Origin of the sequence: Pseudorhizobium marinum, from assembly GCF_000705355.1 — a bacterium.
Taxonomy (GTDB): domain Bacteria; phylum Pseudomonadota; class Alphaproteobacteria; order Rhizobiales; family Rhizobiaceae; genus Neorhizobium; species Neorhizobium pelagicum.
The window spans coordinates 224,243-339,585 of the sequence record NZ_JMQK01000003.1; the positions used below are offsets into that span (position 1 = coordinate 224,243).

87 protein-coding genes (2 of these 87 running past the window's edge) are annotated in these 115,343 nt (G+C 63.5%); 44 read left to right on the forward strand and 43 right to left on the reverse strand.

The window, feature by feature from the left end; translation table 11 throughout:
• Positions 1-1,862, reverse strand: partial view of a pyruvate carboxylase gene (gene pyc / locus EO99_RS0105115; RefSeq protein WP_029617568.1) — the 5' portion only. Its footprint begins 1,600 nt before the window's first position; only the first 1,862 of its 3,462 coding nucleotides appear in the window; the start codon lies at positions 1,860-1,862; the stop codon falls past the left edge of the window.
• 106 nt (positions 1,863-1,968) lie between these two features.
• A complete protein-coding gene (locus EO99_RS0105120; RefSeq protein WP_029617569.1) occupies positions 1,969-2,709 on the reverse strand; it encodes a helix-turn-helix transcriptional regulator in 741 nt (246 codons plus the stop codon).
• A gap of 320 nt (positions 2,710-3,029) precedes the next feature.
• On the opposite strand from EO99_RS0105120, the gene EO99_RS0105125 reads away from it, so the two are divergent.
• Positions 3,030-4,799 carry a glucan ABC transporter ATP-binding protein/ permease gene (locus tag EO99_RS0105125; RefSeq protein ID WP_077067034.1) on the forward strand — a complete coding sequence of 590 codons (1,770 nt, stop codon included), beginning with the start codon at positions 3,030-3,032 and terminating at the stop codon, positions 4,797-4,799.
• A 95-nt stretch (positions 4,800-4,894) separates the two neighbouring features.
• Here EO99_RS0105125 and EO99_RS0105130 read toward each other — a convergent pair whose 3' ends face one another.
• Positions 4,895-13,378 (reverse strand): GH36-type glycosyl hydrolase domain-containing protein, encoded by an 8,484-nt coding sequence (locus EO99_RS0105130; RefSeq protein ID WP_029617571.1) that lies wholly within the window; start codon positions 13,376-13,378, stop codon positions 4,895-4,897.
• 320 nt (positions 13,379-13,698) lie between these two features.
• On the opposite strand from EO99_RS0105130, the gene EO99_RS0105135 reads away from it, so the two are divergent.
• On the forward strand, positions 13,699-14,859 hold the full coding sequence (locus EO99_RS0105135) for a M20 aminoacylase family protein (RefSeq protein WP_029617572.1): 1,161 nt from the start codon (positions 13,699-13,701) through the stop codon (positions 14,857-14,859).
• Positions 14,860-14,870: 11 nt separating this feature from the next.
• On the opposite strand, the gene EO99_RS27325 is transcribed toward EO99_RS0105135, so the two are convergent.
• From EO99_RS27325 to EO99_RS0105170, 7 genes are all read right to left on the reverse strand, one after another.
• A complete protein-coding gene (locus EO99_RS27325; protein WP_156034629.1) occupies positions 14,871-15,014 on the reverse strand; it encodes a hypothetical protein in 144 nt (47 codons plus the stop codon).
• A 145-nt stretch (positions 15,015-15,159) separates the two neighbouring features.
• Positions 15,160-16,131 carry a threonine ammonia-lyase gene (locus EO99_RS0105145; RefSeq protein WP_029617573.1) on the reverse strand — a complete coding sequence of 324 codons (972 nt, stop codon included), beginning with the start codon at positions 16,129-16,131 and terminating at the stop codon, positions 15,160-15,162.
• Positions 16,132-16,169: 38 nt separating this feature from the next.
• Positions 16,170-17,603 (reverse strand): aldehyde dehydrogenase family protein, encoded by a 1,434-nt coding sequence (locus tag EO99_RS0105150; RefSeq protein ID WP_029617574.1) that lies wholly within the window; start codon positions 17,601-17,603, stop codon positions 16,170-16,172.
• 69 nt (positions 17,604-17,672) lie between these two features.
• A complete protein-coding gene (locus EO99_RS0105155) occupies positions 17,673-18,512 on the reverse strand; it encodes an endonuclease/exonuclease/phosphatase family protein (RefSeq protein ID WP_029617575.1) in 840 nt (279 codons plus the stop codon).
• A 61-nt stretch (positions 18,513-18,573) separates the two neighbouring features.
• Complete coding sequence (gene cls / locus EO99_RS0105160; protein ID WP_029617576.1) at positions 18,574-20,031, reverse strand: cardiolipin synthase; 1,458 nt, start codon at positions 20,029-20,031, stop codon at positions 18,574-18,576.
• 76 nt (positions 20,032-20,107) lie between these two features.
• Positions 20,108-21,466, reverse strand: a complete 1,359-nt coding sequence (locus EO99_RS0105165; protein ID WP_029617577.1) for an aspartate aminotransferase family protein — start codon at positions 21,464-21,466, stop codon at positions 20,108-20,110.
• Between the two features lie 91 nt (positions 21,467-21,557).
• Positions 21,558-22,991 carry a M20 family metallopeptidase gene (locus tag EO99_RS0105170; RefSeq protein WP_029617578.1) on the reverse strand — a complete coding sequence of 478 codons (1,434 nt, stop codon included), beginning with the start codon at positions 22,989-22,991 and terminating at the stop codon, positions 21,558-21,560.
• 497 nt (positions 22,992-23,488) lie between these two features.
• Between EO99_RS0105170 and EO99_RS0105175 the strand changes: the two genes are divergently transcribed.
• The 5 genes from EO99_RS0105175 (at position 23,489) to EO99_RS0105195 (ending at position 28,877) form a co-directional block, all read left to right on the forward strand.
• Positions 23,489-25,084, forward strand: coding sequence for an ABC transporter substrate-binding protein (locus tag EO99_RS0105175; protein ID WP_029617579.1), 1,596 nt, complete (start codon positions 23,489-23,491; stop codon positions 25,082-25,084).
• A gap of 149 nt (positions 25,085-25,233) precedes the next feature.
• Entirely contained in the window at positions 25,234-26,238 is a 1,005-nt protein-coding gene (locus EO99_RS0105180) for an ABC transporter permease subunit (RefSeq protein WP_029617580.1), read from the forward strand.
• An 11-nt stretch (positions 26,239-26,249) separates the two neighbouring features.
• Positions 26,250-27,173 carry an ABC transporter permease subunit gene (locus EO99_RS0105185; protein WP_037111076.1) on the forward strand — a complete coding sequence of 308 codons (924 nt, stop codon included), beginning with the start codon at positions 26,250-26,252 and terminating at the stop codon, positions 27,171-27,173.
• Between the two features lies 1 nt (position 27,174).
• A complete protein-coding gene (locus tag EO99_RS0105190; protein WP_077067035.1) occupies positions 27,175-28,029 on the forward strand; it encodes an ABC transporter ATP-binding protein in 855 nt (284 codons plus the stop codon).
• Positions 28,026-28,877, forward strand: a complete 852-nt coding sequence (locus EO99_RS0105195) for a dipeptide ABC transporter ATP-binding protein (RefSeq protein ID WP_029617583.1) — start codon at positions 28,026-28,028, stop codon at positions 28,875-28,877. Before EO99_RS0105190 ends, EO99_RS0105195 begins: the two co-directional genes overlap by 4 nt.
• 2 nt (positions 28,878-28,879) lie before the next feature.
• Here the strand turns inward: EO99_RS0105195 and pbpC are convergent, their stop codons facing one another.
• Entirely contained in the window at positions 28,880-30,964 is a 2,085-nt protein-coding gene (gene pbpC / locus EO99_RS0105200) for a penicillin-binding protein 1C (protein WP_029617584.1), read from the reverse strand.
• 1 nt (position 30,965) lies between these two features.
• Positions 30,966-36,407 (reverse strand): alpha-2-macroglobulin family protein, encoded by a 5,442-nt coding sequence (locus tag EO99_RS0105205; protein ID WP_029617585.1) that lies wholly within the window; start codon positions 36,405-36,407, stop codon positions 30,966-30,968.
• An 830-nt stretch (positions 36,408-37,237) separates the two neighbouring features.
• Between EO99_RS0105205 and secD the strand changes: the two genes are divergently transcribed.
• Together secD and EO99_RS0105220 are read left to right on the forward strand one after the other, a co-directional pair.
• Positions 37,238-39,781, forward strand: coding sequence for a protein translocase subunit SecD (gene secD / locus EO99_RS0105215; protein WP_037111078.1), 2,544 nt, complete (start codon positions 37,238-37,240; stop codon positions 39,779-39,781).
• Between the two features lie 68 nt (positions 39,782-39,849).
• Complete coding sequence (locus EO99_RS0105220; protein ID WP_029617588.1) at positions 39,850-40,290, forward strand: YqaA family protein; 441 nt, start codon at positions 39,850-39,852, stop codon at positions 40,288-40,290.
• Between the two features lie 23 nt (positions 40,291-40,313).
• Here the strand turns inward: EO99_RS0105220 and EO99_RS0105225 are convergent, their stop codons facing one another.
• Together EO99_RS0105225 and putA are read right to left on the reverse strand one after the other, a co-directional pair.
• Positions 40,314-41,474: an iron-containing alcohol dehydrogenase gene (locus EO99_RS0105225; RefSeq protein WP_029617589.1), complete on the reverse strand. Its 1,161-nt coding sequence runs from the start codon at positions 41,472-41,474 to the stop codon at positions 40,314-40,316.
• Between the two features lie 91 nt (positions 41,475-41,565).
• Positions 41,566-45,258 (reverse strand): trifunctional transcriptional regulator/proline dehydrogenase/L-glutamate gamma-semialdehyde dehydrogenase, encoded by a 3,693-nt coding sequence (putA, locus tag EO99_RS0105230; protein WP_029617590.1) that lies wholly within the window; start codon positions 45,256-45,258, stop codon positions 41,566-41,568.
• Between the two features lie 129 nt (positions 45,259-45,387).
• Between putA and EO99_RS0105235 the strand changes: the two genes are divergently transcribed.
• The gene (locus EO99_RS0105235) at positions 45,388-45,849 is read left to right on the forward strand and encodes an Lrp/AsnC family transcriptional regulator (RefSeq protein ID WP_029617591.1); all 462 of its coding nucleotides are present in this window, start codon (positions 45,388-45,390) and stop codon (positions 45,847-45,849) included.
• A gap of 72 nt (positions 45,850-45,921) precedes the next feature.
• Here the strand turns inward: EO99_RS0105235 and bfr are convergent, their stop codons facing one another.
• The 5 genes from bfr to EO99_RS0105260 form a co-directional block, all read right to left on the reverse strand.
• Entirely contained in the window at positions 45,922-46,407 is a 486-nt protein-coding gene (gene bfr / locus EO99_RS0105240; protein ID WP_029617592.1) for a bacterioferritin, read from the reverse strand.
• Positions 46,373-46,684, reverse strand: a complete 312-nt coding sequence (locus EO99_RS28180; protein ID WP_029617593.1) for a (2Fe-2S)-binding protein — start codon at positions 46,682-46,684, stop codon at positions 46,373-46,375. Before EO99_RS28180 ends, bfr begins: the two co-directional genes overlap by 35 nt.
• Before the next feature lie 125 nt (positions 46,685-46,809).
• Positions 46,810-50,241, reverse strand: coding sequence for an error-prone DNA polymerase (locus tag EO99_RS0105250; RefSeq protein ID WP_029617594.1), 3,432 nt, complete (start codon positions 50,239-50,241; stop codon positions 46,810-46,812).
• Positions 50,238-51,650: a Y-family DNA polymerase gene (locus EO99_RS0105255; RefSeq protein ID WP_029617595.1), complete on the reverse strand. Its 1,413-nt coding sequence runs from the start codon at positions 51,648-51,650 to the stop codon at positions 50,238-50,240. Before EO99_RS0105255 ends, EO99_RS0105250 begins: the two co-directional genes overlap by 4 nt.
• Positions 51,651-51,690: 40 nt before the next feature.
• On the reverse strand, positions 51,691-52,641 hold the full coding sequence (locus EO99_RS0105260; protein ID WP_029617596.1) for an ImuA family protein: 951 nt from the start codon (positions 52,639-52,641) through the stop codon (positions 51,691-51,693).
• A gap of 167 nt (positions 52,642-52,808) precedes the next feature.
• Between EO99_RS0105260 and EO99_RS0105265 the strand changes: the two genes are divergently transcribed.
• Complete coding sequence (locus tag EO99_RS0105265) at positions 52,809-53,246, forward strand: metallopeptidase family protein (RefSeq protein WP_029617597.1); 438 nt, start codon at positions 52,809-52,811, stop codon at positions 53,244-53,246.
• A 17-nt stretch (positions 53,247-53,263) separates the two neighbouring features.
• On the opposite strand, the gene EO99_RS0105270 is transcribed toward EO99_RS0105265, so the two are convergent.
• Together EO99_RS0105270 and EO99_RS0105275 are read right to left on the reverse strand one after the other, a co-directional pair.
• A complete protein-coding gene (locus tag EO99_RS0105270; RefSeq protein ID WP_029617598.1) occupies positions 53,264-53,470 on the reverse strand; it encodes a DUF1737 domain-containing protein in 207 nt (68 codons plus the stop codon).
• Positions 53,467-54,375: an HpcH/HpaI aldolase/citrate lyase family protein gene (locus EO99_RS0105275; protein ID WP_029617599.1), complete on the reverse strand. Its 909-nt coding sequence runs from the start codon at positions 54,373-54,375 to the stop codon at positions 53,467-53,469. Before EO99_RS0105275 ends, EO99_RS0105270 begins: the two co-directional genes overlap by 4 nt.
• A gap of 110 nt (positions 54,376-54,485) precedes the next feature.
• Here EO99_RS0105275 and EO99_RS0105280 point away from each other — a divergent pair, with 110 nt between their 5' ends.
• The 6 genes from EO99_RS0105280 (at position 54,486) to EO99_RS0105310 (ending at position 59,417) form a co-directional block, all read left to right on the forward strand.
• Positions 54,486-54,713: a hypothetical protein gene (locus tag EO99_RS0105280; RefSeq protein WP_029617600.1), complete on the forward strand. Its 228-nt coding sequence runs from the start codon at positions 54,486-54,488 to the stop codon at positions 54,711-54,713.
• A gap of 132 nt (positions 54,714-54,845) precedes the next feature.
• A complete protein-coding gene (gene leuD, locus EO99_RS0105285; RefSeq protein ID WP_029617601.1) occupies positions 54,846-55,451 on the forward strand; it encodes a 3-isopropylmalate dehydratase small subunit in 606 nt (201 codons plus the stop codon).
• Between the two features lie 15 nt (positions 55,452-55,466).
• Positions 55,467-55,856 carry a RidA family protein gene (locus EO99_RS0105290; protein ID WP_029617602.1) on the forward strand — a complete coding sequence of 130 codons (390 nt, stop codon included), beginning with the start codon at positions 55,467-55,469 and terminating at the stop codon, positions 55,854-55,856.
• A gap of 63 nt (positions 55,857-55,919) precedes the next feature.
• Positions 55,920-57,029 (forward strand): 3-isopropylmalate dehydrogenase, encoded by a 1,110-nt coding sequence (leuB, locus tag EO99_RS0105295; protein ID WP_029617603.1) that lies wholly within the window; start codon positions 55,920-55,922, stop codon positions 57,027-57,029.
• A gap of 376 nt (positions 57,030-57,405) precedes the next feature.
• The gene (locus tag EO99_RS0105305) at positions 57,406-58,437 is read left to right on the forward strand and encodes an aspartate-semialdehyde dehydrogenase (RefSeq protein WP_029617604.1); all 1,032 of its coding nucleotides are present in this window, start codon (positions 57,406-57,408) and stop codon (positions 58,435-58,437) included.
• Positions 58,438-58,604: 167 nt separating this feature from the next.
• Entirely contained in the window at positions 58,605-59,417 is an 813-nt protein-coding gene (locus EO99_RS0105310; RefSeq protein WP_029617605.1) for a lytic murein transglycosylase, read from the forward strand.
• A 10-nt stretch (positions 59,418-59,427) separates the two neighbouring features.
• Here the strand turns inward: EO99_RS0105310 and EO99_RS0105315 are convergent, their stop codons facing one another.
• Positions 59,428-60,102 carry a carbonic anhydrase gene (locus EO99_RS0105315; RefSeq protein ID WP_029617606.1) on the reverse strand — a complete coding sequence of 225 codons (675 nt, stop codon included), beginning with the start codon at positions 60,100-60,102 and terminating at the stop codon, positions 59,428-59,430.
• A gap of 48 nt (positions 60,103-60,150) precedes the next feature.
• A complete protein-coding gene (pdxY, locus tag EO99_RS0105320; protein ID WP_029617607.1) occupies positions 60,151-61,020 on the reverse strand; it encodes a pyridoxal kinase PdxY in 870 nt (289 codons plus the stop codon).
• Positions 61,021-61,203: 183 nt separating this feature from the next.
• Here pdxY and EO99_RS0105325 point away from each other — a divergent pair, with 183 nt between their 5' ends.
• Both EO99_RS0105325 and EO99_RS0105330 read left to right on the forward strand, forming a co-directional pair.
• Positions 61,204-65,973, forward strand: a complete 4,770-nt coding sequence (locus EO99_RS0105325) for an NAD-glutamate dehydrogenase (protein ID WP_029617608.1) — start codon at positions 61,204-61,206, stop codon at positions 65,971-65,973.
• Between the two features lie 43 nt (positions 65,974-66,016).
• Positions 66,017-67,405, forward strand: coding sequence for an MFS transporter (locus EO99_RS0105330; RefSeq protein ID WP_051679709.1), 1,389 nt, complete (start codon positions 66,017-66,019; stop codon positions 67,403-67,405).
• A 4-nt stretch (positions 67,406-67,409) separates the two neighbouring features.
• Here EO99_RS0105330 and purH read toward each other — a convergent pair whose 3' ends face one another.
• From purH to htpX, 4 genes are all read right to left on the reverse strand, one after another.
• Positions 67,410-69,026 (reverse strand): bifunctional phosphoribosylaminoimidazolecarboxamide formyltransferase/IMP cyclohydrolase, encoded by a 1,617-nt coding sequence (gene purH, locus EO99_RS0105335; RefSeq protein WP_029617610.1) that lies wholly within the window; start codon positions 69,024-69,026, stop codon positions 67,410-67,412.
• Between the two features lie 82 nt (positions 69,027-69,108).
• A complete protein-coding gene (locus tag EO99_RS0105340; protein WP_029617611.1) occupies positions 69,109-70,791 on the reverse strand; it encodes a heparinase II/III family protein in 1,683 nt (560 codons plus the stop codon).
• 101 nt (positions 70,792-70,892) lie between these two features.
• Positions 70,893-72,299: an RsmB/NOP family class I SAM-dependent RNA methyltransferase gene (locus EO99_RS0105345; RefSeq protein WP_156034631.1), complete on the reverse strand. Its 1,407-nt coding sequence runs from the start codon at positions 72,297-72,299 to the stop codon at positions 70,893-70,895.
• Entirely contained in the window at positions 72,290-73,252 is a 963-nt protein-coding gene (gene htpX / locus EO99_RS0105350; RefSeq protein ID WP_029617613.1) for a zinc metalloprotease HtpX, read from the reverse strand. The genes EO99_RS0105345 and htpX overlap by 10 nt, the downstream gene beginning before the upstream one ends.
• 96 nt (positions 73,253-73,348) lie before the next feature.
• Here htpX and EO99_RS0105355 point away from each other — a divergent pair, with 96 nt between their 5' ends.
• Together EO99_RS0105355 and EO99_RS0105360 are read left to right on the forward strand one after the other, a co-directional pair.
• On the forward strand, positions 73,349-73,567 hold the full coding sequence (locus EO99_RS0105355) for a DUF1674 domain-containing protein (RefSeq protein ID WP_029617614.1): 219 nt from the start codon (positions 73,349-73,351) through the stop codon (positions 73,565-73,567).
• A 50-nt stretch (positions 73,568-73,617) separates the two neighbouring features.
• Positions 73,618-74,067, forward strand: coding sequence for a thermonuclease family protein (locus tag EO99_RS0105360; RefSeq protein ID WP_029617615.1), 450 nt, complete (start codon positions 73,618-73,620; stop codon positions 74,065-74,067).
• A 107-nt stretch (positions 74,068-74,174) separates the two neighbouring features.
• On the opposite strand, the gene acs is transcribed toward EO99_RS0105360, so the two are convergent.
• Complete coding sequence (gene acs / locus EO99_RS0105365) at positions 74,175-76,127, reverse strand: acetate--CoA ligase (protein ID WP_029617616.1); 1,953 nt, start codon at positions 76,125-76,127, stop codon at positions 74,175-74,177.
• 220 nt (positions 76,128-76,347) lie between these two features.
• Here acs and EO99_RS0105370 point away from each other — a divergent pair, with 220 nt between their 5' ends.
• Positions 76,348-77,058 carry a DUF1013 domain-containing protein gene (locus EO99_RS0105370; RefSeq protein WP_029617617.1) on the forward strand — a complete coding sequence of 237 codons (711 nt, stop codon included), beginning with the start codon at positions 76,348-76,350 and terminating at the stop codon, positions 77,056-77,058.
• Between the two features lie 54 nt (positions 77,059-77,112).
• Here EO99_RS0105370 and EO99_RS0105375 read toward each other — a convergent pair whose 3' ends face one another.
• On the reverse strand, positions 77,113-79,050 hold the full coding sequence (locus EO99_RS0105375; RefSeq protein ID WP_029617618.1) for an AMP-binding protein: 1,938 nt from the start codon (positions 79,048-79,050) through the stop codon (positions 77,113-77,115).
• Between the two features lie 90 nt (positions 79,051-79,140).
• Positions 79,141-79,800 carry a YggS family pyridoxal phosphate-dependent enzyme gene (locus EO99_RS0105380; RefSeq protein ID WP_029617619.1) on the reverse strand — a complete coding sequence of 220 codons (660 nt, stop codon included), beginning with the start codon at positions 79,798-79,800 and terminating at the stop codon, positions 79,141-79,143.
• Between the two features lie 178 nt (positions 79,801-79,978).
• Between EO99_RS0105380 and leuS the strand changes: the two genes are divergently transcribed.
• Genes leuS through holA form a run of 3 tightly spaced genes read left to right on the forward strand, consistent with a single transcriptional unit; the run spans position 79,979 to position 84,178 of the window.
• Positions 79,979-82,609 (forward strand): leucine--tRNA ligase, encoded by a 2,631-nt coding sequence (leuS, locus tag EO99_RS0105385; protein WP_029617620.1) that lies wholly within the window; start codon positions 79,979-79,981, stop codon positions 82,607-82,609.
• A gap of 25 nt (positions 82,610-82,634) precedes the next feature.
• Positions 82,635-83,150, forward strand: coding sequence for a hypothetical protein (locus tag EO99_RS0105390; RefSeq protein WP_408002860.1), 516 nt, complete (start codon positions 82,635-82,637; stop codon positions 83,148-83,150).
• Positions 83,138-84,178, forward strand: coding sequence for a DNA polymerase III subunit delta (gene holA / locus EO99_RS0105395; protein ID WP_029617622.1), 1,041 nt, complete (start codon positions 83,138-83,140; stop codon positions 84,176-84,178). Before EO99_RS0105390 ends, holA begins: the two co-directional genes overlap by 13 nt.
• 11 nt (positions 84,179-84,189) lie before the next feature.
• On the opposite strand, the gene EO99_RS0105400 is transcribed toward holA, so the two are convergent.
• The 8 genes from EO99_RS0105400 to hemE form a co-directional block, all read right to left on the reverse strand.
• Positions 84,190-85,065 (reverse strand): ParB/RepB/Spo0J family partition protein, encoded by an 876-nt coding sequence (locus EO99_RS0105400; protein WP_029617623.1) that lies wholly within the window; start codon positions 85,063-85,065, stop codon positions 84,190-84,192.
• 20 nt (positions 85,066-85,085) lie between these two features.
• A complete protein-coding gene (locus EO99_RS0105405; RefSeq protein ID WP_029617624.1) occupies positions 85,086-85,874 on the reverse strand; it encodes a ParA family protein in 789 nt (262 codons plus the stop codon).
• A 21-nt stretch (positions 85,875-85,895) separates the two neighbouring features.
• Positions 85,896-86,513, reverse strand: coding sequence for a 16S rRNA (guanine(527)-N(7))-methyltransferase RsmG (gene rsmG / locus EO99_RS0105410; RefSeq protein ID WP_029617625.1), 618 nt, complete (start codon positions 86,511-86,513; stop codon positions 85,896-85,898).
• Positions 86,513-88,387, reverse strand: coding sequence for a tRNA uridine-5-carboxymethylaminomethyl(34) synthesis enzyme MnmG (gene mnmG / locus EO99_RS0105415; RefSeq protein ID WP_029617626.1), 1,875 nt, complete (start codon positions 88,385-88,387; stop codon positions 86,513-86,515). The genes rsmG and mnmG overlap by 1 nt, the downstream gene beginning before the upstream one ends.
• Positions 88,388-88,420: 33 nt before the next feature.
• Entirely contained in the window at positions 88,421-89,722 is a 1,302-nt protein-coding gene (mnmE, locus tag EO99_RS0105420; RefSeq protein WP_029617627.1) for a tRNA uridine-5-carboxymethylaminomethyl(34) synthesis GTPase MnmE, read from the reverse strand.
• A 91-nt stretch (positions 89,723-89,813) separates the two neighbouring features.
• A complete protein-coding gene (gene rho / locus EO99_RS0105425) occupies positions 89,814-91,079 on the reverse strand; it encodes a transcription termination factor Rho (RefSeq protein ID WP_029617628.1) in 1,266 nt (421 codons plus the stop codon).
• Between the two features lie 181 nt (positions 91,080-91,260).
• Positions 91,261-91,806, reverse strand: a complete 546-nt coding sequence (hemJ, locus tag EO99_RS0105430; protein WP_029617629.1) for a protoporphyrinogen oxidase HemJ — start codon at positions 91,804-91,806, stop codon at positions 91,261-91,263.
• Positions 91,806-92,837, reverse strand: a complete 1,032-nt coding sequence (hemE, locus tag EO99_RS0105435) for a uroporphyrinogen decarboxylase (RefSeq protein WP_029617630.1) — start codon at positions 92,835-92,837, stop codon at positions 91,806-91,808. The genes hemJ and hemE overlap by 1 nt, the downstream gene beginning before the upstream one ends.
• 401 nt (positions 92,838-93,238) lie before the next feature.
• On the opposite strand from hemE, the gene EO99_RS0105440 reads away from it, so the two are divergent.
• From EO99_RS0105440 to dnaQ, 5 genes are read left to right on the forward strand one after another with little or no spacing between them, the layout of a single operon-like run.
• A complete protein-coding gene (locus EO99_RS0105440) occupies positions 93,239-94,060 on the forward strand; it encodes a pyruvate, water dikinase regulatory protein (protein WP_029617631.1) in 822 nt (273 codons plus the stop codon).
• Positions 94,061-94,092: 32 nt separating this feature from the next.
• The gene (locus tag EO99_RS0105445; protein WP_029617632.1) at positions 94,093-94,692 is read left to right on the forward strand and encodes a Maf-like protein; all 600 of its coding nucleotides are present in this window, start codon (positions 94,093-94,095) and stop codon (positions 94,690-94,692) included.
• On the forward strand, positions 94,685-95,542 hold the full coding sequence (locus tag EO99_RS0105450; RefSeq protein WP_029617633.1) for a shikimate dehydrogenase: 858 nt from the start codon (positions 94,685-94,687) through the stop codon (positions 95,540-95,542). The genes EO99_RS0105445 and EO99_RS0105450 overlap by 8 nt, the downstream gene beginning before the upstream one ends.
• On the forward strand, positions 95,539-96,147 hold the full coding sequence (gene coaE / locus EO99_RS0105455) for a dephospho-CoA kinase (protein WP_029617634.1): 609 nt from the start codon (positions 95,539-95,541) through the stop codon (positions 96,145-96,147). The genes EO99_RS0105450 and coaE overlap by 4 nt, the downstream gene beginning before the upstream one ends.
• The gene (gene dnaQ / locus EO99_RS0105460; RefSeq protein ID WP_029617635.1) at positions 96,140-96,871 is read left to right on the forward strand and encodes a DNA polymerase III subunit epsilon; all 732 of its coding nucleotides are present in this window, start codon (positions 96,140-96,142) and stop codon (positions 96,869-96,871) included. Before coaE ends, dnaQ begins: the two co-directional genes overlap by 8 nt.
• A gap of 21 nt (positions 96,872-96,892) precedes the next feature.
• Here dnaQ and secB read toward each other — a convergent pair whose 3' ends face one another.
• A complete protein-coding gene (secB, locus tag EO99_RS0105465; RefSeq protein WP_029617636.1) occupies positions 96,893-97,372 on the reverse strand; it encodes a protein-export chaperone SecB in 480 nt (159 codons plus the stop codon).
• Positions 97,373-97,459: 87 nt separating this feature from the next.
• Positions 97,460-97,972: an FxsA family protein gene (locus tag EO99_RS0105470; RefSeq protein WP_029617637.1), complete on the reverse strand. Its 513-nt coding sequence runs from the start codon at positions 97,970-97,972 to the stop codon at positions 97,460-97,462.
• 110 nt (positions 97,973-98,082) lie between these two features.
• Here EO99_RS0105470 and EO99_RS0105475 point away from each other — a divergent pair, with 110 nt between their 5' ends.
• From EO99_RS0105475 to gyrB, 5 genes are all read left to right on the forward strand, one after another.
• Positions 98,083-98,778, forward strand: a complete 696-nt coding sequence (locus EO99_RS0105475) for a Tim44/TimA family putative adaptor protein (RefSeq protein WP_029617638.1) — start codon at positions 98,083-98,085, stop codon at positions 98,776-98,778.
• Positions 98,775-99,893: a murein transglycosylase A gene (mltA, locus tag EO99_RS0105480; protein WP_029617639.1), complete on the forward strand. Its 1,119-nt coding sequence runs from the start codon at positions 98,775-98,777 to the stop codon at positions 99,891-99,893. Before EO99_RS0105475 ends, mltA begins: the two co-directional genes overlap by 4 nt.
• Positions 99,890-100,453 (forward strand): Smr/MutS family protein, encoded by a 564-nt coding sequence (locus EO99_RS0105485; RefSeq protein ID WP_029617640.1) that lies wholly within the window; start codon positions 99,890-99,892, stop codon positions 100,451-100,453. The genes mltA and EO99_RS0105485 overlap by 4 nt, the downstream gene beginning before the upstream one ends.
• Entirely contained in the window at positions 100,450-100,815 is a 366-nt protein-coding gene (locus tag EO99_RS0105490; RefSeq protein WP_029617641.1) for a helix-turn-helix domain-containing protein, read from the forward strand. The genes EO99_RS0105485 and EO99_RS0105490 overlap by 4 nt, the downstream gene beginning before the upstream one ends.
• A 140-nt stretch (positions 100,816-100,955) precedes the next feature.
• Complete coding sequence (gyrB, locus tag EO99_RS0105495) at positions 100,956-103,391, forward strand: DNA topoisomerase (ATP-hydrolyzing) subunit B (RefSeq protein WP_029617642.1); 2,436 nt, start codon at positions 100,956-100,958, stop codon at positions 103,389-103,391.
• 55 nt (positions 103,392-103,446) lie between these two features.
• Here the strand turns inward: gyrB and EO99_RS0105500 are convergent, their stop codons facing one another.
• A complete protein-coding gene (locus EO99_RS0105500) occupies positions 103,447-104,043 on the reverse strand; it encodes a nitroreductase family protein (protein ID WP_029617643.1) in 597 nt (198 codons plus the stop codon).
• 143 nt (positions 104,044-104,186) lie between these two features.
• On the opposite strand from EO99_RS0105500, the gene EO99_RS0105505 reads away from it, so the two are divergent.
• The 9 genes from EO99_RS0105505 to EO99_RS0105545 all read left to right on the forward strand — a co-directional run bounded on the left by EO99_RS0105505 (position 104,187) and on the right by EO99_RS0105545 (position 113,544).
• The gene (locus tag EO99_RS0105505) at positions 104,187-105,029 is read left to right on the forward strand and encodes a fumarylacetoacetate hydrolase family protein (protein WP_029617644.1); all 843 of its coding nucleotides are present in this window, start codon (positions 104,187-104,189) and stop codon (positions 105,027-105,029) included.
• Positions 105,030-105,235: 206 nt separating this feature from the next.
• The gene (locus EO99_RS0105510; protein ID WP_029617645.1) at positions 105,236-106,522 is read left to right on the forward strand and encodes a polyhydroxyalkanoate depolymerase; all 1,287 of its coding nucleotides are present in this window, start codon (positions 105,236-105,238) and stop codon (positions 106,520-106,522) included.
• 132 nt (positions 106,523-106,654) lie between these two features.
• Complete coding sequence (locus EO99_RS0105515) at positions 106,655-107,077, forward strand: DUF2852 domain-containing protein (protein WP_029617646.1); 423 nt, start codon at positions 106,655-106,657, stop codon at positions 107,075-107,077.
• An 86-nt stretch (positions 107,078-107,163) separates the two neighbouring features.
• A complete protein-coding gene (locus tag EO99_RS0105520) occupies positions 107,164-107,925 on the forward strand; it encodes a M48 family metallopeptidase (protein ID WP_029617647.1) in 762 nt (253 codons plus the stop codon).
• Between the two features lie 564 nt (positions 107,926-108,489).
• Complete coding sequence (locus EO99_RS0105525) at positions 108,490-109,146, forward strand: phosphoribosylanthranilate isomerase (protein WP_029617648.1); 657 nt, start codon at positions 108,490-108,492, stop codon at positions 109,144-109,146.
• A 10-nt stretch (positions 109,147-109,156) separates the two neighbouring features.
• On the forward strand, positions 109,157-110,377 hold the full coding sequence (trpB, locus tag EO99_RS0105530) for a tryptophan synthase subunit beta (RefSeq protein ID WP_029617649.1): 1,221 nt from the start codon (positions 109,157-109,159) through the stop codon (positions 110,375-110,377).
• 1 nt (position 110,378) lies between these two features.
• Positions 110,379-111,218 (forward strand): tryptophan synthase subunit alpha, encoded by an 840-nt coding sequence (gene trpA, locus EO99_RS0105535; RefSeq protein ID WP_029617650.1) that lies wholly within the window; start codon positions 110,379-110,381, stop codon positions 111,216-111,218.
• Between the two features lie 39 nt (positions 111,219-111,257).
• Positions 111,258-112,160 carry an acetyl-CoA carboxylase, carboxyltransferase subunit beta gene (gene accD, locus EO99_RS0105540; RefSeq protein ID WP_029617651.1) on the forward strand — a complete coding sequence of 301 codons (903 nt, stop codon included), beginning with the start codon at positions 111,258-111,260 and terminating at the stop codon, positions 112,158-112,160.
• A gap of 31 nt (positions 112,161-112,191) precedes the next feature.
• Positions 112,192-113,544 carry a bifunctional folylpolyglutamate synthase/dihydrofolate synthase gene (locus EO99_RS0105545; RefSeq protein ID WP_029617652.1) on the forward strand — a complete coding sequence of 451 codons (1,353 nt, stop codon included), beginning with the start codon at positions 112,192-112,194 and terminating at the stop codon, positions 113,542-113,544.
• A gap of 56 nt (positions 113,545-113,600) precedes the next feature.
• Here the strand turns inward: EO99_RS0105545 and trxA are convergent, their stop codons facing one another.
• Both trxA and addA read right to left on the reverse strand, forming a co-directional pair.
• On the reverse strand, positions 113,601-113,921 hold the full coding sequence (gene trxA / locus EO99_RS0105550) for a thioredoxin (protein ID WP_029617653.1): 321 nt from the start codon (positions 113,919-113,921) through the stop codon (positions 113,601-113,603).
• A 70-nt stretch (positions 113,922-113,991) separates the two neighbouring features.
• Positions 113,992-115,343, reverse strand: the 3' portion of a protein-coding gene (gene addA / locus EO99_RS0105555) for a double-strand break repair helicase AddA (protein WP_029617654.1). It continues 2,197 nt past the right edge of the window; the window shows 1,352 of its 3,549 coding nt (coding positions 2,198-3,549); its start codon lies beyond the right edge, outside the window — the gene reads right to left on this strand; its stop codon occupies positions 113,992-113,994.

Here is a 115,343-nt window from a genome sequence, read left to right on the forward strand (position 1 = left end):
CCGCGCAGCAACATCTGCAGCAGCAGATTGGGCGCACCTTCGCGGATCAGCGAGAGCCGCTCCCAGGGGTCCTCCGTCAGGAACCGCATCGAGACGTCGAAGGTCGCGCCGCCCCAGCATTCCAGGGAGAAGAGGTTCGGCAGCGCCCGGGCATAGACGGGCGCTATGCGGGCGATGTCATAGGTGCGCATGCGCGTCGCCAGAAGCGACTGGTGCCCGTCGCGCATCGTCGTATCGGTCATCAGCGCGCGGTTTTCGCTGCGGACCCACTCGGCGAACTTGCGGGGGCCGAGGCTGTCCAGCATCTGCTTCGTCCCGTCCGGCACGGGGCTGTCGATGTAGGGGACGACCGGCTTTGGCGCCTGCGCCGGCGGCATCGGCCTTCCCCTTGCCTCCGGATGACCGTTGACGCCGACATCGGCGAGATAGGTCAGAAGCTTCGTGGCACGGTCGAGCCGCTTCACCTGCGTGAAGAGTTCGGGCGTCGTGTCGATGAACTTCGTCGTATAGGAATTGTCGCGGAAACTCGGATGGCCAATGATCGCCTCGAGAAAGGTGAGGTTGGTCGCCACGCCACGGATTCGGAACTCGCGCAGGGCGCGGTCCATCCGGCTGATCGCTTCCTGTGGCGTGCTCCCGGAGGACGTCACCTTCACCAGCAGCGGATCGTAGTAGCGCGTGATGATCGCACCGGTATAGGCGGTGCCGCCGTCCAGCCGGATGCCGAAGCCCGCGGCAGACCGGTAGGCAGTGATCCGTCCGTAGTCAGGGATGAAATTCTGCTCGGGATCTTCGGTGGTGATCCGGCATTGCAGGGCATGGCCGTTGAGGCGGATATCCTCCTGGCGCGGCACACCGGATTCCACGGTGCCGATTGCAGCGCCCTCCAGGATGTGGATCTGCGCCTTCACGATATCGATGCCGGTCACCACTTCGGTCACCGTGTGCTCGACCTGGATGCGGGGATTGACCTCGATGAAATAGAACCGGCCCGTGTCGGAATCCATCAGATATTCGACGGTACCCGCGCCGACGTAATTCGTTGCGCGGGCGATCTTCAGCGAGTAATCTGCCAGTTCCTGGCGCTGGGCTTCGTTCAGATACGGCGCCGGCGCCCGCTCCACCACCTTCTGATTGCGCCGCTGGATGGAGCAGTCGCGCTCGAAGAGATGCACGACATTGCCGTGTGTATCACCCAGGATCTGGCTTTCCACGTGTCGCGCGCGCTCGACGAGCTTCTCGAGGTAGACTTCGTCCTTGCCGAAGGCCGCCATCGCCTCGCGCTTTGCCTCAGTCACCTCCTTGGCGAGATCCGCATCGCTGCGGATGACTCGCATGCCGCGCCCGCCACCGCCCCAGGAAGCCTTCAGCATGACGGGATAACCGACCTCGGCAGCCATGCGGGCAACCTCCGTCATGTCATCGGGCAGCGGTTCCGTCGCCGGCACCACAGGCACACCGACGGAGACCGCCAGGTTGCGGGCAGCAACCTTGTTCCCCAGCTTGCGCATGGTATCGGAGGTGGGGCCAATGAAGATGATGCCTGCATCGTTGCAGGCGTCAACGAATTCGGGGCTCTCCGAAAGCAGCCCGTAGCCCGGATGAATGGCGTCCGCCCCCGACAGCTTGGCAACCCGGATGATTTCAGGAATGGAGAGATAGCTCTCGATCGGGCCCAGATCGCGATCGAGATGCGGCCCGCGGCCCACCTGATAGCTTTCATCCGCCTTGAACCGGTGCAGCGAGAGCTTGTCTTCCTCCGCCCAGATCGCGACTGTCTTTATGCCAAGCTCGTTCGCCGCCCGGAAAACGCGGATTGCAATTTCAGATCGATTGGCGACGAGTATTTTCGAAATGGGCAAGGTAGATCTCCTCCATCAACCACAGCCATGCTGCACTGCAAGGCGAGCCTAGCGAGTTGGAAGACGAAGTCAATTTCTCCATTGGTGGTGCAGCGGGAAGCTCTCACTAGGAGACGAGGCCGCGGCGAAAGGCCAGCGCCACCACATGCTGCCGGTTCCTTGCCTTCATCTTGTCCTGCAGTCCGTTGATGTACCAGTCGACCGTGTGATTTGAAATCTGGAGCTCCCGGGCGATCTCGTGAGAGGTCAGTCCTTCGGCAAGGTGAGTGACGACCTCAACCTCACGCTTCGTGAGAGAGACCTCGAAGGGGCCGAACTTTTCCAGTTCGGCAGCCCAGCCGCGCAACTCGAGGTAGCGCCAGAACATGGTTCGGGCCACCGTGTCGAAGAGAGTCAGTTCTGCAGGCGACAGATCAACCGGCTTCCCGCTCACCAGCAAACTGCCGAGCAGGCCGGTACGCCCATGCACCGGAAAGACATAGCCGTCGCGTATGCCATGGCGCGCCGCGTCCTGGATCAGGCGTTGCATCCGCGCACGATGGGGCTCGTTTCTGAGGGCGAATGCCGCTTCGCGGAGTCGGTAAGGGCGCTGCGCGGTGGGGAGCAATCTCGCGGCGGGATCGACGGAAGCATATTTCTTGAACCTGTAGACTTCGGCCCAGCCCTTCGGCCACCGGACGGCAAGGGCCAGTTCCCGGCTCGGCTCCTGCACGGTTGGCTGCAGCGACAGGCGGTAGAAGCCGAAGCTGTAGACATCAAGCACAGCTTCCAGCCGCTGGGTCAGCTCGCCCTCCGTTTTGATTTCGCCGGCAAGGACCAGGAGCTGCATGATGAGATGAATGCTCACAGCAGCGCCCAGTTCGCCAGTCTAAGTTCCACACGCCTCAAGTCGCAAGTCTCCTGTTCGCTCTGATAGTCCCGCGGCTATGGTTATCAATAGTTGAAGTCACATCGCTAAATCTTGCTATAAATCTTGCCGGGTGGGCAGCCACCGTGATGCCGCCGCTGGTTTGAAAGCCGACGGTGGCCTGTTTCCGGAAACCTTCGGGTACAAAAGGCATTGTTCGCCCGGCACGGCCATGCTGCTGCCACAGCCGTTGACGAAGTCGCAGGGTTCGGGCAGCAAAGCTGCGCAGATAGAAGAAGACAAAGAAGAGGTTTCGGCGGGTGACGCTGTTCCAGGTTTATACGAGAGCTCTCAGATACCTCGCGGAGCATCGCTTCCGCGTCACCATCGTCGTGATCGCCAATATCATTCTGGCCATCATCACGATCGCCGAACCCATCTTGTTCGGGCGCATCATCGACGCGATCTCCTCTGGAGGAGACGTCACATCGGTGCTGATGCTCTGGGCAGGATTCGGTGTGTTCAACACGGTCGCCTATGTCCTGGTGGCCCGGCAGGCAGATCGGCTTGCGCACGGGCGGCGCGCATCGCTGCTCACCGAGGCTTTCGGGCGCATCATCTCGATGCCGCTTGCCTGGCACCACCGCCGCGGCACATCAAATGCGCTTCATACGCTGCTGCGCGCCAGCGAGACGCTGTTCGGCCTGTGGCTGGAATTCATGCGGACGCACCTGGCGACGGCGGTGGCGCTGCTGCTGCTGATCCCGACGGCGTTCTCGATGGATGTCCGCCTCAGCCTGGTTCTGCTCGTGCTGAGCGTGCTCTACTGGTTCATCGGCAGGATGGTGATGAAACGGACGAAAGAGGGACAGGCATCTGTCGAAGGGCACTATCACACGGTCTTCTCGCATGTCAGCGATTCGATCAGCAATGTCTCGGTGCTGCACAGCTACAACCGCATAGAAGCTGAAACGCGCGCCCTGCAGGACTATACGAAAAACCTGCTGAAGGTGCAGTATCCTGTCCTCGACTGGTGGGCCCTGGCAAGCGCACTCAACCGCACGGCGTCGACTGTCTCCCTCATGGTGATCCTGGTCATCGGCGCCTTGCTCGTGCAACGGGGCGAGCTGCGGGTCGGCGAGGTGATCGCCTTCATCGGCTTTGCCAATCTGCTGATCGGACGCCTCGACCAGATGGGGCAGTTCGTCACGCAGATCTTCGAGGCCCGCGCCAAGCTCGAGGATTTCTATGCGCTGGAGGACGCGGTTCAGGAGCGGGAGGAACCTGCCGGCATCGCCGAACTGGAGAACGTCAAGGGAGACGTCGAATTCAGGAATGTCTCCTTCGACTTCACGGACACATCCCAGGGCGTGCGGGATATCTCGTTCCACGCCGCCGCCGGCGAGACGGTGGCGATCGTCGGCCCGACGGGCGCGGGAAAGACGACCCTGGTCAACCTTCTGCAAAGGGTCCATGACGCCAAGCAGGGCCAGATCCTCATCGATGGTACGGACATCACGACCGTCTCGCGCCGATCCCTGCGCCACGCGATCGCCACCGTCTTCCAGGATGCCGGCCTTCTCAACCGCTCGATCAGCGACAATATCCGCCTCGGCCGCGAAGGGGCAGGCGAGGACGAGATCATCGCTGCCGCCGAGGCCGCGGCCGCGACGGACTTCATCGAGAGCCGGATGACCGGGTTTGACACTGCGGTCGGTGAGCGCGGCAACCAGCTCTCCGGCGGCGAGCGCCAGCGGATCGCGATTGCCCGGGCCATCCTCAAGAACGCGCCGATCCTCGTCCTCGACGAGGCCACCAGCGCGCTCGACGTCGAGACCGAGGCACGGGTGAAGGCGGCCATCGACAGGCTGCGGCAGAACCGCACGACCTTCATCATCGCCCACAGGCTGTCCACCGTCCGCGACGCGGACAAGGTGATCTTCCTCGACAATGGCCGCATCATCGAGATGGGGACATTCGACGAGCTGAGCAAAAGCGGCGGACGCTTTACCTCACTGCTGCGGGCAAGCGGCATTCTGACCGACGACGATGAACCGGGCGAGGCGATCCCGGTGTTACCGGCATCCTGACCATATTCCAGGGACCGAAACGAAGAAGGCCCGCCAGTTTGGCGGGCCTTCTTCGTTTCTGGAAGCTCTGTGCCAAAGGCCCAACCGGAACGGGTTCAAGTCATCTTCGCCGTTGCCGTATTGAGTGGCGCGCCCACCTCCAGGTCAATGCCATCGCCGTTGACGCTGACCAGCGCCTCGCCCGTCTCTGATTTCTCGACGACGATGCGGTAGACCACGCCGGCGATCGTCAGCTCGGCGGAGAAGCCATCCCACTCGGACGGAAGCACCGGTTGCACCAGAAGGCGGTCGCCCTCGCGGCGGATGCCGAGGATGCCTTCCACCGCAGCCCGATAGAGCCATCCGGCGGAGCCGGTGTACCAGGTCCAGCCGCCGCGTCCCTCCAGGGCTCCGGTCCCGTAGACATCGGCAGCCACCACATAGGGCTCCACCCGGTAGAGCTCGGCCGCCTCACGATCGAGCGCATGGTTGATCGGGTTGAGGAGATTGAAGCAGCGCCACGCTTCGTCGGCGCGTCCGAGACGCGCCAGCGCCATCACCACCCAGGTGGCTGCATGGGTGTATTGGCCGCCGTTTTCGCGAACGCCGGGCGGATAGGCCTTGATGTAGCCGGGATCCACGGATGCATTTGCAAACGGCGGCGTAAACAGCCGGATGATGCTGGAATCATCATCCACAAGCTCGGACAGCACCGCATCCATCGCCTGGTTTGCCCGATCCGGGGCGCCGACGCCGGAGAGGACGCTCCAGGACTGCGAAAGGGAATCGATGCGGCATTCCGCGCTTTCGCTGGAGCCCAGCGGGGAGCCGTCGTCGAAGTAGCCGCGACGGTAGTAGGAACCGTCCCAGCCGGCCGTTTCGAGCGCCTCCTTGAGGTTCGCGGCATGGGTGGACCAACGGTCTGCGCGCGCCTGATCGCCTTGCCGGATGGCATAGGCGGCAAACTCGCGAAGCGTCCCGGCCAGGAACCAGCCCAGCCAGACGCTCGAACCGCGACCGCCGATGCCGACCCGGTTCATGCCATCGTTCCAGTCCCCGCCAAGGATCAACGGCAAGCCGCGCTCGCCGGTTCGTTCGACGGCAAGATCAAGGGCTCGCGCGGCGTGCTCGTAGAGGCTGGCGGCCTCGCCGGAAACCTGCGGCTCGAAGAAGGAATCGTGCTGCTTCGGCTCCAGTTGAGGCCCGGTGATGAACGGCAGCTTCTCGTCCAGGAGCGCCTCGTCGCCCGTGGCTTGGATGTACTGATGGGCGGCATGCGCAAGCCAGACAACGTCGTCGGAGATCCGCGTTCGCACCCCGGCGCCGCTCTCCGGCAGCCACCAATGCTGCACATCGCCTTCCGGGAACTGCCGCGAGGCAGCCCGGAGGATCTGGCCTCTTGCGAGCTCCGGTTGCTGCGGCAGAAAGGCCAGCGTGTCCTGCAGCTGGTCGCGGAAGCCATAGGCGCCGCTCGCCTGATAGAAGCCGCTCCGGGCGGTGATCCGGCACGCCATCGCCTGATAGGGCAACCAGTGATTGACGAGGTGGTTGAGGCCCTTGTCCGGCGTCGAGACCGTCAGCCTGCCGGTGAATTCCCGCCAGTAGGCCTGAGATGTTGCAAGAATGGTACGGGCATCGTCCGCCTGCAGAGCGCCGATGAGAGCCGTCGCCTCCTCGCGGGTCTCTGCATCGCCGAGGAAGAAGGTGACCACCTTTTCCTCGCCGGACGCCAGCTCGATGTCGCAGGTGATGGCAGCGCAAGGATCGCCATCCAGCCCTGCCGTCCCCGACAGCAACGCCGCCCCGGCGACCGCTGCCGGTGAGGCGATCGAACCGAAACGGCCGATGAAGTCCCGCCGGCTTGCGGTGAAGCTCGATACCGCTTCACTGGCCGCAAGGAAGGCGAAGCGGCCAGTGCTGAAGCGGTTGGTGGCGAGCACGGCTCCGCTCTCTTCGTCCTGGCTGGTCATGATATACGGCAGCGACCGGCCCGAATTGTCGCCAAGCAGCCATTCGGCATAGCCGTAGATCCGCAACCGCCGCGTCTCGGCACCGTCGTTGCGGATCGTCAGCGACGAGACCTTTGCCGGGCGATGCCGATCAACCGTCTGCGTTAGGGCAATCGTCAGCTCGATGTCCTTCGTCGAGAAGGTCGAGTAGCCCAGTCCATGGCGCGCTTCGAACAGGACCTCCGGGCGCGCAGAAAGCGCCGCAAAGGGGGTGGCGACATCGCCGCTGGCCTGGTCGGCGATGTAGAAGCCTTCCACCGGACGGTTGATCACCGGATCGTTGCTCCAAGGCGTCAACTGGTAGTCGCGGGAGTTCTGCGCCCAGGTGAAGCCGCCACCCTCGGCGGCGACGTGGAAGCCGAACCGGTCGTTGGCGATGACGTTTATCCACGGCTGCGGCGTCGACTGGCCACCGCGCAGGCGGATGACGTATTCAGCGCCGCCCTTGTCGAACCCGCCAAAGCCGTTCCAGAAGTCGAGCCCCGAGCCGTCGATGTCGGCGTAAGGCTGAAGACGGTCCGTCGCAGGCAGTGGGCGCTGGTATGCCTGCGCATCGAGCGGCGCGGCGAAAAGCGTCACGGAGCGGTTGATCTGGTCGATCAGCTTGCCGTTGCGAGCATGGAGGACGACCCGGGCAGCCGAAATGATGGCATCGAACGTCGTGTCATCCATGATGTCGCGGCGAAGCGCAAAGACATGCGGCCGGCCCGACTCGGCCTGGCCGGCGCGGCGCAGCTTCTCGCACAGGCCTTCGAGCGTATGCTGCATTTCCTGGGCATAGGACGCGGCCCGCTCGTTGATGATGACCAGATCGGCGGTGACGCCGCGCGAACGCAGATACTCCTGCGCACTCAGTGCCTCGCGCGCCACGCTCAAGTCCATCTCGTCGTTGATCCGCAGCACAAAGATCGGGAAGTCGCCGGAGATTGCCATCGGCCAGAGCGCCGATTGCGGCCGCAGCCCGGCCATCAGGGTTTCCTGATCGGAGCGCAGATGCATGTCCGGATAGACAAGGTAGCGGGCGAGATGCTGGAACGATGCCGCCTGCTGCGAGGTGATGCCGAGATGGCGCATCTGCACCTGCGTCCGCGTCCAGGCCTGCACCAGTTCATGCGCAAAGGCGTCAGGGTGCCGATAGCGTTCGACCGCCTGATCCAGCTCGTCGCGCTTGGGGGCCGCAATCGTCCAGAAGATCACGCTGACCTTCTTCCCCGCCGGGATCCGCACCACCCGACGCAGGGCCATGATGGGATCGAGCGTGAAGCCGTCGGTGCCCGACAGGCTTGCATCCGCATCGAAGGCGGCGGCGTCCGGCAGGCTGCGGCCGCGACCGAGGAACTTGCGCCGGTCCGTCTCGAACTCGGTCGGACGGGCCGAGCCGGCATTGTCGGCGGCAAGATGCGCCACCAGCATGTCCGGATCGTTCGGATTGCGCTTGTTCCTCCAGGCGCGGATCACGTCCCCGCGCCGGCCGATCTCGGTGCGCACGAACATGCGCGAGAACAGCGGATGTGCATTGTCGTCCTGCTCCAGGGCCAGCACCGGCTCCAGATAGGAGGTGATTTCCACGAAACGGTCTTCGCTGCCCATGTTGAGGAGCGTCACGCGCCGGCCCTCGGCGTCGTATTCGGTCGCGACGATGCATTCGACGACGCTCGTCAGGTCGCCGACGGTCTTGTGGAACTCGACCTTGTCGTCACCGAACAGCGTCTTCGAAACCTCGCCCGGCGCCCGGCGCGGCTCGGCGGTCGCCGACCACCAGTTGCCGTTGGCCGTATCCCGCAGGAAGATATACTGGCCCCAGCGATCTTCCGTTGGATCCGGCTTCCAGCGCGCGACCACCTGCCCGTTCCATCGGGAATAGCCGGCACCGGTTGCCGTCAGCATGACCGAGTAATGGCCGTTCGAGAGGAGCGCGATCTCGCGATCCCGGTAAGCCGGGTTGTCGATCGAGCGCACTTCGGAGCGCAGCAGCTCCGCCTGTCCCCTGCCGGGCGTCTCTTCGTATTTGGCGCTGATCACGGGAACGTCGCGCGGCGCCTTCTCCTGCAGCAGAAGCTCGGCGGCCTCGATCACCGGGTCGGCGTGGAAGAGTTCGCGCAGGTAACCGTTGAAGACGACATTGGCGACCGCGGCGATCGACATGCCGTGGTGGTGGGCATAGTAGTTGTAGACGACCGCACATCGCGAACCGGCAGGAACGCGCGTCGGGGTAAAGTCGACGGAATCGTGGAATCCGTAGCGGCCGAGGGCGCCCAGTGCCTGCAGGGCGTGCAGGTTGTCGATCGCCGCCAGTGGATCATACTGGCTGGCCAGAAGCGACGCATAGGGCGCGATGACGGCATTCTGTCCAAGGCCCCGCTTCAGACCAAGGGTCGGCACCCCGAAGTTGGTGTACTGGTAGTTCAGGAGATGGTCGCGGGCGTTGAAGGCGGCCTCCGAAATCCCCCACGGGGTCCCGAGCCGGCGCCCGTGCGCGATCTGCTCCTTGACCACCAGATTGTTCGTCTGGTTCAGGATTCCGCCCTGCCGCTCCTGCATGACGAGCGGCGGCATCAGGTATTCGAACATGGAACCCGACCAGGAGACCAGCGCGCCCTGCGCACCGATCGGCACGACCTGGCGACCGAGGCGATACCAATGCTCGTTCGGAAGGTCGCCCTTGGCGATCGCAAAGAGACTGGTCAGACGGCATTCGGACGCCAGAAGGTCGTAGCACGCCTCATCCAGCTCATTGCTTTCCACCCGGTAACCGATGGAGAGAAGCCTCCGGTCCTTGCGGAACAGGAAAGTGAAATCCATGGAGAAGGCGATGTCGCGGGCGCGATCGCCAAGGGCGATCAGCCGCTTGCGCAGCGGCTCGATGTTGGAATGATCGAAGACGCTGTCGGAGATATGGGCCTCGCACACATCGACCAGCTTGCCCGCCCAATAGGTCAGCTCCTCGCTGAGCCCCGACTTCGTTTCGTACTGGAGGTTTGCGGCAAGCTTCTGGATGTCCCGCGCCAGGACGGCGAGGTTGATGATGCGGATCGAGGCGAACTCATGCTCGCGCTTCACCGCAGCCAGGGCGTTGCCGAAGCCGCCGATCCGCTCGACCAGCCGGCGGCGCAGGGGACGGACCGTCTTGCGGTCGTCCGGCAGGGCCTCCATGCTCTCCGACAGGATGCCGACCACGTCGCCGATGCCGTCCAGGCTCGCCTGCAGATGAGCCGACGGTGCTTCCGCCCAGGCGCGGCAGGCGGACGAGATGGCGATCAGGTGACCGGCCAAATTGCCGCTGTCGACCGCCGAGACGTAGCGCAGCCCGAGCGGTGCCAGCGTGTCGGTGTGATACCAGTTGAGGAGATGACCGCGGTACTTCTCCATCTTGTCGACGGTCGCCACCGTCTGTTCCAGGCGCTCGATGGTGTCCGCAAAGCTGATCCAGCCGAACTGGCGGGCAGAGACCGTCGAGAGCAGGTAGACGCCGATGTTGGTGGGCGAGGTGCGCCGCGCGACCACCGGCTCCGGCTGCTCCTGGAAATTGTCCGGCGGCAGATGGTTGTCTTCCGGGGTGACGAAGGTGTCGAAATAGCGCCAGGTGCGACGGGAGATCTTCCGGAGCTCGACCGCCACATCGTCGGGCACGAAGAGCCTGTCTTCGGTCTCCGCCGACTGGCTGACATACCAGGCCACCAGCGGCGACGCGATCCAGAGAAGCGCAAACGGAACACCGACGAGGAATGCGTTGTCACCCGGGATGGCTGCGAAGATGAGGCTGAAGATCGCGATCGCCGGCGCATGCCACATCTGCCTGTAGTAGTCGATGGCGCTGCCTTGCGCGCTGGACTGGATGCTGGCCGCGGTCTTCCACTCCAGCATCAGCTTGCGGCTGACGAAGAGGCGGTAGATCGAACGGGCGATTGCGTCCGTCATCAGGCAGGCCATGTCGGCGATGAAGACGATCCGCAAGGCGACCTGCGCATTGGCGGACTGGATTTCCGACCAGAGCGAATAGAAATGGGCGCGCGGCACGATGTCCGTGCTGCGCGGCAGGATGCCGGTGATCAGCGACAGCGTCGGCGCGACGAACAGCAGGAAGATCAGGAAGATCTGCCACACCAGGGCGCCCAGCGGTTCAAAGAAGTACCAGCCGAGCACGGAGGCGAAGAACCAGGCGACCGGCGTCAGCGACCGACGCAGGTTGTCGATCATCTTCCAGCGGCCCAGCGCCGTGACGCCGCGCGACGGATCCACAATATAGGGCAGCAGCTGCCAGTCGCCGCGCGCCCAGCGATGCTGGCGCGACACTTCCACCTCGTAGCGGGTCGGAAAGTCCTCGACGAGTTCGACGTCGGTCACGAGGCCGCAGCGGGCAAACGAGCCTTCGAGCAGATCGTGGCTCAGAACCGAGTTCTCGTCGATCCGGCCCTTGATCGACCGTTCGAAGGCGTCGACGTGGTAGAGGCCCTTGCCGGTGAAACTCCCTTCGCCGGTCAGGTCCTGATAGACATCCGAGACGGTGAAGACGTAAGGGTCGAGGCCGCGGCCGACCGAGAAGACCCGCTGAAAGACCGAGGCATCCTTGCCGGTGGTGAGCGACGGCGTCACGCGCGGCTGGAGGATCCCGTAGCCCTCGATGACCCGACCCGACACCGGATCATGGATCGGACGGTTGATCGGATGATGCAGCTTGCCGACGAGCTTGGTCACCGCGTCGCGCATCAGGCGGGTGTCGGCATCGAGCGTCATCACATACTGGACGCCGTCGGGGACTGCGTTTGCGCCGGGCAGATAGCTCGTATCCTGATCGCCACGCAACAACAGGTTCAGCTCATGCAGCTTGCCGCGCTTGCGCTCCCAGCCCATCCAGACACCCTCGCCCGGGTTGAACTGGCGTCGCCGGTGCAGCAGATAGAAGCGCTGCTTGCCGTCGAAGGCATATTTTGCACTGAGCGCGGCGACCTCGGCTTTGGCGTAGTCCAGGACTTCCAGGTCGGCGGCGGTTTCCTCGGCCGTGCTGTCCTTCCAGTCACTGAGGAGCGCGAAATAGATCTCGCCACGAGGATTTGCGAGGTAGTGCACCTCGATGTTACGAATGAGCTCGTCGACGACGTCCCGGCTGGTGATCATGCAGGGCACGACCAGCAGCGTGCGGGCCTCCTCCGGAATGCCATCCTTGAATTCGTAGCCTACGAACCGTGCCGGTTTGACGAAGTAGGTGACCAGGGTGTTGAACAGCCCGGTTGCACCCTCGGAAGCAGGCAGAGCAAACAGAAACAGGAAGAGGACGAGCACGGCCCCCGACATTCCTGCATTGGCGAGGAACCAGCCGACGACGACCATGGCGAGCAGGGTAAGCAGGATGACGGGCGCCGCAATGGCGACCCAGTGGAGCCGCCGCACCCGGCGAATGCTGCGCTGCAGGAATGGCGGCCGGTAGCCCACCTCCGCTTCGAGCTCCTTCCGTCGACGCCCGACGAGAAAGGCACCGATATTCTGTTCGCCGGAGGACTGCTCCTCCGCAGGTTCCTGCTCGGCAAGTTCGATTGCCCGCCGGGCGACCTCGATCTCCGTTCCGGGCGAGCGGCGGGCGAGCTGCTCGATGCGGTTGCGGTAGCTGTTGCGCGAGCCGAAATCGAGATCGGAATAGTCCGACCGTTCCCGGAAAATCCGGTCGACATGCGAGACATCTTCAAACCAGACGCTCCACTCCGTATCGTCGATCTCTCTCAGGCTCTTGATGATATTGCCCATGGTGACGTTGCCGGAGGCGAGGCGGCTGTGCTCCGCCATCATCACGTCCTCGGCGTCCGTCCCCGCCCGCTGAAGCCGCTCTTCAAGCCACGACACCGCAAAATTGGACGACTGCGAGGCGTTCCGCAGCCGGTAGAAGAACTGCGTCACGAAGGTGTGGTCCTGCGTGAGCGGCTCTATGTCCTTCAGGATGCTGGCACTAGCGGTCTCGTCGTTGAGCCGGATGATGGTGTCAGCAAGATCATTGGCCTTGACCCGCATTCGCCGCGAGCGATCCACGCGCACGGCAATACGGCGAAGATTCTCGATCAGGACGAAGCGCAGGATCGAGGGGAGTGCCCAGAGCTCGCCGATCTCCAGTGGATCGGTTTCCTGGAAACCCTCCACCATGGCGGCAAGCGAATCCTTGGAGATGGTGCTGTGCGTATGCGCGACGTAGAGCCAGGCAAGCGCCATGACCCGCGGCATCTGCTGCCCGTCTATCTTTACCCGCGGCAGCTGCTTGTAGAAGCGCCGCGGGAAGTCGCGCCGGACCTCCTGGATTGCCTCTTCGACGACATAGTGGTTGTCCAGAAGCCATTCCGCCGCCGGCGTGATGGCGGCGCCCGCATCGACATCAGCCGCGATGGAGCGATAGACCCGGAGGATCTCCTTGTCGTTGGAGCGATGCCGCGCGAAGAACTCGAACTCCGAAAATTCCGGCAGGTTCTGCAGCCCGTCACGGCCGAAACTCCGTCCCAGCTCCCGCAGTTCGTCATTCGCCAGATAGCTCGCCCGGATCGAGTCATTGTGGTCGATCTGCTTGGCGTCTGGATCACGAGGCGAGGCGGATGGGGTGCTGTGAAAGGACATGGGTTCGGCTTCTGGCTTAGACTGACGTCGAGACTGGCTTAAGTGGTCTTCTGAGGAAAAGCCATTGATCCTTACGCTGATTCAGTCGGGCAAAGGGCGGCGAAGCCGCGGTAAAGACGGAAGTAGAGGAGGAAGCTGATTTTACAAACAAAACGGACGCCTGAGACGGGAGCGGTTGATGCCATTATTGCGCATAATCGCTTGAGCCTGAATAACAGCTGAACAATCTGGTAAACGGAGAGCGGCAAGCAGGGACTTACGGCATCTTGCCATGCTTGCTATGGCTGCAGAGAAGCACCCTCCACGATCAAGGCGAAGGCATGAGCATTCCCATCTCCAACGACATTCCGGACCTGATTGCGATCCGGCGCCACCTGCACCAACACCCGGAGCTTGGCCTGTCCGAGTTCAAGACGTCGGATTTCATTGCCGAAAAGCTGGAGGCCATGGGCTACCAGGTGACCCGGGGCCTGGCGAAGACGGGACTCGTGGCAACGCTGCGAAACGGCACCGGTCATCGCTCCATTGGCATTCGGGCGGACATCGACGCGCTGCCGATCCTGGAAGAGACTGGAGCGCCTTATGCCAGCCAGACGCCGGGCCTGATGCACGCCTGTGGCCACGACGGCCATACGACAATGCTGCTGGGCGCTGCCAAACGCATCGCCGAGCGCAGGAACTTCGACGGCACGATCCACCTGATCTTCCAGCCGGCAGAGGAAAACTTCGGCGGCGCCAGACTGATGATCGAGGACGGCCTGTTCGACCGGTTTCCCTGTGACGCGGTTTTCGCCCTCCACAACGATCCCGGGCTGCCGCTCGGCGAGGTTTACGTCCGCGACGGGCCGGTGCTGGCCGCCGTGGACGAATGCCGTATCGTCGTCAATGGACGCGGCGGACACGGTGCCGAACCCCAGGACACCGCAGATCCCATCGTTGCCGGCGCCAGCATCATCATGGCGCTGCAGACGGTCGTATCGCGCAACCTGCATCCGGTCGATTCGGCCGTGGTCACGGTGGGCGCTTTTCACGCCGGTCAGGCGAGCAACGTCATCCCGCAGCGCGCGGAAATGCTGCTGACCATCCGCTCCTTCGATCCCGAGGTCCGCAACCGTCTGGAAGAACGCATCCGCGCCGTGGCGGAGGGACAGGCCGCGAGCTACGGCATGACCGTCAGCATCGACTACGAGCGGGGCTATGAGCAGACCATCAACCACGCAGTTGAGACGGACTTCGTCCGCGACGTCGCAGGACGGGTCGTGGGCCCGTCGAACGTCCACGAGTTCCCGCGCCCGAGCATGGGGAGCGAGGACTTTGCGTATATGCTGGCGGCAAGGCCGGGCAGCTATTTCTTCTTGGGAACCCGACGCACGGAAGACGACCCGCCGCTCCACCACCCGCGCTTCGACTTCAATGATGACGCGCTGGCAATCGGCGCAACCTTGTGGGTGGAGATTGCGGAGGCCTGGCTGAGGTCCTGACCGGTTGGGGTTCAGCCGAGAAGACCGAAGGTGACCGCGACGACGAAGATGAAGGCAATCGTGACAAGCGACGTGTTGATCAGGGCGCTCCAGCGGCTGTTGCCGCCGACATGGCGCGTAGAGGATGTCCGCTGCTCGTATGGGTTGGACCGCATCATTTCCTCCTGAGACTGACACCGACAGGTGAGAATGTAGAGTATCTCTACCTGATTGGTAGAGATAACCATTCCAGTGACCTCCTCGGCAAGGAAAATCTTACCAAATGATGAATCGACCGCGGGCAGCAGACACTCGAAGACTTTACCCGTAGCGGTCCATTGCCAGCTTGAAGACATCCGGGTCGATATTGCCGCCGGACGCGACGGCGATAACGGTGTCGCCCAGCGTCTCGCCATGGAAGAGGGCGGCCGCCAGCGCCACCGCGCCCCCCGGCTCCACGACGATCTTCAGCCGATTGAAGGCGAGCACGACGGCCTGCAACGCCTCGTCGTCGGTGACGGCAATGCCTGGCCCGCAGAGGCGCGACAGGATCGGAAACGTCAGATTGCCCGGCTGCGGCGTGACGATCGCATCGCAAAGCGATCCCGACTGGCTGGCATTGCGCTCGATCTTGCCCGAGGTGAGCGAGCGGGCCACGTCGTCGAAGCCGGCCGGCTCGCAGGGGCGCACCCGAAGCCGGGGCGACTTCGCCTCCAGCGCCAGTGCGATCCCGGAGGCAAATCCGCCGCCGCCGGTGGGGATCAGCACCTCAGCCGCCTGGATGTCTTGCTCTTCCGCCTGCTCGGCGAGCTCCAGCCCGGCCGTCCCCTGGCCGGCAATCACCTGCGGATCGTCGAAGGGGCGAACAAGCGTCAGCCCCCGCGCCTGTGACAGCTCGGCGCCGATGGCGTCGCGATCCTCGCTGGCGCGGTCGTAGAGCACGACCTCGGCGCCGAAGGCCCGGGTGTTGGCGATCTTGATCTGGGGGGCGTCGGACGGCATCACGATGACGCTCGCAAGTCCGTGGAGTTTCGCCGCAAGGGCGATACCCTGGGCGTGGTTTCCGGAGGAAAAGGCGAGCACGCCCTTGGCCCGGACCTCCGGCGAAAGCGCCGAAATGGCCGACCAGGCGCCGCGGAACTTGAAGGAGCCCGTATGCTGGAGGCACTCCGGCTTCACGTACACCCGCCGTCCGGCGATCTCGTCGAGAAAGGGAGAGGACAGGAGGGGCGTGCGCCGCACCCGACCGGCAAGGCGGTCGCGTGCGGCTTCGATCATGCGAATGTCAGTCATGGGCAATCCTGGGCAGGCGCCGACGACCGACGCATCTATCAGGGCAGCGTATAGGCAGTCTTCACGACAGTGAAGAACTCGGCTGCATATTTCCCCTGCTCGCGCGGGCCGAAGGAGGAGGCCTTGCGGCCGCCGAACGGCACGTGGAAATCGACGCCGGCGGTCGGCAGGTTCACCATCACCATGCCGGCCTCGGAGTTGCGCTTGAAGTGGGTCGCATACTTCAGGCTGGTGGTGGCGATCCCGGCGGAAAGACCGAACGGCGTATCATTGGCGACGGCCAGTGCCTCGTCGTAATCCTTGACGCGGATGACGCTGGCAACCGGTCCGAAGATCTCCTCGCGGGAAATCCGCATCTGGTTCGTCGCTTCCGTGAAGAGGGTCGGCTGCAGGTAGAAACCGGGCGTGTCCCGCTCGATCCGCTCGCCGCCGAAGGCAAGCTTGGCGCCTTCCTGCTGGCCGAGTGCGATATAGTCCATGTCCTGCTTCAGCTGCTTCTCGTCGACGACCGGGCCGATGTGCGTGCCCTGCTTCAAGGCGTTGTCGACGGTCAGTCCCTTGAGCCGCTCGGTGAGCGCCGCGACGAACTTGTCGTGGATGCCCTCGGTCACGATGATGCGCGAGGAGGCCGTGCAGCGCTGGCCGGTCGAGAAGAAGCCGGAATTGGCGGAAGCCTCGACGGCGACATTGAGATCTGCATCATCGAGAACCACCATCGGGTTCTTGCCGCCCATCTCCAGCTGGAACTTGCGGTTATGCTCGATGGAGGCGAGAGCAACGCGCTTGCCCGTACCGGTGGAGCCGGTGAACGTGATGCCGGCAAGGTCCGGGCTGTCGAGCATCGCCTGTCCGACGACCGAGCCTCGGCCCATGACGAGGTTCAGAACGCCCTTCGGCAGGCCTGCGCGGTGCAGGATGTCGACGATCGCCCAGGCGCAGCCCGGAACGAGATCCGCCGGCTTGAAGACGACGGTATTGCCGTAGCAGAGGGCCGGCGCGATCTTCCATGCAGGAATTGCGATCGGGAAGTTCCAGGGCGTGATGATGCCGATGACGCCGAGCGGTTCGCGGGTGATCTCCACCCCGATTCCGGGACGCGCGGAGGGCACCACCTCACCAGTGAGGCGAAGTGCTTCGCCGGCGAAGAAATCGAAGATCTGCGCGGCTCGGAGCGTCTCGCCGATGGCCTCTGGAAGGGTCTTGCCCTCCTCGCGGGCCAGCAACGTGCCGAGTTCGTCCTTGCGCGCAACGATTTCGTCGGCGGCCTTCCGGAGAATGGCGTGGCGCTCCATGATGCCCGAGCGGGACCAGGCGGGGAAGGCAGCCTTGGCGGCCGCGATCGCCTGCTTGGCGTCGTCGGCCGTGCCCTGGGCATAGGAGCCCACGACGTCGTTGATGTCGGACGGGCTGATGTTGTTGGAGGCTTCGCTGCCCACCCACTCTCCGGCAATCAGGTTCTGGTAGATGGTCATGGTCGGCTCCTCTTGTTTTTCGGTCGGTGGATGACTTACGACGTCAGGCCCCGGCGTTCAATAGTATGATTAAATGTTTTGATCCCCGTCTGCCGGCGTGATGGCGGACGAGAGCCGGATACGCGCCTTGATCGGCAGGTGATCGGACGCCAGCCGGGCAAGCTGGGTATCGTGCGCCTCTACGGGGCCCAGAAGATCGCTGCGGTTGGCCATGATCCGGTCGAGCGCCAGAACCGGCAGTCTCGATGGAAAGCTCGGCACCGCCGGCGGCAGGCCGAAGACCGATGTCAGCGTGTTCAGCGAAGACCGATCCCCCAGTCGCCACTCGTTGAGGTCGCCGAGAAGGATCGTCGGCTGGTCGTCCCGCGCCCGAAGCAGATCGACGATCATCCGCGTCTGCTGGTGGCGCGATCGGTGCAGCAGGCCGAGGTGAGCCGCGATGACCCGCAAGACGCTGCCATCCTTCAGCTCGAGCTCGGTGACCAGGGCTCCCCGCGGCTCGAGCCCCGGCAGCTTGACCTGATGGACGTCGCGAACCAGCCCCTCGCGAAAGAAGATAACGTTGCCGTGCCAGCCGTGCGCCTTCGAAAACCCCGCAATCGGCACAGGCAGAAGGCCCGTCTCGCGCTCCAGCCAATCGAGATCCAGGAGGCCCCGCCGCTCGCCGAAGCGCGTGTCTGCCTCCTGCAGGGCCAGCACATCGGCACCGATTTCACGGATGACCTGCTTGGTTCGATAGGGATCGAACTTGCCGTCCACGCCAACGCATTTGTGGACATTGTAGGAAGCAATCAGCAGCCCACCAGGCGCCTCGGATGGCAACACGCCCGAGGCGACGACACCACGGTTCTTGCGCTCCCGAATGGAGGTGAGGATGCTGGAAGAAAGGGTCTGGCGGCGTTTCTGCATGGGTCTGTCAGCTATCTCAACGCACGTTTTCCAAAAGTTCTTCCACGAGGGGCGATGCGGATCACAGATACGGCGACCCGAGCCAGAGCACGCGGTCGAGCAGACGTGAGGCGAAAGGCCTGTCTTGCAATCCCTCCAGGGTCACCTGGGTAGAGGAGGAAATGGCAAGATCCATCCTTCGTTCCAGCGCCTCGGCAAAAGACACGTCCAGGACCTCCAGATCAACTTCGAAATTCAGGCGCAGCGACCGAGGATCGAGGTTGGAGGAGCCGACGAATGCCCATCGACTGTCGATGGCCATCAGCTTGGAATGATTGAATGCCCCTGGGGCCCGCCAGATCCGGCAATAGTTCTTCAGGAGCTGGTCGAATTGCGCCGCCATCGCCCTGTCGACCAGCGTCAGATTGTTGGCCTCCGGCACGACGATGTCCACCTCCACGCCGCGTCGCGCCGCCGTGATGAGAGCCGTGATCAGCTCCCGGTCCGGCAGGAAGTAGGGCGAGGTGATGCGGATGGAGGTGCGGGCGACGGAGAAAGCCCCCATCAGCATCTTGTGGTTGGTTTCGACGCTCCGGTCGGGACCGGAAGCGACCACCCGGATCGCGACGCCTGATCCGGGCTCGTTTTCGGGCGCGATCACCTGCCAGCTGCCGCTTTGCAGATCCTCGCCGGTGGTAAACCGCCAGTCGGCGGCAGCGATGGCGAAAAGATCCGCCACCACCGGTCCGGTCACGCGGAAATGCGTATCGATGGCGCAGTCGGCTCCCAGAAACTCTCCGGAGAACCCTTCGCGAATATTGATGCCGCCCGTAAACGCCTCGCAACCGTCTATGATCAGGATCTTTCGGTGCGTCCGGAGGTTGGCATACGGCAGTCTCAGGCCCATGATGACATTGCCGTTGAAGACATCGACGGTGACACCTCCGTCGCGCAACATGCCGAGCACGCTGGGAACCGAATAGCGGGCGCCCACGGCATCGATGAGCACCCGCACCGTCACGCCGCGCTTGGCCGCCCCGACCAGGGCTTCCGCAAAGCGTCGCCCGATCCTGTCCCGGTCGAAGATGTAGGTTTCCAGCAGGATCGAGCGGCTCGCCCCATCGATCGCCTTGAGCATGGCGCGATAGGCGTCGTCTCCGGTGGTCAGCATGGCGATGGTATTGCCGGTGGTGATGCCGTGCTCGGTCACCCGGTCACCGAGCGTCTTCATCGCGGTGAACCGCTCTCCGAACCGCTCCATGACCATCTCATCGGTCGCGTCATAGGTCTCGAAATGATCGCGGACATGTTCCAGCAGGAAACGGCGGCTGCTGATCGCGCTCCGCCGCATCCGGTTGATGCCGGCGATGAAGTAGAGCGAGGCGCCGATGATCGGCGACAGGATGATGATGCCGACCCAGCCGATCGCCGAGCGGACCTCTTCTTTCGTCATGGCCGCATGGATGGCGGCCGCCGCTCCCAGGATGAGCGACAGCACGAAAAGGATATGGGCCCAATATGGCTCAATGAAAGTCAGCATGACGCCGCAACATAGGTTTGACTTCCGCGACAGCAATCGGCCGCGCTGCACTTGGCTTGCGGCCGATGGCTTAGCATCATGCGGACTCGAGTTGCGCCTGGAAAGCGTCCAGCGAGGCCTCGAACGTGTCGAAGATCGTGCCGATCTGATGCTCGTCGATGATCAGCGGCGGGCAGAGCGCAATGCTGTCGCCGATCGCCCGACCGATCACCCCCTTCTCGAGCATCAGGGCGGCGAACTTGGGTCCGAGCTGGCCCACGGCAAAGCCGTCCCGAGGCTTCAGTTCCAGCGCACCGATGAGACCGACCCCGCGGGCCTCGATGGCAATCGGATGGCTTTCGAGTGCTTTCAGCCGCTTGAGGAACAGGGGGCTCAGCGTCCGCGCATTGCCGACGAGGTCGCGCTCCTCGATGATCGCGAGGTTTTCGAGCGCAACGGCAGCCGCGACCGGATGTCCGCTCGCGGTATAGCCATGCCCGAAGGTGCCGATCTTTGCCGACTCGTCGGCAAGCGGCTCATAGACCTTCTCGTTGATGAGCAAAGCGGAAATCGGCTGGTAGGACGACGACAGCTGCTTGGAGAGCGTCATGATGTCCGGCTGGAGGCCGAATGTCTGGGTGCCGAACATCTCGCCGGTACGTCCGAAGCCGCAGATCACCTCATCGGCGATGAGCAGGATGTCGTATTTGCGCAGCACCGTCTGAATGGCTTCCCAGTAACCGGCAGGAGGGACGATCACGCCACCGGCCCCCATCACCGGCTCGCCGATGAAGGCAGCAACCGTCTCCGGCCCCTCGCGCAGGATGAGATCCTCGAGGTCCTGGGCGCAACGGGCGACGAAGGCCTCTTCCGTCTCATTCTCCTGGGCAAATACCCGGTAGTGTGGGCAGGTCGTGTGGAAGATGCCAGCGAGCGGCAGGTCGAAGGACCGGTGATTGTTTGGCAGCCCCGTCAGGCTGGCACTGGCGATGGTGACGCCGTGATAGCCCTTGATGCGCGAGATGATCTTCTTCTTTTCCGGCTTGCCGAGCGCGTTCGACCGGTACCAGATCATCTTCAGGGCCGTGTCGTTGGCCTCCGATCCGGAATTGGTGAAATGGACCTTCGACATCGGCACCGGCGCCATCTGGATCAGCTTCTCGGCCAAATCGACAGAAGGACCATGCGTCCGGCCGGTGAAGGTGTGGTAGTAGGGCAGCTTCGACATCTGCCGCGTGGCGGCCTCGACCAATCGCTTCTCGCCGAAGCCGACGGCCACGCTCCAGAGACCGGACATCGCCTCGATATACTGCTTGCCGTTGTTGTCGTAGACATGGACGCCTTCGCCACGTTCGATCACCAGTGCTCCGTCTCGCTCGAGTGCGCGCGCATTCGTGTAGGAGTGCAGCTGGTAGGCCTGGTCGCGGGCCTCGACGGAATTGGGCTGTACGGTCACGGGTTCGTCTCCTTGCTGGATCGGCCGCCCACTCATAGACCGACGCGCGGCACGCGTCAGCCTCTGAATGGGACGATATGGTCTCTGGGCGCTACTTCGCGGTCATGGCCGCAACGGGCGGTTCGGCGCCCTCGGGAATCGGGCTTTGGTAGACCTGCCCCCTGTGGCGGCGCTTGAGGTCTGCCCAGGCCGCCTCGCGCAGGTCCGGGTTCTGCAGCGCAGCCATTCCGGTCGCCGCCATCACCTTGGCCGTTGCCACCATGCCCTTGTGCGCCAGCGGGCTCTGGCCCTGCGTGACCACCTGCCAGGTATGAAGCTGCGTGCCGATGGCGAGCGTCGGCCCATAGGCCTGCACCGTGGGGACGACCCAGCTGACATCGCCGACGTCCGTCGAGCCGCCCATCTGCCGAACTTCGTTGTGCGGCGGGAGGATGAAGTCGGCGAGCGGCACATCCCTCTGCTCCAGCCGCTCCTGGTTCCAGCTGGCGGCAATATCCTGCGGTGTCAGCGTCGCGCGGATGTCGCGGGCAAAGGCCAGATCGGCCTCGTCGTAGGCCGGTGGTCCGAGGCTTTCCCAGATCCCCTGCATGGTATCCATCAGCGGCGTGTTGACGACAAGGTTGGAGACGCCGGCCAGGATCGTGCTCTTGACCGTTGTCTCGGTCATCAGCGCCGCGCCTTCGGCGACCTTCTTCACCCGCTCGATCAGCGTCAGCAGGCCGGCCAGATCCGGCGAACGGACCACGTAGCGGACCTTCGCGTATCCCTGCACGACGTTGGGCGAAATGCCACCTGCATCGAGAATGGCGTAATGGATCCTGCAATCGGACGGCATGTGCTCGCGCATGTAGTTGACGCCGACGCTCATCAGTTCGACCGCGTCGAGCGCGCTTCGCCCGAGCTCCGGAACGGCCGCTGCGTGGGACGATCGACCGGTGAATTCGAAGTCGATGCGGCAGTTTGCCAGCGAGGTCTCCCGCTGCACGCCGGCGAAATTGCTGGGGTGCCAGCTGATCGCGATGTCGACGTCGTCGAAGGCGCCGGCGCGCACCATGAAGGCCTTGGCCGCGCCGCCCTCTTCGGCCGGGCATCCGTAGTAGCGGACGCGGCCGGGAGTTCCTGTCTGTTCGAGCCATTCCTTGAGGGCTGTTGCCGCCAGAAGCGAAGCCGAGCCAAGCAGGTTGTGGCCGCAGCCGTGACCATTGGCGCCGGCCGTCAGCGGTTCGTGACGTGTCGTGCCCGCCGTCTGGCTGAGGCCGGCGAGGGCGTCGTATTCGCCGAGGAAGGCAATCACCGGGCCGCCTTCTCCAGCCTCGCCGATGAGGGCCGTCGGAATGCCCGCGACATTGTCGGTGATCCGGAAGCCCTCGGCCTGCAGCATCTCTCGATGTGCCGCCGCAGACTTCGTTTCCATGTAGCAGGTTTCCGGCGTCTCCCAGACACGGTCGCTGAGACGGATGAAATCCTCTTTCCTTGCTTCGACCACATCCCAGACCGGTGGCTGATTGGAAGTCCCTGCTGTCATGAAATCCTGCCCTTTGCTGCAACGCACAGATGGCTGACCGTAGCGCCATTCAGCGGTCGCCGCAAACCGCCGCTTCTGCAAAATGTGACACCGCGACGGTCGTCGCGGTGTCTTGCTTGTTCTCCTGTCGTCGATGCGCCGGAGGCATCTCGACAAGTACGACTTATTCGCTATTCTCCGCCGCCGCTGCCTGCGCGCAATTTTCGCGGAAGGGTGTCCTTGTGACAAGATTCTGAGATTTTCTGCGCAACTGAAGGATTTTCTTCTAAGATAAGGCAGCCAGTTGAAACCCGGGGTGGGAAGCCGCCACGGGTTGAATGCGAGGACGTCGGAAGGAAATCCGGCGACGGACTCGATCAGGCGAAGTCGACAGCTGCTCGGGCAACGTCACGGCAGGCTGGCGATGAGCCAAAGGACGACGTGCGTGCACAGAGCGCGTATCGATGTAGTATCGGCGGGACCGGTAACATCCGGACCGCCTAACTGGGAGAAAGCCCGTGAAACACAAGTTCGCCATTGCCGCAGCGCTGCTGTCGGCAACCTTCTTCGCAAGCGGCGCAAGCGCCAAGACATTCGTCTATTGCTCGGAAGGCTCTCCGGAAGGATTCGACCCCGGTCTCTACACCGCCGGCACGACCTTCGACGCGTCCGCGCATCCGATCTACAGCCGCCTGCTCGAATTCGAGCCGGGCACCACGAAGCCGGTTGCAGGTCTTGCCGAAAGCTGGACGGTCTCCGAGGACGGCACCGAGTACACCTTCAAGCTGCGCCCGGGCGTCAAGTTCCACACGACCGAGTTCTTCACGCCGAGCCGCGAGCTCAATGCGGATGACGTCGTGTTCTCCATCGACCGCCAGATCAACGCGGAAAACCCCTGGAACCAGTACGTTGCTGGCGCATCCTGGGAATATGCCGCCGGCATGGGCTTCCCGGAACTGATCAAGTCGATCGAAAAGGTCGACGACATGACGGTCAAGTTCGTGCTCAACCGTCCGGAAGCCCCGTTCCTTGCCAACCTGGCGATGCCTTTTGCATCGATCATGTCCAAGGAATATGCCGACAAGCTGCAGGCCGACGGCACCATGGAGCAGCTGAACCAGATGCCGCTCGGCACCGGTCCGTTCTCCTTCATCGCCTACCAGCAGGATGCCGTCATCCGCTACGCGAAGAACGCCGACTACTGGGGTGGCGCACCGAAGATCGACGACCTGGTCTTCGCCATCACCACCGATGCCGCCGTTCGCTATCAGAAGCTGAAGGCCGGCGAATGCCACCTGATGCCGTACCCGAACGCGGCCGACGTCGAAACCATGCGGTCCGACGACACCCTGACGGTGATGGAACAGGAAGGCCTGAACGTCGCCTACCTCGCCTACAACACCACCCAGGCTCCGTTCGACAAGGTCGAGGTCCGCAAGGCGCTGAACAAGGCGATCAACAAGGAAGCCATCGTCGATGCGGTCTTCCAGGGCATGGCGACACCGGCCAAGAACCCGATCCCGCCGACCATGTGGTCCTACAACGACGCCGTTGAGGAAGATGCCTACGACCTCGACGCTGCCAAGAAGATGCTCCAGGATGCAGGCGTCGAAAACCTGTCCATGAAGGTCTGGGCCATGCCGGTCTCGCGTCCGTACATGCTCAATGCACGTCGCGCCGCTGAAATCATCCAGGACGATTTTGCAAAGATCGGCGTTACTGTTGAGATCGTATCCTACGAATGGGCCGAATACCTCGACCGCTCGAAGGCCAAGGATCGCGACGGCGCTGTCATGCTCGGCTGGACCGGCGACAACGGCGACCCGGACAACTTCCTCGACACGCTGCTCGGCTGCAATGCGGTCGGTGGCAATAACCGCGCCCAGTGGTGCAACGAGGAATTCGATGCGCTGGTGAAGAAGGCCAAGGTCACATCCGACCAGGCAGAGCGCACCAAGCTCTACGAAGAGGCACAGGTTGTCTTCAAGCGCGAAGCGCCCTGGGCAACGGTCGATCACTCGCTGTCCATCGTTCCGATGCGCAAGGAAGTCAGCGGCTTCGTTCAGAGCCCGCTGGGTGATTTCACCTTCGAAAACGTCGATATCGCCGAGTAATCGTGCCTAGTTGACGAAAATGCCGCGGGACGCGTTGCGTTTCCCGCGGCATTTGCTTTATGAGCCCAGAAAAAATGAAGTGAAACCACTTCAAGCGCCACGAGTAGGGTCCAACACCTGCCGCGGCTCAAGGACACAGAAGGTTTCCTATGTTCGGCTTTCTCCTGCGGCGCTTCGCCGTCCTGATCCCGACTTTCATCGGGGTTTCCATTATTGCTTTCTCCTTCATCCGGCTTCTGCCGGGGGATCCCGTCGCGCTCCTTTCGGGTGAGCGGGTCATGTCTCCCGAACGCCATGCCCAGATCAGCCAGCAGCTCGGCATGGACCGGCCGCTGGTCGTCCAGTATTTCGACTACCTCGGTGGCGTGATGACGGGCGACTTCGGATCTTCGATCGTATCGAAGACACCGATCCTCGATCAGTTCATGGCGCTCTTTCCAGCGACCGTGGAATTGTCCCTCTGTGCGATCATCCTCGCCATTGTCATCGGCATCCCGGCTGGCGTCATCGCGGCCATCAAGCGAGGTTCGTTCTTCGACCAGTCGTTGATGGGTATTGCCCTGGTCGGATATTCCATGCCGATCTTCTGGTGGGGCCTGCTGCTGATCATCCTGTTCTCCGGCATCCTGCAGTGGACGCCGGTGTCGGGACGCATCTCGCTCCTGTTCTACTTCCCGCCCGTGACCGGCTTCATGCTGATCGACTCGCTGCTGTCGGGCCAGAAGGGTGCCTTCACCTCGGCGCTCAGCCATCTTGCGCTGCCGTCGATCGTGCTCGCCACCATCCCGCTTGCGGTGATTGCGCGCCAGACGCGGTCGGCGATGCTGGAAGTGCTGTCTGAGGACTACGTTCGGACGGCACGCGCCAAGGGCCTCTCGCCCTTCCGCGTTGTCGGCATCCACGCGCTGCGCAACGCGATGATCCCGGTGATCACCACGATCGGGCTGCAGATCGGCGTCATGCTCGCCGGCGCCATCCTGACCGAAACGATCTTCTCCTGGCCGGGCATCGGCAAATGGATGGTCGATAGCGTCTTCCGGCGCGACTACCCTGTCATCCAGGGCGGTCTGCTGCTGATCGCGGCGATCATCATGTTCGTCAATCTCATTGTTGATCTGCTCTACGGCCTGATCAACCCGCGTATCCGGCACTAGGAGGATCATCCATGGCCGATACTATCCCTGATATCGACAACTCCCCGGAAGTCCTGTCGAGCGCGGCACTGCGCCGCCGGATGCTCAAGGATTTCTGGTTCTACTTCTCCGAAAACCGCGGTGCCGTCATCGGGCTCTACGTCTTCGTGGCGCTTGTGCTGACGGCCATCTTTGCGCCGCTGATCGCGCCGCATTCGCCGTTCGAACAATACCGCGACGCCGTTCTCATGCCGCCGGTCTGGATGGAAGGCGGCAGCTTCACCTACCTGCTCGGCACCGATCCCGTGGGCCGCGATATCCTGTCGCGGCTGATCTACGGCGCGCAATACTCGCTGTTCATCGGCGTATTCGTGACCACCCTATCGCTGACCAGCGGCATCCTCATCGGCGTCATCGCCGGCTACTATCGCGGCTGGATCGACACCGTCATCATGCGGCTGATGGATATCATCCTTGCCTTCCCGTCGCTGCTGCTGGCCCTGGTGCTCGTTGCCATCCTCGGACCCGGGCTGATCAACGGCATGATCGCCATCGCCCTCGTGCTGCAGCCGCACTTCGTGCGCCTGACGCGTGCCGCCGTGATGACCGAGAAGTCCCGCGACTATGTGACGGCCTCGCGCCTAGCCGGCGCAGGTCCGCTGCGGCTGATGTTCAAGACGATCCTGCCGAACTGCACGGCACCGCTGATCGTCCAGGCGACGCTCTCCTTCTCGAACGCGATCCTGGATGCGGCAGCACTCGGCTTTCTCGGCATGGGCGCCCAGCCGCCGGCGCCGGAATGGGGCACCATGCTCGCCGAAGCCCGTGAGTTCATCCTGCGCGCATGGTGGGTCGTCACCTTCCCGGGCCTCGCGATCCTGATCACCGTCCTGGCCATCAACCTGATGGGCGATGGCCTGCGCGACGCGCTCGACCCCAAACTGAAGAGGTCCTGACATGGCGCTTCTGCAAATCGACAACCTGACGGTCGAGTTCGAGACGTCGTCCGGCTGGTTCCGCGCCGTCGATGGCGTGTCCGTTTCCGTCAACTCCGGTGAAGTGCTGGCCATCGTCGGTGAATCCGGCTCCGGCAAGTCCGTTGCCATGCTGGCCGTCATGGGGCTTCTCCCCTGGACGGCGAAGATCACCGCCGACCGCATGCTCTTCGAAGGCCGCGACATCCAGAACATCAGCCCTGGCGAGCGGCGCAAGCTGATCGGCAAGGATATCGCGATGATCTTCCAGGAGCCTGTCGCCAGCCTCAACCCGTGCTTCACGGTCGGCTTCCAGATCGAGGAGGTGCTGCGCATCCACCTCGGCCTCGACAAGCAGGCCCGCCGGGCACGTGCGATCGAACTGTTCAACCAGGTTGGCCTGCCAAACCCGGAGGAGCGGCTGAACCACTTCCCGCACCAGATGTCCGGCGGCCAGTGCCAGCGCGTCATGATCGCCATCGCGATTGCCTGCAATCCGAAACTGCTGATCGCCGACGAGCCGACCACGGCACTCGACGTGACCATCCAGAAGCAGATCCTCGATCTTCTGATGGCGCTTCAGGCCAGGAACGGCATGGGCCTCATCATGATCACCCACGACATGGGCGTGGTTGCCGAAACTGCAGACCGCGTGATCGTGCAGTACAAGGGCCGGAAGATGGAGGAAGCCGACGTGCTGACCCTCTTCGAGAACCCGAAGAGCAACTACACCAAGGCCCTGCTTGCGGCGCTGCCCGAAAATGCCACCGGCGACCGTCTGACGACCGTTTCCGACTTCTTCGACGGCACGCCTGAACCAGCGGAAACACGCGTATGACCGACCACGACACGAACATCATGCTTGAGGTCCGCGACATCCGGCGCGATTACGAGCTGCCGGGCGGCCTGTTCAAGCCCAAGAAGATCATCCATGCCGTGAAGGGCGTCTCCTTCGCGCTGGAGCGCGGCAAGACGCTGGCGATCGTCGGCGAGTCCGGCTGCGGGAAGTCGACGCTCGCCCGCATGCTGACCTTCATCGACGAGCCCACCGGCGGCGATCTCATCATCGACGGCAAGAAGACGGACACGCGCCCCGGCCATCTCACCAAGGAAATGCGCCAGAAGGTCCAGATCGTCTTCCAGAACCCCTACGGCTCTCTCAATCCCCGCCAGAAGATCGGCGACGTGCTGGGCGAGCCCCTGCTGATCAACACCGACATGTCGTCCGCGGAACGTCGCGATCGCGCCAACGAGATGCTGGTCAAGGTTGGCCTGGGGCCGGAACACTTCAACCGCTACCCGCACATGTTCTCCGGCGGCCAGCGCCAGCGCATTGCGATCGCCCGCGCCCTGATGCTGAACCCCAAGCTTCTGGTGCTCGACGAGCCCGTCTCCGCGCTCGATCTTTCGGTCCAGGCACAGGTGCTGAACTTGCTCGCCGACCTGCAGGACGAGTTCGGGCTGACCTATGTCTTCATCAGCCACGATCTCTCCGTGGTGCGCTACATTGCCGACGAGGTGATGGTCATGTACTTCGGGGAAGCCGTGGAGCACGGCACCCGCGAAGAGGTCTTTTCGGACCCCAAGCACGAGTACACGCGCACGCTGTTTGCCGCGACGCCGCGGGCGGACCTTGAGTCCATCCGCCGCCGTGTGGCCGGCAAGAAGGCGACCAGCGCCGCCTGAGACTATTCGACGAAGATCCTGACGCTGGCGGCATGGCCGTCGGCGTCGATCACCGTCAGCGTCGCGTGCCCCGCCCCGTCCGGCAGCCATTCGCTTGATCGGCGACGGGAGACAGCCTCCAGAGGCTGTCCGTTGGCGAGCCAGCGGAACGGCGCCCTGCCTCCCTGCAGCTTCAGCACCAGCGGCATCAGCTCCCCCTTCTCCCCCATGCTGAGGTCCACCCTTGCTCCTTCGGGAGGATAGACGATCTGTGGCGCAGGCTCGCGTCGGGACGCGGAGATCAGCCCGTTCTCGCTCGTGGAGAAACGCCGCTGGCTCATGGGCAGATCGGACTGGGAAAGGCGCAAGGCCCCGGCTGGCGGATTTGGCAGGGCGACCGGCACCACGCCCGACCGCGCAAAGGCGTCAAACAGGATGGGAGCAGCCGTCTGATAGCCGGAGATGCCCGGCACTGCCCCGTTGTCGGGCCGGCCGACCCAGACCCCCAGAACATGCTGCCCGTCGAAGCCGATCGACCAGGCGTCGCGGTAGCCGTAGCTGGTGCCGGTCTTGTAGGCGATGCCGAGCCGACGGCTGCCCTGCGGCGGCAAGACGTCGGAGAGGATGTCGACCACGTTCCAGACGGCCGGCGGTTCGAAAAGGGGCTCGCCGCCGATCACCCCGGGCTGTTCCTCGATGCCGTTGCCGAGCCGGACCGGCTGTCCGCGGTTGGCCAGCGCAGCATAGGCCTGAACCAGGTCCTTGAGCGACATGCCCACGCCGCCGAGACCGATGGCGAGGCCGGGCGCCTCGTGGGTCGGCAGGACAGGATGCACCTCCGCGCGTCTCAGCCGGACCATCAGCCGCGACGGCCCCACCGCATCGAGCAGCCGCACCGCCGGCACGTTCAGAGACAGTTGCAGCGCCTCCCGGACCGACACGTCGCCCTGGTAGCTCATGTCGAAGTTCTTGGGCCGGTAACCGAAGAAGTTCGCGGGCCGATCCTCGATGATCGTCTCCTGCGACACGAGCCCCTGCTCCAGGGCGAGCCCATAGATGAAGGGCTTCAGCGTCGACCCCGGCGAGCGGTTGACGCGCGTCATGTCGATCCAGCCCGAACGGCTCGCATCAAAGTAGCCAGCCGACCCGACCTCCGCGACAATGTCCCCGGTCGAGGCATCGGCCATGACCATCGCCAGTGACACCTTGGGATCCAGTGTCTCCGCGACCTCGCGCGCCACCTGCTCCAGGGCTCGCTGGACGGTCATTTTCAGCGTCGTCCGATGCACCGGAGCGCCGGGCTGTATTCGGATGGCGGCTTCGGCCACATGCGCGGCATGGGCCGGCAACTGTTGCCGACGGCGAGGCACAGGCTCGCCGGCCGCCCGCTCCGCCTCGCCGTGACCCGTGACCGCGGCCACGGCCGGCCGGGAGAGAACGCGATCGCGCGCCGTTTCCGCGGCCCCGGCGTGACGGTCCGGCCGGCGGGCTTCGGGCGATTGCGGCAGGGCGACGAGGAGCGCCGCTTCCGCCACCGTCAGCCGCCGGGGCTCCTTGCCGAAATAGGCAAGACTTGCCGCCCGCACGCCTTCGAGGTTGCCGCCGTAGGGTGCATGCGTCAGGTAGAGCTCCAGAATCTGCTGCTTGCTCATGCGCCGCTCGATCTGGATCGCCCGGATCAACTGCAGCACCTTGGCGGACAGGGAGCGCGCCGGGCGCGGCTCGATCAGCCGCGCCACCTGCATCGACAGCGTGGAAGCGCCCGAGACGACGCGACCGTTGCCGACAAGCTGCAGCGCAGCCCTTCCCATCGCCAGAATGTCCACGCCAGAGTGCTGGAAGAACCGCTGGTCCTCGTAGGCGACCAGCATCTCGACAAGCCTCGGATCGACATCGCCGAGGTTGGTCTTCAGGCGCCAGCGCCCCTCCCGTGTCGCGAAGGCACGCAGCAGCTGCCCGTCGGAATCCACCACTTCGCTCGAGACGAGGGCCGCCGTCTCCAGGGGCGGCGGATAAGCCCGGTCGGCGGCGTCGAGCCCCGCGGCCAACCCTGCCATCAGGACGAGAACCGAAAACAGGTTGACGGAAATCTTGTGCCAGGGCTTCATCTCAGGGCGCCGCCACGACCTCCATGCGTCCGGCCGAAGTCGTTGCAAAGAGCTGCGGCCGATACATGTCCTCCACCTGCGCCGCCGGATGATCATAGACCCCCGGCGCCACCGCCCTCACCACATAGGCGAGAGAGATCTCGCGGTTGTCGCCGGTGTTCCGGTTGAAGGTCGCAACGAAGCGGTCGTTGCGGAACTCCGTATGCGCCGGCTCCACCTCGCCGACCCAATCGAAGTTGGCAAGCTGGGCGCTGTTGACGAGGCTGGGGTTGTCGATTTCAAAGCCCGCCGGCAAGAGATCCTGCACCAGGATCCGGGAGGGCCAGTCGTTCGTCTCGTTGATCGTCAGCACGACCACATAGCGATCGTTCTGGCGGGCCTCCGACACGTTGGCCGGCTCCCCGTCCAGCGTGTAGTAGCTGCGATCGATGCTGAAGCCGTCACCCCCGGCCGCAAGCGGCTGCACCGGCGCGGCCACAGTGGTGATGGCAGCAGACAGGGGATCGGCACTTCTGTTCGTCACCGTCAGCGGATGATCGAGCACTGCTTCCCCCGCCATGCGCGTCATCAGGCTGCCGCGGTGTTCCGCACCATTGACGTCCAGAAGCAGATCGTCGTCGCCACCTTGAAGGGCATTGGCCGCCAGCAGCATCCAGGTCTGCTCCTGTGTGCTGGTATAGGCCTTCTGCCGCCACTCCTCGGCAACGATCTCCGCCAGCGCCGGCACGATCGGCGGCACCGGCCGGCTTTCGGCGGCAAGAGCCAGCACGGCCGCGCCATCTCTCAGCGCAGATCCGTAATCGGAGCGGGCAAGGCTCACCGGCTGGACCTGGGATTGCTCCGCCATGCCGAGAGCGTCGACGAAGAGACGTCTCGAGCGCTGCCCGTCGCCATAGAGCGAGAGCGCCGCCGCAAGATGAGCCTTGGCGAGCGGTGTCGGAAACTCGTCCAGCAGCGTATCCGCATAGTAGCGCAAGTCACTGATCGCTGCCTTGCGATTGCGGGCCAGCACATAGAGCGCATAGGCGATCTCGCTGCCCTGGTCGCGGACATTGGTGGTATAGGCGAGCGTGTTCTGCAGGTTGTCCAGCGCCTGCACCAGGGCCGGTTCGGACACATCGTAGCCCTGCTCGCGCGCCCGCGACAGGAAGTCGGTGACATAGGCGTCGAGCCAGAGGTCGCCGCCGCCAGGGCCCCAGAGCCCGAAGCTGCCGCCGGACGACTGGTTCGACAGGATCCGCCGCACCGCCTCCTGCACGCGGCCCTCCACCTCCGCATCGTCCGCCAGCCCGTTCTGGACGGCAAGCTGGCTGAGATAGAGCAGCGGCAGCGCCCGGCTGGTGGTTTGCTCCGTGCAGCCATAGGGATACCGGTCGAGGCTCATCAGCAGCGCCGGAATGTCGAAGGCGTTCGAGCGGCTGACGTTCACGCTGACGGATGCACCGGGCAGGATGCTGTCGGCCAGCAGGTCGCCGCTCACGGTGAGGCTGTTGCCGGGCGAGAGAGCCACGATCCGGCGCTCCGTTTGGGGCAGCGTCGCCGGCCGCACCGGAATGTTGAGCACCTGCTCCAGCGAAAGGCCGGACGCATTCTCCAGGCGGATGGTGACCTGGCCGTTCCCCGGTTCCACGCCCGTCAGCGGAACGTTGACGTCCAGCTTGCCGTCGGAAACCAGGTCAATCCTCTGCGTGGCCGCCTCCGGCGCGATCGCAATGGGATCATTGCCCGTGACGGTAAGCTCATACGAACCGGTCGGTGCATCGGTATTGGCAATGTCGAGCCGCAGCCGGCTCTCGTCCCCCGGCGCCAGGAAGCGCGGCAGGCTTGCCGTCACGACGATCGGATCGCGGATCACCACGTCCTTCACCGCATGGCCGATGCCGGACTTCGACCATGCGACCGCCATCAGCCTAGCGGTTCCGTTGAACTGCGGAATGTCGAAGGAGACTGTCGCCCTACCGGCATCGTCGAGCCGCACGGGGCCGGAGAAGAAGGCGACCAGTCTTTCCGTCGGGGGACTGCCTTCGATGGCCATGCTGCCGCCATCGCCGCCGGTGCGGATTCGACCCGCGGCGCCGAGCGATCCGTCGATCAGGCGCCCATAGAGATCGCGGATCTCGAGGCCGAGGCGGCGCTGGCCGAAATACCAGTCGTCGGGCGCCGGCGGCTCGTAGCGCGTCAGGTTGAGTATGCCGACGTCGACGGCCGCAAGGGTGACATACGCCTCCTCACCAACACCGGCGCCGACGGCGTTTATAGAGATGTCGAGTGGCTGGCGCGGCAGGGTCTGCTCGGGGGCTTCGATGGCAATCTCGAGATCGCGATCCGCCGGATCGACCTTGAGCCAGGTGATGCCGATCGCCCGCATGGGCATCCGGCTGTCCTGCGCCTCGCCCGGGCGGTAGAGCGTTGCCGTGACATAGGAACCGGCGCCCCAGTCTGCGGTCACCGGAATCTCGACCTCGCCGCCGTCGGCTCCAAGGCTCGCGGTCTGGACGGAGATCAAGGCCTCCGCGCCGGCGGCCACCATCAGCTCGCCGGCATAGCGCGAAGAAATCTTCAGCTTCGCGGTCTCGCCGACCGTATAGCTCGGCTTGTCGAGGGCGATCTCCAGGGCATCCGGCGTTTCCGTGGAGCTCGCCGTAACGAACCAGCCGGCGTCGAATTCGACGCTGGTGGCAGGTCCGTTCGGATCATCGCTCTCGATCTCCAGCCGATAGCGGCCCCATGTGACCGGTGCGGAAACGGTCGCTCCCTCCGCTGAAACGGCAAGCACGCCATCCGCCACTTGGCTGGTGCGGCTAACCGGCTCGAACCGCCAGGCGCTGCCCTCCCGGTACCACTGGTAGTCCTGCTCGACCTTCAAGAGCGTCCAGGACAGATCCGTCAGGCCCGTCTTCTGGCCGCCCGGATCGACGGCAATGACGTCGAAGGCCGCCATGGCATTCTCCGGCAGGTCACCGAAAAACTGCGGCTTGATGCCGATCCGGGCCGCGTCTGCCTTGACCGGCAGCGTCAGCGTCCGCTCGACGGCGCGACCGCCTGCCTCGCGCATGCGCACCACGATATCGGCGGCAAGCAGCTGCGTCGTCGCCGGAACCTCGTCGACCGAAACCTCCAGCACGGCCTGTCCATCCTCATCGAGATCGGCCAGGTCCTGCATCGGGATCCGCACGGCTTCGCTGGCCTCCTCGTCGGTCAGTCCGAACTGGTACCCGGGGAACGCCGTCGCCTCTCGAACCGGTTTCAGAACCACCTCGCCTTCCAGCGAGAGACCCGCAGCCGGCGCGCCGTAAAGATAGCGGCCGTCGATCGTCACCGGCAGCGCGACCCCCGGCTCGATCTCCTCGCCTGCAGCTGAAATGTCGAACTCGATGCGATCGGGAACGAAGTCGTCGACCAGGAAGCTATGCTGGCCGATCGCCGAACCCTTCGGATCGGTGAACACCTGCATCGTCCAGGTTCCGCGCATGGCGGTCTCCAGCAGCGGTAGCTCGAGGGCATGGCCTCCGAGCGTACCGTTGTCCACGATACGCCTGTCCTCGACGCCATCCGGCCGGAGGAACACGAAGGTCAGCGGCAGGTTCTCGATCGCCTCCGCCTCTGTGTCGCGCGCCAGCACCGAGGCGTGGACCGTCTCACCCGGTCGATAGATGCCACGTTCCGTCCAGGCCATCACGTCGATGGCACCGGGCGCTGGCCGCCCGGTGACGCCACGGTCTGAGAGGTCGAACCCGGCCCGGGTCATGTCGAGAAAGACGTAATCCTCATCACCGTTCCTGGCGGTGATCATCGCCGGGGCCATGGCCGCCGTTCCGCGGATCAGGCCTGCGGTAAACACCGCCCGTCCGTCTTCGTCCGTCGTGGCCGTTCCGAGGATCTCGTTGTTCTTGGCAAGCAGCTGCAGCTCGATGTCGGCGAGCGGCTTGGCGGACCCGAGCGACCGGACGAAGACGTTGAGACCGTCGGTACCGGCGAAGGTCGACAGTCCAAGGTCGGACACGACGAACCATTGCGTCGCCTTGCTGTCCCAGTCCCGATTGGCGCCGGTGGAAGCGACCGCCGTCAGCACGTAGACGCCCGGCTTGCGCGACGGCAGCGCCTCGTCGACCGGGAAGCTGGTAACCACCTCCTTGTTGAGATCCTGGGCGACGTCGATCGACCCCTGCCAGACCAGCTCGCCGCTCTCGTCCTCGATCCGCGACGCACTGTAGCCGTCCATCTGCGTCAGGAACTGCGAGCTCGTCAGCAGCGACACGACATTGCGGTCGCCGACCCGATAGAGCTTGAGGTCGGCCTTGTCGGTGTTGACGGACACGATCGGAATGCCGCGCCGTGCCGTCGACGGAAGCACGAAGGCATCGCCGGTAAAGCGCGCCATCGGCTGGCGGTCCTTGACGTAGAGGTCGAGATCGACCTGCGCCTCCAGGCTCTCCTCGACGGAGGACGGCAGCCCCCGCCGAAGCGACAGCTTCAGCCGCTGGCCATGCGCGAGCCCTTCCAGGCAGATCTGGTTGTCCTTTGCCTCGATCGCCGCCGGGGCCTGCCCGTCGACCACCACGAAGAGCGTATAGTCGAAGGATTTCACCAGCGGCTCGGAAAACTGAATGCAGGCTCGCGGGTTTGCGCTGTCGGCATCGATCGTATTGCCCACGACTCGAAAGCCCTGGCGCTCGCGAAGGTCGGCATAGGCCATCTGGACCGTGCGGGCACTGACGAGTGCGAGGCTCTGCTTATAGGCACTCAGGGCTGAACGGTAATTCTCCTGTGCCTCAAGAGCTGCCGCCAGCACGGCCAGCGCATCAGCACGCGCCCCGGCCGTGCGGCTGAGCTTGTAGCCGTTGATGCCGGCAAGCACCGCCTCACTCGCCATGTCAGGATTGTCCGCCGCCGATCCCGCTGCCCGTGACAGTTCCACCCAGAGAGCACCATCGTCCGGGTCGAGCGAAAGCGCACCCCGGTAGTTGTAGACGGCGTTATCGACATTGCCGGCCAGAAGCTCGCTCTGGGCAATCGTCGCCAGCTCGTCGCCGCCATAGCCCTGCTGGTTGTCGCCGAGTTCCAGCCCGTCCTTCTGCGCAGCGGCCTGCTGCAGCAGATCGTCGGACAGGAAGGAGAGGCGAGGGGCAGCACCCAGGTCCGGTTCGCTCGCCACCTCGACGACTTTGCCTGCAACGGCACCCGGAAAACTCATGAGCTGGTTGAAGTCGGACTTCAGGAAACACCACTGCGCCTTGGTGTTGTAGGTGAAGGCCTTGCAGGCCTTGTCGCCGATGCAGGCCGCCTCGCATTGGTCCTGCGACACGCTCTGTACGGTCCTCAGGTCAAAGCCGAAGTAATCGGCGTCCGGCGTTGTCTCGATGCGCCGGTCGGCCGCAATCGAGAGGGAACTGAATGCGCAGAAGAGAAAGACAGAAAGGCTGAAGAATACGCGCTTAGACATCATGTCCCCCCGAACGCAGTCGCCGTGACGGCACTCTTCTGCTTTGGCAGACGGATGTCAACGCGCGATATGAGGGTGCATTCGCCTCGCCGAAGAGCGAACGCGGAGCATGATCTCGGTGGCGTTTTCAAACCGTGCTTGCGTGTGTCGGATCCCCCAGAAGCGCGCGCCGTTCCCAGTCAATCCAGATCGCCCGGTTAACCGACCCATGGCCACTCCGCCGCCGATCGCAGAACGACGATCCCCCCGGGAACATTGACCCCCCGGGAGGTCTCCAGTAGAAGGCGGCATCCTGCCTCGGCAAGACTGAGGCTCGCACGCTCGGAGTTGCAGCGGATGGCGCTAATCCCGCCGACATCGCGGGTATTCGATCAGCATTGCAAATCCCTGCGGGATTGCTGGCTCTCGCTGGCGCTCGGCCTGTTCCTCATGGCGTTTCTTGGTCTGGTGGTCGACACCGTCCGGGAGGTTCGCCTCCGGAGCGGCGCCGTTGCGACCCAGAACTCTTCCGATGTTCCGCATCTCTCCAAGCGCGATCCTGCACGTCTGATGTCGGCAGAGGCGCGACGGGATGGGACAGCCTCGACACCTCTGGACAGTTCCGGTGGCCTTCTGCCGCGCCCGACAATGATGTCTGGCGCTCGGTGCGGCAGGCCGATAGCGGGCGCCTGGTGCGCCAGCCGCGGCCCTTCCGGCGCAATCGCCGCCTCGTTTCAGCCCCGGGCGCCACCGCTCACAGCCTGACGCCTAGCCAGCTGGACTGGCCGTACCGCCTTTGAAATTCAGTGCCCTTGCCGCAATGCGCCAAAGGGCTCAGCAGGAACAGATTTATGAGAAATTCCCCCTGGGTGATGGCGAGCTACGCCTTCATCATCTTCCTAGGCGTTTTGATCGCCTTGCCGAACGTGCTTCCACAGTCGACACTGGACCGGATGCCGTCCTGGCTTCCTCACAGCCGCGTCTCTCTGGGTCTCGACCTGCGCGGCGGTTCGCACCTCGTCCTGGAGGTGGACCGCGCCGATCTCGTCAACGAGAGGCTCCAGAACCTCCTGCAGGACAGCCGCCAGGTCCTGCGCGACAACGGCATAGAGCCCTCGGGTATCCGTCGCAGCGGCGATATCATCACGGTGACCCTGCGCGATCCGGCACAACGGGACGAGGCGGTGACGCAGCTCGAGACGCTGGCCAATCCGGTCGGCCTCGGCACCAGCGTCGGCCAGTCCGACCTGGACGTCGAGACGCCAGGTCCGAACGTCATCACGCTCGCCTACACAGAAGCCGGCATCACCTCCCACGGGAGTGCCGCGGTCGAGCAGAGCCTCGAGATCATCCGCCAGCGCGTCGACCAGGTCGGCGTCGCCGAACCGACCATCCAGCGCGTGGGTTCGGACCGGGTTCTCGTTCAGCTTCCGGGCGAGCAGGATCCCTCGCGCCTGCGCCAGCTTCTCGGTTCCACCGCCAAGATGAGCTTTCACCTTCTCGGCAACGGCCCGAACGAACCGGGCGTCACCATGCTGTCGGACGAACAGGGCAACCCTTATCCTGTGATGGACCGGGTGGAACTGTCCGGCGACCGGCTGACGGACGCCCGCGCCGCCTTCGATTCCCAGACCAACGAACCCGTCGTCAACTTCCGTTTCGATACGGCCGGTGCCAACCGCTTCGCCCAGATCACCCAGGCGAACGTCGGCCGACCCTTCGCCATTGTCCTCGACGACAAGGTCCTGAGCGCGCCGGTCATCCGGCAGCCGATCACCGGCGGTTCCGGGCAGATTTCCGGCGGCTTCTCCGTCGAGGAAGCAAACACGCTCTCGGCCCTGCTGCGCGCTGGCGCCCTGCCGGCAAAGCTGACCGTCATCGAGGAGCGTACCGTCGGCGCCGACCTTGGGTCCGACGCCATCGAAATGGGCATCTTCACCGGCTTCATCGGCTTCCTGCTGGTGGTTGGCTTCCTGGTCCTGCTCTACGGCGGATGGGGCGTGATCGCCAATATCGCGCTGTTCATCAACATCATCCTGACATTTGCGGCCCTGACCATGCTCGGGGCGACGCTGACACTGCCCGGCATCGCCGGTATCGTGCTCGGCATCGGCATCGCGGTCGATGCCAACGTGCTGATCAACGAGCGCATCAAGGAAGAGAGCCGGAAGGGTCGCAGCGCCTTTGCAGCCATCGACGCCGGGTTCCAGCGTGCCTATTCCACCATCGTCGACAGTAACGTCACGACACTGATCGCAACGGTCCTGCTCTTCTGGTTCGGCTCCGGACCGGTGCGCGGTTTTGCCGTCACCATGGGCCTCGGCATCGTCATCTCGATGTTTACGGCCGTGGCCATCGTTCGCGTGGCCATGGTCTGGACCGCCAGCCGTATGAAGCTCAAGAAGATCGACATCAAGCCTCTCCTGCCGATCAAGCTCGTCCCGGATGGGACGCAGATCCGCTTCATGAAGGCCCGCTTCTTCGGGATCGGCGTGTCGCTCTTCCTGTCGACCGCCTCCGTCATCCTGTTCTTCACGCCAGGCCTGAACTATGGCGTCGATTTCAGGGGCGGCATCCAGATGGAAGTGGTGACGGAAGGGCCGGCCGACCTTGCCGCCTTCCGCAGCCAGCTGGATCAGCTTGAGCTAGGCGATGTGGCCCTCCAGGAATTCGGCAGTCCGAACCACCTGCTCGTTCGCGTCGAGCGCCAGCAGGGCGGCGAAGAAGCGCAGACGGAGGCAGTCCAGCGTCTGCGTGCCGCCGTGGTCCAGATCGACCCGACGGCGGAGGTGGAGCGGACCGAAGTCGTCGGTCCGAAGGTGAGCGGCGAACTGGCCACAGCCGGCATCCTGTCCGTCGTGCTCGCCTCGCTTGCAATGCTGATCTACATCTGGGTCCGGTTCGAATGGCCCTTCGCCGTAGGTGCCATTGCAACCCTTGTCCTCGATGTCACTAAGACGATCGGCTTCTTTGCCATCACCGGCCTCGACTTCAACCTGACGGCCATCGCCGCGGTGCTGACCCTGGTCGGCTATTCGGTTAACGACAAGGTCGTGGTCTACGACCGGATGCGCGAAAACATGCGGCTCTACAAGAAGATGCCGCTGCGGGAGCTGATCGATCTTTCGATCAACGAGACGCTTGCCCGAAGCCTCTACACATCCGCGACCACCTTCCTCGCCATGCTACCCATGGCGATCTGGGGCGGCAGCGCCGTGTCGAGCTTCGCGATCCCGATGGTCTTCGGCATTCTCATCGCGACCTCCTCCTCCGTGTTCATCGCTGCACCGATCCTGCTCTTCCTCGGCGACTGGCGCACGCGCCGCGCCAAGGAAGCCGCAGCTGTTGCCGGCGAGGCCGCAACGGAGGAACGCGACGAATTCCGTCAGGCCTGAGGCCCACGATATCTGGACAAAGGAAGGGGCGGTCGATCCGCCCCTTCTCTTTTGGGAGGAAGAGCAAAATGTTGCTGACCATCGGCGCCTATGCCGGCCTCTTCGGCGCGGCCTTCGTGGCCGCCACCTTCCTGCCGATGCAGTCGGAGGCCATCCTTGTCGGGCTGATCCTCTCCGGCGACTACTCCCTTCCGGTCCTCGTCGCCGTCGCCTCGGTGGGCAACACGCTGGGTGCCGTCGTCAACTGGTTCATCGGACGCGGCATCGAGCGTTTTCGGGACCGCCGCTGGTTTCCCGTCTCACCCAAAAAACTGGAAGACGCGCAGCGCTGGTACCGGAAGTACGGCAAGTGGTCGCTTCTCCTGAGCTGGCTGCCCATCGGCGGCGACGCGATCACGGTCGTCGCAGGTGTTCTGCGAGAGCCGCTTCTGCCTTTTGTTCTTCTGGTCTTCATAGGAAAGACGGCCCGTTACGTGGCCGTCGCCGCCGTGACGCTCGGCCTAGTGTAAACCCGCTTGCAGGCAGCAAGCGCTTACCACGCAGCACGATAGATCGCGGCGGCGTCTGCCTCGGCGAGCTCCCGCGGATTGTTGACGAGCAGCCGCGTCTGCATCATCGCATCGCTGGCCATCTGCGCCAGATGCTCCACGCCGATTCCCACGTCCCGCAGCCGGACCGGCAGACCGAGCCGCCGCGGCAGGTCCGCCAGTTGCTCGATGAAGGCGCTGCACCGCGCTTGCGGTTCCGGTATGGAGGCGAAATCCGGAAAGACGTCGACCGCAAGCTCGGCATAGGCCGACGCCGCCTCCGCTGCGTTGAAGCGCAGGACATGCGGCAGCACGAGCGCATTGGAGAGGCCATGCGGAATGTGGAACCTGCCACCGATCGGATAGGCCAGCGCATGGACGGCGGCGACCGGGGAGTTGGCGAAGGCCTGTCCAGCCAGCATAGAACCGAGCAGCATTGCACCCCGCGCCGGCAGATTGCTTCCGTTGAACACGGCTTCCTCCAGATTGGCCCCGAGAAGACGAAGAGCCTGACGGGCAAGCATTTTCGACATCGGATTGTTGTTGGGGCTTTTGGAGGTATAGGCCTCGATTGCGTGGACCATGGCGTCGATCCCTGTTGCTGCCGTGATCTGCGGCGGCAGGCCGAGCGTCAGGTTCGGATCGAGAACGGCGATGTCCGGCAGCAGGATGGGAGAGGATATGCCGCGCTTCTCCACGCCGCCCACCGTGACGATCGCGACCGGCGTCACCTCCGATCCGGTGCCGGCGGTGGTCGGCACCAGGATCAGCGGCAGGCGCGGCCCCTTGGCATTTCCCACGCCCCACGCATCGGCGATATCCTCGCCCGAACCGAGAAGTAGGGCGGCAACCTTGGCGACATCGAGAGAGGAGCCGCCACCGAAGCCGATGACGCCCGTGACCTCCCCCTGCCGCCCGGCCGCCACAGCCTTCAGGATCGTGTCCAGCGACGGGTCGGCCTCGACCTGATCGAAGACCATGGCCTCTGAACCCGTCGCTTGCAGGGACGCGAGCGGCGCATCGCAGAGCCCGAGAGCTCGAAGCCCGCTGTCGGTCACGAACAGGATGCGGCCTCGACCTGTCGTCCTGGCGATACTGCCGATATCGCTGCCGGCACCGGCGCGAAAGATGATCTGCCCCGCGGTATGAAAGACGAACGGATCCATGGCACTCCCCCCTGCTGAGGCTGCCGGCGGAACCCGCCGACAGCGGCGTCATCAAAGACGCTGTCATCATCCGGTGCAAGTGCCGGCTCGGCTAACCGATCGCCATCAGGCTCGCGTTGCCGCCCGCTGCGGCCGTATTGATCGAGGTCGAGACCTCTTCCAGCATCCAGTTGAGGCAATAGGCGTCAGGGCGATGCATATCGTCGGCGGACGCTGCCTGGACCAGCACCAGCGGACCCGGAAGTTCGGCAATGCGCGTCGTGATGGATCGTATCCGCTCCGCATCGCCCTCGATCAGCGCTCCGGCATAGGGTCCGTCCGCCGCCCAGTCCCTGGACCAGCGAAGCCGGGCGGCAACGGAGGCGGGAAGGCTCTCCAGCGACGCCCTGAAAGGAGCGCCCTCGTCGATGACGGCTGTATTGCCGGTCGCCAGCACCGCAGCGAACTGATGATGGAGCCCGGCTTCCGTCTCCGGCACCAGCAGGATCTGGCCGCGCGCATGCAGGCCGTAGAGGTTGCTCTCGCCGACGGGACCCAGCAGCTGGATGTTCAGCCCGAGCGCGGAGGCGCTTCCCATGCCGGCGGCAGTTTCGGCTTCCGCGGCTTGGCCGCGGCCCTGGAGCCAGCGGACATAATCGTGCAGAGCCGGATCCGTGTGGACCGAGCTGTGTTGCGGCGGAACGGGAGCGGACTGCACGAGGCGCCCGATGTAGAGCGGCCCGCCGGCCTTCGGCCCCGTGCCGGAAAGGCCGCGGCCACCGAATGGCTGCACCCCGACCACGGCGCCGATGATGTTGCGGTTGACGTAAAGATTGCCGGCCCGGATGCGGCTCGTGACATGGGCGATGGTTTCGTCCAGGCGGGTGTGAAGCCCGAAGGTAAGCCCGTAGCCCGTGGCATTGATGTCGTCGATCAACCGGTCCAACTGGTCACGCCGATAGCGGATCACATGCAGCACGGGGCCAAAGACTTCCTTTTCGAGATCCTTCAGCGAGGTGAGTTCGATGATCGTCGGCGCGACGAAGGTGCCGGCTGCCACTTCGCTCGGCATTTCGGTCTGTTCGACCTTCAGCCCCCGCTCGCGCATTGCTTCGATATGATCCTCGAGGGTGCGCTTCGCCTCGGCCGTGATCACCGGCCCGATGTCGACGCTGAGGCGGTCGGTGCGGCCGATCGAGAGCTCTTTTAGGGCGCCCTTCAGCATCGTCAGCGTCCGCTCGGCGACCTCCTCCTGCAGGCACAGCACGCGCAGCGCCGAGCAGCGCTGGCCGGCACTGTCGAAGGCCGAGGCGATCACGTCGCCGACCACCTGTTCGGCAAGCGCCGAGGAATCGACGATCATGGCATTCTGCCCGCCGGTCTCGGCAATCAGCGGAATGGGCTTGCCGCTCGGCAGCAACCGGCCGGAAAGCTGCTTCTGGATCAGCCGCGCCACCTCCGTCGAACCGGTGAACATGACGCCGGAGGTTTCCGCTGCGCCCACCAACGCGGCGCCGATCTTGCCGTCGCCGGGGACGAACTGCAGGACGGCGGCGGGAATGCCGGCCTCATGCATCAGGCGTACCGCCTCGGCTGCGGTCAGAGGCGTTTCCTCCGCCGGCTTGGCGAGCACCGGATTGCCGGCCACCAAGGCCGCTGCGATCTGCCCGGTGAAGATGGCCAGCGGAAAATTCCAGGGGCTGATGCAGACGATGGGGCCGAGCGGCGCATGCGCGGTCCCGAGGGTCCGCCGGGCCTGCTGCGCATAATAGCGCAGGAAATCGATGGCCTCGCGCACCTCGGCAATGGCGTTCGGCAGGGACTTTCCGGCCTCGCGCATGATCAGCCCGAGCAGGATCGGCATGCGCGCTTGCATCAGGTCCGCCGCCCGCTCCAGGTGAGCGGCCCGCTCCGACGCGGACGTTCCGGCCCAATCGGGTGCTGCCTGTGCCGCATGACGGGCGGCGGCCCTGGCTTCCTCTTCCGTCGCCTCGGTGACATGCCCGACGATGTCTTGATGATCTGCCGGATTGGCAACCGGGCGCGGGCTGTCGCTGCTTGCGACACCGGCAATCATGGGCGCCGCGATCCAGTCGAGCGTTGCGCTTCGCTGCAACTCTTCGGTCAGACGCTCCAGGGTGCTTTCGTCGGACAGGTCGAGGCCGGCTGAGTTGCGACGGCCAGAACCGAGAATGTCCTGCGGCAGGGCAATCTTGTCGTGCATGCTGCCGGGCGCGGCCATCGTCCGCACGAGGTCGACCGGATCTGTGGTGAGCTCATCGACGGAAACGGCTGGATTGGCGATCCGGTTGACGAACGACGAATTGGCGCCGTTTTCCAGGAGCCTGCGCACGAGGTAGGCGAGCAGCGTCTCATGCGTTCCGACAGGAGCGTAGATGCGGCACGGACGGTCGAGCTTCTCCTTGCCCACCACCTCGTCATAGAGCGGCTCGCCCATGCCATGCAGGCACTGGAACTCGTAAGTGCCGCGCTGGAAGTCCGGCCCCGCCAAATGGTAGATCGTCGCCACCGTCTGCGCATTGTGGGTGGCGAACTGCGGAAAGATCACATCCGTTGCGGCCAGAAGCTTCTTGGCGCAGGCGATGTAGGAAACGTCGGTGTGCACCTTGCGGGTAAACACGGGAAAGTCAGAGAGACCATCGAGCTGCGCACGCTTGATCTCCGCATCCCAATAGGCCCCCTTGACCAGCCGGACCATGATGCGGTGATTGGAACGGCGGGCGAGATCGATGATGAAATCGAGCACGAAGGGGCAACGCTTGCCATAGGCCTGGACGACGAAACCAATGCCGTCCCAGCCGCTGAGCGCCTCGTCGAGGCAAAGCTCCTCCAGCAGGTCGAGCGACAGCTCGAGCCGATCCGCCTCTTCTGCATCGATGTTGAGCCCGATGTCGTAGGACTTGGCGATCAGCGCCAGCGCCTTCACCTTCGGCAGCAGTTCCTCCATCACCCGCCAGGCCTGCGCCCGCGCATACCGGGGGTGAAGCGCCGAAAGCTTGATCGAGATGCCAGGGCCGTTGTAGACGCCGCGACCGGCGGAGGCCTTGCCGATGGCGTGGATCGCCGTCTCATAGTCCCTGTAGTAACGGGCGGCGTCGCTCGCAGTGGTCGCAGCTTCCCCCAGCATGTCGTAGGAATAGCCGAAGCCGCGCTCCTCGAGCCGTTTCGCCCGCCGTAGCGCCTCCTCGATCGTCTCTCCGGTGACGAACTGCTCGCCCATCATCCGCATGGCCATGTCGACGCCCCGGCGGACGACAGGCTCGCCGCATCGGGCGATCAGCCGCGTCAGCGCGGCGGCAAGGCTGCGGTCGTTGACGGTGGAGGTGAGCTTGCCGGTGACGACGAGCCCCCAGGTCGCAGCATTGACGAAGAGCGAGCGCCCGCCGCCGATGTGGGACTTCCAGTCGCCATGCGAGATCTTGTCGCGGATCAGCGCATCGCGGGTCGCCGCGTCGGGAATGCGCAGCAGCGCCTCCGCAAGGCACATGAGGGCCACGCCCTCCTGGCTGGACAGCGAGTATTCCTGCACCAGACCCTCGATTCCGGAACCCCCGCCCTTGGCGCGCAAGGCCTCGATCAGCTGTCGGCCGGTGGCCTTGATCGTCTGCCGGGTCTGTTCGGGAAGCATGGCCGCATCGGCCAGTGTCTCCACGCATGCGACCTCCGGCAGGCGATAGGCGGACGTGATGGCTTTGCGGAGTGGTCCTTGCGGTCGGACCGGAGGGGCGAAATCGGAAAAGGGTGGTCGGGCTGCGGGGACGTCGGTCTGAAACTGGGTGCTCATCTGAGGATCCGGGGCGAGAGACAGATTTTGACCCGATATTACCTCAAGATATTTCCGCACTATGACTTTTCATGACCCTGTTCGAGGTGATATTCACCTTTCAATGCGGCCATAGAGGTGAATTTCACCATGAAAGTCCCGAAAGAAAGCGAACTTGACACCTACGACCGCAAGATCCTCGAGATTGTCGCGGACGACGGGCGGATTTCGCTGACCGATCTGTCAAATCGCATAGGCCTGTCGAAGACGCCGTGCACCGCACGCCTGAAACGCCTGATCGACGAAAGCTATATCCAGGGCTTCCGGGCCGTGCTCAATCCGCAAAAGCTGGGGCTGGATCACGTGGCCTTCGCGGAGGTCACCCTCTCCGACACCCGTGAAAAGGCACTTCTGGAATTCAATCAGGCGGTGAGCAGGATCAGGGAAGTCGAGGAGTGCCATATGATCGCCGGCCGCTACGACTATCTGCTGAAGGTGCGGACACCGAACATCCGACGCTATCGGGAGATCCTCGGGGAACGCATTTCCAGCCTGCCGCATGTCGCCAGCACGTCGACGTCGGTTGCGATGCAGTCCGTGAAGGAGAGATAGCGAGCGCACGCGCTTCGGCTGCGCTGATCCGGCGACATCAGCAATGCCACCGGATCGGTAGTCTGTAAGGCCTTACTCGGCCGTGTCTGCGGAAACGGCGTTCAGCAGGCCGTAACGCTCCTCGCCGATCTTGCCGAGCAGGTCGAGCTGCGTTTCGAGGAAGTCGATATGACCTTCCTCGTCGGCAAGCAGTTCTTCGAAAAGCTTCATGGAGACATAGTCTCCGACCGCGTGACAGACATCGCGCGAGGCCTTGTAGGCCGTGCGGGCATCGTATTCGCCGGCGAGATCCGCCTCGAGCACTTCCTTGACGTTCTGGCCGATGCGCAGCGGCGCCAGCGTCTGGAGGTTGGGATGGCCTTCGAGGAAGATGATGCGGTCGATGATGCGGTCGGCGTGATGCATCTCCTCGATGGACTCTTCACGCTCTTTCTTCGCCAGCTTGGCAAAGCCCCAGTCCGACAGCAGACGATAGTGAAGCCAGTACTGATTGACTGCGCCGAGTTCGAGGAAAAGCGCCTCGTTAAGCCGCTCGATGACGCTGATTTCGCCTTTCAATGTCCGCTCTCCTGTTTTCTTCGTGGAATTGTTTCAGGCGGGACATATAGTCGATAACTTCCGCTTCCGTCGAGTGGCGGTGAGCGTGATAATCCTCGGTGGTCTTGATGATCAGCTCGACAACATTGGGGAAGCAGCCGCAGCAACGACCGCGCTTGCTCATGGCGTGATACACCTTGGCCGGAACGATCAGCTGCCAGCAGTCCTGGTCCAGGAGCTCGACGATGACCTCGCGGATATCCTTGTCGGTGATGTAATTGCAGCTGCAGACTAGCATTCTCGGTCAACCCATCAAACATGACCCTTAACATCCGCTTTTTGCGAAAGACCACCGCTCCTGTCAAGAAAATTTCGCTCACTTTATGAGTGATCGGTTGCCGCAGCTGTGACGCAAGGCGAGTCCTAGTGGAAATTTCGGCCCCTTGGCATGACGTCCTCCGGCCGCAGATCCAGCTGAGGTTGCCCTCCCTCTACAGTATGGCCTGACGGCTGCCCGTCGCCGTCGGGGCTTCTGCGCTTGCGATAGCTGCCACCGCCGGATCCCAGCGTCTCGTCGGCGCGCGGCGAGCCGAAGCGACGCCCCTCCTTCTGGAGGATGCCGAGCATGGAGGTGATATCCTCGATGTGCTCAACGACCGTATGGATGACGCCATGCATGCTCTGCAAGCGTCCCTGTATCTTCACCAGTCGTGCTCCCATGACGACAGCCCGGTAGCGCTCGAAGGTTTTCGGCCAGACGATCGCATTGGCAACCCCGGTCTCGTCCTCCAGCGTCATGAAGATCACCCCATTGGCCGATCCCGGGCGCTGGCGCACCAGCACCAGGCCGGCAATCACCGTCCTTCGCCCGTTGGGCACCGAAAACAGGTCGACGCTGCGTGTCACGCCCATCCGGATGAAATCCTGCCGAAGGAAGGATGTCGGATGCGCCTTCAGCGACAGCGACAGATAGCGATAATCCTCGATCACCTGCTCTCCGGGCAGCATGTCCGGCAGCTGCGTAACGGGTTCCACCTGCAGCTCGCCCTGCCGCACCTGATCGAAAAGGGGCAGCTTGTCGACGGCCTTCCGGGCATCGAGCCCCCGCACCTGCCAGAGCGCCTCGCGGCGGGAAATACCAAGGGAGCCGAAGGCATCGGCATCCGCCAGCCGTTCGACATCCGCCTTGTCGAGGCCGGAGCGCAGCCACAGGTCGCGGATGGAAGCATAGCCGCACCCACGATTTTCTATCAGGCGCTCCTTGATCACCCGCTCCGAAAGCCCCTTGACCTGCCGCAGGCCCAGCCGCACCGCCTTCTTCGTGCGGATCACCTGGCGCATCTCCCGGTGCCGCGGATCGATCCTGTCGCGCCGGAAGTGTGCCTCTTCCAGGCCGCAGTCCCAGTCGGACAGATTGACATCGACCGGCCGCACCTCGACCCCATGTTCCCGTGCATCGCGCACCAGTTGGGCTGGAGCGTAAAAGCCCATCGGCTGCGAATTCAGCAGCGCAGCGCAGAAGACGTCCGGGTAATAGGCCTTGATCCAGCAGGAGGCATAGACGAGGAGGGCAAAGGAGGCCGCGTGGCTTTCCGGGAAGCCATATTCGGCAAAGCCTTCGATCTGGCTGAAGCAGCGTTCCGCAAACTCCTTGCGGTAGCCCTTCTTCAGCATGCCCTGGATCATGTCGTCCTTGAACTCCTCCACCCGGCCGGAGCGTTTGAAGGTGGCCATCGAACGGCGGAGCCTGTCGGCCTTGGCCGGTGAAAATCCTGCCGCGGTGATGGCGATCTGCATGGCCTGCTCCTGGAAGAGCGGCACGCCGAGGGTCCGCGCCAGAACCGCCCTCAACTCCGGCCGCTCGTAGGTGATTTCCTGTCCCCGATCGCGCTCCTCCCGCCGCTTCAGGTAGGGATGCACCATGTTTCCCTGGATAGGCCCCGGCCGCACGATCGCCACTTCGATGACCAGATCGTAGAACTGTCGCGGCCGCAGGCGCGGCAGCATGCTCATCTGCGCCCGGCTTTCGATCTGAAAGACGCCGATCGTGTCCGCCCGGCAGATCATGTCGTAGACCTCGCCTCTCTGGTCCTGGAGCAGGCCGGCCAGTGTCTCATTCTCCTGGTAATGGCTGCGCATCATCTCGAAGGCCTTCCTCAGGCAGGTCAGCATGCCGAGCGCCAGGACGTCGATCTTCAGGAGCTTCAGCGTGTCGAGGTCGTCCTTGTCCCATTCGATCATGTAGCGGCCGGGCATGGCCGTCTTCATGATCGGCACGACCTCGTCCAGCCGGTCGCGGGTGATCAGGAAGCCGCCGACATGCTGTGTCAGGTGGCGGGGGAACCCCAAGAGTTCGCGGGCATGCGCAATCACCTTGCGGGTCACCGGATCGTTCACGTCGAGCCCGGCCACCTTCGCCTCGCGCTCCGAGATCCCGTCGTCCGACCATCCCCAGACGGTGCTCGACAAAGCCGCCTGCACGTCCTCGGAAAGACCGAAAGCCTTGGCGACCTCCCGCCCGGCCATCCGGGTGCGATAGCTCGTCACCGCCGCCGTCAACCCCGCATGACGATAGCCGTAATGCTGGTAGATATACTGGATGATCTCTTCGCGCCGTTCATGCTCGAAATCGACGTCGATGTCGGGCGGCTCATTTCGTTCGGTCGAAATGAACCGCTCGAACAGGAGGGTCGTGAAGCTGGGATCCACCTCGGTAATCCCCAGACAATAGCAGACGGCCGAATTGGCTGCCGACCCCCGTCCCTGGCAGAGGATCTTCAGGACATGGCGGGCATGCCAGACGATGTGGCGGACGGTCAGGAAGTAAGGCTCGTATTGCATCTCGGTGATCAGCTCGAGCTCATAGCGGATCAGCTGCGCGACCTTGTCCGGGATCTCATCCGGATACCGGTCTCGGGCCCCTTCCCAGGTCAACCTCTCCAAGGTCTCAGACACCGTTTCGCCTGCGACGCTTTCATCCGGATAATTGTGCTGCAGTTCCTCCAGGGAAAAATGAAGCCGACTAAAGAAAATCTCGGTATTGGCCACCGCTTCCGGGTATTTGCGAAACAGACGGGCCATCTCCAGGTCCGGCTTCAGGTATTTCTCCCCGTTCGGAGCCAGGAGAAAGCCCGCCTCCGCCACCGCGACATGCTCGCGGATGGCGGTGACCACATCGGCCAGCGAACGCCGGTCGGGATGATGGTAGAGCGGCTGGTTGGTGGCGAGCAGCGGCAGGCGGTGCCGCTCCGCAAGCCGCGCCAGAATGGCAAAACTCACACTGTCGCGGCCGTCATAGGCCGGCGACAGCGCCAGGAAGAGCGACCCGCCGAAGCGCTGGCGCAGCCGCGGCAGGCGATCCTCCAGAATTTTTCCGTAAGCATCGTCCTCCAGGCGGGCATGATCGGGCACGACGGCGAGCATCATCTCCCCGCCCCATTCGAGGATGTCCCATTCCTCCAGAATGCATTCGCCCTTTTGCGCGCGCAGATTGCCGCGGCTCAACAGGCGGCAGAGATTGCCCCATCCCTTGCGGCTCCTGGGGTACGCGAGAATATCGGGCGTGCCGTCGGCAAAGACCAGCCGCGCGCCCGGCTGGAACCGGGTTGGCTGCATAGCCTCCGGCTCCTCCGGCCTGCGGCCGTGCTGCTGCTGGTGCTGCGCCATCTCCTTCATGTCGCGGACGCGATTGAAGGCCCGCACGACGCCGGCCACGGAGTTGCGGTCGGCAATCCCGAGACCTGCCAGGCCGATGGCCGACGCCTGCTGCACCATCTCCTCCGGTCTGGACGCACCTTCCAGGAAGGAGAAATTGGTCCGCGCGCCGATCTCGAAGAAGGCAGCCGCAGCCGTCATGCAAAGACCCCCTGCACGTACCAGCCGGGCGCCGTGTCCTGATGGTAATGGCCCTTGCGGTAGAGCCACAGGCGCTGGCCGGTCCTTACCTCGAGACGAAAATAATCGCGCTCCCCCGGATCCTCCTCGTCCAGCCACCATTCGGGAGAAATCCGCTCCGGCCCCTCTGCGCGCAGCACCTCGTGAAGGATGCGCCGCCAGCGGAAGCGGAAGGGCGGCCCGTCCGGAACCTCCGCCACCGCCTCGACCCGCTCGGGGTAGCGGAACAGGCGCACGGGCCTGTCGTGGACCTGAAAACCGAAACCGAGATCATCCCGCTTCGACGCGGCAGGCATGTTCAGGGCCGGCTGGAAGACGGACGCCCGCTCCGGGACATGGCTTTGACGCAGCGCGACCCCCTGCAGGACATGGCACCCGAGCCGCGCACTGACCCGGTCGACAAAATCACCCAGTGACGCCGCCTGCTGCCCCTGCCCCTCGAAATCCGTCTGGGTGGATCTGAAATCCTCGTGCCGGAGCACGTTGAGGCGAAGAATCTCGAAACCGAAACCCGCATCGAGATCGTCATGGACCGCCTTGAGGCGTTCCGAAAAGAGGGCGGCAATCCTTTGGGGCTCCCGCAGCGGCTGGGAGGCACCGGCCTCGATCCGGAAGACCTTGCCGTCCACCCGGAAGAGCACCAGTTCGAAGACGCGGCCGCCGGCCCCCCGCGCCTCCAGGCTTGGCAGCAGGAGAAGCGCCACCTGGCCGGCCAGATGCAGGATGTCCTCCTCCGCCCGGATCGGTTCCAGAAGCCGCCGCTCGCAGGACAGCACCGGCACCGGGCGGCGCGGAGAGATCGGCTCCTCCACCCTCCCCATCATCTGGTCCAGCCGCAGCAGGACCTGTGCGCCAAAGCGGCGGGCGAGCGGTGCGCGCGGGAGGGGAAGGATATCCCCGATGCGCTTGAGGCCAAGCTTCCGCAACGCGCCCACCAGATCCTGCTCCAGCCGGAGGGCAGCCACCGGCAGCGGCGCGGCAATCGTTTCCCTTTCCCTGTCGGCCACCACACCGCCATGGCCGAACCGACACACGGCCCAGGACAGGCCGGGCCATCCGGAAATGGCGCCCCTCGCATCGAAACCCATCTGGAACAGCCGCAACATCACGTCGTTCAGCAGCAGCTCCTCGCCACCGAACAGATGGGCGCAGCCGGTAATGTCGAGAAGCAGGCCCTTCTCCCCGTCGATCGCCACCAGCGGCGTGTAGCGGTCGCACCAGTCCGCAATGGCTTCCAGCAGGCTCCGGTCGGCAGCCGGGTTCTCGTCCACCACCTCCACCGACGGATGAATGGCTCGCGCCTCCGCCAGTCCCTGCCCCAGCCTGAGGCCCAGCGTCTCCGACATTTCGTCCAGCGACGTCAGCCGCATGGCATTCTCGTGCCGCCCGGCGCAGAGGATCGGCGGATGCTCAGGACGCCCGGTCGAACGCCAGGAGGGACCCCACTTGAGCCGGGCGATCCGGTCGGTCGACAGATGCGGGAGGACGATCGACAGGATGCGCTGTCCCGGGCGTGACAGAGACAGGGAGGGCTGGTGGACGGGCGAGGAGAAATTGACGGTCACGGGAATTCCACTCCAGGGTGAAAGAGAGCGGAGCCGGATTGCGGCTCTTCTCCAGGGTCAGACGGAAAACGGGATGGCCGAGGCTGCCGCCCAGCATCGAACCATCGGGGAGGCGCCGTTCCAGAGCCGGCGCCGGCTCGGCACGAAAGCGGAAGGCGGCACTGCTTGCCTCTTCATCGCCCGCATGCCGGAGCACGAAAAGCGGCCGCCCCGCCGCCTTTGCTCTGAGAGCAAGCCGCCGGCTTTCGGTCAGGCCGAACCCCGGAAGATTGCCACGGACTTCAAGAATGGTGGCTGCAAGCGCTCTGCTGGCCAGTGCAAGCTCGGCAATCCAGAGGGCGTCTTCCAGCTTTCGCGGCAGGGCAAACAGGAGCTGACCGGGCCTCAGCCCGAACTCCCTCAACCCCAGGGCATAGGGCAGGCCGGCCTCCTGCACGCAGGCCGTATCGCCGATCCACAGGACGGGTTCCCCTGTCGCCTTCTCATCCTTTCCGGGCGATCCCATCAACCGCGACGTCAGCGCCAGAAGAAGAGCCGTTGCGGCACCGGAGTCCCGGAAAAGCTGCGTCCTCACCTCTGTCAGCCCGTCCCGGGGCAGCCCGCCGTCCAGCAGGCAATCCACCTCCTGGACTCCAAAGCAAAACCGGTTTGATGATCCCGCAGCGGCTCCTTCCGCCGCAACGGCAGCGTCAGCCTGTCTGGCCGCTGCCATGGCGGGCAAGGCCTTTCCTTCCAGGCGGGCGATCGTTTCACGCAGGGCAAAAAGTCTCTCCTGCGCCGTGGCATCTTCAGCCATGGCGTCAGCTCCATTCTGTATGTTCTCTTTATGTTCTAATGGATTCCAGAGCTACCCAGAAGAGTCAACAGCCATTTTGGCGCCGACGCCCGTTTGCTCGGGCAGGCTGATGAATCCTCTCGAAAATTTCCTGAAATGAATTATATGAGCTCCCACAAGGAGCATGTATGGCCCGTATTGACCAAACTGACGACTGGCGGGACCGCCACGCGCCCACCATCAGTGCCTTCGAGTCCTTGGCGATCGAAGCCTATGGCAACCTGCCGGAAGAATTCCGGGCGCTGACCACGAACCTGACCATCGAGATCGAGGAATTTCCCGACGACGATATCTTCGAGGACATGGCGCTCGAAACCCCCTTCGACCTGCTCGGCCTCTTTGAGGGACGCGGCATCTCGGAGCGTTTCACCATGGAAACGGGCGAACTGCCGAACCGTATCCGGCTCTATCGCCGCCCGATCCTGGATTACTGGGCGGAAAACGAGGAGACACTGGGCGATATCATCACCCATGTGCTGATCCACGAGATCGGCCATCACTTCGGCCTGAGCGACGACGACATGGAGCGGATCGAGGCCAGCGCCGAGGAAGCCACCGAGCGCTGACCTTGGCCTGAAGCGGCCTACTGCTCGCCGAGCTTGATGTCGGGATGATAATCCTTGCCGTGCACTGTCTTCACGACGGCCTGGCCGCAGTACATCTTGTTCTCGGCGGCGTTGAAGCTGTGGCTGGGCGACCCATGCAGGTCCCAGCCCTTGTTCAGGGCATCCGTGACCCGGTGGCAGAAGGAAGAATCGTCGGGACCTGTGAGGAAACGGTAGACTTTCATGCGCTTGTCTTTCTGCTTTCGATGAGATGCAGCCGGGCGAGAAGCCTTTCGGCTTCTTCCAGATGCAGGCGTTCGACCATCCGGCCGTTGAGGTTGATGACGTTGAGGTCTGCCGTGTTTGGCTGCCGGAAGGCGGCGACGATGGCTTCAGCCTCGGCGATCGCTTCCGGAGCCGGTCCGAAGCTTTCGTTGGCGGCTTCAATCTGTGCCGGATGGATCAGCATCTTGCCGTCGAACCCCATGGCGCTACCCTGGGCGCATTCGACAACAAACCCGTCGGCGTCGCGAAAATCGTTGAAGACGCTGTCGATGACGTCCAGGCCATGTGCGCGCGCAGCCAGGACCACCTGCATCATCCAGGGCACCAGATAGACCCGTCCCGGCTGCGGCGGAACACCCGTTGCCTTGCGCAGATCGTTGAGGCCGATCACCAAGCACTCCAGCCGTCCTCCCGCCTCCCGTGCTGTCGCGGCGATGGCGGCTGCGTTGAGCACGCCCAGTGGCGTCTCCATCATCGCCCAGACCCGCAGGCTTTCCGGCGCGTTCGCAAGCGCTTCGGCCATCTGCCGGATTTCGCCCGGATCCTCCACCTTCGGCAGAAGCACCACATCCGGTTCAAGCTCCAGGACCAGCTCGACATCCTGGCGGCGAAACTGCGAGTCCGCGCCATTGATGCGGATCACCGTTTCCCGCGCCGCAAGCGGCGTCTCCCGAAAGAAACGGCGCAGGTTGTCGCGCGCTTCGGCCTTTTTGTCCGGAGAAACAGAATCTTCGAGGTCGAAGATCACCAGGTCGCAGTCCAGCCCGTGCGTCTTGTCGAGGGCGCGCCGGTTGATCGCGGGCACGCTGAGGCAGGAGCGGCGAGGGGGCGAAACGGGCGCCGAAGGAAAGGTCACGAATGTCATCGCGATTTTGTGACAAGCTTTTCGGCGCGGCGCAATATCGCAACCAGAGGAAAAGCCTTGCAAGGCAGACCGGCAGGGACCACATTCAGGTCCACAGAAAGGTCTGGACCATGCAAAACATTCGTTCGTTCTTCCTTTTCACCACCGGTGTCGCTCTCTTCGCACTGGCTGCTCTGCTGACCGCCTCCCTGACGGTCGCCTTCATGGGCATCGTTGGCGCGATTGCGGCAGGCCGCCTCCTGTCGGCGCGGCTGAAGCCCGTCCCGGTGAAAGCCAAGGCGCAGAAATCCGACCTTCGCGTCTGGAATGACGGCCGCGGGACCATCATCGACCTGTAAGCAGGGTCGACCAGACAAGCCGGGCAGCCTGATTTCAGGCGCCTGGCGTACCGCCTTGGGCCAAAACGGACCTTCAAATCGCTCCCGATTTGCTTTAAGGGCTTCCGCAGACAGTCGATGTGGAGGCAGATCATGGAAAAGTTCGTCAAGCTTACGGGCGTTGCAGCGCCGCTTCCGGTCGTCAACGTCGACACCGACATGATCATTCCGAAGGACTACCTGAAGACGATCAAGCGGACCGGCCTGGGCCAGGGACTTTTCGCCGAGGCCCGTTACAATGAAGACGGGTCGGAAAATCCAGACTTCGTGCTCAACAAGGCCGCCTATCGCAATGCCAAGATCCTCGTGGCCGGCGACAACTTCGGATGCGGCTCGTCGCGCGAGCATGCGCCTTGGGCGCTTCTTGACTTCGGTATCCGCTGCGTGATCTCCACGAGCTTTGCCGACATCTTCTACAACAACTGCTTCAAGAACGGCATCCTGCCCATCGTTGTCAGCCATGACGATCTGGACAAGCTGATGGACGACGCCTCGCGCGGCTCCAACGCCGTTCTGACGGTTGACTTGGAAGCCCAGGAGATCACCGGTCCCGACGGCGGATCCATCCGCTTCGACATCGACCAGGCACGCCGTCATATCCTGCTCGAGGGTCTCGACGACATCGCCAGCACGCTGAAGAGCGAGTCCATGATCGGCAGCTTCGAACAGAAGACGACCGCCCAGCGGCCCTGGCTCTGAGCCGGTCTTCCGCCGATGGTCAAGCGCATCTCCTCAGGCTCCCCTTTTGAAGCCCGCATCGGCTACTCCCGCGCCGTAGTGGACGCAGACATGGTCTATGTCTCGGGCACGACCGGCTATGACTATGCGCGCATGACGATGCCTGACGACGTGGCCGACCAGACGCGAAACGCTTTGGCAACCATCGACAAAGCCCTGCAGGAGGCCGGCAGCAGCCTGAAGGACGTCCTTCGCGTCCGCTATTACATCACCGACATGAACGACTACGACGCGATCGTCGAGGTCCTCGGAGAGGCATTTGCCGAAATCCGGCCGGCGGCCACGATGATCGTCTGCGGCCTGACGACGCCCGAGATGAAGGTCGAGATCGAGGTGACCGCCCGCATCGGAGCCGGAACGTCCTGAATCACAGAAGTCGACCTCCTCCGTGCGGAGGGTTCAGTCGGCCAGTCAGAGGAACACACATACATGACCAAGTCTCTCTTCCTGCTTCCCGGCGACGGTATCGGCCCCGAGGCCATGGCCGAGGTCCGCAAGATCATCGCCCACATGAACAGCGCGATGGACGCCGGTTTCGTCACGGACGAGGGCTTGGTCGGCGGATGCGCCTACGATGCCCATGGCGCCGCGATTTCGGAAGCCGACATGGCCAAGGCCAAGGCCGCGGATGCAGTTCTCTTCGGTGCCGTTGGCGGACCGAAGTGGGATGAGGTCCCCTACGACGTGCGCCCTGAGGCCGGCCTTCTGCGGCTGCGCAAGGATCTGGAGCTGTTTGCCAACCTTCGTCCCGCCATCTGCTACCCGGCGCTCGCCTCCGCCTCGTCGCTGAAGCCTGAACTGGTTGAAGGCCTCGATATCCTGATCGTGCGCGAGCTGACCGGCGGCGTCTATTTCGGCGAACCGAAGACGATCACCGACCTCGGCAACGGCCAGAAGCGCGCCATCGACACCCAGGTCTACGACACCTACGAGATCGAGCGCATCTCCAGTGTCGCCTTCGAGCTGGCCCGTACCCGCAGCAACCGCGTCTGCTCCATGGAGAAGCGCAACGTCATGAAGTCGGGCGTCCTCTGGAACCAGGTCGTGACGGAGACGCACAAGCGCTCCTATTCGGACGTCAAGCTCGAGCACATGCTGGCCGACGCCGGCGGCATGCAGCTGGTGCGCGCGCCAAAACAGTTCGACGTGATCGTCACCGACAACCTCTTCGGCGACATGCTGTCCGACGTTGCGGCCATGCTGACCGGTTCGCTTGGCATGCTGCCGTCCGCGTCGCTCGGCGCCCCCGATGCGATGACCGGCAAGCGCAAGGCCCTCTACGAGCCTGTCCACGGCTCTGCGCCGGACATCGCCGGCCAGGGCGTCGCCAACCCGATCGCCATGATCGCTTCCTTCGCCATGTGCCTGCGCTATTCCTTCAACATGGTTGCGGAAGCGGACCGCCTGGAGAAGGCCATCGCCAACGTCCTCGAACAGGGCATCCGCACCGGCGACATCATGGCCGAGGGCTGCCGCCAGGTCGGCACCGCCGAAATGGGCGATGCCATCCTGAAGGAATTTGCCAGCCTTTCCGCCTGAGGCTTCGAGCATGCAACCTGGCGTCCCGAAAAACGGGACGTCTCCTGAAGCTGGAGGCCCAGATACCCGCTCGTGGGGCGTGGCTGCGGTCTCAGCTTGACTCCGGATCAAAATCTTCTAAAGACCTCACCAAACGGGAAGCATCCTATGAACCGCCGCGAGTTTGACATCGCTGCAGATTTCCAGCCGGCACAGCGTGCCCGACTGAGCGATTGCTTTTCCGCATCCAACACAACCACGGCCAAAAAGACGACGAAAACCGTCTGACGTCTCTGGCCACCGCTCTCTCCCCGGTAAGGCCGGGGACCAGGAAACCGCGATGTTTTGCGGCTTTCCCCCTCACGGATCGAGGAGAGACAGAAAGAGAGCAAAGAGCATGGGTTTCAAGATTGCAGTCGTCGGCGCCACCGGCAATGTCGGCAGGGAAATGCTGAACATTCTCGCCGAGCGCGCCTTTCCCGCCGATGAAGTGGTTGCCCTGGCGTCCTCCCGCTCGCAGGGAACGGAAGTATCCTATGGCGACAAGACCCTGAAGGTCTCCAACCTCGAGAACTACGATTTCTCCGACACCGACATCTGCCTGATGTCGGCTGGCGGCACCATCTCGCAGAAGTGGTCGCCGAAGATTGGCGCGCAGGGCTGCGTCGTCATCGATAACTCATCCGCCTGGCGCTACGACCAGGAGGTTCCGCTGATCGTCCCGGAAGTCAATGCCGACGCCATCACCGGTTTCCGCAAGAAGAACATCATCGCCAACCCGAACTGCTCGACCGCGCAGCTCGTCGTTGCGCTGAAGCCGCTGCACGACTTCGCCAAGATCAAGCGCGTCGTCGTCTCGACCTACCAGTCGGTGTCCGGTGCCGGCAAGGAAGGCATGGACGAACTCTTCACCCAGACTCGCGCCGTCTTCGTCGCCGACCCTATTTCGTCGAAGAAGTTCACCAAGCGTATCGCCTTCAACGTCATCCCGCACATCGATAGCTTCATGGAAGACGGCTACACGAAGGAAGAGTGGAAGGTTCTGGCCGAAACCAAGAAGATGCTCGACCCGAAGATCCGCGTGACCTGCACGGCCGTGCGCGTGCCCGTGTTCATCGGCCATTCGGAATCGGTCAACATCGAGTTCGAGAACGAGATCACCGCCGACCAGGCGCGCGACATCCTGCGCGAAGCACCGGGCTGCCTCGTCATCGACAAGCATGAGGACGGCGGTTACATCACGCCGGTCGAATGCGCCGGCGAAGACGCGACCTATATCTCGCGTATCCGCGAGGACGCGACGGTCGAGAACGGCCTGAACATCTGGGTCGTCTCCGACAACCTGCGCAAGGGTGCGGCGCTGAATGCGATCCAGATCGCAGAGCTGCTCCTCAACCGCGGCCTGATCAAGCCCAAGAAGGCGGCCTGATCGGTTTCGCGAGTCATTCTGCCGGTGCATCTCGTCGATGCATCGGCAGTTGCCGTTTTGATCTCACGAATAATTCACCCGGGATCGGTTGAAGCGCTCGCTGAGAACCCCATAAAGCTTCATTCAACGATTAACGGGGCGACTGCCCAATGGAAGCGAAACAATTCATGATGAATATTCTGCGTGCAGCCACGCTTGTTGCAGCCCTCGTGTCCACGGCCATGCCGGTCGCTGCAGCCCAATGCGGCAATGACAGCGCCGGTTTTGCCAACTGGGTGCAGGACTTCAAGCCGCAGGCGGTTGCAAGCGGCATCCATCCGCAAGCGGTCGAGCAGGCCTTCGCCAACGTCTCCTACAACCGCGACACGATCCGCGCCGATCGCGGCCAGCGCAGCTTCAAGCTCTCCTTCGACCAGTTCATGGAAAAGCGCGGCGGCCCGACAATCATCGCCCGCGGCAAGAAGATGAAGAACACCCACGCCCAGCTGTTGACCGCGATCGAGCGCCGCTACGGGGTGCCGGCCGGACCGTTGATGGCAATCTGGGGCATGGAAACCGGCTTCGGCAGCTTTCTCGGCGATCAGCACACGCTGTCGTCAGTTGCCACACTGGCTTACGACTGCCGCCGCTCCGACTATTTCACCGAACAGCTCTATGCTGCCCTGACGCTCGTCCAGCGTGGCGATCTGAGCCCGGCAGCCCGCGGCGCCGCGCATGGTGAAATCGGTCAGACGCAGTTCCTGCCGGCCAATGTCGTCCGCTACGGTGTCGATGGCGATGGCGATGGCCACGTCGACCTCGTCGGCTCACGCGCCGATGCGCTCGCATCGACCGCCAACTTCCTTGTCGGCCACGGCTGGCAGCCAGGCGCGGGATACCAGCCGGGCGAGCCCAACCACGTGGCCATCCAGGGATGGAATGCGGCAACGGTCTATCAGCAGGCCATCGCCCATATCGGTGCGGAAATCGACGCGCGCTGAAGCGAAGCAATCAGGCGGCAGGTTCCGGATCTGCCGCCGGCATCGTATCCGACGGCCGGAAGAAATCTCCGCTCTTACCGTCCATGACCCAGAGTTCGCCGCTCGAAATATCGAACCAGGCGCCATGCAGCTGTAGCGTCCCCTCGTCCTCCAGGGCGCGGACGTTGGGGAAGGTCCTCAGGTTGCTGATCGAATTCCGGATGGACACGCGCTCCAGCGCCGTCTGACGCTCCGATTGTGTCATCAGGTCATTGCTTTGGATCTGGTGTGCTGCCGGGCGAACGAGCCCCATCCACTTGCCGATGAAATCGCCGGGCGACAGCGGCTCCATGTTGGGATCCAGCGCCGCCTGGATGCCGCCGCAGCGGCCGTGGCCCATGACGACGATGTTGCGGATCTTCAGCACCTGGACCGCGTATTCCAGCGCTGCAGAGGTCGCATGATACTGACCGTCCGGCTCGTAGGGCGGCACCATGTTGGCCACGTTACGAACCACGAAGAGCTCGCCGGGGCCGCAGTCGAAGATCGTCTCGGGTGCCGCCCGGGAATCGCAACAGGCGACGACCAGCGTGTGAGGCGTCTGTCCGGATTCCGCCAGAGTCCGGTAGCGTTCACGCTCGGCTGTATAGCGGCCGCTCATGAACTCAAGGTACCCGTTTAGAAGGCGCTCTGGAAATTGCTGCATGACTTTAGGATTATCCTGAGGTTGTCGTAAGATCAACGGTGGCTGGAGCTACCGTCGCACCCGCTGAAGCGGATGCACGAGGCGCCGCATGTGAACCATCGCCATTGGCGTCATCAGACTTTCGGAGTCCGTCTCCAGCGTGAGCTCGTCACTGCCCCGCTTGGCCGTCCTGGCCAGAATTTCATAGACACTGGCGGTCGCCAGTTGAAGCGCCCGCTCCTCGTCCACGCCCGACAGCAGCCGCGCCAGAAACAGGGCCGACATCAGATCGCCCAGACCGTTCGGCGGATTGTCGATCAGCCTGTGCTCCGCCAGCAGGGCGTGTTTCCCGCTCAGATAGAGATTGCCTGTCCCGCCGGCCATCATCGGCACGGCCGAGGTCACCAGCATTCGCGACGGACCGAGCGCGAGTGCAGCCTCCATGATTGCCGTGTTGCTGTCGAGCGCGCTTCCGGCGAGCCAGGCGAGTTCGTAGCGATTGGGTGTTGCCACGTTCGCCAGGGGCAGCAGTTCATCGCGAATAGCTTCAGCCGTGTCCTGCGGCACGTAGAGACCGCCGAGATCGCCGATCACCGGGTCGCAGACATAGAGGAGATCGGCGTTGCGCTCCCGCAGGGATCGAACCAGCCGGGCGACTGCCCTCGGCTGACCGGCATTGCCGAAATAGCCCGTCAGGACGGCCTTGATTTCTCCGGCCCAGCGCGCCTGTATCAGGTCGTCGATGACCTTGTCGAAATCGTCTTCCGAAAATGTCAGGCGGGTTGAGGGACCATGGCCCGGATGCCAGGGGAGAACCACTGTCGGCAAGGCCCAGACGGGAAATCCCAGTGTCTCCAATGCGAACACGGCAGCGCGGTTTCCCACCGAACCGCGGACCACATGGCTGGAGATGACGATAACCGCGCCGGGATTTTCCATCTTCGCATTTCCGTTTCGGTCCGCTTGATCGTTTTTTCATGCTCGCTTGTCAATAACGCTGATCCATATGCGGTGTCGAAGCAGAGCCATCCGGATCCAAGGATCTTGCATAGGATTGCAGGTGGCAGCTGTTGACGGATCGCTGTTTGCAACAGCATGTTGGATCATCACGGAGAGAATGACATGGGCAGGCAAAACCCGAAACGGGAAAAGCAGATCGAAGCCGCGCGGAAGATCGCTGCGGAAGGGTCGCGGCCCTTTCTCGACCCATTCATCCTGTTTGGGCGGGCAAGCGGTGACGATATCGAGCGCTATACGCCCGATATGTTGGCAGCCTCGGCAACCCATGCGACGGATTGCCTGACGAACTGGACCAGGGTCCGACCGTCCATCACGCTTCAGGCCGTCGAAGGCGTCGAACCGGATGGCAAGGCCGCCTGGATCCTGACGGTGATCGACCGGAACATGCCATTCCTCTTCGATTCCGTGATGGGCGAGGTCACGGCCAGCCACCGCGACCTGTATCTGGCTGTCCATCCGATCCTGCTCCTGGAGCCGGGAGCCGAGCCGGTTCTGCGTTCCGGCGACAACCCCGGCAATCCTGCACACCACGTCAGTCTGATCCAGATCCACCTGCCCCCCCTTTCGGATGCGGACGCAGAGACGCTGATCGGCCGGATCCGCTACGTCCTGGAGCAGGTTCATCTGGCGATCACCGACTGGACACCGATGCTGGATCTCCTGCAGGGTGCCGCAGAACAGCTCCGTTCCTATTCCGCGAGCCGAAAGAAGGCCGATCGGGACGAGGCGCTTGCCTTCGTCGACTGGCTGCGCGACGACAATTTTACTTTCCTCGGGATGCGCGAATACGTCTATTCCGGCAAGGGTGCGACGGCGACGGTGGAGCGTAGCAAGGGGCGCGGTCTCGGCATCCTCTCCGATCCCGACGTTCGGGTTCTGCGGCTGGGCAAGGATTCCGTCACCACCACGCCCGAGATCCTGGAATTCCTGGAGGGGCCGGACTTCCTCATCGTCACCAAGGCCAACGTCAAGTCCGTGGTCCACCGTCGCGCCTACATGGACTATGTCGGCATCAAGCGGTTCGGACCTGATGGCGAGGTGACCGGCGAGCTGCGCATCGTCGGGTTGTTCACGGCAACCGCCTACACCCACTCCGTGCGCGACATCCCTTTATTGCAAGCCAAGGCGCAGCGTGTCGAGGAGCACTTCGACTTCGACCCGAACAGCCATTCCGGTCGAATGCTCGACAACGCGCTGGAATCCTATCCCCGGGATGATCTCTTCCAGATCGACGTGCCGACACTGGTGCGTTTCTGCGAGCAGATCATGGAGTTGAGCGAGCGGCCGCGGGTCAGGGTCCTGCCCCGCATCGATCACTTCGACCGTTTCGTTTCGGTCATCGTCTATGTCCCGCGCGAAGACTACAACTCGCTGGTGCGCGAGAAGGTGAGCGACCATCTCGCCCGCGTCTATGACGGGCATGTCTCGGCCTATTATCCGGCTTTCCCGGAAGGCGGCGTGGCGCGCGTCCACATCATCATCGGTCGCCGTGGTGGTCGCACGCCGCGGGTTCCCCAGGCAAAACTCGAGGAGGCGATCCGGCTGATCTCCACGCCCTGGGAGCAGCGGTTCGCGGCGCTGAGCGAAGAGGGAATGCGTCTCTCGGTCAACCAGGCCTTCCAGGAAGCCTTCACGCCGGAAGAGGCGCGTGCGGATCTTGGCCATTTCGCAGCCTGCGCCGCGGGCGACTCGATCCGGATCGCCTTCTACACCCGCGCGGGCGACGACCAGACGACGCTGCGGCTGAAGATCTTCCACCAGCCCGAACATCTGTCCCTGTCGCGCCGCGTGCCGCTTCTGGAGAATCTCGGCTTCCGCGTCGTCAGCGAGCAGACATTCGACATCGACGTCCGTGCCGACGACCACCTGAACCCCGTGGTCCTGCACGACATGGAACTTCAGCTGCGCAACCAGCCCTCCTTCGCTCTCGAACGGGACGCCCGGCGACTTGAGGAGGCATTCTTGGCGGCCTTCGGAGGACGGGCGGACAACGACTCCTTCAACCGTCTCGTCCTGCTTTCGGAACTGACGACACGGGAAGCAACGGTGCTGCGGGCCTATGCCCGCTATCTGCGGCAGGCCGGCATTGTCTATTCGCAGGCCCTGATCGCCGACACGCTCGCCAAATATCCTGCGATCACCGCCGGGATCTTCCGGCTGTTCTACGACAGCTTCGATCCATCCCTCGCCGAGAAGCCGCGGGCCAGGAAGCTGGCAAGCCATCATACGGCACTTGAAGAAGCCCTGGCCGGGGTTCCGAGCCTGGATGACGACAGGATTTTCCGCCGCTATATCAACGCCATCGATGCCACGGTACGGACCAATTACTTCCAGAGAGCCGAAGACGGTCAGCCCCGGGCGACGCTCGCCTTCAAGTTCGACCCGAAGCTGCTCGATGGCCTGCCGCAGCCGCGGCCCTTCCGCGAGATTTTCGTTTACGGGACCGAGGTGGAAGGTGTCCACCTGCGCTTTGGAAAGGTTGCCCGCGGCGGCCTGAGGTGGTCCGATCGGGGAGAGGACTACCGCACCGAGGTGCTGGGCCTGGTGAAGGCACAGCAGGTCAAGAACGCGGTGATCGTGCCGGTCGGCGCAAAAGGCGGCTTCGTTCCCAAGGCTCTGCCCCAGGGCGGCTCACGCGACCAGATCTTCACCGCGGGTCGAGAGGCCTACAAGACCTTCATCCGCACGCTTCTCTCCGTCACCGACAACATCGTCGGTGACGACGTGGTGGGACCGGAACAGACACTGCGCGTCGATGGCGACGATCCCTATTTCGTCGTGGCCGCCGACAAGGGCACGGCAACCTTCTCCGACACGGCCAATGGACTGGCCCAGGAAGCCGGCTTCTGGTTGGACGATGCATTCGCATCGGGCGGTTCGGCGGGCTACGACCACAAGAAGATGGGCATCACCGCCCGCGGTGCATGGGAGGCCGTCACCCGCCACTTCCGCGAGATGGACATCAACATCCAGACGACACCGTTCACGGTGGCCGGGATCGGCGACATGTCCGGCGACGTCTTCGGCAACGGCATGCTCCTGTCGCCGCACATCCGCCTGATCGCCGCCTTCGACCATCGCGACATCTTCATCGACCCCGATCCGGATATAAAACGCTCCTTTGCGGAGCGTCAGCGGATGTTCGAGCTGCCGCGTTCGAGCTGGCAGGACTATGATCGCTCCAGCCTCTCCGAAGGCGCGATGATCATTTCGCGCACGGAAAAATCGGTCAAGCTGACGCCGCAGGCCATGGTGGCGATCGGCATCGGCAAGGCTGTCGCGACGCCCTACGAAATCATGACCGCGATCCTGAAGAGCGAGGTGGATCTTCTTTGGTTCGGGGGCATCGGCACCTATATCAAGGCTGCCTTCGAGACGGATGCCGAGGTGGGCGACCGGGCAAATGATCCGATCCGTGTCGTTGCCACGGAAGTTCGGGCCAGGGTGATTGGCGAAGGCGCCAACCTGGGTGTCACCCAGAATGGCCGCATCGCCTACGCACTGTCGGGAGGGCGGATAAATTCCGACGCGATCGACAATTCAGCCGGCGTTAACTCCTCGGACGTCGAGGTCAACATCAAGATCGCCTTCAGCTCCGCCATGCGCAGCGGCCGCCTCACCCGCGAGAAACGCAACCAGATCCTGTCGGCGATGACGAGCGAAGTTGCCGATCTGGTGCTACGCAACAACTACCTGCAGACGCTGGCCATATCGCTGGCGGAATGCAAGGGAACCGGCAATCGGGAAGAGCTGTCACGCCTGATGTCCGTTCTGGAAACTCAGGGCCATCTCAACCGCGCGGTTGAAAGCCTGCCGAACGACATGGAACTGGCGGAGCGCTATCAGGCCGGCAAGCCGCTGACCCGTCCGGAGATCGGCGTGCTGCTCTCCTACGCCAAGATTACCCTGTTCGACGATCTGCTGGACAGCACCCTGCCGGATGAGCCCTATTTCGCGGACGTGCTGAAGGGCTATTTCCCTGCCAAGATGCAGAAGACCTTTGCCGCCGATATCGAAGGCCACCGGCTGCATCGCGAGATCATCTCGTCGGTGCTGGCCAACGAGGTGATCAACCGCGGCGGACCCGGGTTCGTGCAGGCCATGATCGACGCCACCGGCGCCTCGCCGGCCGAGGTCGTCAAGGCAGCCTACCTCGCCCGCGACGGCTTCGAGCTTCCGCGCCTCTGGGCCGCGACGGACGCCCTGGATGGCAAGATCTCCGGACGCATCCAGAATGACGTCTATGCCAGGATCACCGGGATCTTTGTCGACGCGACCCATCTGATCCTGCGGACGCGATCCGGCACCGGCGCGATCCAGACCCTGATCGGCGCGCTGCGGACCGGAGCAAAGGAGCTCCGCGCCACCATCGGCGCGCTTGGACTGGCCCCCGAGATCCGTCAGCAGGCCGCAGAATTGCAGGCGGAAGGGATACCGCCCGCTCTGGCCGAGGATGTCAGCCGCCTGCCGACCCTCGTCCTCGTCCCCGAGATGCTGCTCATCGGCAGCCGCACCAACAGGGACCTCGGCAATGTCGCCCAGACCTACTTTGCCGCAACCGACACCTTCCGGATCGATCGGCTGCTTGCCCTGGGAGAGGGCATCAGCCCGACCGATCACTACGAAAGCGTTGCGCTGGGCCGCAGCCTCGACCAGATCTCGTCGGCGCGCCGCGATATCGTGGTGTCCGCACTGACGTCGCATCCGACCGACAAGAAGCCTCTGGAAGCCTGGTACGCCAGCCGGCGTCAGCAGGTGAACCGGCTGGTCAGCGAATTGCTGGTTCTGAGCGAAACGACGGATTTCAACCTGTCGAAGCTTGCCGTCGCGGCCGGATTGGTGAGCGATCTGGCGGAGTCGCGATCGTCATGAGGAAGGCCGCGCCGCCAATCGATGCGAGGCTGCCCAAGTGGTAGTGTCGGTCGCCCCGGACATCCCGCCGCCAAGAAGCATCTCCCGGCGTGGGATCTGGGGATGGATGACCTTCGACTGGGCGGCGCAGCCCTTCTTCACCGTGGTCGTCACCTTCGTCTTCGGTCCCTATTTCGTGGCCCGCCTGACGCAGGATCCCGTCTCGGCGCAGGCGGCATGGGCAAACATGGCGACGATATCCTCGCTGGTGATCGCGATCCTGTCGCCGGTGCTAGGCGCTGTTGCCGACCGATCCGGGCCCCGCAAGCCCTGGATCCTCTGCTTTGCGGCCGTCAAGATCGTCTGCCTGTCGCTTCTCTGGTTTGCGGCACCCGGCTCGCCCCTAATCTGGCCCCTGGTGCTGATGATTCTGGCCTCCATCGCCGCGGAATTCTCGATCGTCTTCAACGATTCCATGATGCCGCGGCTGGTTGGTCCGGACGACGTGGGCCGGGTATCGAACATCGCGTGGGGCCTGGGATATCTGGGCGGCATGATCGTGCTGATCCTGGTGGTGACCCTGCTTGCCGGCAGCCCGGACACCGGACTGACGCTGATCGGCATTGAACCGCTCTTCGGGCTCGATCCGGCGCTTGGCGAAGACGCCCGCATCACCGGTCCCATCGCCGCCGTCTGGTACCTCCTGTTCATCCTGCCGATGCTGCTGTTCACCCCGGACGCGAGGAAGGGCCAGCCCATGCGCCAGGCCGTGCGCAGCGGCCTTCGCGACCTGCGCGGCACCATCGGGGAACTGAGGGAAAAACCCGGGATCGCGAAGTTCCTGATCGCGCGCATGCTCTATCAGGACGGCGTCAACGGGCTCCTGATCCTCGGCGGGGCCTTCGCCGCCGGCATGTTCGGCTGGGCGACGATCGAGATCGGCGTCTACGGCATCCTGTTGAACGTCATCGCCATCTTCGGCTGCTTTATCGCCGGGCGGCTCGACCTGCGCCTCGGATCGAAGGTCGTGGTCGTGATCAGCCTCGTGCTGCTGCTGATCGCCACCGTGGGGATCGTCTCCACCGGTCCGGGCTTCGTCTTCTTCGGCCTCCTGCCTCTTGGGCTGGAGGACTCGGGGGGATTGTTCGGCACGGCGGCGGAAAAGGCCTATGTGGCGTTCGGCCTGCTGGTCGGCATCGCCTTCGGCCCCGTGCAGGCCTCGTCGCGCTCCTATCTGGCGCGCAGCGTCAGCCTTGGCGATGCCGGCCGCTATTTCGGCATCTATGCCCTGTCGGGGCGGGCCACCAGCTTCATGGCGACCCTGCTCTTCTCCCTGGTGACCTATGCCAGCGGCTCGGCGCGGCTCGGCATGGCAACGCTGATCCTTTTTCTGGCCGGAGGCCTGCTGCTTCTCTTGCGCACGCCCTACCCCGCCAACGGTCCGGATCGTTGATCCGCTAGTGCCGGAAATGCCGCATGCCGGTAAACACCATCGCCACGCCGTGCGCGTTGGCGGCATCGATGACTTCCTGGTCGCGCATCGATCCGCCCGGCTGGATGACGGCGGTCGCACCGGCGGCAATCGCCGAGAGCAGACCGTCCGCAAACGGGAAGAAGGCCTCCGACGCCACCGCCGATCCCTTCGTCATCGGCTCCGGCCAGCCCATCGCCTGCGCTGCCTCTTCCGCCTTGATGCCGGCAATGCGGGCCGAGTCGATGCGGCTCATCTGGCCCGCACCGATGCCGGCCGTCTGCCCGTCCTTGGCATAGACGATGGCGTTCGACTTGACGTGCTTGGCCACCCTGTAGGCGAACTTCATGTCTTCCAGTTCGCGATCATTCGGAGCACGCGTCGTCACGACGCGCAGGTCGATGTCCTCGATCATCCCGTTGTCACGGGTCTGGACCAGCAGGCCGCCCGAGACGGTCTTGGCCGTGATCCCGCGCGAGCGCGGATCCGGCAGCCCGCCGGTCTCCAGCAGGCGCAGGTTCGGCTTCCTGGCAATGATGGCCTTCGCCTCGTCGGAAACCTCGGGGGCGATGATCACTTCGGTGAAGAGCTTGACGATTTCCTCGGCCGTCTCGGCATCGAGAAGTTGGTTGAGGGCGATGATGCCGCCGAAGGCCGAGGTCGAGTCACAGGCAAGCGCCCGCAGGTAAGCATCCTTCAGTGACGGACCGGTGGCGACGCCGCAGGGATTGGCGTGCTTGATGATGGCGCAGGCTGGCCCCTGGCTTGGAGAAAACTCGGCAATCAGCTCGAAGGCGCCGTCCGTGTCGTTGATGTTGTTGTAGGAAAGTTGCTTGCCCTGCAGCAGCTTGGCGGTCGCGACGCCTGGCCGGTGCTCTCCGGTCACATAGAAGCCGGCGCTCTGATGCGGGTTCTCGCCATAGCGCATCTCCTCCTTCAGCACGCCGCCGATCGTCCGGTACCGCGGGATTTCGATGTCGAGCGCCTCGGCGAACCAGTTGGAAATGGCCGTGTCGTAGGCTGCGGTTCGGGCGTAGGCCTTGGCCGCCAGCTTCTGGCGGAAGGCATAGACTGTCTGGCCCTCGTTGGTGCGCAGCGCCTCGATCAGCGCCAGATAGTCCGAAGGATCGACGACGACCGTAACATAGGCATGGTTCTTGGCGGCCGCACGGATCATCGCCGGGCCGCCGATGTCGATGTTCTCGACCGTCGTCGGATAGTCGCCGCCCGCCGCCCGTACGTCCTCGAAGGGATAGAGGTTGATGACGGCAAGATCGATCCCCTCGATACCGTGCGCCTTCATTGCCGCGACATGCTCCGCATCGTCGCGGATGGCCAGGAGGCCACCGTGGACATTCGGGTGCAGGGTCTTCACCCGGCCATCCATGATTTCCGGAAAGCCGGTGACGGCGGACACGTCGGTGACCGGCAGCCCGGCGGCAGCGATGGCCTTGTGGGTGCCGCCGGTCGACAGAAGCCGAACGCCCTGTGCATCGAGCGCCTGGGCCAGCTCGACAATGCCGGCCTTGTCGGACACCGACAGCAGCGCAGTGCGGATCTTGATCTGATCCGGGGCGGGAATCTTCTTGGAAACGACGGCCATCGGGATGCTCCTCGGGATGATGCCGCCACGCGGCAAGGGCAGTTGGCGCCGCGTTAGCATAGCTTTCCTCTGGAAGAAACGCCTATTCCATACGCTTCAACATCCACCGGATCTCCGCAAGCTCGGGCGCAGAAAACGGGATGACGATCTGCTGGCTTTGCCGCAGACCGGAGGCATCGGCGAAGAAAATGTCCTGTTCGATCGCGATCGCCAGCCCCGGCGCCGAAAAATGCCACGCCTCGCCATCGGGAGCCACCATCAGCACGCTTTCCTGATCCTGCCGCGACAGCGAGATCGTCGGATGGATATGGAAGCGCGCTTCGGCAACAGCCCGACCGTCCGGGACCCGGCCGCCCTCGGGCGCAAAGAGGCGGTCATGGCCCTTGATCTTGCTGCCTGTGCTGCTGAGACCGATTTCCCGCTCGTGGAGGTAACCGAACTCCCGCAGATAGCCGTCGTGGACGGCCCGCAGCCAATCGGCGCCATGCTGGTCTTCGGAGCGCTCCACCTCGCCGGGATTGGCGCTGGCAAGGATCGAGGCACCGCAGAAATGCGAGCGGAGGAAACGGCTCGAGGAGGTCTCGTTCAGCGTCACCGTCGAATGCGCCGCCGTGGACCGGGCAAGCCGGTGATAGTCGCGCCCGGCAAACTTCGGTGCGCCGCAATTGACGATGAAGCGGTGCCGGGCCGACGACATCTCGAACGAGAGGCAGCCGGCATGGGCCCGGTGCGAAAGATCAGGTGAAAGCGGCTTGCCCGTATCGACGATGATCGTCACGCCGTTTGCCGCCAGCCGCTGATAGTTCCCATGGGGCAGCGACTTGAACGGCTTGCCGCCCGTCTCGTCGTAGCGCAGCACCGACATCAACTCGCTCGCAGGCGTCGACGTCGCGCCATTGAAGAGCGCCAGGTCTCCGTCCTGGTGCCGGAAGAACCGCAGCGCCGGATACATCCGGTCGATGGTCGGGATGAGTTTCGGCGGAACGTCATGCCCCAGGTTGATGTAGGTCTGGCGCAGCGGCAGCAGGTCGAGAAGCAGGTCGAGGACCGCACGCGGACTGCGCGATACATGGGCCCCGTCCGGCAGGATCTGACGCTCCAGCTCCCGGTCGAGCCGGCCGCCCTCGCGCCTGATGTAGGCGTTGCGGGTCGGCATGGAGACGGAGGCCATGGCAAGCGCGATGCGGATCCGCAGCCGTGTCTCGTCCATCGGCAATCCGCGCACGATCCGGCGCAGATAGCGCACCTGGAAGCTCAGGCTTTTCATGAAGCGGCGGTAGAAGCCCGCCTCGGCCCCCTGCAGCACCACCGTCGAATGCGACAGCCAGGCGATGACCCGCTCCGCAACCACATTCGGCTCCCAGGCGATACCTCTCGTCCTGCGCCCATGCAGCATGATCCAGCTGGCAACGATGGTGCGGGTGCGGGCACAGGCGACTTCGGTCCTCTGTGCCCGCATGTGCCGCAGCCAGGCAAAGGAATGCAGCCGCTCGGCGAAAGCCTTCGACGGAAGCTCGACCGCGAAAGGAGACGCACCTTCCGTATCCAGGGAAAAACCGGCGAGCGGAAAACGGCCTTCGGCGATCTCTTCCGCCACGAACGGATCGATGGCCCGCAGGTCCGTCGGTGCAACCAGCAGCCGATCCGGAACCTGTGCGGCAAATGGGGAAAGGACAAGCCGCAAGCGCGCCGTGCGTCGGTAGCAGCGACGGACGACCTCCCGCAAGCCGACAGACATCAGTCTTCGGCGATCCGCGAGCTGCATGATCAATTTGGAACACTCCGCAGGATCGAACCTCCGCTCTCGCGAGCCGGCTCCCCCTTTAGCCTCTTCGAATACAATCGGCTGCTATGGTAAAGAAAGACTTACCGCCGCCGCAGGACGCTGGCGAAGAAGCCGTCCATGCCGCCGGTGAAGCCATCAGTCGCAGGCAACATCGCAGGCGTGGTGCGAAACTCGCCGACCGGCGAGATTGCCTCCTCGAGGCCCGGCCATTGCGACGGATCGACGGGGACGCGTTCGAGAGATGGATCGTCCCTCAGCAGATTCGCCACCAGATCTTCCCCTTCGAGCGGATCGAGCGAGCAGTTCGAGAACACGATCAGGCCACCCGGCCTGACAAGCGTCACGGCATGGCGAAGCATCTTGGCCTGCAGGGCGGCAAGTTTGGCGATATCCTCCGGACCTTTGGTCCAGAGCACGTCCGGATGCCGCCGCGTGGTGCCGGTCGACGAGCATGGCGCGTCCAGGAGCACGCCGTCGAGAAGCTGTTCAGGCCGGAATTCGAAGAGGTCGCCCTGGACCAGCTCGGCATCGAGTGCAAGCCGCGCCAGGTTCTCCTTCAGACGAACCAGCCGGTTGGCCGATTGCTCGACGGCGATGACCGTGGCGCCGGCGGCCGCGAGCTGGGCCGTCTTGCCGCCGGGGGCAGCACAAAGGTCGGCGATGCGCCATCCCTTGATGTCGCCGAACAGTTTTGCCGGGATGCTGGCTGCCACGTCCTGCACCCACCATTCACCCTCCTGGTAACCGGGCAGCGACACGACCGATCCCTGAAAGACCGGCAGACGGATGCTGCCGGTCGGCAGGACACGGCCGGCGAACTTTTGCGCCCAGCCGTCGGGATCGGATTTGACGGTGATGTCGATGGCGGGCGGGATGAGCTGCGCCTCGGCAATCCGCTGCGCCTCGTTCTTGCCGTAGGCGGACGAAAGCCTGCTCATGAACCAATCCGGCACGGGTGACACGGTAGCGGTTCTATCCAGAACGTCCTGTCTTTCCCGCACCAGCCGCCGCAGCACCGCGTTGACCAGTTTGGCAAAACGCCTGTTGCGGGGGTCGCGATGCGCCTGTTCCACGGCGATATCCACCACCGCATGGGCCGGCACATCGAGATGCAGGATCTGCGCGGCGGCAACGATCAGGACGTGATGAAGAGCGCGGGCGCCTTCGGGCAGCGGGCTGTCGAGCATCGAACCGATCGCCGCCTCCAGCCGCGGCAGGTGCCGCAGGGCCGAGTTCAGTATGGCACGTGCCAGTGCCCGGTCGGCATCGCTCAGCTGCTTGTAGGCGGCATTGCCATGGACCAGGTCGAGCATGCCGTCGAGCGGGATTTTCCGGTCCACAGCCGCCGCAAGGACCTTCGCGGCCGTGGCACGCACATCGAACCCCGCCTTGTCGGATGGTACCGGGGCTTCTTCCTGACGGTGCGCCGCTGCCGGCTGTCTGGACTGGAACGATCGCTTGCTTTTTTTCTCTTGGTTCAAGACCAGGGTCCCTTGCGCGGCTCTGAGGTGCCGCGGCCCGAGCCGGTTTCGGGGACGGTGCGCGCGGTGCGCGTCGGTCTAGCAGCACGCAGGCCGGGCGTCGAGCCACCGGCATCAAAGCCGCTCGCCATCTTGCGCAGCTCGGCAATCCGGTTGTCCGTGTTCGGGTGGGTCGAGAAAAGGTTGTCCATCCGCTCTCCCGACAGCGGATTGATGATGAACATATGGGCCGTCGCCGGATTGCGTTCGGCATCGTTGTTGTGGATCACCTGGGCGGCGCCGGCGATCTTGCCGAGCGCGGACGCGAGCCACAGCGGGTTGCCGCAGATCTCCGCGCCGCGCCTGTCGGCCGAATATTCGCGGGTCCGGCTGATCGCCATCTGCACCAGCATGGCAGCGAGCGGTGCCACGATCATGGCGACGATGACGCCGATGAAACCGAGCGGATTGTTGTTGTCGCGGTTGCCGCCGAAGAAGAAGGCGAAGTTGCCGAGCATCGAGATGGCACCGGCAAGCGTCGCGGTCATCGTCATCGTCAGGGTGTCGCGGTTCTGGATGTGGGCAAGCTCATGGGCCATCACACCCGCCACTTCCTCCGGCGTCAGGCGCTGCAGCAGGCCGGTGGATGCGGCCACGGCGGCATTCTGCGGGTTGCGGCCTGTCGCAAAGGCGTTCGGCTGCGGGCTGTCATAGACATAGACCTTCGGCATCGGCAGTCCGGCATTGGCCGAAAGCGTGCGCATCATCTGGAAGAGTTCGGGCGCATTGCCTTCGTCCACCGGCTGTGCCCGATAGGCAGACAGCACCATCTTGTCCGAATTCCAGTAGGAGAAGAGGTTCATGCCGGCGGCGATGAGGAGGGCAATCATCATGCCGGCGCGGCCGCCAATCAACAGGCCGACGCCCATGAACAGGGCTGTCATGAAGGCCAGAAGCATCGCGGTGCGCATCATGTTCATCGTCAGTCTCCAGAAGGCTTTATTGCCGGGGTCGAACCGTCTATGATGTGGTCTGTCCCGCTTTTCTTTTCAATATGACCCACGGCGGCGTGAATGATCCAGGAACCCGACAACGACAACAGCAGCACGACGGACAGCGAGCCGGCCGTGAAGAAGCCGCTTTCGCCCGCTGCAAAGCGTGCCCTTGAGGAAGCCGAACAGCGGCGCCAGCAGGAAGTTCAGGCCAGCCTGCCGACCGAACTCGGCGGCCGCGGCGGCGCCGAGCCGTCCCGCTTCGGCGACTGGGAGATCAACGGCCGGGCGATCGACTTCTAGAGGCTATTAGTCCTATTGACTTCTACTACAGGAAGGAATTTATTCCTTCCATGAAACGCCTGCTGCTGATTCTTCCTGTCCTACTGCCCCTCGCTGTCGCCGCGAACGCGGCACCGCGTGACGAGATCGCGGGACCTGTGGAGGCGGAAATCCTGCGGATCATCGATGGCGATACCCTGCTCGTCGAGGCAAGGCCCTGGCCGCAGCAGAAGGTTGAAGTCTACGTGCGCATCCGTGGTATCGATACGCCAGAGATCCGCTCCAAATGCCTGAGCATTCGCCAGGCGGGCGAGACGGCGCGGCGGGCTCTGGAGCAACTGGCGGCAACATCGTCGCGCATCCAGCTCAGCCGCATTTCCGGCGACAAATATTTCGGCCGGGTGGTTGCGGATGTCACGCTCGACGGCGGCGTGCAGGCGGCCGACTACATGCTGCTCGCCGGACTGGCGCAAAGCTATGACGGCGGGCGAAAGGCTCCGGTCGTCTGCAAACCGGAGTGAGATCTCCTCCAGCCTTGCATCACCGCAGTCGCGAGCAGATGGAAGAAATTCAGTCCCGGATTGGCTGTTGAAGGCCGCCCCCTCGAGCGAGGGCGGCCCTTGGTCGATCACACCGCCTTGTTCTGGCGGTTCTCGATCAGATCCTCGACAACGCCCGGATCGGCCAGCGTCGAGATATCCCCCAGTGCGCCGAAATCGTCTTCGGCAATCTTGCGGAGAATGCGCCGCATGATCTTGCCGGAGCGCGTCTTCGGCAGGCCCGGCGAGAACTGGATCTTGTCCGGCGTGGCGATCGGTCCGATCTCGCTGCGGACGTGCTTGATCAACTCCTGGCGCAGCGCGTCGTCACCCTCGCTCCCGGACATCAGCGTCACGTAGCAGTAGATGCCCTGCCCCTTGACGCTGTGCGGATAACCAACCACCGCCGCTTCCGAGACCTTGTCATGCGACACCAGAGCCGATTCCACCTCGGCTGTTCCGAGACGGTGACCGGAGACGTTCAGCACGTCGTCGACGCGGCCGGTGATCCAGTAATAGCCGTCCGCATCGCGGCGGCAGCCGTCACCGGTGAAATACTTGCCCTTGTAGGTCGAGAAGTAGGTCTGGATGAAGCGCTCGTGGTCGCCGTAGACCGTGCGCATCTGGCCGGGCCAGGAATCTGCGATGCAGAGATTGCCGTCTGCCGCGCCTTCCAGCACCTTGCCCTCACTGTCCACGAGCTCGGGCTTGACCCCGAAGAACGGCACCGTCGCCGAGCCGGGCTTCAGGGCGGTCGCACCCGGCAGCGGCGTGATCATGTGGCCGCCGGTTTCCGTCTGCCACCAGGTATCGATCACCGGGCAGCGGCTGTCGCCGACCACCTTGTAGTACCACTCCCAGGCCTCCGGGTTGATCGGCTCGCCGACGGTTCCAAGCAGCCGCAGGCTGGCCCGCGAGGACCGTTTCACGAACTCGTCGCCGGCACCCATCAGCGAGCGGATGGCGGTTGGCGCCGTGTAGAAGATGTTGACCTTGTGCTTGTCGATGACTTCCCAGAAGCGGCCCTGGTCGGGAAAGTTCGGCACGCCCTCGAACATCAGCGATGTGGCGCAGTTCGCCAGCGGACCATAGACGATGTAGGAATGCCCGGTCACCCAGCCGACGTCGGCCGTACACCAGTAGACGTCCCCGTCGTGGTAATCGAAGACGTATTCATGGGTCATCGCCGCGTAGACGAGATAGCCACCGGTCGTGTGCAGCACGCCCTTCGGTTTGCCCGTGGAGCCAGACGTATAGAGGATGAAAAGCGGATCCTCCGCCTTCATCTTCACCGGCTCGCAGTGCGGCTTCGCCTTGGCGACTTCCTCATGATACCAGAGGTCACGGCCCGGCGCCCAGTTGACCTTGCCACCGGTGCGGCGGATCACCAGCACGTTGTTGACGGTCGCGTACTGGCGCGCCGCAATGTGGATGGCCTTGTCGGTGTTTTCCTTCAGCGGCACCGGCTTGCCGCCGCGCACACCCTCGTCACAGGTGATGACGAAGCAGGACTGGCAGTCGACAATGCGCCCCGCCAGTGCCTCGGGCGAGAAGCCACCGAAGACCACCGAATGGACGGCGCCGATGCGGGCGCAGGCGAGCATCGCATAGGCCGCCTCCGGGATCATCGGCATGTAGATGGTAACGCGGTCGCCCTTCTTGACGCCGCGCTGTTTCAGGACGTTCGCGAGGCGACAGACCTGATCGTACAGCTGGTTGTAGGTGATCTTCTTGTCGATATACGGGTTGTCACCTTCCCAGATCAGGGCGGTGCGCTCGCCGTGCGTCTTCAGGTGGCGGTCGATGCAGTTGTAGGAGACATTGGTAAGCCCGTCCTCGAACCACTTGATCGACACCTTGCCCTTGAAGGAGGTATTCTTGACCTTGGTATAGGGCTTGAACCAGTCGATACGCTTGCCGTGCTTGCCCCAGAACTTGTCGGGGTCCTCGATGCTTTCCTCGTACCACTTCTCGTATTTGTCCTTGTCGATCAGCGCCATGCTCTTGGTGGCGCGCGACACAGGATAAACCTTCTCGGACATGGTCTCCTCCCCATTTCGTCACGACGAAACCGGACAAAAATTCCGGATCATGAATCATACATATCAGGTGGAACCGGACCAGCAATTAGACAAACGGTTCATGTTGCGCGATATTTGCAATTCCGCCGTTTTCCGGATATAGACGCGTCGAATTCCCGGAAATAGTGGTTGATACCCACGGCCCGCGACACCGGCGCGGACGGACAGAGGATCTATATCTATGGCTCAACAATTGCTTATGCCGAAGGCGACGGCGGTCTGGCTTGTCGACAACACGGCACTTTCCTTCGACCAGATTGCGCAGTTCTGCAAGCTGCACCCGCTGGAGGTGAAGGCAATCGCTGACGGCGAAGCAGCGCAGGGGATCAAGGGCCTTGATCCGATCGCCACCGGGCAGCTCTCGCGCGACGAGATCCAGCGCGGCGAAGGCGACATCAATCACCGGCTGAAGCTGTCCGAGCCGAAGGTTCGCGTTCCCGAATCAAAGCGCCGCGGCCCCCGCTATACACCGGTGTCGAAGCGCCAGGATCGCCCCAACGCCATTCTCTGGCTGGTGCGCAATCACCCGGAATTGAAGGACGCACAGATCTCGCGTCTCGTCGGCACGACCAAGTCGACGATCGAGCAGATCCGCGACCGCACCCACTGGAATGCCACGAACCTGACGCCGATGGATCCGGTGACCCTCGGCCTTTGCAGCCAGATCGACCTCGACCTGGAAGTCGAGCGCGCCTCCAAGGGCAAGCCGCTTCCCACCGCAGCCGAAGTCGGCGCGACGCTGCAATCCGCATCGGAAACGGAAAACCTCGACTTCAACTATCGCAATGATCGCGAAGAAGAGAAGGAAATCGATGCGGACGCTGTCTTCGCCAAGCTGAGCTCGCTCAAGTCGGCCCCACGCGACGAAGACGAGGACGACAATCGCTACTGATCTCCGGTAGCGATTGCACCACTTCGAAACCCCGGCCCTGCCGGGGTTTTTTCGTTATGCGTCCTGTCCGATCGCCGGCGCCGCCCGCGCATATCCCCGTTGCCGCAGGATCTCGGCGATCTCCTCGAGAATGCCCGGGTCGTCGATGGTCGCCGGCATGGTCCAGGGCATCCCGTCGGCAATCTTCTGCATGGTGCCGCGGAGGATCTTGCCGGATCGGGTCTTCGGCAGGCGCTGCACCACCATGGCGGTGCGGAAGGCGGCCACGGGACCGATCTCGCTGCGGACGAGATCGATTACTTCCCGTTCCACGAGGCCTTGATCGCGCGATACCCTGTTCTTCAGCACCAGGAAGCCGCAGGGCACCTGTCCCTTCAAGGCATCCGCGACACCCACGACGGCGCATTCGGCGACATCCGGATGCATGGCGCAGACCTCTTCCATCGCCCCCGTCGAAAGCCGGTGGCCGGCGCAGTTGATGATGTCGTCCGTTCGCGCCATCACGAAGACATAGCCATCGTCATCCATCAGCCCGGCATCGGCTGTCTTGTAGTAGCCCGGGAACTCCTCCAGGCACGCCTGGCGGAACCTGTCGTCGGCGTTCCAGAAGCTCACCAGGCAGCCGGGCGGAAGCGGAAGCTTCACCACGATATTGCCCAGCGTGCCGCGTGGCACCGGATGGCCGGCGTCATCCAGCACATCGATGGCATAGCCCGGCATGGGCAAGGTGGGAGAGCCGGCCTTGAAGGGCAGCAGGCCGAGGCCGGCCGGATTGCCGACCATCGGCCAGCCGGTCTCCGTCTGCCACCAGTGATCGATCACCGGAACCTTGAGCACGGTTTCCGCCCATTTCAGCGTCTCCGGATCGGCGCGCTCTCCGGCCAGAAACAGCGCACGCAGGCCGCTCACGTCATGGTGCCGGACGTACTCGCCGTCCGGATCGTCGCGTCGGATGGCACGGAAGGCCGTCGGTGCGGTGAACAGCACCTTGACGTCGTATTCCGACACGATCCGCCAGAAGGTGCCCGCATCCGGCGTTCCGACCGGCTTGCCCTCGAAGAGGACCGTCGTGCTGCCGGCCAGCAGCGGCGCGTAGACGATATAGGAATGACCGACCACCCAGCCGATGTCGGAGGCCGTCCAGAACACTTCGCCGAGCTTTACGCCGTAAAGGTTCTCCATGGTCCACTGGAGGGCCACCATATGCCCGCCGTTGTCGCGCACCACGCCCTTGGGCTGGCCCGTCGTGCCGGATGTATAGAGGATGTAGAGCGGATCGGTGGCGGCAACGGGCACGCAGTCGATGACCGTACCATTGACCTTCTCCACCTCGACCGCCTGCCGGAAGTCGATGTCGCCATGCTCGTAGCGCAGCGGCGCGTGCAGTTCGTCGCGCTGCAGGATGAGGCAGAAGTCCGGCTTCGCCGTCGCCATGTCGATCGCATGGTCGAGCAGCGGCTTGTAGGACACGATCCGGCCCGGCTCCAACCCGCAGCTGGCGCTGATCACCACCTTGGCGCCGCTATCGTCGATCCGCTTCGCAAGCTCGTGTGCGGCAAAGCCGCCGAACACCACCGAATGCACCGCCCCAAGCCGCGCACAGGCCAGCATCGAGAAGACCGCCTCCGGAACCATGGGCATGTAGAGGATCACCCGGTCGCCCTTGCCGACGCCGTGGTTGCGCAGCACGGCAGCGATCGCCTGCACCTCGGCAAGCACCGCGTCATAGGTGAAGCTGGTCTTCGTGCCATTCATCGCGCTGTCGTAGATCAGCGCCCTCTGGCCTCCCCGTCCGGCCTTGACGTGACGGTCGAGACAGTTGTGGCAGGTGTTCGTTTCACCGCCCACGAACCAGCGCCCATAGACGCCCTGATCCGGGTCGAACACCCGCTCGACCGGCTTGGACCAGTCCAGCGCTTCGGCTGCCCGCAGCCAGAAAGCCTCCGGGTCCGCCTGCCATTCGGCATAGACGTCGAAATAAGTGCTCTGCATCTGCTCCTCCCATGGTCCCAGCGCAGCCATGGGACACTTGTAGGATGAGCCAGAAGAGACTGGAAAGCCAGACTTAAGGGCTAGGGCCGCTTAGCGATTGCCAAACACGGCCGAGCCGACGCGCACGCTCGTCGCGCCGAACTCCACCGCCGTCTCGAAATCGCCCGACATGCCCATCGATAGTTTCTCCACGCCGCTCTCGCGGGCGAGCTTGGCCAGCAGAGCAAAATGCGGACCCGGATTTTCGTCTGCGGGCGGGATGCACATCAGGCCCTCCACCGACAGCCCCAGCTCATCGCGGCAAAGGCGCACGAAATCCGCGGTCTCGTCAGGGGCGATGCCGGCCTTCTGCGGCTCCATTCCCGTGTTGACCTGAACATAAAGCCGCGGAAACCGCCCCTGCCGCTTCATCTCGTCTGCCAGTGCGCGGGCAATCTTCTCCCGATCGACCGTCTCGATCACGTCGAACAGCGCAACAGCGTCCGCGGCCTTATTGGATTGCAGCGGCCCGATGAGGTGAAGCTCGATGCCCTCGAACTCTTGCCTCAGCGCCGGCCACTTCCCCTGGCTTTCCTGGACCCGGTTCTCGCCGAACACCCGCTCGCCGGCCTCGAGCACCGGCCGGATGGCATCGGCCTCGAAGGTCTTGGAGACGGCAACCAGGGTGACGGATCCTTCCGGACGTTTCCCGACGCGTTCGGCTGCCGCGATCCGGGCACGAACTTCCTTCAGCCTATCCTGGACGGTCATGCTCTTCCCTCACGCTTGATTGCAGACGACTTAGGCTGCGCGGCGCGGCATGCCAAGAGGCGTGCTGCCGCAACCCGGCCAACTTCCATCGCCAGTATCCCTGTAAAACTTGACGCTTGCAGGCTTTCGTGGTGAAGGTCTGGCCAATCTTTCTGAAGTTTTCCCGGATAATATTGATATGGCGAGTGAACGTTACAATCCGCGCGAGGCCGAGCCACGCTGGCAAGAGAAGTGGTCGGAAGCCAAGGTCTTCGAGGCCGACAATGCCGATCCGCGCGAGAAGTACTACGTTCTGGAGATGTTTCCCTATCCCTCGGGACGCATCCACATGGGCCACGTCCGCAACTACGCCATGGGCGACGTCGTGGCGCGCTACAAGCGGGCGAGGGGCTACAACGTCCTCCACCCGATGGGCTGGGACGCCTTCGGCATGCCGGCGGAAAACGCCGCACGCGACAACAAGGTTCACCCCAAGGAGTGGACCTACCAGAACATCGCCTCGATGAAGCTGCAGCTGAAGGCCATGGGCCTGTCGCTGGACTGGTCACGGGAATTCGCCACCTGTGACGTCGAATATTATCATCGTCAGCAGCACCTCTTCCTCGACATGATGGAAAAGGGCCTCGTCTACCGCAAGCAGTCCAAGGTCAACTGGGATCCGGTCGACCAGACGGTGCTGGCGAATGAGCAGGTGATCGACGGCCGCGGCTGGCGCTCCGGCGCGCTCGTCGAGCAGCGCGACCTGGTCCAGTGGTTCTTCAAGATCACCGACTTCAGCCAGGACCTGCTCGATTCGCTCGAGACCCTCGACCAGTGGCCGGAGAAGGTCCGGCTGATGCAGAAGAACTGGATCGGGCGCTCGGAAGGGATGACGATCCGCTGGGAAGTCGTGCCGGGGACGGCGCCGATCGGCCAGAACGAGATACCCGTCTACACCACCCGTCCCGATACGCTGTTCGGCGCATCCTTCCTCGCCATCGCCGCCGATCATCCGATGGCACGGGATGCCGCGAAAGCGAATCCGGCTATCGAAGCCTTCTGCGACGAGTGCCGCCACCATGGCACGTCGCTGGCAGCGCTCGAAACCGCCGAGAAGAAGGGGATCGACACCGGTATCCGCGTCCGGCATCCGCTCGACCCGTCGTGGGAACTGCCTGTCTACGTCGCCAACTTCGTCCTGATGGATTACGGCACGGGCGCCATCTTCGGCTGCCCCGCCGGCGACCAGCGCGACCTGGACTTCGCTCGCAAATATGGCCTGCCCGTTGTTGCCGTGGTCATGCCGGCCGACGGCGACCCGCAGAGCTTCACGATCGGCGACACCGCCTATGACGGCGACGGCGTCATGATCAACTCCCGGTTCCTGGATGGCAAGACCACGGAAGAGGCGTTCGGCATGGTCGTTGAACGCCTCTCGGGCACCATGCTCGGCAACATGCCGCAGGGCGAGCGCAAGGTGAATTTCCGCCTGCGCGACTGGGGTATCTCCCGCCAGCGCTACTGGGGTTGCCCGATTCCCGTCATCCATTGCGAGGTCTGCGGCGTTGTGCCCGTGCCGAAGAAGGACCTGCCGGTCAAGCTACCGGACGACGTGACCTTCGACCATCCCGGCAATCCGCTCGACCGGCACCCGACGTGGCGCCACGTGAACTGCCCGCAATGCGGCAGTGCGGCCCGGCGCGAAACTGACACGATGGATACCTTCGTCGATTCCAGCTGGTATTTCACGCGCTTCACTGCGCCCTGGGAGGACAATCCGACCGATCCGAAGGCTGCCAACCACTGGCTGCCGGTGGACCAGTACATCGGCGGCATCGAGCATGCCATTCTACACCTGCTCTATTCCCGCTTCTTCACCCGGGCGATGAACGAGACCGGCCATGTGGACGTCAAGGAGCCCTTCAAGGGCCTCTTCACCCAGGGCATGGTCGTCCATGAAACCTACCGCCGCGGCAGCGGCGCCAACGGCGAATGGGTCTCTCCCGCCGATATCCGCATCGAGGAAGTCGACGGCAAGCGACAGGCAGCCCTTCTCTCCACCGGCGAAGAAATCACCATCGGCTCGATCGAGAAGATGTCGAAGTCGAAGAAGAACGTCGTCGATCCGGACGATATCATTGCCTCCTATGGCGCCGACACCGCACGCTTCTTCGTGCTGTCGGATTCGCCGCCGGATCGCGACGTGATCTGGTCGGAGGCCGGTGTCGAGGGTGCTCACCGCTTCACGCAGCGCCTCTGGCGCCTGATTTCTGAGGCCGCCCCCAATCTCATCGACGTCGCGCCAAAGCCTGCCACGGACGGTGAGGCGCTGGCCATCTCACAGGTCGCCCACAAGACCCTGAAGGCGGTACAGGACGACTACGACCGGCTCTCCTTCAACAAGGCCGTGGCGCGCATCTACGAATTCGTCAATGCTTTGGCTGCGCCGCTGACACGGGTTGCCTCCGGTGATGCCGATCCGGCCTTCCGGGCGGCCGTACGCGACGCAGCCGAGATCCTCGTACGGATCGTCGCGCCGATGACGCCACATCTTGCGGAAGAATGCTGGTCGGTCCTCGGCAATTCCGGCATGCTGTCGCAGGCGCCCTGGCCGGCCTACGAGGAATCGCTCGTCCTCGAGAACGAGATGATGCTTCCCGTCCAGATCAACGGCAAGAAGCGTGCGGAATTGACAATCGCCCGCGACGCATCGAAGAATGACATCGAGGCTGCGGTTCTTGCGCTGGACGCCGTGCGTGCCGCTCTTGATGGGCAGGTACCGAAAAAGATCATCGTCGTCCCACAGAGGATCGTGAACATTGTCGTGTGATGCTCGCTCTTATCGCCCCCGGCTGTTGAAACTGGCATTTGGGCTGACTGCCGTGGCCATGCTGGCCGGCTGTCAGGTTCGCCCGCTGTATTCGGAAGCCTCCGGAACCGGCCTCAAGCTGGCGGAAATCGCATTCTCGCCCGCAGATGAGAGGGTGGAGCAGGTCGTTCGGAACCAGCTGATATTCCTCACGTCGGGCGGGGCAGGGGAAACGCCTGCCCCCCAGTACGAGGTCGCTCTGCAGGTCACCGCCGCCTATAGCGACATTCTCGACGACGAGGACGCGGTCGGCTTGCAGCCCGGACGCGTCAACGTCTCCGGTAACTATACGCTTTCGCGAGTCAGCGACGGCGAGGTCCTGAAGGTCGGAACCCGCAGGATCACGTCGCTTCTCGACGTGTCGCGCCAGGAATTCGCCGAATTGCGGGCCGTCAGGGACGCGGAGGACCGGGCAGCGAAGGAGCTTGCCGAACTCATCCGTGCCGACCTCGCCATTGCCCTCTCCAGAGAGCCCCAGCCCCAGCCGACATGGCAGAAATAAAGTCGCACGAGTTTGATCGTTTCGTTGATCGCGGCAGCGAGACCTACCGCATCTTCGTGATCTACGGCCCGGACCGGGGCCTCGTGTCGGAACGTGCCTCTCTCCTCGTGAAGAAATCAGGCATTGCACAGGACGATCCGTTCTCGATGCTGAAGATGGATGTCTCGGATCTCCAGAACGACCCGGGGAGGCTGCTCGACGAGGTCAACTCCCTGGGCCTCTTCGGCGGCGACAAGCTCGTGTGGCTCCGCGGCGCCTCCAACGAAAAGGCGCTCCTCGATGCACTCGGCATTCTGGCAGCCGGGCCAGCGCCCGCCAACATGCTCGTCATCGAGGCCGGCGACCTGAAGAAGGGGAGCGGTCTGCGCAAGCTCGCAGAACCGTCGCGGATGATCGCGGTCATCCCTTGCTATGCCGACGATGCCCGGGCGCTCAATTCTCTCATCGACAGCGAGCTTGCCCTGGACGGCCTGGGGATATCGCCCGCCGCCCGCCGGCACCTGCTGGAGCTCCTGGGCGGGGACCGCATCGCCTCGCGAAACGAGGTGCGCAAGCTCGCCCTTTATTGCCGCGGCAAGGGCACCGTCGAAGAGGAGGACGTATCGGCGATCATCGGCGATGCAAGCAACGTCTCGACCGACGAGGCTGTTGACGCCATTCTGACCGGAAATCTTCCCGCACTCCGTCATTCAATGCAGAAGGTGTCGACCTCCAAGACGCCGATCTTCCTAGTCCTGCAGTCCTGTCTCAAGCAGTTCCAGATGATGGACCTGATGCGCGCCGAAATGGACGAGAAGAACCTGCAGGTCGGGCAGGTCATGATGACGCTCGGGCGGCACATCCATTTCAAGCGTAAGCCATTGATAGAAAAGGCTTTGCGGAGCTGGACGGCCCATGCTCTACAGCGCGAGACGGAACGGCTGCAGGCGGCAGTCCTGCACAGCCGCCAGAAACAGAGCCTGGAGGACAGCATCGCCTTTCAGACCCTGATGGCGATTGCGATCCAGTCGGCTCGCAGCCAGCGTTAGTCGGCTCAGCGCTACCGCCGCTCCAGAAGACGGCAGATTTCTTCCAGCTGCTCGAGGTTGCGATAGGTAATGCGCATCTGACCGTTGCCGCCCTTGTGGGCGATCTTCACCTCGAGGCCGAGGGAATCGGAGAGCGTCCGCTCCAGAGCAAGCGTATCGGAATCCTTCTGCTCCGCCTTGGCGCCCTGAGGCTGCGTCTGGGCCTTGACGTCGTTCTGCGCCAATCGCTCCGCATCGCGAACCGACATCCCCTTGGCGACGATCGTCCGTGCCAGAGCAACGGGATCCGAGGTCGTGATCAGGGCCCTGGCATGGCCGGCAGACAGTTCGCCCGAGGAGAGCATGTCCCGCACCGGCTCGGGAAGCTTCAGAAGCCGCAGGCTGTTGGCCACATGGCTTCGGCTCTTGCCGATGATCCCGCCCAGATCGTTCTGTGTATAGCCATATTCGGCAATGAGCTGATCGTAGCCGAGAGCTTCTTCGAGCGGGTTGAGATCTGCACGCTGAACGTTTTCGACGATCGCGATTTCGAGCGCGGTGCGGTCGTCCACATCGCGGACGATGACAGGGATCTCGTGCAGACCCGCAAGCTGGGCGGCACGCCAGCGACGTTCGCCGGCGATGATCTCGAACTGGCCGTTGACCGTCCGCACGACCACCGGCTGGACGATGCCATGCTGGCGAATGGAGCTTGCCAGATCCTGGAGATCGCTCTCATCGAACTGCCGGCGAGGGTTCCGGGGATTGCGGCTCACATGTTCGATCGGCAGCATCCGATCCGGATTGACCGGCTTCGGCGCCTCATCGACCTGCAGCGGCTGATCCATTTCACCGATCAGGGCTGCCAGACCGCGCCCGAGCCGGCGCTTTGAGAGATCATCGCTCATATCATAACCACCAATATTCGTCAGGCCGCCTTCCGGCGCCGTTCACGCTGAATAACCTCCGACGCCAGCTGCAGATAAGCCTGGCTTCCAGCGCACTTCAGATCGTAGAGAATAGCAGGTTTCCCATAGGAAGGCGCCTCGGAAACCCGGACATTCCGCGGGATCAGCGTGTGATAGACTTTGTCACCCAGGTAGGTCCGCACGTCATTGACGACCTGCTGCGCCAGATTGTTGCGGGCATCGAACATCGTCAGGACGATCCCCTGGATGTCGAGCCCGGGATTCACCGTCTGCTTCACCTGGTTGACCGTCTCCAGGAGCTGGCTCAGACCCTCGAGAGCGAAAAATTCACACTGCAGCGGAACGAGCACCGACTGTGCCGCCGCCATGGCATTCATGGTCAGCAGGTTGAAGGACGGCGGGCAATCCAGGATGATGTAGGAGTAGGGCAGGGCGATCTGCGTCAAGGCGCGCTTGAGACGAAAAACACGGTCCGCCTGCTGGGAGATCTCCATCTCGAACCCCAGGAGATCCATCGTCGACGGCACGATCGAAAGATTGGGAACGGCGGTCGGAAGAACCGTCTCCTGCACACTGTGCGTCCCCATGAGGAGATCATAGGAAGACACGGCACGGTCACGGCGATCGATGCCCAACCCGGTACTGGCATTGCCCTGCGGATCCAGGTCGATGATCAGGACATGCTCGCCGATGGCAGCAAGCGCGGTCGCCAGATTGATGGCAGTGGTCGTCTTGCCGACGCCACCCTTCTGGTTCGCGATGGTGATAATGCGATTAATAGGGTTCATGCCGCACCTGACGAACGAGGGCTATCGATCTTTGGGCCGGAGGTTACTCACTTCAAGGATGATGGAGTCGCTCTCGACGGCACTGGGATGTTCTATCAGATCGAAGTCCCAAGCACCACGCGCTTTACCGATTTCTCGCTGGTAATCCCGCCCTTTGTGAAAAAAGGCCCTTGCACCTGTTCCTGAAAGCCAGGGCGAGGCATGCTCTAAAAGAAGATCCAGTTCCGCCAGCGCTCGCGCCGACAGATAGTCACAGCGCTCGATCTGCCTCACCGCTTCGTCGATGCGCACCGGATGCACCGTGCCCCGCGCCTCGGTTTCCATCAGCGCCACACGCAGGAAAGAGGCTTTCTTCTGATTGCTTTCAACAAGATGGACCCAGCCGCTGCCGGCTTCCTTCAGCAGAATCGCCGTGATAATACCAGGGAAGCCACCGCCGGACCCGAGATCTATCCAAGTCGCCGCCTGCGGGCGAAGCTGGAAAAGCTGGGCACTGTCGGCGATGTGTCGATCCCACAACTCGTTGATCGTGGAAGGTGCCACCAGATTGATGCGGGACGCCCATTTGCGGAACAGACCCGCGAAATGCTCGAGGCGCTCCTGCGTTTCACGTGAAACACGCTTTCCGTTCAGCTGCATCAGGAGACTCGCTTCGCACGATTCGAGTCGCTCTTCCGGATCATCGCGAGCAGAAGTGCAGAGGCAGCGGGGGTCATGCCCTCTATGCGCGCGGCTTGAGCGAGGGAAACAGGCTTCAACTTCATCAATTTCAATTTAAGCTCGTTCGAGAGGCCCGAAATGGCCTGATAATCGAAATCCGCTGGAATCGTCAGGGCTTCATCACGACGCAACACGCCGATGTCCGTTGCCTGCCGGTTGATATAGACCGCATATCCCGCCTCGATTTCCAGGGCCTCGGCGATACGTCCGGGAACATCACCGAGTTCGGGCCAGCACCCGCGCAGGCTTCCGACATCCATCTCCGGATAGGCGAGCAGTTCGTAGGCACTGCGGCGCTGACCGTCCTGGTTGATCTTGAGACCCTTGGCCACAGCTTCCGTCGGGGTCACGGACAAGGATTGCAGCCGCGCACGCCAGTCCGCCAGCTCTCGTACATAGGCGTCAAAGCGCAGGGCGCGAGCCCGTCCGACGACGCCCAGAGAAACGGCCTCCGGCGTCAAGCGGGCGTCGGCATTATCGGCCCGAAGCGAGAGGCGATACTCGGCGCGGGAGGTGAACATACGGTAAGGCTCGGTCACGCCCCGGGAGGTCAGGTCGTCGATCATCACACCGATATACGACGTCGACCGGCTGAAGTGATAGGCTGCACCGCCGCCTGCGCGGAGGCCTGCATTCAGGCCTGCCGCGAGGCCCTGGGCAGCAGCCTCTTCATAGCCCGTCGTTCCGTTGATCTGCCCGGCCAGGAACAGGCCGGAGATCTTCTTGACCTCGAGAGCATGTGACAGCTCGCGGGGATCGACATGGTCATATTCGATCGCATACCCCGGCTGAACAATCTTGACCCGCTCCAGGCCCGGCATGGTCCGGATAAACGATTCCTGAATGTCGGCCGGCAGGGATGTCGATATCCCGTTCGGATAAACCGTCGTATCGTCCAGGCCTTCCGGCTCCAGGAAGACCTGATGACCGTCGCGCTCGCCGAATCGCACGATCTTGTCCTCGATGGACGGGCAGTACCGTGGGCCGACCCCTTCGATCTGCCCGGAGTACATCGCGGACAAGTGCATGTTATCACTGATGATTTTATGCGTTTCGGCAGTTGTTCTGGTCACGCCGCACGCAATCTGCGGATTGACGATCTTGTCCGTCATGAAGGAAAACGGCACAGGATCCTCATCAGCCTCCTGCAGACCGACTGAACCCCAGTCAATCGTTGCGCCGTTCAGCCGCGCCGGTGTCCCTGTCTTCAGGCGGCCGAGCGCGATGTGGTGGCGCGCCAAAGTTGCTGACAGACCGACGGAGGGTGCTTCTCCAACCCTCCCGGCCGGAATCTTTTCGGAGCCGATATGAATCAGCCCCCTCAGGAAGGTGCCTGTCGTCAGCACGACCGCGGCGCAGGAGAAGACTTGGCCATCGGCCATGATGACGCCGTTGATGCAACCGTCGACGACCTGCAGGTCGAAGGCATCACCCTCGATGACGGTGAGATTTGCATGCTCCGCGATCTCGCTTTGCATGGCCAGCCTGTAAAGCTTGCGGTCGGCCTGCGTCCGCGGGCCGCGCACGGCTGGGCCCTTTTTCCGGTTGAGAAGCCGGAACTGGATGCCAGCCGCATCGGCGACCCGGCCCATCAGGCCGTCCATCGCATCCACCTCGCGCACCAGATGGCCTTTCCCCAGTCCGCCGATTGCCGGGTTGCAGGACATCACTCCGATGGTCTCGCACCTGTGGGTGATGAGCGCCGTACGGGCACCCAGCCGCGCAGCCGCACTGGCCGCTTCGCAGCCGGCGTGCCCACCCCCGATGACGATGACGTCAAATTGCTCTGTCATGGCTGCCTTCCGGATCCGCGTGTTTCACGTGAATCATTTGCCGATACAAAACTGCGAAAAGATGACGTCCAGCAATTGCTCGACATCGACGGCTCCGGTGATCCTGCCCAGCGCAACAGCCGCCGTCCGCAGATTTTCCGCCCGAAGCTCAGGTTGCCCCGCCTTTAACGCTTCTGAAACGGAATTGGAAGCATCCAGCAGCAATTCAAGCTGACGCTGGCGGGTGGGGGCCATCGAGCCCGACCAGATCTTGCGTACCCGTTGCCGAATGGCCTCCCGCAACGCCTCCAACCCATCCTCGTCCCTTACCGAGATACAGAGATCATAGGCCGGCGACGGTCCGTGCAGGTCCAGCTTGCTGCCGACGCGCAGCAAATCCTTGTTCTCGGGGATAACGGTATGTTCCGGTTCCGAATCGATCTCTTCCAACAGCAGGACGAGGTCCGCCTTTCCGATGACATCATGCGCGCGTCGTATGCCTTCCTGTTCCACCACATCGCTGCTCTCTCGGAGTCCGGCCGTATCGAACAGCCGCACGAGGTAGCCGTCCATGTCGAGATCCACCTGCAGCACGTCTCTCGTCGTCCCGGCAACGTCGGTGACGATGGCGACATCTCGGTTTGCAAGCCCATTCAGCAGGCTGGATTTTCCCGCGTTCGGCCGTCCGACGATGGCAACCTTGTAACCGTCCCGGATGATCTCACCGGCCCGCGCCGCCTCGACGTGCCGCCGCAACTCCTGCTGCAGGACGATGAGTTCTCCGCTGACGCTGTCGGCCACGGACCCTGGGACATCCTCTTCATCGGAAAAATCCAGGTCCGCCTCGATCATGGCGCGGGCGTGCGTCAGTCGCTTTGCCCAGCCCTCATAGAGCGCGGACTGGCCGCCGAAGCTCTGTTCGACCGCAAGCCGTCGCTGCATTTCGGTTTCGGCCGCAATCAGTTCCGAAAGACCTTCGGCTTCGACGAGGTCGATCCGGCCGTTCTCGAATGCCCGCCGAGAGAACTCTCCCGCCTCCGCTGCGTGCAGGCCATCGATGGCGGCGAGCTCCTTCATTACGGCGGCCACCACGGCGCGACTACCATGCAGCTGCAACTCGACACAGTCCTCGCCGGTGAAGGACTGCGGCCCCGCGAAGACGAGCACCAACGCCTGGTCCAGCACATAGCCGTCTTGACCCACGATCGTCCTGAGCGCCGCTTGGCGTGGCGCCGGCAGTTCCTTGCGGGTCAGCAAGCAGAGAGCCGGCAACGCCTGCGGGCCGCTGATGCGCACCACGGCGACACCGGCGGGCAATGCACCGCTGGACAGGGCGAAGATCGTCGTTGGCAGCATCGTCATGCGGTTGCACCTGAATGATAGAGGCGGAAATGGAAAACGCCCGACACGAATGCCGGGCGTTCCAACGGATGAATCCGGCTAATGTTTAGGTGTTCATCGAATCGAAGAAGTCGCTGTTGCTCTTCGTCTGCTTCAGCTTGTCGATCAGGAACTCGATCGCATCGGTCGTTCCCATCGGCGCGAGGATGCGGCGCAGCACGAAGATCTTCTGCAGATCCTGGCGTGGCACCAGCAGGTCTTCCTTGCGCGTCCCGGACTTCAGGATGTCCATCGACGGGAAGATGCGCTTGTCGGCGACCTTGCGGTCAAGCACGATTTCCGAGTTGCCCGTACCCTTGAACTCTTCGAAGATCACCTCGTCCATGCGGCTGCCCGTATCGATCAGCGCCGTCGCGATGATGGTCAGCGAGCCGCCTTCTTCGATGTTTCGGGCTGCACCGAAGAAGCGCTTCGGCCGCTGCAGGGCATTGGCGTCCACGCCGCCCGTCAGCACCTTGCCAGAGGACGGTACGACCGTGTTGTAGGCACGGCCCAGGCGTGTGATCGAATCGAGCAGGATAACGACGTCGCGACCGTGTTCAACGAGACGCTTGGCCTTCTCGATGACCATCTCAGCAACCTGCACGTGGCGCACTGCCGGTTCGTCAAAGGTCGACGACACGACTTCGCCGCGCACCGAACGCTGCATGTCGGTCACTTCTTCAGGCCGTTCGTCGATCAGCAGGACGATCAGATAGCATTCCGGATGATTGGCGGTGATCGAGTGAGCGATATTCTGGAGCAAAACCGTCTTGCCGGTCCGCGGCGGGGCCACGATCAGGCCGCGCTGTCCCTTGCCGAGCGGTGCCACCAGATCGATGACGCGTGCGGAAAGATCCTTCGACGTCGGGACTTCCAGCTCCATCTTGAACCGGTCGTTTGGATAGAGCGGCGTCAGATTGTCGAAATGAACCTTGTGGCGAATCTTTTCCGGGTCGTCGAAGTTGATCGTGTTGACCTTGAGGAGCGCGAAATAGCGTTCGCCTTCCTTGGGTCCGCGGATCGGACCCTCGACGGTATCGCCCGTCTTCAGCGAGAACCGGCGGATCTGTGAGGGAGAAATATAGATGTCGTCGGGGCCGGGCAGATAGTTGGCGTTTGCAGAGCGCAGGAAGCCGAAGCCGTCCTGCAGCACTTCCACCACGCCTTCGCCGATGATTTCCACATCCTGGCTCGCCAGAACCTTGAGGATCGCGAACATCAGCTCCTGCTTGCGCATCGTGCTGGCGTTTTCGACCTCGAGCGATTCCGCGAAGGTCAGCAAATCGGTCGGCGATTTGCTTTTGAGTTCTTGAAGCTTCATTTCAGCCATGAAGGGACCACGTTGAGCATAGATGGGGAAAAAGGCGTGCCGGTGAAACTCTCGACCGCGGAGTTTTCCGGGGAGTATGAGCAATTACACGCATGCCACGAGATGAGATCGCGAAACTAGCGGGTCCCGCAGCCCGCCGCAAGGGGCTACGGACATTTCTTCGCCGAATTCGGAGGGGCGTCTAGAAAGGCTTGACGATGACCAGGATCACGATGGCGATCATCAGCAAGGTCGGCGCCTCGTTCATCATCCGCCAGTAACGCGGCGACCTCCGGGGGCCGTCGGCCGCAAATCCACGCACCGCCCGGCTGAACAGGACATGCACCACCGTCAGCAGGACGACCAATGCGATCTTGGCATGCAGCCAGCCCCCCTGGAAACGGAACACGTCCCAGGCCAGGTAGAGCCCAAGACCCCAGGTGATCATCATCGCCGGGTTCATGATCACCTTCAGAAGGCGCTGCTCCATGACCTTGAAGGTTTCCGACTGCTCGGAGCCGGGTGCCGCATCGCTATGGTAGATGAACAGCCGCGGCATGTAGAGCAGTCCGGCCATCCAGGAGATCACCGCCACGACATGCAGCGCCGTCATCCAGCGGGAGAAACTGTCCGGCTGGCCCAGGTAGAGCCCGATGATGATCGCGATGAAGACACCAAGCGCCATATAGGCCCGCAGCCCGGCGCGTCGCCCGGCGGTGGTCGAGACCTGTCTTTCCGTGTCCGCCATCACGTTGTTCCCCGCACGCGCCGCACAAGCTCCGCCACATGCTCAGGATCTGCCTCTGGCGTGATGCCATGCCCGAGGTTGAAGATCAGCGGACCCTGCCCAAGCGCCTGCAGGATCGCATCGATGCCCTCCTCCATGGCCTTGCCGCCGGCCACCACGCGCATCGGGTCGAGATTGCCCTGCACCGGGCCGTCCTTCTGCAGCTCGGCTGCAAACGACAGCGGAACGGTCCAGTCGAGCCCGATCGCATCCGCATCCGTGCCCTGTCGGTAGGTCTTCAGGTTCATGCCGGCACCCTTGGCAAAGGCGATAATCTTGGCGCCGGGTCGGGCTGCCCGCACCGTCCGGATCATCCTCGCCACCGGCTGCAGGGCGTAGCGCTTGAACTCTTCCTCCCCGAGTACGCCGGCCCAGGAATCGAAGATCTGCACCGCGTCAGCGCCTGCGTCGATCTGGGCAATCAGATACTCCGCCGAGATATCCGCAAGCAGCGTCAGAAGCTTCTCGAAGGCTGCCGGATGACGATAGGCAAACAGGCGGGCAGGCGCCTGGTCGGGTGTCCCATGGCCGGCGATCATGTAGGTGGCCACGGTCCATGGCGCGCCGCAGAAACCGAGTAGGGTCGTCTCCGTAGGCAGCTCCTGGCGCAGTCGGCGGACCGTTTCCAGCACCGGCTGGAGGTGATCCAGGACGCCCTTCGGGTCGAGCAGGTCGATCTCCGACTCCGAGATCGGATCCATCTGCGGCCCTTCTCCCTGCACGAAACGAACGTTGCGGTTCAGGGCGTCGGGAATGACCAGGATGTCGGAAAACAGGATCGAGGCATCGAAGCCATAACGGCGGATCGGCTGGAGCGTGACCTCCACCGCATGCTTCGGCGAATAACAGAGATCGAGGAAGCTTCCGGCCTCCGCACGGGTTGCGCGATATTCCGGCAGATAGCGTCCTGCCTGCCTCATGAGCCAGATTGGTGGTGGCGATACCGTCTGGCCTTCTAGGACCGCTATGATCTTCCTGACTGGGGCGGTCAAGGTTTTCCTCCTAAATAATAAAATTGAATCTTAAAGGCTTTCTATTTCTTAGAGTCGGTGACTATCAAGGATTAAACGTCCTCCACTCCAAGCGCGACAATCGGCCACTTCAAGGCCAACAGGTGTACAGCCAACGAGGCAAACCGGCAGCATCTGGGGACAAGTGGAAATATGTGAAATCTTTCCGATAGATGATGCATTCGATAAGAGGCTCCGGACTGTGGATAACGTGGGGAAGGATGAAGTCCAGTTCGATGTTGTCACCGTTATCCACATAGGCTCTGGATTTCCCTGCACCCGGTCCCTTATGTGGACAAGTCGAAGGTTTTCCCCACCCCCTCGGCACCACCTGCATTTGGCGACCGGTTCTCCCGGGTTATCAACAAAGGGTAAATAACAGCGTGGAGAACAAGAAAAACTTCTTTCATTTGCACCTGATTTCTGACTCCACCGGCGAGACGCTGATCTCGGCAGGCCGCGCGGCCTCCGTGCAGTTCCAGGGCTCCACCGCAGTGGAGCATGTCTACCCGCTGGTGCGAAACAGGAAGCAGCTCTTGTCGGTGCTCGAGGCGATAGATCGCCAGCCCGGCATCGTTCTCTATACCCTCGTGGATCAGGAGCTTTCTCATCTCGTCGACATGCGCTGCCGCGAGATCGGCACGCCGAGCGTCAACGTTCTCGAACCCGTCATCGCAACGTTCCAGACCTACCTGGGTTCCCCGTCGCGCCGGCGGGTCGGCGCGCAGCACGATCTGGACGAGAGCTACTTCGCGCGCATGGATGCGCTGAACTTCACGATGGACCACGACGATGGGCAGCTGCCGGAGGATTACGATCAGGCCGATGTCGTGCTGGTCGGCATCAGCCGCACGTCGAAAACGCCGACCAGCATCTATCTCGCCAACCGCGGCATCAAGACGGCCAACATGCCGATCGTCGTCGGTGCCGAACTTCCCCAAAGCCTGCTGCAGGCAAGCAGACCGCTGATCGTCGGACTGATCGCCACCACCGAACGCATCTCGCAGGTTCGCGAAAACCGCGAGCTTGGGACGACGCAGGGCTTCGATCGGCGGTACTACACCGACCGGGCTACCATCCAGGAGGAGCTCAAGCATGCCCGTGCCCTCTGCGCCCGCCATGGTTGGCCGATCATCGATGTCACCCGCCGTTCCATCGAGGAGACGGCCGCCGCAATCGTTGCGCTGCGCGACAAGCTGAGATAAGCCGCCGCAACTGTATAAGGAGAGAAGGCGCCGTGACACCGCAGCTTGTTCTGGCCTCGTCCAGCCCCTTCCGTCGCATGCTGATGGAAAACGCCGGCCTCGTCTTCGAGGCGGTTGCGGCCGATATTGACGAACGGCGGATCGAGGCGGCCCTGGAAGACGCCCACGCCCGCCCCGAACAGGTCGCTGTCGAACTGGCACGCGCCAAGGCGCTCGAGGTCAGCCGCCGCATGACCGGTGCGCTCGTCATCGGCTCGGACCAGACGATGTCGCTCGGCGAGCGCGTCTATCACAAGCCGAAGGATGTGGAGGAGGCGAAGCGCCATGTGCTGTCCCTCTCGGGAAAGACACACCGCCTCAACAGCGGCATCGCGCTGGCAAGGGATGGCGAAGTCCTCTGGGATCATCTCTCGCACGCCGATCTGACGGTCCGGACGCTCTCAGCCGATTTCGTGGAAGGCTATGTCGCCCGGTGCGGCGAGAAGCTTCTGGGAAGCGTCGGCGCCTATCAACTGGAAGGCGAGGGTGTCCAGCTTTTCTCGGAAATCCGGGGAGACTATTTCACCATCCTGGGGCTGCCCATGCTGCCGCTCCTGGACAAGCTTCGGGATCTGCGTGCCATCGATGGCTGATTCACGTGAAACCATGGTTAAGGCTTTCGTCACCGGCTGGCCGGTCAAGCATTCGCGCTCGCCGCTGATCCACGGCCACTGGCTGAGGCAGCATGGCATTTCCGGGGAGTACCGGGCAGAGCCCGTGGCCGTCGAGGACTTTGCCGATTTCATCGCAGACCTGAAGTCCGGGGCATCGCCCTATGTCGGCGGCAATGTGACGATCCCGCACAAGGAGATGGCCTGCCGTCTCGCTGACAAGGTCGATTCCATCGCCGGCGAGCTCGGCGCCGCCAACACGCTCTGGCTCGAAGACGGTCGGCTGCATGCGACCAATACCGACGCCCATGGCTTCGCCGCAAATCTGGACGAGCGGCATCCCGGCTGGGATCAGGCGCAGAAGGCCGTCGTCCTCGGTGCCGGCGGCGCCAGCCGCGCCGTCATCTATGCCCTGCGCGACCGCGGTGTCGATGAGATCCATGTGGTCAACCGCACCCGGACAAGAGCCGAGGAACTGGCGGACCGCTTCGGCGCCAGCGTTCAGGCTCATCCCATGCCGGCCCTGGAGGAGGTAACGCAAGGGGCGGGCCTGTTCGTCAACACCACCTCGCTTGGCATGGATGGCGAAGAGGCGCCCGCCATCGATTTCTCCGCAATGGCCCCGGGCGCTCTGGTGACCGATATCGTCTACGTCCCCCTGAAAACGCCGATCCTCGCGCAGGCGCAATCCCAGGGCCTTGCGACGGTCGATGGTCTCGGCATGTTGCTGCATCAGGCGGTGCCCGGGTTCGAGAAATGGTTCGGCGTCCGCCCGGTGGTGGATGAGACGCTTCGGGCGCTCGTGATCGCAGACATGGAGCGGCACGGATGATCGTCATCGGATTGACCGGCTCGATCGGCATGGGCAAGTCGACGACGGCCCGGATGTTTGCCGAGGCCGGCCTTGCCGTGAACGATGCCGATGCCGTCGTCCATGATCTCTACCGCTCCGAGGCCGTCGAACCGATCGGCAAGGCTTTTCCCGGCAGCATTGCGGACGGAAGCGTGGATCGCCAGGAACTGGCCCGCCAGCTGGCGGTGGATCCGGCGCGCTTCAAGGATCTCGAAGCGATCGTTCATCCCTTGGTGCGTCAGCGGGAGGCGCAGTTCGTCCAGGCACGCCAGGCCGCCGGCGACGATATGATCGTTCTCGACATCCCCCTTCTGTTCGAGGTCGGCGGTGAAAAGCGCGTCGATGTCGTCGTGGTCGTCACCTGTGATCCACGGATCCAGCGCGAGCGGGTGCTTGCACGCCCGGGCATGACTGTGGAAAAATTTGAACTGATTCTGGCCCGCCAGGTCCCCGATCAGGTAAAACGCCGGAAAGCCGATTTCCTGATCGATACGGGGGAGGGTATGGAAGCGGCGCGCAGTCGTGTCGATGAGATCATTGCGGCGCTGCGCGCCGGCAGGAAAAGCGAGACATCCCATGCGTGAGATCATCTTCGACACGGAAACCACCGGGCTGGAGACGAAGCTTGATCGGGTGATTGAGATCGGCGCGATCGAGCTGGTCAACAACTTCCCCACCGGTCGCAGCTTTCACCACTATCTGAACCCCGGCGATCGAAAGGTTCACCCGGATGCGCTCGCCGTGCATGGCTTGACGGATGAGTTCCTCAAGGACAAGCCGCGTTTCGGAGACATCGCGGCAGAACTCCTCGAGTTCTTCGACGGCGCCAAGTGGATCGCCCACAACGCGATGTTCGACATCGGCTTCATGAACGCCGAGTTCGAGCGGATCTCCTTGCCGCCGGTGCCGGCCGAGAACATCGTGGATACGCTCGCGTTGGCGCGGCGCAAGCATCCGATGGGGCCGAATTCGCTCGATGCCCTCTGCCGTCGCTACGGCATCGACAACACCCATCGCACCAAGCATGGCGCGCTGCTCGACTCCGAGCTTCTGGCGGAAGTCTATATCGAGATGACCGGCGGTCGTCAGGCGGCCTTCGGCCTGGTGGAGGTCGAAACCTCGACGACGACCATCGAGATCGACGAGATCAGCATCGGCGGCATTTCCGGTCGTCCCCGTGCCTTGCCCAACCGGCTGACGCCAGCCGAACGGCAGGCGCATGAGGCCATGGTGGCAAAGCTCGGAGACAAGGCGCTCTGGAGCCGGTACGACGCAAAAAGCCCGGATGTTCAGATCCGGGCTTCCTGAAATCAGTCGTGTGCCGAACGATCAGCTGTTGAGCGTCTGGACCTTGGCTTTCGCCTGTTCCTGCGCCATGCGCTGCGTGAACATCTGCGCGAAATCGATCGGGTCGATCATCAGCGGCGGGAAGCCGCCATTGCGGGTGACGTCCGCCACGATCTGACGGGCGAACGGGAACAGCAGCCGCGGGCATTCGATGAACAGAACCGGCAGCATGTGTTCCTGCGGAAAACCGGTGACGCGGAAGACGCCGCCGTAGACAAGCTCGGCCGCAAAGACGACCTTGTCATCTTCCTTGGCGTCGACGTTGAGCGTCAGGACCACGTCGAAATCGCTTTCCGACAGCGGGTTGGCGTTGACGTTCACGTTGATGTTGATTGCCGGAGCCTTGTCTCGCGCCTGCAGCGAACGCGGCGCACCCGGATTTTCGAACGAAAGATCCTTCGTATACTGCGCAAGGATGTTCAGCGAAGGGCTCGGTGCGCCCTGGTTGTTTTCGTCGGCCATGCGATTTCCTCGAGACAAGAGACGTTAGACCGGCGTCTAACATTTCACCCACGGCCTTACAACCCTTGCAGGGCGGGTGAACCAGTCCTAGTCGTCCTTCAGTCGACGGTCGGACCAGGGTGAACTGGGGTCCGGCTCCCGCCTGAAATCGTCATCTTCCAGATCGACCACCGGTCCTTTTCGGGTCTGCGGATCAAAACCCGCGTCCCGGGCGTAAGTCCGGCTGTGGCTGGACGAACGCACGATGACCACCCTCCGGCCGATCGCAGACCACAGCAGGCGGCGAACGGCAGGAATGAAGAGGGCAAGCCCCAAGATGTCGGTGATGAATCCTGGAATGAGCAGCAGCAGCGCGGCAACCACGATCATCGCGCCGTGGACGATCGTGTCGCCGGGCACGCGCCCCTGCCGCCCCTCGTCGGAGAGGGTCCGCAGCATCTGCAACCCTTGCGCTCTCAGCAGCAGCGTTCCGGCGACGCTGGTGAGGATCACCAGGCCGAGCGTGCTCCAGACGCCGACGGCACGACCGACGAGGACGAAGCCCGCGATCTCCGCCAGCGGCATGAGCAGGAAAAGGATGGCAATCCAGCGCGTACGCATAATCTTTAACCTATGGGACGAAAGGCTCTCGCCTTAGCTATTTGAATGATGTGTCTTTGCAGACTATATGAGAACCTCTAGCAACGATTTAAACGGCATTGCGGGTAAAGATGGGTTCCAACGACTTCATAACTCTGTTCTTTCTTGTCGCGGCGGTCCTGATCTTTCTGCAATTGCGGAACGTTCTGGGTCGGCGGACGGGAAACGAGAAGCCGCCGTTTGATCCCTACACCGCTCGCGATGCCGTCAAGGCCCCGGCAAGCGACGACGGCAAGGTGGTCACCCTGCCGCGCCGCGAGATCAGCGACGAGGAGAGATTTTCCGAGATCGACGCTGTTGCCAAGCAGGGAACGCCGCTCAACGCTTCTCTTCGCGAAATGTTGAAGGTGGACCCGTCCTTCAAGCCGGCCGAATTCCTCAACGGCGCTCGCATGGCCTACGAGATGATCGTCATGGCCTTCGCCGATGGCGATCGCAAGACGCTGAAGAACCTGCTTTCCAAGGAGGTCTACGAAGGCTTCGACGCAGCCATTTCCGAACGGGAGGCGAAAGGGGAGGTGGTCAAATCCACTTTCGTGGGCATCGACAAGGCCGAACTGACCCATGCCAGCGTCAAGGGCCCGGAAGAACAGGTGACTGTGCGGATCGTCTGCCAGCTGATTTCCGCGACCTTCGACAAGGATGGCGCGATCGTCGATGGCGATCAGGAGAATGTCGCCGAGGTCACCGATATCTGGACCTTTGCCCGTGATTCCCGCTCCCGTGACCCGAACTGGAAGCTGGTCGCGACCGAATCCGAGCAATGACGGGGGAGGCCTCGGGTTTTTCTCTCCGGCGAACCGGCTTCGGGCAGCTCCCGGGCTGGGCTGAGGACGACCCGAGTACGCTTTTCCAGGGCATGCTCGCCTGTCTCGGGCAGGTCAGGTCGGTAAAACCCTATCGCAGCGGCTCCCTTGGCCTCTCGACGCAGGAGATACTGCCGATCTACGAGGCAGTCCTCGCCGGGGTCCCGCAAGGCGCCTCTGACTCGCGCCGGTTTTTCGAGGAACACTTCCAGCCGTTTCTGATCCGACTGTCGGATGATGCGTCCGGTCTCGTCACCGGCTTCTACGAGCCCGAGGTCGAAGTCTCCGCAACCCCTTCCGGGGTCTGGACGCATCCCTTCTACCGGCGTCCGCCGGATATCATCGATATCAGCGACGAGGATCGGCCCGCGGACATGCTGTCCTCCGCCTTCGGCCGCCGGCAGGACGGAGCGATCCGCCCCTATCCGGACCGGCGCGACATCGACCAGGGATATCTGGCCGGCCGCGGGCTCGAGATCGCCTGGGCCCGCGACCGGGTCGACGTCTTCTTTGCGCATGTGCAGGGGGCCGCGCGCCTGCGTTTCCCCGATGGTTCTCTGCAGCGCATTACCTATGCCGCAAAGTCGGGCCACGCCTTCTCGGGGATCGGCAGGCTTCTTGTCGACCGGGGAGAGATCGACGCGGCGACCGTCTCGATGCAGACGATCCGCGCCTGGCTTGCCAGGAATCCGCAGAGGATCGACGAGGTCCTCTGGCACAACCGCTCCTACATCTTCTTTCGCGAAGCGGCGGTCGACGATCTCGCGCTCGGCCCCGTCGCGGCGGCCAAGGTGCCTTTGCTGCCGGGACGGTCGCTGGCCGTCGATCGGATGATCCATACCTTCGGCTTCCCGTTCTATGTTCACGCGCCGACGCTGACGCATCTCGATGGCGGTCGATCCTTTGCGCGCATGCTTCTGGCGCTCGACACCGGCAGCGCGATCGTGGGCCCCGCCCGCGGCGATATCTTCACCGGGTCCGGTGACGCCGCCGGCGAACTGGCGGGAACCGTGCGCAACGCTGCGGATTTCTATATCCTCATCCCGAAGGCGGTCGCGGCAAGGTATGGCGGATGACGGGACGCAAGCTCAGCTCCGAAGAGCGGATACTCTGGGGAAAGGTTGCCAAATCGACCCGCGCCCTTCCCGGTCGCGCCGAGGAGGCGCGCCAGTTCGACGAGGAGATCGCGGCCATGATGGCGGCTGAGGATGCTGCCCTGCGCAAGCCGATGCCGCTCGAAGCCGAAAAAAACGCCGAGCCACCGCGCGCCACCGCCCGCAAGACGCCGCCACCAAGCCATCATCCGCTGGAAAAGCCCGTCCACCGCAAGCTTGCCAAGGGGCGCCTCGCCATCGAGGGACGCATCGATCTTCATGGCCTCTACCAGTCGCAGGCCCATGATCTGCTCCTGGATTTCCTCTTCCGTGCCCATGACCGTGGCCTTCGCCACGTTCTGGTGATCACCGGCAAGGGAACGTCGATGGGAAGCGAGGGCGCTCTGAGGCGCGCGGTTCCCCTGTGGTTCTCGAAGCCGGAATTCCGCTTCCTGATCTCCTCCTACGAATGGGCGGCGCGCCACCACGGTGGAGAAGGAGCGCTCTACGTCCGCCTCAGCCGTCCGAGGGGGCAGCTGTGACGCCCTTTGGTCAGGCGCTCCGGGACCTGAGGCGTCGCAGGGGCGTGACGCAGCGGGATCTTGCCCAGGGGATCGGCGTCTCGCCGGCCTATCTCTCGGCTCTGGAGCACGGCAAGCGAGGCAAGCCCAGCTTCGACCTGCTGCAGCGCATCGCCGGCTATTTCAATATCATCTGGGATGAGGCCGACGAGCTCTTCATGATGGCGGCGTCTTCCCATCCGAAAGTGGTGCTGGACACCTCCGGACTGCCTGCGCCCCATACTGCTTTGGCCAATCGGCTGGCGCGCGAGATTCGCACTTTGTCTCCCGATATGGTAGAGGCATTGGAGAAATGTCTCGATGATGCCCGTCAGCAGGGCTGAATGGCGTAAATCCCCTGAATTTGGACCGCCAAGCGAGGCTTGAGCTTTAGAAACCGTCCCAAACTCCCTATATTTCATAGCGGATACGCGGGTGATTCGCTTGTCGAGCCCCCGCCGACGGAAAATTGGAAAGATCATCGATGACCGACACACCCGTGAACGAAAACGGCGCGAGTGCAGAATACGGCGCAGACTCCATCAAGGTCCTGAAAGGCCTGGATGCCGTCCGCAAGAGACCAGGCATGTACATCGGCGATACCGATGATGGTTCCGGTCTTCATCACATGGTCTACGAAGTCGTCGACAACGCCATCGATGAGGCGCTGGCCGGTCATGCGGATCTCGTGACGGTCACCCTCAACGCCGACGGATCGGTCACCGTGACCGACAACGGCCGCGGCATCCCGACCGACATTCACACCGGGGAAGGCGTCTCGGCAGCCGAGGTCATCATGACCCAGCTGCATGCCGGCGGCAAATTCGACCAGAACTCCTACAAGGTCTCCGGCGGCCTGCACGGGGTCGGCGTCTCGGTGGTGAATGCGCTTTCGGTGTGGCTGAAGCTGCGGATCCGCCGCAACGGCAAGGTCCATCAGATCTCCTTCACCCATGGCGTGGCGGATGGCCCGCTGGAAATCGTCGGCGACTACGAAGGCCGCTCCGGAACCGAGGTGACCTTCCTCGTCAGTTCCGAAACCTTCACAATGACGGATTATGACTACAACACGCTCGAGCATCGTCTGCGCGAGCTCGCCTTCCTGAACTCGGGCGTGCGAATCCGGCTAACGGACAAGCGCAAGCCCGACGTCCGCGAAGAGGAAATGCTTTATGACGGCGGGCTCGAGGCCTTCGTTCGCTACCTCGATCGTGCCAAGAAGCCGCTGGTCGACAAGCCCGTCGCCATCATGGGCGAGAAGGACGGGATGATCGTCGAGGTCGCGCTGTGGTGGAACGACAGCTACCACGAGACCATGCTCTGCTTCACCAACAACATCCCGCAGCGCGACGGCGGCACCCATATGGCCGGTTTCCGCGGCGCGCTGACCCGCCAGGTGACCTCCTACGCCGATAGCTCGGGCATCACCAAGAAGGAAAAGGTGACGCTCACCGGCGAAGACTGCCGCGAAGGCCTGACCGCCGTGCTGTCGGTCAAGGTGCCGGATCCGAAGTTCTCGTCGCAGACCAAGGACAAGCTCGTCTCCTCGGAAGTCCGTCCCGTCGTCGAAAGCCTCGTCAACGAGGCGCTCAGCACCTGGTTCGAAGAGCATCCGGCGGAAGCCAAGGTCCTTGTCGGCAAGGTGGTCGAGGCCGCCGTTGCCCGTGAAGCGGCCCGCCGGGCGCGTGAACTCACCCGCCGCAAGGGGGCACTCGACATCGCCTCGCTCCCGGGCAAGCTTGCCGACTGCTCCGAGCGCGATCCCACCAAATCCGAACTCTTCCTCGTCGAGGGCGATTCCGCCGGCGGCTCAGCCAAGCAGGGCCGCTCGCGCGAAAGCCAGGCGATCCTGCCGCTGCGCGGCAAGATCCTCAACGTCGAGCGCGCCCGCTTCGACAAGATGCTGTCCAGCCAGGAAATCGGCACGCTGATCACGGCGCTCGGCACGTCGATCGGCAAGGATGAGTTCAACATCGCCAAGCTGCGCTACCACAAGATCATCATCATGACGGACGCCGACGTCGACGGTGCCCATATTCGCACGCTGCTGCTCACCTTCTTCTTCCGCCAGATGCCGGAGCTGATCGAGCGCGGCCACATCTATATCGCCCAGCCGCCGCTCTATAAGGTTACCCGCGGCAAGTCGGTCCAGTACCTCAAGGACCAGAAGGCCTTCGAGGAATATCTGATCGGCAGCGGCCTGGAAGACACCAGCCTGACGCTCGCGTCGGGTGAGGTGCGCACCGGGCAGGATCTCAAGGAAGTCGTCGTCGATGCCATGCGGCTTCGCAACCTCCTCGACAATCTGCACTCCCGCTACAGCCGCTCCGTGGTTGAACAGGCCGCCATCGCCGGTGCCCTCAATCCGGAGCTGACCGACAATCCGGAACGGGCGCAGCAGACGGCGGACGAAGTGGCGCGTCGCCTTGACGTGATTGCCGAGGAAACGGAACGCGGCTGGAGCGGCCACGTGACCGACGAAGGCGGTCTGCGCTTCGAGCGCATGGTCCGCGGTGTCAAGGAAGTCGCCGTGCTGGACGTGGCCCTGATCGGTTCCGCCGATGCACGCCACATCGACCAGCTGACCCCGAGGCTCAACGAGATCTACGGCATCCCGCCGGTTCTCCGCCGCAAGGACGACCATCAGGAGATGTCCGGCGCAGTCGAGCTCCTGGAAGGCATCTTTGCCACCGGTCGCAAGGGCATTTCCATGCAGCGCTACAAGGGCCTGGGCGAAATGAACGCCGAGCAGCTCTGGGAAACGACGCTCGATCCGAACGTCCGCTCGTTGCTGCAGGTCAAGGTCAACGATGCGACCGATGCCGACAGTCTCTTCGCCCGCCTGATGGGCGACGAGGTGGAGCCGCGCCGCGAATTCATCCAGGACAACGCACTGAGCGTGGCCAACCTCGACATCTAGCGCACCGAACCTGTCTCACGTGGATCACGTTAACGATGATTCACGTGAAACATTTTCATTCGCCGACGAAGCGACCCTCGAAGGCAACCTCAGAGAGGGGCTTCCGCTGGCTCTGGACCTCGCGGTCCCGCAGGTCCTCCGGCAGCGTCTCCTTCGGCGCGATCTTGCCGATCGCCGCGGCGGCCTCGACCCGGTAACCCTCCGGGATGCCCAGCACCTCTATCGCCTTGTCCCGGTCCATCCCCTCCATCCCGTGGGCGTGGTAGCCGAGCTTCATGGCCTGACAGGCGATCGAGAACCACGACGAGCCGGTATCGAAGGAATGCGTATAGGCCGGTTTCCGCTCCCCGTCCTTGGACAGCCGATAGGTGCGGGACGCGAAGATGATCAGCGCCGAGGCGTTCTGCGCCCACCGACGGTTGCCGGGTGCCAGGATGTCGAGGAGCGGGGCAAAGCTCTCCGTCTCGCGCAGGGCATAGATGAACCGCCACGGCTGGTTGTTGCCGGAGGAGGGCGCCCAGTGTCCGGCGTCCAGGATCGTCAGCATCGTCTCCCGATCCATGGCCTCGCCGGTGAAGGCCCGCGGCGACCAGCGGTCGAGGAAGAAGGTATCGATCGGATGCTCTGAATGGCGGTGGTTGCTTTCTGTCACGGTTCGTCCTTTGGGCTCCGGGTCTGATCCCCGTGAGCATAGCTCCCCGCCGGCGCAGAGCAATGCGTCTTGCCCGCGACAGGGGGTGACAATCCACCAGCCATCCTCCATAAGGCAGTTGTCAGACAAGTGGAGGCACATCCGTGAAACTCATGCGTGTTGGTCAGCCGGGCCAGGAAAAGCCGGCAATTCTCGATGCGGACGGCAAGGTGCGGGATCTCTCCCAGCACGTCGACGACATCAGCGGTGCAGCGATCTCGCCGGAAGGCCTTGCCCGGATCGCCGCCCTCGATATCAAGAGCCTGCCGGAACTGACGGTCGACCGGATCGGCGCCTGCGTCGCCGGCACCGGCAAGTTCATCTGCATCGGCCTCAACTTCTCCGACCATGCAGCCGAGACGGGTGCTGCCGTGCCGCCAGAACCGGTGATCTTCATGAAGGCCACCTCCGCCATCTGCGGCCCGAACGACGATGTTCTCATTCCCCGCGGGTCGGAAAAGACCGACTGGGAAGTCGAACTCGGCGTCGTCATCGGCAAGACGGCCAAATATGTTTCTGAAGCCGAAGCGATGGATTATGTCGCCGGTTACTGCGTCTCCCACGACGTCTCGGAGCGTGGCTTCCAGACCGAACGCGCCGGCCAGTGGACCAAGGGCAAGTCCTGCGACACCTTCGGCCCGATCGGCCCCTGGCTCGTTACCCGCGACGAGATCGACGATCCGCAGAACCTCGGCATGTGGCTGAAGGTCAACGGTGAAACCATGCAGGACGGCTCCTCGACCACCATGGTCTATGGCGTCGCCTTCGTGGTGTCCTATCTCAGCCAGTTCATGTCCCTGCACCCGGGCGACGTTATCTCCACCGGCACGCCTCCCGGCGTCGGCATGGGCATGAAGCCGCCGCGCTACCTGAAGCCCGGCGACGTCGTCGAGCTTGGCATCGAGCGCCTCGGCAGCCAGCGCCAGACCTTCGTCGCCGACCGTTAACCAGCCGCAGAGGGCGGAACCTTAATCCGCTTCATGCCATTTTGATGCTAGGCGTTCGCGCCTGGCATTTTTGTTGAGCAGAGAACCGGTATCTCCTGATGTTGCACCGCAATGAAAACATGGTAGCCTCTTCCGATGCTCCTGCACCGATGCGCCAGGCGGCAGTCCTGGACGTCGCGTCGAACCTGACAAAAGGCGGCACCTCCATGATCTACCAGCTCTACGAGATGAACCACGCAGCCATCGCGCCCTTCCGTGCGGCCGCGGATGCGATGAAGTTCTTTCATTCCAATCCATTCAACCCGCTGTCCCACACGCCCGCCGGTCGGGCGATGTCGGCGAGCCTCGAGCTCTTCGAGCGGATGACGCGGCGCTACGGCAAGCCGGAGTTCGGCCTGCCGACAACCGTGATCGATGGCAAGACCGTCAAGGTGACCGAAGAGATCGTCTGGTCGAAGCCGTTCTGCAACCTCATCCACTTCCGCCGGGCACTGCCGGCGGGCAGGGCACCGGATCAGAAGCTGCTGCTCGTCGCGCCGATGTCGGGCCATTACGCCACGCTGCTGCGCGGCACGGTCGAAACGCTTCTGCCGAACGCAGATATCTATATCACCGACTGGATCGACGCCCGCATGGTGCCGGTCACGGCAGGGCGCTTCGATCTCGACGATTACATCGACTACCTGATCGAGATGATCCACCACATCGGCCCGGACACCCATGTTGTCGGCGTCTGCCAGCCCTCGGTTCCGGTGCTGGCAGCCGTTGCCGTCATGGAAGCGGCCGGCGATTCGCTGGCGCCCGCCTCGATGATCCTGATGGGCGGACCGATCGACACGCGCGAGAACCCGACTGCAGTCAACACGCTGGCGCAGGAAAAGCCGCTGGAGTGGTTCCGCGACAACGTCATCATGAATGTTCCCTGGCCGCAGCCGGGCTTCATGCGGCCGGTCTATCCGGGCTTCCTGCAGCTGTCCGGTTTCATGTCCATGAACCTCGACCGGCACATCTCCGCCCACAAGGAGTTCTTCGAGCACCTCGTCAAGAACGATGGCGAACCCGCCGAACGACACCGCGACTTCTACGACGAATATCTGGCGGTGATGGACCTGACGGAAGAATTCTATCTGCAGACGGTCGACGTGGTCTTCATCAAGCACGCCCTTCCCAAGGGCGAGATGATGCACCGGGACACGCTGGTCGACACGAAGGCGATCCGCCGGACGGCGCTTCTGACGGTCGAGGGCGAGAACGACGACATCTCCGGGCTAGGCCAGACCGAGGCGGCTCATAAGATCTGCCCCAATATCCCGGACGACAAGCGGATGCACTACATGCAGCCGGACGTCGGGCACTACGGCGTCTTCAACGGCTCGCGCTTCCGGCGCGAAATTGCCCCGCGCATCCTGGCCTTCACCAGCCAGAACGGAAGTGGATCACAGGAAACCAAGGGACCGGTGAAGCGGGTCATCAAGGGCGGCAAGGCCGGTTGACGCCGAATTAGCGATGGCTAATCAGCGACTTCGCCGAATCCGGCGGCAATCTTCTTGAAGCAGATATCGCGACCCCCCAAATCGAATCCAACGGGCTGCATGTGGCCGCCCGGGTAACGAAGGGTGTCACCGATGAACCAGTCTGCAATGATTCGACCGGATTGGACGCCGGCCACCATCGCCCTGATGGTGCTCGGGTTCGTGGTCTTCTGGCCGCTCGGCCTTGCCATGCTCGCCTATATCCTGTTTGGAGAACGGCTGCAGGGCTTCAAGCGCGATGCCAACCGCAAGGCGGACGGCATGTTCGCCGGCTGCCGCCGCGCCAAGTCGCGCTACAGCACGCATTTCACCACCGGCAATGTCGCCTTCGACGACTGGCGGACGGCCGAGCTCGAGCGTCTCGAGGAAGAGCGCAAGAAGCTCGACGAAATGCGCGAGGAATTCGACAGCTACATGCGTGAACTGCGTCGCGCCAAGGACCAGGAAGAGTTCGACCGCTTCATGCGCGATCGCAAGAACCAGTCCAACGGCCAGAATGGCGTCGTCGATCTGTAAGGATTCACGTGAAACAACCGCAGGCCGGCGCCCTCGGGCGCCGGTTTTTCTATGAGCGGACCGTGCGAATCGGCTAGAGGACTCCCATGTTCGCACTCCTCAAGAAGACTGCCCGTTCGGCTCGGAAACCCCAGGTTCCCGAAAAGCGCGTGCTGGAGGTCGGCAGCCGCGCCTTGCCGCTGACGATACGGGAGCATCCGCGGTCGACGCGTATCACGCTGCGCATCGATCCCGGGGCGAGGGGCCTCAGCCTGACCGTCCCGGTCGGTCTGCGCAGGGCGGACATCGACGATTTTCTGGAACGCCATCAGCACTGGCTGCAGGTGAAGCTCGCCCGCTTCTCGGCGCCCGACACCCTGGGCCCCGGCGCCACGGTCATGCTGCGCGGCGTGCCGCACCGGATCGAGCACAGCGGACGGTTGCGCGGTCTCACCGAACCCATGGTCAGGGATGGCGAGCCGGTGCTCTGCGTCAGCGGCCTGGAGGACCATGTCGGCCGGCGCCTCTCCAGCTTCATGAAGAAGGAGGCGCGGGCGGATCTGGAGCGGCTGGTGCGACAGCATGCCGCCTCCGTCAAAAAGCCCGTCCGATCGATCACCATGAAGGACACCCGCAGCCGCTGGGGATCCTGCTCCTGGGATGGCAACCTCAGCTTTTCCTGGCGCATCGTCATGGCGCCGCCCTTTGTCATCGATTATCTCGCCGCCCACGAAGTCGCGCATCTGGACGAGATGAACCACGGGCCGAAGTTCTGGGCCCTCTGCCATCGGCTCTGCCCGAGAAGCGACGAGGCCAAGGCCTGGCTGAAGCGGCACGGGTCGCAGCTGCACGCGATCGATTTCGCCTGAAGGCCGCGCTAGGGCAGGGCGCTTTCGACCGGCCAGGCGAATGGCCGATCCCGGGGACGGTTTGTCGAACCCGCCGCAGCCTAATCAACTACTTGCACGAATTTTCGTCCTCCTTCGTCCACACCCCCATGAGCTGTGCCTAGACTGCTGCCGTTCCGCTTCGGCTACACCGGCCCGCATTGCCGGCGAAGCGGAGCCGGTGCCTGCAGGGCTTGTCGTGATGCAAGCACGTCCTGCAGGGCTGCGCAGAAAATGGTTCCCCTCTCGCCTGCAAACGGCGGGGCGTGCGTGTGTCGCACACAAACCGGTCTCGGCAACGGGGCGGAAGCAGAGGAACCGAAGTTGCGTTGGCAAAGAACACCGAACGGGGCACGTCGCGTGTCACATTATAAAAATTCATTCGAGGCACACGACGTGTCCCGGCCGAACTTTAAAAAAGCGATCCGCACCAAGGGATGAGTCTGTCCGGACTTGGCCTCCGCGGCGGCGCCGCCGAAAGCAGATCCGCGACGATTGCACTGTTTTATCTCGACTCCGCCATGATTTCATGCGAACTCGCGGAGCATGAAACCCGACATCAAGATTTGCGGATTGAAGACGCCTGAGGCGGTCGAGCGGGCCGTCGCGCAGGGTGCGACGCACCTCGGCTTCATCTTCTTCCCCAAGAGCCCGCGAAACGTCGCCCCCGAGGTTGCCGCCGAACTGGCGGACCCGGTGCGCGGCAAGGCAAAGATCGTCGCCGTCACCGTCGATGCCGATGACGACGAGCTCGATGATATCGTCCATCTGCTGAAGCCGGATGTCCTCCAGATGCACGGCCACGAGACGCCCGAGCGCATTCTGCATGTGCGCGCACTCTACGGCTTGCCGGTGATGAAGGCCTTCTCCGTCCGCGAGGCCTCCGACCTCGATCGTGTGGATGCCTTCATCGGCGTCGCCGATCGGTTTCTTTTCGATGCCAAGGCACCGGCCGGCTCGGAACTGCCGGGCGGCAACGGGGTTTCCTTTGATTGGGAAATTATGGCGTCGCTTGACGACAGCGTCGATTACATGCTTTCCGGAGGCCTGAACAAAGACAATGTCGGTCTTGCGCTCGCCTCCACCCGGGCAAGCGGGATAGATGTCTCCTCCGGCGTGGAGCGCGCGCCGGGTGTGAAGGATCTCCGCATGATCGACGCCTTCTTTGACGCCATTGCAGATGCCGGCTCGCCAAGAGCCTGAGGAGTAGAAAGTGAACGAGACGCCGAAACCCAACTCCTTCCGTTCCGGACCAGATGAAGACGGCCGCTTCGGCATCTTCGGCGGCCGGTTCGTCGCCGAGACGCTGATGCCGCTGATCCTCGATCTGCAGGCGGAGTGGGAAAAGGCGAAGACGGATCCGGAATTCCAGGCGGAGCTCCAGTACCTCAACACCCACTACACCGGTCGCCCGAGCCCGCTCTATTTCGCCGAGCGCCTGACGGCGGAACTCGGCGGCGCCAAGATCTATTTCAAGCGCGACGAGCTCAACCACACCGGCTCCCACAAGATCAATAACTGCCTCGGCCAGATCCTGCTCGCCAAGCGCATGGGCAAGACTCGCATCATCGCCGAAACCGGCGCCGGCCAGCACGGCGTGGCCTCCGCCACCGTGGCCGCCCGCTTCGGCCTGCCCTGCGTCGTCTACATGGGCGCGACCGACGTCGAGCGGCAGGCACCGAACGTCTTCCGCATGAAGCTTCTCGGCGCCGAGGTCCGCCCTGTCACCTCCGGCCACGGCACCCTGAAGGATGCCATGAACGAGGCGCTGCGCGACTGGGTCACCAATGTCGACGATACCTACTACCTGATCGGCACCGCCGCCGGCCCGCATCCCTATCCTGAGCTGGTCCGCGAGTTCCAGTCGGTGATCGGCAAGGAAACAAAGGAACAGATGATGGCGGCCGAAGGTCGTCTGCCGGACATGCTGGTCGCAGCCGTCGGCGGTGGATCGAACGCCATCGGCCTCTTCCATCCCTTCCTCGATGACGATTCGGTCCAGATCGTCGGCGTCGAAGCCGGCGGTAAGGGACTGGACGGCGAGGAACATTGCGCCTCGCTGACGGCCGGCTCGCCGGGCGTCCTGCACGGCAACCGCACCTATCTGCTGCAGGATGGCGACGGACAGATCAAGGAAGGCCATTCGATCTCCGCCGGCCTCGATTATCCCGGCATCGGCCCGGAGCATTCCTGGCTGAAGGATGTCGGCCGTGTCGAATACGTGCCGATCATGGACGACGAGGCGCTCGCCGCCTTCCAGATGCTGACCCGCACCGAAGGCATCATCCCGGCGCTGGAGCCGAGCCACGCACTCGCCGAAGTCATCAAGCGGGCGCCAAAGATGGGCAAGGACCAGATCATCGTGATGAACCTCTGTGGCCGCGGCGACAAGGACATCTTCACCGTCGGCAAGATCCTCGGGATGGGCCTCTGATATGACTGCACGCATGGACAACAAGTTCGCCGCTCTGAAGGCCGAGGGTCGTCCGGCCCTCGTGACCTATTTCATGGGCGGCGATCCCGATTACGAGACCTCGCTCCAGATCATGAAGGCGCTGCCCGAGGCCGGCGCCGACGTCATCGAACTGGGCGCACCCTTTTCCGACCCGATGGCCGATGGACCGGCGATCCAGCTGGCCGGCCAGCGGTCGCTGAAGAACGGCCACTCGCTGAAGAAGACGCTCGACATGGCGCGCGACTTCCGCCAGTCCGACGATACGACGCCGATCGTCATCATGGGCTACTACAATCCGATCTACATCTACGGGGTTGAGCGCTTCCTGGACGACGCACTGGACGCCGGCATCGACGGGCTGATCATCGTCGACCTTCCCGCCGAAATGGATGACGAACTCTGCATTCCGGCGCGCAAGCGGGATATCAACTTCATCCGCCTGACAACGCCGACGACGGACGAGAAGCGCCTTCCCAAGGTGCTCACCAACACCTCGGGCTTTGTCTACTACGTCTCGATGACCGGCATTACCGGATCGGCGCTTCCGGATCCGAGCAAGATCGCCGGCGCCGTCGAGCGCATCAAGAAATCGACGGATCTGCCGATCTGCGTCGGCTTCGGCGTCAAGACTGCCGAACATGCCCGCCTCATCGGCGCGTCTGCCGATGGCGTCGTGGTCGGCACCGCCATCGTCAACCAGGTTGCGACATCGCTGGACAAGCAAGACCGCGCCACGGCCGATACCGTGCAGTCGGTCGCGACCTTTGTCCGGGGCCTTGCCACGGGCGTCCGCTCCGCCCGCCTTGTTGCCGCCGAATAGTTTCCCCACATTGGGCGATATTTATCAGGAGTACGCCAGATGAACTGGATCACCAATTACGTCAGGCCGCGGCTCAACTCCATGCTCGGCCGCCGGGAGGTTCCGGAGAACCTCTGGATCAAATGCCCGGAAACGGGCGAGATGGTCTTCCACAAGGACCTCGAGGGCAACAAGTGGGTGATCCCGACCTCGGGCTACCACATGAAGATGCCGGCGAAGGCACGCCTTGCAGACCTCTTCGACGGTGGCGTCTACGAATCCCTGCCGCAGCCGAAGGTCGCGCAGGACCCGCTGAAGTTCCGCGATTCCAAGAAGTACATCGACCGGCTGAAGGACAGCCGCCTGAAGACGGACCAGGAAGACACGATTCTGGCCGGCCTCGGCACGGTCCGCGGCGTCAAGCTGGTGGCCGTCGTCCATGAGTTCAACTTCATCGGCGGTTCGCTCGGCATGGCCGCCGGCGAGGCGATCGTGAAGGCCGGCGAACGGGCGCTTGCGGAGAAATGCCCGCTGGTGATCTTCCCGGCCTCGGGCGGTGCCCGCATGCAGGAAGGCATCCTCTCGCTGATGCAGCTGCCGCGCACGACCGTTGCCGTGGACATGCTGAAGGAAGCAGGTCTGCCCTATATCGTCGTCCTGACGAACCCCACCACCGGCGGCGTGACCGCGTCCTACGCCATGCTGGGTGATGTCCACATCGCCGAGCCGGGCGCCGAGATCGGCTTTGCCGGCAAGCGCGTCATCGAACAGACACTGCGCGAAAAACTGCCCGAAGGGTTCCAGACGGCGGAATACCTCCTGGAGCACGGCATGGTCGACATGGTGGTCAAGCGCCACGACCTGCCGGACACGCTGGCGACCCTGCTCAAGATCCTGACCAAGGCACCGGCCAACGATATCGTCGCCCTGCCGGCAGCCGCTCCCGTCGCGGCAAGCGCCTGACGAACAGACCCTGATGAGCCGGAGCGGCGGGATGAGCGCCACGAACACACCCGCCGTTAGCGCGGCCGAACAGGAAATCGACAAGCTGATGGCCCTTCATCCGAAGGGCTTCGACCTGTCGCTCGACCGGATCAGGCGGCTCCTGGAGGTCCTCGGCAACCCGCACGAAAAACTGCCGCCCGTGATCCACATCGCCGGCACCAACGGCAAGGGCTCGGCAACGGCCTTCTGCCGGGCTCTGCTGGAGGCGGCGGGCCTCGCGGTCCACGTCCACACCTCGCCGCACCTCGTCGCCTGGCACGAACGCTACCGCATCGGCGTCAGGAACGGACGCTCGGCGATCGTCGACGACGAACTCTTCGCCGATGCGCTGCGCCGGGTCGCAGCCGCCAATGCCGGCCAGACGATCACCGTCTTCGAGATCCTGACGGCTGTCACCTTTCTTCTCTTCTCCGAACAGCCGGCCGACGCGGTCATCCTGGAAGTCGGCCTCGGGGGGCGCTTCGACGCGACCAATGTCGTCGACAAGCCCGCCGTCTCCGTCATCATGCCGATTTCGCTCGACCATCAGCCTTACCTTGGCGACCGGGTCGAGCTGATCGCGGCCGAAAAGGCGGGCATCATGAAGCGCGGCTGCCCGGTCGTCATCGGCCGGCAGGAATATGATGCGGCGCTCGAAGTGCTGTCGGATACGGCGTCGCGGCTTTCCTGTCCGGTCGCCATCTACGGTCAGGACTATTCGGGCCACGAGGAATTCGGCCGTCTGATCTACGAGGATGAATTTGGCCTTGCCGACCTGCCGCTGCCGCGGCTTCCCGGCCGCCACCAGATTGCCAATGCCGCCGCAGCCATCCGCGCCGTGAAGGCTGCTGGCTTCGCACTGACGGATGCCATGATCGAAAAGGCGATGTCCACTGTCGACTGGCCCGGGCGTCTGCAGCGCCTGTCGGAGGGCAGGCTGCTGGCGCTTGCGCCGCAGGGATCTGAAGTCTGGGTCGACGGCGGTCACAATCCGGGGGCGGGCGAGGTCATCGCCGAAGCCATGGCCGGCTTCGAGGAGCGCCAGGCGCGGCCTCTCTATCTCGTCATCGGCATGATCAACACCAAGGACCCGATCGGCTATTTCCGCGCCTTTGCGGATATCGCCGAGCATGTCTTCACGGTGCCGATCCGGGGAACGGATGCCGGTCTTGATCCCGTCGTCCTGGCGCAGGCCGCTTTCGACGCCGGGCTGATCGCCGAGCCGATGGGTTCGGTCGAAGAGGCCCTGGTGGAGATTGCGCAGCGCCATACCTCGGAAGAGGAGCCGCCGCGCATCCTGATCGGCGGCTCTCTCTATCTCGTCGGCAATGTGCTCGCCGACAACGGCACGCCTCCCAAATGAAAAAGCCCGGCCTTTCGGCCGGGCTTTTCTCTACAAAAACGGGAAATGTCGCCGGATCAGGCGGCGCTGGAAATCCAGGCCGAGAGCGCGGTCTTCGGTGCGGCGCCCACCTTGATGTCGGCCACTTCGCCGCCCTTGAACATGGCAAGCGTCGGGATCGAGCGCACGCCGAACTTGGCGGCCAGTTCCGGATTCTCGTCGATGTTCAGCTTCACGACCTTGACCTTGCCGGCCATCTCGTTGGAAATTTCTTCCAGGCTCGGGCCGATCATCTTGCACGGGCCGCACCATTCCGCCCAGAAATCAACGACGACGGGCTGGGAGGATTCCAGAACTTCAGCCTGGAAGTTGCTGTTGTCGACTTTCACGGTAGCCATGGGGCTCTCCTTGGAATGTTTGGTTGGGTTCAATGTGAGGCTGTGGGAGGCTGGTTTCAATACCGCTATCTCACTTTGTCCCGAGCGCGGCAAGCGACTGCGCCAGTATGTCGTGACCGAGCGAAATGACGCGGCCGTTTTCGGTATAGGCAAGCACGCAGCGGAATTCATGATCCGGGTAGAGCGGCTGCAGGATCTCGCGGTAGATCGCCAGCTGCGCCCGGTACGCAAGCGGCACGTCCTCTTCCCGGAGAGGCACTTTTCGGTTCGTCTTGTAGTCGAGAATGGTGACGGTCTGCGCGTCCACCGCCATCCGGTCGATCCGCCCGGAGATCGCATAGTCCCTCCCGCCGAGCCGAAGGGTGCCCATGATCGAGACCTCGGCGCGGCTGTGGCCGGAAAAGACCGGCTGCAGCTCTGGCTGCTCCAGAATTCCGCGAACCGAGGCAATCAACGCTTCTCTTTCCGCAGTCGGCCAGAAGCGCGCCGCCCGTTCGGCGTAGCGCCGCGCCGCCGCCGCCCGATCCTCGGCGGGAAAATCGGGCAGCACCTGCAGCATGCGGTGCACTAGGCGGCCCTTCTGGAGCGCCAAGTTGCTCTCGGCCTTCTCGCCAAACAGCGGCGAACCCATGGAGAGGTCGTCGGCATCGTCCTCGATCATCGTGCCGGCGCCGGACGGGCTGAGCGGACGCGGCAGCGAGATCGAAGGCGGCAGCGGTTTGGCAAGTGCCGGTGGCAGGGGAGGGATCGCGACCTCTTCGGGCGATCTCTGCGCAGTGTCCTGCTGCGCCACCAGCCGCATCGGCGCAGGCAGCCGCCAGTGAAAGCCGCCCCATTCGCCCTCCGGTCCGCCGAAGCGGGCCGCAACGCAATGGTCGGGATGGCTGCAGAGCGCATTCGCCACCATGCTGTTCCAGGTCTCCGGGTTCTGCCGGGAGCCGCGATAGCCGCAGACGATTAGCCGGTCGGCTGCCCGCGTCATGCCGACATAGAGGAGACGCCGGTACTCGTCCTCGGTCGCCGCCTTCAGCCGCTCGTCGTCGAGCGCCGTCAGCGCATTGGCAAGCGTCTTGGTCGGCACCCATGCGGGGATCTCGACGCCCTCGTGCGGCAACAGGCGAAGCTTGGGCACATGCGAGGAAATGAAGGCCTTGGAGCCGCTGTCGACGAGGAAGACGATCGGCGCTTCCAGCCCCTTGGAGGCATGCACCGTCATAATGCGGATCTCGTTGCGGCCGCTGTCCTGCTCGCGCTTGATCTCCGGCGCTTCCATCTCCAGCGTCGAGACGAAGGATTGCAGGCCGGGCAGGCCTTTCCCTTCGTGATCGAGCGCGAAGGTCAGGAATTCGTCGAGAATATCGGCGGCCTCCGTGCCAAGCCGGCCGAGGAACCGGCGCCGGCCACCGAGCTCTCCGAGAACCC

Coding starts and splice junctions, on each gene's coding strand:
- EO99_RS0105130 (WP_029617571.1), bottom strand. CDS start 13,378: ATGTCCTTTCACAGCACCCCATCCGCCTCGCCTCGTGATCCAGACGCC.
- EO99_RS0105135 (WP_029617572.1), top strand. CDS start 13,699: ATGAGCATTCCCATCTCCAACGACATTCCGGACCTGATTGCGATCCGG.
- EO99_RS27325 (WP_156034629.1), bottom strand. CDS start 15,014: ATGCGGTCCAACCCATACGAGCAGCGGACATCCTCTACGCGCCATGTC.
- EO99_RS0105145 (WP_029617573.1), bottom strand. CDS start 16,131: ATGACTGACATTCGCATGATCGAAGCCGCACGCGACCGCCTTGCCGGT.
- EO99_RS0105150 (WP_029617574.1), bottom strand. CDS start 17,603: ATGACCATCTACCAGAACCTGATTGCCGGAGAGTGGGTGGGCAGCGAA.
- EO99_RS0105155 (WP_029617575.1), bottom strand. CDS start 18,512: ATGCAGAAACGCCGCCAGACCCTTTCTTCCAGCATCCTCACCTCCATT.
- cls (WP_029617576.1), bottom strand. CDS start 20,031: ATGCTGACTTTCATTGAGCCATATTGGGCCCATATCCTTTTCGTGCTG.
- EO99_RS0105170 (WP_029617578.1), bottom strand. CDS start 22,991: ATGACAGCAGGGACTTCCAATCAGCCACCGGTCTGGGATGTGGTCGAA.
- EO99_RS0105180 (WP_029617580.1), top strand. CDS start 25,234: ATGTTCGGCTTTCTCCTGCGGCGCTTCGCCGTCCTGATCCCGACTTTC.
- EO99_RS0105185 (WP_037111076.1), top strand. CDS start 26,250: ATGGCCGATACTATCCCTGATATCGACAACTCCCCGGAAGTCCTGTCG.
- EO99_RS0105190 (WP_077067035.1), top strand. CDS start 27,175: ATGGCGCTTCTGCAAATCGACAACCTGACGGTCGAGTTCGAGACGTCG.
- EO99_RS0105195 (WP_029617583.1), top strand. CDS start 28,026: ATGACCGACCACGACACGAACATCATGCTTGAGGTCCGCGACATCCGG.
- pbpC (WP_029617584.1), bottom strand. CDS start 30,964: ATGAAGCCCTGGCACAAGATTTCCGTCAACCTGTTTTCGGTTCTCGTC.
- EO99_RS0105205 (WP_029617585.1), bottom strand. CDS start 36,407: ATGTCTAAGCGCGTATTCTTCAGCCTTTCTGTCTTTCTCTTCTGCGCA.
- secD (WP_037111078.1), top strand. CDS start 37,238: ATGAGAAATTCCCCCTGGGTGATGGCGAGCTACGCCTTCATCATCTTC.
- EO99_RS0105220 (WP_029617588.1), top strand. CDS start 39,850: ATGTTGCTGACCATCGGCGCCTATGCCGGCCTCTTCGGCGCGGCCTTC.
- EO99_RS0105225 (WP_029617589.1), bottom strand. CDS start 41,474: ATGGATCCGTTCGTCTTTCATACCGCGGGGCAGATCATCTTTCGCGCC.
- putA (WP_029617590.1), bottom strand. CDS start 45,258: ATGAGCACCCAGTTTCAGACCGACGTCCCCGCAGCCCGACCACCCTTT.
- EO99_RS0105235 (WP_029617591.1), top strand. CDS start 45,388: ATGAAAGTCCCGAAAGAAAGCGAACTTGACACCTACGACCGCAAGATC.
- EO99_RS28180 (WP_029617593.1), bottom strand. CDS start 46,684: ATGCTAGTCTGCAGCTGCAATTACATCACCGACAAGGATATCCGCGAG.
- EO99_RS0105250 (WP_029617594.1), bottom strand. CDS start 50,241: ATGACGGCTGCGGCTGCCTTCTTCGAGATCGGCGCGCGGACCAATTTC.
- EO99_RS0105255 (WP_029617595.1), bottom strand. CDS start 51,650: ATGCGGCTGACGTCGCTGGACGAAATGTCGGAGACGCTGGGCCTCAGG.
- EO99_RS0105260 (WP_029617596.1), bottom strand. CDS start 52,641: ATGGCTGAAGATGCCACGGCGCAGGAGAGACTTTTTGCCCTGCGTGAA.
- EO99_RS0105265 (WP_029617597.1), top strand. CDS start 52,809: ATGGCCCGTATTGACCAAACTGACGACTGGCGGGACCGCCACGCGCCC.
- EO99_RS0105270 (WP_029617598.1), bottom strand. CDS start 53,470: ATGAAAGTCTACCGTTTCCTCACAGGTCCCGACGATTCTTCCTTCTGC.
- EO99_RS0105275 (WP_029617599.1), bottom strand. CDS start 54,375: ATGACATTCGTGACCTTTCCTTCGGCGCCCGTTTCGCCCCCTCGCCGC.
- EO99_RS0105280 (WP_029617600.1), top strand. CDS start 54,486: ATGCAAAACATTCGTTCGTTCTTCCTTTTCACCACCGGTGTCGCTCTC.
- leuD (WP_029617601.1), top strand. CDS start 54,846: ATGGAAAAGTTCGTCAAGCTTACGGGCGTTGCAGCGCCGCTTCCGGTC.
- EO99_RS0105290 (WP_029617602.1), top strand. CDS start 55,467: ATGGTCAAGCGCATCTCCTCAGGCTCCCCTTTTGAAGCCCGCATCGGC.
- leuB (WP_029617603.1), top strand. CDS start 55,920: ATGACCAAGTCTCTCTTCCTGCTTCCCGGCGACGGTATCGGCCCCGAG.
- EO99_RS0105305 (WP_029617604.1), top strand. CDS start 57,406: ATGGGTTTCAAGATTGCAGTCGTCGGCGCCACCGGCAATGTCGGCAGG.
- EO99_RS0105310 (WP_029617605.1), top strand. CDS start 58,605: ATGATGAATATTCTGCGTGCAGCCACGCTTGTTGCAGCCCTCGTGTCC.
- EO99_RS0105315 (WP_029617606.1), bottom strand. CDS start 60,102: ATGCAGCAATTTCCAGAGCGCCTTCTAAACGGGTACCTTGAGTTCATG.
- pdxY (WP_029617607.1), bottom strand. CDS start 61,020: ATGGAAAATCCCGGCGCGGTTATCGTCATCTCCAGCCATGTGGTCCGC.
- EO99_RS0105325 (WP_029617608.1), top strand. CDS start 61,204: ATGGGCAGGCAAAACCCGAAACGGGAAAAGCAGATCGAAGCCGCGCGG.
- purH (WP_029617610.1), bottom strand. CDS start 69,026: ATGGCCGTCGTTTCCAAGAAGATTCCCGCCCCGGATCAGATCAAGATC.
- EO99_RS0105340 (WP_029617611.1), bottom strand. CDS start 70,791: ATGCAGCTCGCGGATCGCCGAAGACTGATGTCTGTCGGCTTGCGGGAG.
- htpX (WP_029617613.1), bottom strand. CDS start 73,252: ATGAACATGATGCGCACCGCGATGCTTCTGGCCTTCATGACAGCCCTG.
- EO99_RS0105360 (WP_029617615.1), top strand. CDS start 73,618: ATGAAACGCCTGCTGCTGATTCTTCCTGTCCTACTGCCCCTCGCTGTC.
- acs (WP_029617616.1), bottom strand. CDS start 76,127: ATGTCCGAGAAGGTTTATCCTGTGTCGCGCGCCACCAAGAGCATGGCG.
- EO99_RS0105370 (WP_029617617.1), top strand. CDS start 76,348: ATGGCTCAACAATTGCTTATGCCGAAGGCGACGGCGGTCTGGCTTGTC.
- EO99_RS0105375 (WP_029617618.1), bottom strand. CDS start 79,050: ATGCAGAGCACTTATTTCGACGTCTATGCCGAATGGCAGGCGGACCCG.
- EO99_RS0105380 (WP_029617619.1), bottom strand. CDS start 79,800: ATGACCGTCCAGGATAGGCTGAAGGAAGTTCGTGCCCGGATCGCGGCA.
- leuS (WP_029617620.1), top strand. CDS start 79,979: ATGGCGAGTGAACGTTACAATCCGCGCGAGGCCGAGCCACGCTGGCAA.
- holA (WP_029617622.1), top strand. CDS start 83,138: ATGGCAGAAATAAAGTCGCACGAGTTTGATCGTTTCGTTGATCGCGGC.
- EO99_RS0105400 (WP_029617623.1), bottom strand. CDS start 85,065: ATGAGCGATGATCTCTCAAAGCGCCGGCTCGGGCGCGGTCTGGCAGCC.
- EO99_RS0105405 (WP_029617624.1), bottom strand. CDS start 85,874: ATGAACCCTATTAATCGCATTATCACCATCGCGAACCAGAAGGGTGGC.
- rsmG (WP_029617625.1), bottom strand. CDS start 86,513: ATGCAGCTGAACGGAAAGCGTGTTTCACGTGAAACGCAGGAGCGCCTC.
- mnmG (WP_029617626.1), bottom strand. CDS start 88,387: ATGACAGAGCAATTTGACGTCATCGTCATCGGGGGTGGGCACGCCGGC.
- mnmE (WP_029617627.1), bottom strand. CDS start 89,722: ATGCTGCCAACGACGATCTTCGCCCTGTCCAGCGGTGCATTGCCCGCC.
- rho (WP_029617628.1), bottom strand. CDS start 91,079: ATGGCTGAAATGAAGCTTCAAGAACTCAAAAGCAAATCGCCGACCGAT.
- hemJ (WP_029617629.1), bottom strand. CDS start 91,806: ATGGCGGACACGGAAAGACAGGTCTCGACCACCGCCGGGCGACGCGCC.
- EO99_RS0105450 (WP_029617633.1), top strand. CDS start 94,685: ATGGCTGATTCACGTGAAACCATGGTTAAGGCTTTCGTCACCGGCTGG.
- coaE (WP_029617634.1), top strand. CDS start 95,539: ATGATCGTCATCGGATTGACCGGCTCGATCGGCATGGGCAAGTCGACG.
- dnaQ (WP_029617635.1), top strand. CDS start 96,140: ATGCGTGAGATCATCTTCGACACGGAAACCACCGGGCTGGAGACGAAG.
- secB (WP_029617636.1), bottom strand. CDS start 97,372: ATGGCCGACGAAAACAACCAGGGCGCACCGAGCCCTTCGCTGAACATC.
- EO99_RS0105470 (WP_029617637.1), bottom strand. CDS start 97,972: ATGCGTACGCGCTGGATTGCCATCCTTTTCCTGCTCATGCCGCTGGCG.
- EO99_RS0105475 (WP_029617638.1), top strand. CDS start 98,083: ATGGGTTCCAACGACTTCATAACTCTGTTCTTTCTTGTCGCGGCGGTC.
- mltA (WP_029617639.1), top strand. CDS start 98,775: ATGACGGGGGAGGCCTCGGGTTTTTCTCTCCGGCGAACCGGCTTCGGG.
- EO99_RS0105485 (WP_029617640.1), top strand. CDS start 99,890: ATGACGGGACGCAAGCTCAGCTCCGAAGAGCGGATACTCTGGGGAAAG.
- gyrB (WP_029617642.1), top strand. CDS start 100,956: ATGACCGACACACCCGTGAACGAAAACGGCGCGAGTGCAGAATACGGC.
- EO99_RS0105510 (WP_029617645.1), top strand. CDS start 105,236: ATGATCTACCAGCTCTACGAGATGAACCACGCAGCCATCGCGCCCTTC.
- EO99_RS0105515 (WP_029617646.1), top strand. CDS start 106,655: ATGAACCAGTCTGCAATGATTCGACCGGATTGGACGCCGGCCACCATC.
- EO99_RS0105520 (WP_029617647.1), top strand. CDS start 107,164: ATGTTCGCACTCCTCAAGAAGACTGCCCGTTCGGCTCGGAAACCCCAG.
- EO99_RS0105525 (WP_029617648.1), top strand. CDS start 108,490: ATGAAACCCGACATCAAGATTTGCGGATTGAAGACGCCTGAGGCGGTC.
- trpA (WP_029617650.1), top strand. CDS start 110,379: ATGACTGCACGCATGGACAACAAGTTCGCCGCTCTGAAGGCCGAGGGT.
- accD (WP_029617651.1), top strand. CDS start 111,258: ATGAACTGGATCACCAATTACGTCAGGCCGCGGCTCAACTCCATGCTC.
- EO99_RS0105545 (WP_029617652.1), top strand. CDS start 112,192: ATGAGCGCCACGAACACACCCGCCGTTAGCGCGGCCGAACAGGAAATC.
- trxA (WP_029617653.1), bottom strand. CDS start 113,921: ATGGCTACCGTGAAAGTCGACAACAGCAACTTCCAGGCTGAAGTTCTG.